At 73.1% G+C, this 112,578-nt stretch carries 105 protein-coding genes and 1 tRNA gene (1 of these 106 only partly in view); 50 read left to right on the top strand and 56 right to left on the bottom strand.

The window, feature by feature from the left end:
- Together AB0N76_RS09015 and AB0N76_RS09010 are read right to left on the bottom strand one after the other, a co-directional pair.
- Positions 1-197, bottom strand: the beginning of a protein-coding gene (locus AB0N76_RS09015) for a Dyp-type peroxidase (protein ID WP_363554741.1). The gene continues 1,090 nt to the left of window position 1, outside the view; 197 of the gene's 1,287 nt are visible here — the first part of the coding sequence; the start codon lies at positions 195-197; the stop codon falls past the left edge of the window.
- A 176-nt stretch (positions 198-373) separates the two neighbouring features.
- Positions 374-1,657: an SAV2148 family HEPN domain-containing protein gene (locus AB0N76_RS09010; RefSeq protein WP_363554739.1), complete on the bottom strand. Its 1,284-nt coding sequence runs from the start codon at positions 1,655-1,657 to the stop codon at positions 374-376.
- Positions 1,658-2,145: 488 nt separating this feature from the next.
- Here AB0N76_RS09010 and glgX point away from each other — a divergent pair, with 488 nt between their 5' ends.
- From glgX to treZ, 3 genes are all read left to right on the top strand, one after another.
- Positions 2,146-4,302, top strand: coding sequence for a glycogen debranching protein GlgX (gene glgX, locus AB0N76_RS09005; protein WP_363554737.1), 2,157 nt, complete (start codon positions 2,146-2,148; stop codon positions 4,300-4,302).
- A gap of 79 nt (positions 4,303-4,381) precedes the next feature.
- Positions 4,382-6,895 carry a malto-oligosyltrehalose synthase gene (gene treY / locus AB0N76_RS09000; protein ID WP_363554735.1) on the top strand — a complete coding sequence of 838 codons (2,514 nt, stop codon included), beginning with the start codon at positions 4,382-4,384 and terminating at the stop codon, positions 6,893-6,895.
- Positions 6,895-8,679: a malto-oligosyltrehalose trehalohydrolase gene (treZ, locus tag AB0N76_RS08995; protein ID WP_363554733.1), complete on the top strand. Its 1,785-nt coding sequence runs from the start codon at positions 6,895-6,897 to the stop codon at positions 8,677-8,679. The genes treY and treZ overlap by 1 nt, the downstream gene beginning before the upstream one ends.
- A 7-nt stretch (positions 8,680-8,686) precedes the next feature.
- Here the strand turns inward: treZ and AB0N76_RS08990 are convergent, their stop codons facing one another.
- Together AB0N76_RS08990 and AB0N76_RS08985 are read right to left on the bottom strand one after the other, a co-directional pair.
- Positions 8,687-9,580: a transketolase C-terminal domain-containing protein gene (locus AB0N76_RS08990; RefSeq protein WP_363554731.1), complete on the bottom strand. Its 894-nt coding sequence runs from the start codon at positions 9,578-9,580 to the stop codon at positions 8,687-8,689.
- Between the two features lie 63 nt (positions 9,581-9,643).
- Positions 9,644-10,342 (bottom strand): transketolase, encoded by a 699-nt coding sequence (locus tag AB0N76_RS08985; protein ID WP_363554770.1) that lies wholly within the window; start codon positions 10,340-10,342, stop codon positions 9,644-9,646.
- A 55-nt stretch (positions 10,343-10,397) separates the two neighbouring features.
- Between AB0N76_RS08985 and soxR the strand changes: the two genes are divergently transcribed.
- The 4 genes from soxR (at position 10,398) to AB0N76_RS08965 (ending at position 13,357) form a co-directional block, all read left to right on the top strand.
- A complete protein-coding gene (gene soxR / locus AB0N76_RS08980; RefSeq protein ID WP_363554729.1) occupies positions 10,398-10,895 on the top strand; it encodes a redox-sensitive transcriptional activator SoxR in 498 nt (165 codons plus the stop codon).
- Between the two features lie 110 nt (positions 10,896-11,005).
- Positions 11,006-11,467 (top strand): hypothetical protein, encoded by a 462-nt coding sequence (locus tag AB0N76_RS08975; RefSeq protein ID WP_363554727.1) that lies wholly within the window; start codon positions 11,006-11,008, stop codon positions 11,465-11,467.
- Positions 11,468-11,779: 312 nt separating this feature from the next.
- Positions 11,780-12,517, top strand: coding sequence for an AAA family ATPase (locus AB0N76_RS08970; RefSeq protein ID WP_363554725.1), 738 nt, complete (start codon positions 11,780-11,782; stop codon positions 12,515-12,517).
- A 27-nt stretch (positions 12,518-12,544) separates the two neighbouring features.
- Complete coding sequence (locus AB0N76_RS08965) at positions 12,545-13,357, top strand: M23 family metallopeptidase (RefSeq protein WP_363554723.1); 813 nt, start codon at positions 12,545-12,547, stop codon at positions 13,355-13,357.
- 9 nt (positions 13,358-13,366) lie between these two features.
- Here the strand turns inward: AB0N76_RS08965 and AB0N76_RS08960 are convergent, their stop codons facing one another.
- Positions 13,367-13,783 (bottom strand): ATP-binding protein, encoded by a 417-nt coding sequence (locus tag AB0N76_RS08960; RefSeq protein WP_363554721.1) that lies wholly within the window; start codon positions 13,781-13,783, stop codon positions 13,367-13,369.
- A 258-nt stretch (positions 13,784-14,041) separates the two neighbouring features.
- On the opposite strand from AB0N76_RS08960, the gene AB0N76_RS08955 reads away from it, so the two are divergent.
- The 3 genes from AB0N76_RS08955 to AB0N76_RS08945 all read left to right on the top strand — a co-directional run bounded on the left by AB0N76_RS08955 (position 14,042) and on the right by AB0N76_RS08945 (position 16,024).
- Complete coding sequence (locus AB0N76_RS08955; RefSeq protein WP_363554719.1) at positions 14,042-14,896, top strand: helix-turn-helix transcriptional regulator; 855 nt, start codon at positions 14,042-14,044, stop codon at positions 14,894-14,896.
- Positions 14,893-15,102 (top strand): DUF397 domain-containing protein, encoded by a 210-nt coding sequence (locus tag AB0N76_RS08950; protein ID WP_363554717.1) that lies wholly within the window; start codon positions 14,893-14,895, stop codon positions 15,100-15,102. The genes AB0N76_RS08955 and AB0N76_RS08950 overlap by 4 nt, the downstream gene beginning before the upstream one ends.
- A gap of 319 nt (positions 15,103-15,421) precedes the next feature.
- Positions 15,422-16,024 carry an NPCBM/NEW2 domain-containing protein gene (locus AB0N76_RS08945; RefSeq protein WP_363554715.1) on the top strand — a complete coding sequence of 201 codons (603 nt, stop codon included), beginning with the start codon at positions 15,422-15,424 and terminating at the stop codon, positions 16,022-16,024.
- Positions 16,025-16,038: 14 nt separating this feature from the next.
- On the opposite strand, the gene AB0N76_RS08940 is transcribed toward AB0N76_RS08945, so the two are convergent.
- From AB0N76_RS08940 to AB0N76_RS08915, 6 genes are all read right to left on the bottom strand, one after another.
- Positions 16,039-16,524: a hypothetical protein gene (locus AB0N76_RS08940; RefSeq protein ID WP_363554713.1), complete on the bottom strand. Its 486-nt coding sequence runs from the start codon at positions 16,522-16,524 to the stop codon at positions 16,039-16,041.
- The gene (locus AB0N76_RS08935; protein WP_363554711.1) at positions 16,521-17,990 is read right to left on the bottom strand and encodes a DUF58 domain-containing protein; all 1,470 of its coding nucleotides are present in this window, start codon (positions 17,988-17,990) and stop codon (positions 16,521-16,523) included. Before AB0N76_RS08935 ends, AB0N76_RS08940 begins: the two co-directional genes overlap by 4 nt.
- The gene (locus AB0N76_RS08930; RefSeq protein ID WP_363554709.1) at positions 17,987-19,009 is read right to left on the bottom strand and encodes a MoxR family ATPase; all 1,023 of its coding nucleotides are present in this window, start codon (positions 19,007-19,009) and stop codon (positions 17,987-17,989) included. The genes AB0N76_RS08935 and AB0N76_RS08930 overlap by 4 nt, the downstream gene beginning before the upstream one ends.
- A gap of 62 nt (positions 19,010-19,071) precedes the next feature.
- Positions 19,072-19,626: a hypothetical protein gene (locus tag AB0N76_RS08925; RefSeq protein ID WP_363554707.1), complete on the bottom strand. Its 555-nt coding sequence runs from the start codon at positions 19,624-19,626 to the stop codon at positions 19,072-19,074.
- Entirely contained in the window at positions 19,623-20,645 is a 1,023-nt protein-coding gene (locus AB0N76_RS08920; RefSeq protein ID WP_363554705.1) for a DUF4129 domain-containing protein, read from the bottom strand. The genes AB0N76_RS08925 and AB0N76_RS08920 overlap by 4 nt, the downstream gene beginning before the upstream one ends.
- A gap of 229 nt (positions 20,646-20,874) precedes the next feature.
- The gene (locus tag AB0N76_RS08915) at positions 20,875-21,510 is read right to left on the bottom strand and encodes an HAD-IA family hydrolase (protein WP_363554704.1); all 636 of its coding nucleotides are present in this window, start codon (positions 21,508-21,510) and stop codon (positions 20,875-20,877) included.
- Positions 21,511-21,881: 371 nt separating this feature from the next.
- Between AB0N76_RS08915 and AB0N76_RS08910 the strand changes: the two genes are divergently transcribed.
- From AB0N76_RS08910 to AB0N76_RS08900, 3 genes are all read left to right on the top strand, one after another.
- A complete protein-coding gene (locus AB0N76_RS08910; RefSeq protein ID WP_363554702.1) occupies positions 21,882-22,643 on the top strand; it encodes a class I SAM-dependent methyltransferase in 762 nt (253 codons plus the stop codon).
- Positions 22,644-22,763: 120 nt separating this feature from the next.
- Positions 22,764-23,834: a hypothetical protein gene (locus AB0N76_RS08905; RefSeq protein ID WP_363554700.1), complete on the top strand. Its 1,071-nt coding sequence runs from the start codon at positions 22,764-22,766 to the stop codon at positions 23,832-23,834.
- Complete coding sequence (locus AB0N76_RS08900) at positions 23,831-24,724, top strand: terpene synthase family protein (RefSeq protein WP_363554698.1); 894 nt, start codon at positions 23,831-23,833, stop codon at positions 24,722-24,724. The genes AB0N76_RS08905 and AB0N76_RS08900 overlap by 4 nt, the downstream gene beginning before the upstream one ends.
- 29 nt (positions 24,725-24,753) lie before the next feature.
- On the opposite strand, the gene AB0N76_RS08895 is transcribed toward AB0N76_RS08900, so the two are convergent.
- Positions 24,754-25,242 (bottom strand): SsgA family sporulation/cell division regulator, encoded by a 489-nt coding sequence (locus AB0N76_RS08895; protein ID WP_363554695.1) that lies wholly within the window; start codon positions 25,240-25,242, stop codon positions 24,754-24,756.
- A 262-nt stretch (positions 25,243-25,504) separates the two neighbouring features.
- On the opposite strand from AB0N76_RS08895, the gene AB0N76_RS08890 reads away from it, so the two are divergent.
- From AB0N76_RS08890 to AB0N76_RS08880, 3 genes are all read left to right on the top strand, one after another.
- Positions 25,505-25,879 carry a hypothetical protein gene (locus tag AB0N76_RS08890; protein WP_363554693.1) on the top strand — a complete coding sequence of 125 codons (375 nt, stop codon included), beginning with the start codon at positions 25,505-25,507 and terminating at the stop codon, positions 25,877-25,879.
- Positions 25,880-26,058: 179 nt separating this feature from the next.
- On the top strand, positions 26,059-27,771 hold the full coding sequence (locus tag AB0N76_RS08885) for an alpha/beta hydrolase (RefSeq protein ID WP_363554691.1): 1,713 nt from the start codon (positions 26,059-26,061) through the stop codon (positions 27,769-27,771).
- 82 nt (positions 27,772-27,853) lie between these two features.
- A complete protein-coding gene (locus AB0N76_RS08880) occupies positions 27,854-28,261 on the top strand; it encodes a hypothetical protein (RefSeq protein WP_363554689.1) in 408 nt (135 codons plus the stop codon).
- A gap of 29 nt (positions 28,262-28,290) precedes the next feature.
- Here the strand turns inward: AB0N76_RS08880 and AB0N76_RS08875 are convergent, their stop codons facing one another.
- Entirely contained in the window at positions 28,291-29,169 is an 879-nt protein-coding gene (locus AB0N76_RS08875) for a LysR family transcriptional regulator (protein WP_363554687.1), read from the bottom strand.
- Between the two features lie 77 nt (positions 29,170-29,246).
- On the opposite strand from AB0N76_RS08875, the gene AB0N76_RS08870 reads away from it, so the two are divergent.
- Positions 29,247-29,984, top strand: a complete 738-nt coding sequence (locus AB0N76_RS08870; protein WP_363554685.1) for a hypothetical protein — start codon at positions 29,247-29,249, stop codon at positions 29,982-29,984.
- Between the two features lies 1 nt (position 29,985).
- On the opposite strand, the gene coaE is transcribed toward AB0N76_RS08870, so the two are convergent.
- Together coaE and AB0N76_RS08860 are read right to left on the bottom strand one after the other, a co-directional pair.
- Positions 29,986-30,579: a dephospho-CoA kinase gene (gene coaE / locus AB0N76_RS08865; RefSeq protein ID WP_363554683.1), complete on the bottom strand. Its 594-nt coding sequence runs from the start codon at positions 30,577-30,579 to the stop codon at positions 29,986-29,988.
- Positions 30,580-30,634: 55 nt separating this feature from the next.
- Complete coding sequence (locus AB0N76_RS08860) at positions 30,635-31,306, bottom strand: MBL fold metallo-hydrolase (RefSeq protein WP_363554681.1); 672 nt, start codon at positions 31,304-31,306, stop codon at positions 30,635-30,637.
- Positions 31,307-31,368: 62 nt separating this feature from the next.
- Here AB0N76_RS08860 and AB0N76_RS08855 point away from each other — a divergent pair, with 62 nt between their 5' ends.
- On the top strand, positions 31,369-31,854 hold the full coding sequence (locus AB0N76_RS08855) for a MarR family transcriptional regulator (RefSeq protein ID WP_363554679.1): 486 nt from the start codon (positions 31,369-31,371) through the stop codon (positions 31,852-31,854).
- Between the two features lie 25 nt (positions 31,855-31,879).
- On the opposite strand, the gene AB0N76_RS08850 is transcribed toward AB0N76_RS08855, so the two are convergent.
- Positions 31,880-34,108, bottom strand: a complete 2,229-nt coding sequence (locus AB0N76_RS08850; RefSeq protein ID WP_363554677.1) for an MMPL family transporter — start codon at positions 34,106-34,108, stop codon at positions 31,880-31,882.
- A 239-nt stretch (positions 34,109-34,347) separates the two neighbouring features.
- Positions 34,348-35,838 carry a 30S ribosomal protein S1 gene (gene rpsA / locus AB0N76_RS08845; protein WP_030307517.1) on the bottom strand — a complete coding sequence of 497 codons (1,491 nt, stop codon included), beginning with the start codon at positions 35,836-35,838 and terminating at the stop codon, positions 34,348-34,350.
- Between the two features lie 417 nt (positions 35,839-36,255).
- Between rpsA and AB0N76_RS08840 the strand changes: the two genes are divergently transcribed.
- Both AB0N76_RS08840 and hrpB read left to right on the top strand, forming a co-directional pair.
- Positions 36,256-37,110: a class I SAM-dependent methyltransferase gene (locus tag AB0N76_RS08840; protein WP_363554675.1), complete on the top strand. Its 855-nt coding sequence runs from the start codon at positions 36,256-36,258 to the stop codon at positions 37,108-37,110.
- A 4-nt stretch (positions 37,111-37,114) separates the two neighbouring features.
- Positions 37,115-39,631: an ATP-dependent helicase HrpB gene (gene hrpB / locus AB0N76_RS08835; RefSeq protein ID WP_363554673.1), complete on the top strand. Its 2,517-nt coding sequence runs from the start codon at positions 37,115-37,117 to the stop codon at positions 39,629-39,631.
- 15 nt (positions 39,632-39,646) lie between these two features.
- Here the strand turns inward: hrpB and AB0N76_RS08830 are convergent, their stop codons facing one another.
- From AB0N76_RS08830 to AB0N76_RS08820, 3 genes are all read right to left on the bottom strand, one after another.
- On the bottom strand, positions 39,647-40,156 hold the full coding sequence (locus AB0N76_RS08830) for an NUDIX hydrolase (protein ID WP_363554768.1): 510 nt from the start codon (positions 40,154-40,156) through the stop codon (positions 39,647-39,649).
- Between the two features lie 281 nt (positions 40,157-40,437).
- Entirely contained in the window at positions 40,438-40,905 is a 468-nt protein-coding gene (locus tag AB0N76_RS08825) for an NUDIX domain-containing protein (RefSeq protein WP_363554671.1), read from the bottom strand.
- Positions 40,892-41,662, bottom strand: a complete 771-nt coding sequence (locus AB0N76_RS08820; protein ID WP_363554669.1) for an XRE family transcriptional regulator — start codon at positions 41,660-41,662, stop codon at positions 40,892-40,894. Before AB0N76_RS08820 ends, AB0N76_RS08825 begins: the two co-directional genes overlap by 14 nt.
- 180 nt (positions 41,663-41,842) lie before the next feature.
- On the opposite strand from AB0N76_RS08820, the gene AB0N76_RS08815 reads away from it, so the two are divergent.
- The 4 genes from AB0N76_RS08815 to tgmC all read left to right on the top strand — a co-directional run bounded on the left by AB0N76_RS08815 (position 41,843) and on the right by tgmC (position 44,761).
- Entirely contained in the window at positions 41,843-42,274 is a 432-nt protein-coding gene (locus AB0N76_RS08815; protein WP_363554667.1) for an ATP-binding protein, read from the top strand.
- 110 nt (positions 42,275-42,384) lie between these two features.
- Entirely contained in the window at positions 42,385-42,657 is a 273-nt protein-coding gene (gene tgmA / locus AB0N76_RS08810; protein ID WP_363554665.1) for a putative ATP-grasp-modified RiPP, read from the top strand.
- Entirely contained in the window at positions 42,657-43,622 is a 966-nt protein-coding gene (gene tgmB, locus AB0N76_RS08805) for an ATP-grasp ribosomal peptide maturase (protein WP_363554663.1), read from the top strand. The genes tgmA and tgmB overlap by 1 nt, the downstream gene beginning before the upstream one ends.
- Positions 43,619-44,761, top strand: a complete 1,143-nt coding sequence (gene tgmC, locus AB0N76_RS08800) for an ATP-grasp peptide maturase system methyltransferase (protein WP_363554661.1) — start codon at positions 43,619-43,621, stop codon at positions 44,759-44,761. Before tgmB ends, tgmC begins: the two co-directional genes overlap by 4 nt.
- A 72-nt stretch (positions 44,762-44,833) precedes the next feature.
- Here the strand turns inward: tgmC and AB0N76_RS08795 are convergent, their stop codons facing one another.
- From AB0N76_RS08795 to polA, 5 genes are all read right to left on the bottom strand, one after another.
- Complete coding sequence (locus tag AB0N76_RS08795) at positions 44,834-45,595, bottom strand: GNAT family N-acetyltransferase (RefSeq protein ID WP_363554659.1); 762 nt, start codon at positions 45,593-45,595, stop codon at positions 44,834-44,836.
- A 71-nt stretch (positions 45,596-45,666) separates the two neighbouring features.
- Positions 45,667-46,500, bottom strand: a complete 834-nt coding sequence (locus AB0N76_RS08790; RefSeq protein ID WP_363554657.1) for a papain-like cysteine protease family protein — start codon at positions 46,498-46,500, stop codon at positions 45,667-45,669.
- Between the two features lie 204 nt (positions 46,501-46,704).
- On the bottom strand, positions 46,705-46,854 hold the full coding sequence (locus AB0N76_RS08785; RefSeq protein ID WP_363554655.1) for a hypothetical protein: 150 nt from the start codon (positions 46,852-46,854) through the stop codon (positions 46,705-46,707).
- 236 nt (positions 46,855-47,090) lie between these two features.
- On the bottom strand, positions 47,091-47,780 hold the full coding sequence (locus tag AB0N76_RS08780) for a hypothetical protein (RefSeq protein WP_363554653.1): 690 nt from the start codon (positions 47,778-47,780) through the stop codon (positions 47,091-47,093).
- 104 nt (positions 47,781-47,884) lie between these two features.
- On the bottom strand, positions 47,885-50,572 hold the full coding sequence (polA, locus tag AB0N76_RS08775) for a DNA polymerase I (RefSeq protein ID WP_363554766.1): 2,688 nt from the start codon (positions 50,570-50,572) through the stop codon (positions 47,885-47,887).
- A 303-nt stretch (positions 50,573-50,875) separates the two neighbouring features.
- Between polA and AB0N76_RS08770 the strand changes: the two genes are divergently transcribed.
- The 6 genes from AB0N76_RS08770 to AB0N76_RS08745 all read left to right on the top strand — a co-directional run bounded on the left by AB0N76_RS08770 (position 50,876) and on the right by AB0N76_RS08745 (position 57,671).
- Positions 50,876-51,328 carry a hotdog fold thioesterase gene (locus AB0N76_RS08770; protein ID WP_363554651.1) on the top strand — a complete coding sequence of 151 codons (453 nt, stop codon included), beginning with the start codon at positions 50,876-50,878 and terminating at the stop codon, positions 51,326-51,328.
- A gap of 555 nt (positions 51,329-51,883) precedes the next feature.
- Positions 51,884-53,113: a branched-chain amino acid ABC transporter substrate-binding protein gene (locus AB0N76_RS08765; RefSeq protein ID WP_363554649.1), complete on the top strand. Its 1,230-nt coding sequence runs from the start codon at positions 51,884-51,886 to the stop codon at positions 53,111-53,113.
- A 136-nt stretch (positions 53,114-53,249) separates the two neighbouring features.
- On the top strand, positions 53,250-54,179 hold the full coding sequence (locus AB0N76_RS08760) for a branched-chain amino acid ABC transporter permease (protein WP_363554647.1): 930 nt from the start codon (positions 53,250-53,252) through the stop codon (positions 54,177-54,179).
- A gap of 5 nt (positions 54,180-54,184) precedes the next feature.
- On the top strand, positions 54,185-56,116 hold the full coding sequence (locus tag AB0N76_RS08755) for a branched-chain amino acid ABC transporter permease (RefSeq protein ID WP_363554764.1): 1,932 nt from the start codon (positions 54,185-54,187) through the stop codon (positions 56,114-56,116).
- Between the two features lie 8 nt (positions 56,117-56,124).
- Positions 56,125-56,958, top strand: coding sequence for an ABC transporter ATP-binding protein (locus tag AB0N76_RS08750; protein ID WP_363554762.1), 834 nt, complete (start codon positions 56,125-56,127; stop codon positions 56,956-56,958).
- Complete coding sequence (locus AB0N76_RS08745) at positions 56,955-57,671, top strand: ABC transporter ATP-binding protein (RefSeq protein WP_363554645.1); 717 nt, start codon at positions 56,955-56,957, stop codon at positions 57,669-57,671. The genes AB0N76_RS08750 and AB0N76_RS08745 overlap by 4 nt, the downstream gene beginning before the upstream one ends.
- A 68-nt stretch (positions 57,672-57,739) precedes the next feature.
- Here AB0N76_RS08745 and AB0N76_RS08740 read toward each other — a convergent pair whose 3' ends face one another.
- Complete coding sequence (locus tag AB0N76_RS08740; RefSeq protein WP_363554643.1) at positions 57,740-58,411, bottom strand: response regulator; 672 nt, start codon at positions 58,409-58,411, stop codon at positions 57,740-57,742.
- A gap of 92 nt (positions 58,412-58,503) precedes the next feature.
- Here AB0N76_RS08740 and AB0N76_RS08735 point away from each other — a divergent pair.
- Both AB0N76_RS08735 and AB0N76_RS08730 read left to right on the top strand, forming a co-directional pair.
- Positions 58,504-58,587: transfer RNA gene (locus AB0N76_RS08735), tRNA-Leu, on the top strand.
- Positions 58,588-58,674: 87 nt separating this feature from the next.
- Positions 58,675-59,475 (top strand): transposase, encoded by an 801-nt coding sequence (locus tag AB0N76_RS08730; protein ID WP_363554641.1) that lies wholly within the window; start codon positions 58,675-58,677, stop codon positions 59,473-59,475.
- A gap of 40 nt (positions 59,476-59,515) precedes the next feature.
- Here AB0N76_RS08730 and pyk read toward each other — a convergent pair whose 3' ends face one another.
- Complete coding sequence (pyk, locus tag AB0N76_RS08725; RefSeq protein WP_363554639.1) at positions 59,516-60,946, bottom strand: pyruvate kinase; 1,431 nt, start codon at positions 60,944-60,946, stop codon at positions 59,516-59,518.
- A 297-nt stretch (positions 60,947-61,243) separates the two neighbouring features.
- Here pyk and AB0N76_RS08720 point away from each other — a divergent pair, with 297 nt between their 5' ends.
- From AB0N76_RS08720 to AB0N76_RS08710, 3 genes are read left to right on the top strand one after another with little or no spacing between them, the layout of a single operon-like run.
- On the top strand, positions 61,244-62,323 hold the full coding sequence (locus AB0N76_RS08720) for a hypothetical protein (RefSeq protein ID WP_363554637.1): 1,080 nt from the start codon (positions 61,244-61,246) through the stop codon (positions 62,321-62,323).
- Positions 62,324-62,331: 8 nt separating this feature from the next.
- Positions 62,332-63,999: an extracellular solute-binding protein gene (locus tag AB0N76_RS08715; protein WP_363554635.1), complete on the top strand. Its 1,668-nt coding sequence runs from the start codon at positions 62,332-62,334 to the stop codon at positions 63,997-63,999.
- Entirely contained in the window at positions 63,986-64,651 is a 666-nt protein-coding gene (locus tag AB0N76_RS08710; RefSeq protein ID WP_363554633.1) for a hypothetical protein, read from the top strand. The genes AB0N76_RS08715 and AB0N76_RS08710 overlap by 14 nt, the downstream gene beginning before the upstream one ends.
- A gap of 222 nt (positions 64,652-64,873) precedes the next feature.
- Here AB0N76_RS08710 and AB0N76_RS08705 read toward each other — a convergent pair whose 3' ends face one another.
- The gene (locus AB0N76_RS08705) at positions 64,874-68,008 is read right to left on the bottom strand and encodes an AAA family ATPase (protein ID WP_363554631.1); all 3,135 of its coding nucleotides are present in this window, start codon (positions 68,006-68,008) and stop codon (positions 64,874-64,876) included.
- 768 nt (positions 68,009-68,776) lie between these two features.
- On the opposite strand from AB0N76_RS08705, the gene AB0N76_RS08700 reads away from it, so the two are divergent.
- The 5 genes from AB0N76_RS08700 to AB0N76_RS08680 all read left to right on the top strand — a co-directional run bounded on the left by AB0N76_RS08700 (position 68,777) and on the right by AB0N76_RS08680 (position 74,129).
- Positions 68,777-69,442: a response regulator transcription factor gene (locus AB0N76_RS08700; protein WP_363554760.1), complete on the top strand. Its 666-nt coding sequence runs from the start codon at positions 68,777-68,779 to the stop codon at positions 69,440-69,442.
- Between the two features lie 247 nt (positions 69,443-69,689).
- Complete coding sequence (locus tag AB0N76_RS08695) at positions 69,690-71,516, top strand: 5'-nucleotidase C-terminal domain-containing protein (protein ID WP_363554629.1); 1,827 nt, start codon at positions 69,690-69,692, stop codon at positions 71,514-71,516.
- A gap of 116 nt (positions 71,517-71,632) precedes the next feature.
- Positions 71,633-72,064 (top strand): hypothetical protein, encoded by a 432-nt coding sequence (locus tag AB0N76_RS08690; RefSeq protein WP_363554627.1) that lies wholly within the window; start codon positions 71,633-71,635, stop codon positions 72,062-72,064.
- Between the two features lie 175 nt (positions 72,065-72,239).
- Complete coding sequence (locus AB0N76_RS08685; protein WP_363554625.1) at positions 72,240-73,166, top strand: NADP-dependent oxidoreductase; 927 nt, start codon at positions 72,240-72,242, stop codon at positions 73,164-73,166.
- A gap of 30 nt (positions 73,167-73,196) precedes the next feature.
- Positions 73,197-74,129 carry an AraC family transcriptional regulator gene (locus AB0N76_RS08680; RefSeq protein WP_363554623.1) on the top strand — a complete coding sequence of 311 codons (933 nt, stop codon included), beginning with the start codon at positions 73,197-73,199 and terminating at the stop codon, positions 74,127-74,129.
- 104 nt (positions 74,130-74,233) lie between these two features.
- On the opposite strand, the gene AB0N76_RS08675 is transcribed toward AB0N76_RS08680, so the two are convergent.
- The 3 genes from AB0N76_RS08675 to AB0N76_RS08665 all read right to left on the bottom strand — a co-directional run bounded on the left by AB0N76_RS08675 (position 74,234) and on the right by AB0N76_RS08665 (position 77,659).
- Positions 74,234-75,103, bottom strand: a complete 870-nt coding sequence (locus tag AB0N76_RS08675) for an SAM-dependent methyltransferase (protein ID WP_363554621.1) — start codon at positions 75,101-75,103, stop codon at positions 74,234-74,236.
- A 150-nt stretch (positions 75,104-75,253) separates the two neighbouring features.
- Entirely contained in the window at positions 75,254-76,711 is a 1,458-nt protein-coding gene (locus AB0N76_RS08670) for an aldehyde dehydrogenase family protein (protein ID WP_363554619.1), read from the bottom strand.
- A gap of 81 nt (positions 76,712-76,792) precedes the next feature.
- Positions 76,793-77,659 (bottom strand): helix-turn-helix transcriptional regulator, encoded by an 867-nt coding sequence (locus tag AB0N76_RS08665; RefSeq protein WP_363554617.1) that lies wholly within the window; start codon positions 77,657-77,659, stop codon positions 76,793-76,795.
- Between the two features lie 287 nt (positions 77,660-77,946).
- On the opposite strand from AB0N76_RS08665, the gene AB0N76_RS08660 reads away from it, so the two are divergent.
- The gene (locus tag AB0N76_RS08660; RefSeq protein WP_363554615.1) at positions 77,947-78,858 is read left to right on the top strand and encodes a hypothetical protein; all 912 of its coding nucleotides are present in this window, start codon (positions 77,947-77,949) and stop codon (positions 78,856-78,858) included.
- Positions 78,859-79,027: 169 nt separating this feature from the next.
- On the opposite strand, the gene AB0N76_RS08655 is transcribed toward AB0N76_RS08660, so the two are convergent.
- From AB0N76_RS08655 to hisI, 16 genes are all read right to left on the bottom strand, one after another.
- Complete coding sequence (locus AB0N76_RS08655) at positions 79,028-80,488, bottom strand: glutamate synthase subunit beta (RefSeq protein ID WP_363554613.1); 1,461 nt, start codon at positions 80,486-80,488, stop codon at positions 79,028-79,030.
- Complete coding sequence (gene gltB / locus AB0N76_RS08650; protein ID WP_363554758.1) at positions 80,481-85,067, bottom strand: glutamate synthase large subunit; 4,587 nt, start codon at positions 85,065-85,067, stop codon at positions 80,481-80,483. The genes AB0N76_RS08655 and gltB overlap by 8 nt, the downstream gene beginning before the upstream one ends.
- 437 nt (positions 85,068-85,504) lie before the next feature.
- Positions 85,505-86,230 carry a VIT1/CCC1 transporter family protein gene (locus tag AB0N76_RS08645; protein ID WP_363554756.1) on the bottom strand — a complete coding sequence of 242 codons (726 nt, stop codon included), beginning with the start codon at positions 86,228-86,230 and terminating at the stop codon, positions 85,505-85,507.
- Positions 86,231-86,401: 171 nt separating this feature from the next.
- Positions 86,402-87,379 carry a prolipoprotein diacylglyceryl transferase gene (lgt, locus tag AB0N76_RS08640; RefSeq protein ID WP_363554611.1) on the bottom strand — a complete coding sequence of 326 codons (978 nt, stop codon included), beginning with the start codon at positions 87,377-87,379 and terminating at the stop codon, positions 86,402-86,404.
- A 155-nt stretch (positions 87,380-87,534) separates the two neighbouring features.
- On the bottom strand, positions 87,535-88,398 hold the full coding sequence (locus tag AB0N76_RS08635; protein WP_363554609.1) for a thioredoxin domain-containing protein: 864 nt from the start codon (positions 88,396-88,398) through the stop codon (positions 87,535-87,537).
- A 57-nt stretch (positions 88,399-88,455) separates the two neighbouring features.
- Positions 88,456-88,917, bottom strand: a complete 462-nt coding sequence (locus AB0N76_RS08630) for a MauE/DoxX family redox-associated membrane protein (RefSeq protein ID WP_363554607.1) — start codon at positions 88,915-88,917, stop codon at positions 88,456-88,458.
- Positions 88,918-89,083: 166 nt separating this feature from the next.
- Positions 89,084-89,386 carry a hypothetical protein gene (locus tag AB0N76_RS08625; RefSeq protein WP_363554605.1) on the bottom strand — a complete coding sequence of 101 codons (303 nt, stop codon included), beginning with the start codon at positions 89,384-89,386 and terminating at the stop codon, positions 89,084-89,086.
- Between the two features lie 325 nt (positions 89,387-89,711).
- Positions 89,712-90,539 carry a tryptophan synthase subunit alpha gene (gene trpA, locus AB0N76_RS08620; protein ID WP_363554603.1) on the bottom strand — a complete coding sequence of 276 codons (828 nt, stop codon included), beginning with the start codon at positions 90,537-90,539 and terminating at the stop codon, positions 89,712-89,714.
- 2 nt (positions 90,540-90,541) lie between these two features.
- Complete coding sequence (trpB, locus tag AB0N76_RS08615) at positions 90,542-91,792, bottom strand: tryptophan synthase subunit beta (RefSeq protein ID WP_363554601.1); 1,251 nt, start codon at positions 91,790-91,792, stop codon at positions 90,542-90,544.
- Positions 91,793-92,004: 212 nt separating this feature from the next.
- The gene (gene trpC / locus AB0N76_RS08610) at positions 92,005-92,811 is read right to left on the bottom strand and encodes an indole-3-glycerol phosphate synthase TrpC (protein ID WP_363554599.1); all 807 of its coding nucleotides are present in this window, start codon (positions 92,809-92,811) and stop codon (positions 92,005-92,007) included.
- A 218-nt stretch (positions 92,812-93,029) separates the two neighbouring features.
- Positions 93,030-93,482: a DUF2752 domain-containing protein gene (locus AB0N76_RS08605; protein WP_363554597.1), complete on the bottom strand. Its 453-nt coding sequence runs from the start codon at positions 93,480-93,482 to the stop codon at positions 93,030-93,032.
- Between the two features lie 96 nt (positions 93,483-93,578).
- Positions 93,579-93,827: an HGxxPAAW family protein gene (locus AB0N76_RS08600; protein ID WP_363554595.1), complete on the bottom strand. Its 249-nt coding sequence runs from the start codon at positions 93,825-93,827 to the stop codon at positions 93,579-93,581.
- A 147-nt stretch (positions 93,828-93,974) separates the two neighbouring features.
- Positions 93,975-94,616 carry a TIGR02234 family membrane protein gene (locus AB0N76_RS08595; protein ID WP_363554593.1) on the bottom strand — a complete coding sequence of 214 codons (642 nt, stop codon included), beginning with the start codon at positions 94,614-94,616 and terminating at the stop codon, positions 93,975-93,977.
- A gap of 20 nt (positions 94,617-94,636) precedes the next feature.
- Positions 94,637-95,209 carry a Uma2 family endonuclease gene (locus tag AB0N76_RS08590; protein ID WP_363554591.1) on the bottom strand — a complete coding sequence of 191 codons (573 nt, stop codon included), beginning with the start codon at positions 95,207-95,209 and terminating at the stop codon, positions 94,637-94,639.
- Between the two features lie 48 nt (positions 95,210-95,257).
- Positions 95,258-96,778: an anthranilate synthase component I gene (locus AB0N76_RS08585; protein WP_363554589.1), complete on the bottom strand. Its 1,521-nt coding sequence runs from the start codon at positions 96,776-96,778 to the stop codon at positions 95,258-95,260.
- Between the two features lie 39 nt (positions 96,779-96,817).
- On the bottom strand, positions 96,818-97,198 hold the full coding sequence (gene hisI / locus AB0N76_RS08580; protein WP_363554587.1) for a phosphoribosyl-AMP cyclohydrolase: 381 nt from the start codon (positions 97,196-97,198) through the stop codon (positions 96,818-96,820).
- A 111-nt stretch (positions 97,199-97,309) separates the two neighbouring features.
- Between hisI and AB0N76_RS08575 the strand changes: the two genes are divergently transcribed.
- From AB0N76_RS08575 to AB0N76_RS08550, 6 genes are all read left to right on the top strand, one after another.
- Positions 97,310-97,945 carry a hypothetical protein gene (locus AB0N76_RS08575; RefSeq protein ID WP_363554585.1) on the top strand — a complete coding sequence of 212 codons (636 nt, stop codon included), beginning with the start codon at positions 97,310-97,312 and terminating at the stop codon, positions 97,943-97,945.
- Between the two features lie 46 nt (positions 97,946-97,991).
- Entirely contained in the window at positions 97,992-98,630 is a 639-nt protein-coding gene (locus AB0N76_RS08570) for a TIGR03085 family metal-binding protein (RefSeq protein ID WP_363554583.1), read from the top strand.
- Positions 98,631-98,760: 130 nt separating this feature from the next.
- Complete coding sequence (locus AB0N76_RS08565; RefSeq protein WP_363554581.1) at positions 98,761-99,546, top strand: VOC family protein; 786 nt, start codon at positions 98,761-98,763, stop codon at positions 99,544-99,546.
- 181 nt (positions 99,547-99,727) lie between these two features.
- Positions 99,728-100,525, top strand: a complete 798-nt coding sequence (locus tag AB0N76_RS08560) for a Crp/Fnr family transcriptional regulator (protein ID WP_363554579.1) — start codon at positions 99,728-99,730, stop codon at positions 100,523-100,525.
- A gap of 132 nt (positions 100,526-100,657) precedes the next feature.
- Complete coding sequence (locus AB0N76_RS08555) at positions 100,658-101,818, top strand: hypothetical protein (RefSeq protein ID WP_363554577.1); 1,161 nt, start codon at positions 100,658-100,660, stop codon at positions 101,816-101,818.
- The gene (locus AB0N76_RS08550) at positions 101,815-102,618 is read left to right on the top strand and encodes a hypothetical protein (RefSeq protein ID WP_363554575.1); all 804 of its coding nucleotides are present in this window, start codon (positions 101,815-101,817) and stop codon (positions 102,616-102,618) included. The genes AB0N76_RS08555 and AB0N76_RS08550 overlap by 4 nt, the downstream gene beginning before the upstream one ends.
- 21 nt (positions 102,619-102,639) lie before the next feature.
- On the opposite strand, the gene hisF is transcribed toward AB0N76_RS08550, so the two are convergent.
- From hisF to hisD, 8 genes are read right to left on the bottom strand one after another with little or no spacing between them, the layout of a single operon-like run.
- A complete protein-coding gene (gene hisF / locus AB0N76_RS08545; RefSeq protein WP_363554573.1) occupies positions 102,640-103,410 on the bottom strand; it encodes an imidazole glycerol phosphate synthase subunit HisF in 771 nt (256 codons plus the stop codon).
- On the bottom strand, positions 103,407-103,877 hold the full coding sequence (locus tag AB0N76_RS08540) for a RidA family protein (protein ID WP_363554571.1): 471 nt from the start codon (positions 103,875-103,877) through the stop codon (positions 103,407-103,409). Before AB0N76_RS08540 ends, hisF begins: the two co-directional genes overlap by 4 nt.
- The gene (gene priA, locus AB0N76_RS08535; protein ID WP_363554569.1) at positions 103,874-104,599 is read right to left on the bottom strand and encodes a bifunctional 1-(5-phosphoribosyl)-5-((5-phosphoribosylamino)methylideneamino)imidazole-4-carboxamide isomerase/phosphoribosylanthranilate isomerase PriA; all 726 of its coding nucleotides are present in this window, start codon (positions 104,597-104,599) and stop codon (positions 103,874-103,876) included. Before priA ends, AB0N76_RS08540 begins: the two co-directional genes overlap by 4 nt.
- 38 nt (positions 104,600-104,637) lie before the next feature.
- Positions 104,638-105,273 carry an imidazole glycerol phosphate synthase subunit HisH gene (gene hisH, locus AB0N76_RS08530; protein ID WP_363554567.1) on the bottom strand — a complete coding sequence of 212 codons (636 nt, stop codon included), beginning with the start codon at positions 105,271-105,273 and terminating at the stop codon, positions 104,638-104,640.
- A gap of 32 nt (positions 105,274-105,305) precedes the next feature.
- The gene (locus tag AB0N76_RS08525; RefSeq protein WP_363554565.1) at positions 105,306-105,458 is read right to left on the bottom strand and encodes a hypothetical protein; all 153 of its coding nucleotides are present in this window, start codon (positions 105,456-105,458) and stop codon (positions 105,306-105,308) included.
- Positions 105,455-106,045 (bottom strand): imidazoleglycerol-phosphate dehydratase HisB, encoded by a 591-nt coding sequence (gene hisB, locus AB0N76_RS08520; RefSeq protein ID WP_363554563.1) that lies wholly within the window; start codon positions 106,043-106,045, stop codon positions 105,455-105,457. Before hisB ends, AB0N76_RS08525 begins: the two co-directional genes overlap by 4 nt.
- A gap of 7 nt (positions 106,046-106,052) precedes the next feature.
- Positions 106,053-107,153: a histidinol-phosphate transaminase gene (locus tag AB0N76_RS08515; protein ID WP_363554561.1), complete on the bottom strand. Its 1,101-nt coding sequence runs from the start codon at positions 107,151-107,153 to the stop codon at positions 106,053-106,055.
- Complete coding sequence (gene hisD / locus AB0N76_RS08510) at positions 107,150-108,457, bottom strand: histidinol dehydrogenase (RefSeq protein WP_363554559.1); 1,308 nt, start codon at positions 108,455-108,457, stop codon at positions 107,150-107,152. Before hisD ends, AB0N76_RS08515 begins: the two co-directional genes overlap by 4 nt.
- 104 nt (positions 108,458-108,561) lie before the next feature.
- On the opposite strand from hisD, the gene AB0N76_RS08505 reads away from it, so the two are divergent.
- The 3 genes from AB0N76_RS08505 to ybaK are packed head-to-tail and all read left to right on the top strand — an operon-like array spanning position 108,562 to position 111,444.
- On the top strand, positions 108,562-110,142 hold the full coding sequence (locus tag AB0N76_RS08505; RefSeq protein ID WP_363554557.1) for an oxidoreductase: 1,581 nt from the start codon (positions 108,562-108,564) through the stop codon (positions 110,140-110,142).
- A 3-nt stretch (positions 110,143-110,145) separates the two neighbouring features.
- On the top strand, positions 110,146-110,913 hold the full coding sequence (locus tag AB0N76_RS08500; protein WP_363554555.1) for an LON peptidase substrate-binding domain-containing protein: 768 nt from the start codon (positions 110,146-110,148) through the stop codon (positions 110,911-110,913).
- A gap of 36 nt (positions 110,914-110,949) precedes the next feature.
- Complete coding sequence (ybaK, locus tag AB0N76_RS08495) at positions 110,950-111,444, top strand: Cys-tRNA(Pro) deacylase (RefSeq protein WP_363554553.1); 495 nt, start codon at positions 110,950-110,952, stop codon at positions 111,442-111,444.
- Between the two features lie 194 nt (positions 111,445-111,638).
- On the opposite strand, the gene AB0N76_RS08490 is transcribed toward ybaK, so the two are convergent.
- Positions 111,639-112,358: a hypothetical protein gene (locus AB0N76_RS08490; protein WP_363554551.1), complete on the bottom strand. Its 720-nt coding sequence runs from the start codon at positions 112,356-112,358 to the stop codon at positions 111,639-111,641.
- Positions 112,359-112,578 lie beyond the last annotated feature (220 nt).

Below are 112,578 nucleotides of genomic sequence, written 5' to 3'. Positions count from 1 at the left end.
CCGTGGAAGGGGATCTTGCCTTTGACCGCGCGCGGCGCGGGGGCAGCGGCCGGATCCGGGGCGGCCTGGGCGGGCTGGCCGGTGCCCAGGGTGAGCGCCCCGGCGGCGCCGGCGCCGAGGGCGGTGCGGACGAAGTCGCGGCGCGAGGAGCCGGCGGAACCCGGGGCGCCCGGCTCGGTCGTGTACTGACTGGTCAATGGTCGGCCTTCCGGGTTCACGGACGGGCGTGCGCGAGCAGGCCCGGAACCGGCCTGCCGATCATGGAATCGACGCTAGCAAGCCCCGGCCCGGCCCGCCCCCGCTGACCGCCCATCGGCCGAATCCCCGTCGGCGGGGGCGGGCGTCAGGACACCGGGCGTCAGGACACCGGGCCTCAGGACACCGGCCGGGAGTCCGCCCAGACGCCCTCGAACTCCTCGCGGTAGACCTCCAGCAGCCCGGCGTCCGTCCCGCCCGGCTGCTGGCCCGCGCCGCCGCGCAGCACCAGGGCGGGCGACTCCATGCCGCGGGCCCGGCGCAGGTAGGGCTGGACGACGCCGAGGTCGCGGGTGGCCCGGCGGCCGCCGGCGCCGACCGGGGTGGCCAGCGGGACGCCCTCGACCAGGTAGGCGGTGAAGCGCGGGGTCTCGTCGAAGACCCGGATCTCGAAGCCGCCCTGGTCGCGCAGCGCGGCGCGGACCCGGCGGACGTGCAGGATGTTCATCTGGATCGAGCGGCCCAGTTCGCCGCGGCCGAGCCCGAGTTCGCGCTCGCGGCGGCGGACGGCGCTGCTGGCCGGGTTGAGGAAGAGCAGCCGGACCCGGCAGCCGTCGGTGGCGAGCCGGACGAGCCGCTTGCCGGTGTAGTTCTGGCAGAGCATGCCGAGGCCGATGCCGAGCGCGTCGAGCCGCCGGGCGCCGTCGAGCAGGTCCTCGACCGGCAGGTCGCGCTGCAGCCGGACCCGGTCGGGGTGGACGGCGACGACGTCCGCGTACCGGCCGGCGACCAGGGATTCCACCACGTCGGCGGGGACGGCGCCGGTCCCGCCGTCGAGCAGGGCGAGCAGCCGGGCGGCGGCCCGTTCGGTCTGGGCGAGGACGGTCCCGGTGAGGACCCGGTTGCGGGAGACGACGTGCCGGGCCACCTCCAGCTCGTCGAGGGCCAGCTCTATCTCCCGGCGGTCGGCCAGGTACGGCTCGAAGCAGGGCCAGTGCTGGACCATGAGCTCGCGCAGCTGGGGCAGGGTGAGGAAGACCAGCGGGTCGTCGTCGGCCGGGTCGAGCAGGTAGCCCTTGCGCCGGCTGACCTCGCGGACGGCGCCGGCCCGGTGGGCCCACTCCTCGCCGGCCGGGCCGGCCGCGGCGGTGACCCAGTCCTCGCCGTGGGCGGGCGCGTAGATCGGGTGCAGCACCTCGTCGACGAGCGAGCGGAGCCGCTGTTCGACCAGGTTGAGCCAGACGTAGGCGCGGCCGGAGAGGCGGACGCGCTGGTAGGCGTCCTCCCACTCGGCGCCGGACCAGGCGAGCGCCGGCACCTCGACCGGGCCGCCCTGCGCGGGCACCAGCGAGCGGCCGCCGGTCAGGGCGGGGCGCATGACGACGGTCGGCGCCTCGCTGCGGGCGCCGCCCCGGTCGGGGCCGCCGGGCCCACCGCCACGGCCGCCGGCGGGGAACACCATGCGCCACCTCACCTGGTTCCTGCTGGGAGCTTCGAGCTTCTTGCCTGTCGCCGGCGACGCACCGCCGGTTCCCCTGGTTCCCCGTCAGTTCGCCTGATGGAACGCCACGAGTACGGCCACGGTTGCGGCGACGGCCGGACGATCAAGGGTACTGCCCGCCGTTCGCCGCCCGCAGCCGGTTGGTCCAGGGTCCCGCCCGCCCCTCCCGGCGAACCCCCGCCGACCCACCCGTCCCACCCGCCCCGGGAGCACCGCGACGGGGCCGCACCACCCGCGCGGACACCCGTTCGGGCGAACACGGCGCAAATGGCCCCGCCACCGGGGGAAGCGTCGGGGAGTATGCGCTTTGTGCCGTGTGTCACGCTGCACGAGCGGTACACATGCCCGGCCACCCGGCCGGGAAGAGAGCGTCGAGGTCCGGCCCGGCCATCGGACCGGTCAGCGGACTGTTCGTCAGTTCTCCTGCTACGCAAGGAAGTTGAGGAGCCATGCAGGTCTGGCCAGGGAAGCCCTACCCCCTCGGTGCCACCTACGACGGGGCCGGCACCAACTTCGCGGTGTTCTCGGAGAGCGCCGACCGGATCGAGCTCTGCCTGCTCGGCGAGGACGGTTCGGAGACGGCCGTCGAACTGCGCGAGACCGACGCCTTCGTCCGGCACGCCTACCTCCCGGGCGTCCAGCCGGGCCAGCGCTACGGCTTCCGCGTCCACGGCCCGTACAACCCGGGCCTCGGCCAACGGCACAACAGCGCCAAACTGCTGCTGGACCCGTACGCCAAGGCGATGAGCGGGCACATCGACTGGGACGAGTCGGTCTACGGCTACCACTTCGGCGCCCCCGAGCGCCGCAACGACCTCGACTCCGCCCCGCACACCATGCACTCGGTGGTGATCAACCCCTACTTCGACTGGGGCACCGACCACCCGCCGCGCACCGACTACCACCGCACCGTGCTGTACGAGGCCCATGTGAAGGGCCTGACCAGACTCCACCCGGACCTCCCCGAGGAGATCCGCGGCACGTACGCGGGCGTCGCCCACCCCGCGGTGATCGAGCACCTGGCCAAGCTCGGCGTCACCGCGATCGAGCTGATGCCGGTGCACCAGTTCGTCCGCGACCACCGGCTGCGCGACCTCGGCCTCTCCAACTACTGGGGCTACAACACGATCGGCTTCTTCGCCCCGCACTCCTCCTACTCCTCCACCGGCGACCGCGGCCAGCAGGTGCAGGAGTTCAAGTCGATGGTGAAGGCGCTGCACGCGGCCGGCATCGAGGTCATCCTCGACGTGGTCTACAACCACACCGCCGAGGGCAACCACCTCGGCCCGACGCTCTCGCTGCGCGGCCTGGACAACGTCTCCTACTACCGGCTCGCCCGGGACCAGCGGTTCTACGAGGACACCACCGGCACCGGCAACAGTCTGCTGATGCGCAGCCCGCACGTGCTCCAGCTGATCATGGACTCGCTGCGCTACTGGGTCACCGAGATGCACGTGGACGGCTTCCGCTTCGACCTCGCCGCCACGCTGGCCCGGCAGTTCCACGAGGTGGACCGGCTCTCCTCGTTCTTCGACCTGGTCCAGCAGGACCCGGTGGTCTCGCAGGCCAAGCTGATCGCCGAGCCCTGGGACCTCGGCGAGGGCGGCTACCAGGTCGGCAACTTCCCGCCGCTGTGGACCGAGTGGAACGGCATGTACCGGGACACCGTCCGCGACCTGTGGCGCGGCGAGAACGCGGCCCTCGCCGAGTTCGGCTCCCGGCTCACCGGCTCCTCCGACCTCTACCAGGACGACGGCCGCCGCCCGATCGCCTCGATCAACTTCGTCACCTGCCACGACGGCTTCACGCTGCGCGACCTGGTCTCGTACAACGAGAAGCGCAACGAGGCCAACGGCGAGAACAACCGGGACGGCGAATCCTTCAACCGGTCCTGGAACTGCGGCGTCGAGGGCCCCTGCACCGACCCGGCGGTGGAGGAGCTGCGGGCCCGCCAGCAGCGCAACCTGATCGCCACCCTGATGCTCTCGCAAGGGGTGCCGATGCTCTCGCACGGCGACGAGTTCGGCCGCACCCAGCAGGGCAACAACAACGCCTACTGCCAGGACAACGAGCTGACCTGGGTGCACTGGCCGGACCCGGAGAGCGACGAGGGCGACGGCCCGGGCACCCGGCTGCTGGAGTTCACCCAGGGCATGGTCTGGCTCCGCCGCGACCACCCGGTGTTCCGGCGCCGCCGCTTCTTCCACGGCCGCCCGGTCTCCGGACGCCGCACCGGGGAGGGCGCCGGCGACTACGAGGACCTCACCGACATCGCCTGGTTCACCCCCGGCGGGGAGGAGATGACCAAGCGCAACTGGGGCGCCAGCTACGCCAAGTCGCTCACCGTCTTCCTCAACGGCTACGCCATCTCGGAGCCGGACCGGCGCGGCGGGCGGATCGTCGACGACTCCTTCCTGCTGCTGTTCAACGCGCACTTCGAACCGCTGGAGTTCACCGTGCCGGCCGGACACGGGCAGGAGTGGCAGGTGGTGGTGGACACCGCGCTGCCCCGGCTGCCCGCGCCCGGGGAGCGGGTCCGGGTCAAGGCCGGGGACACCCTGTGGCTCACCGACCGCTCGCTGATGGTGCTGCAACGGCCCGCGTAGGGCCTGTCGATCACCCCGCTCACCTGTTCGGATCAGCAACGGGTCTTGCGTCCGGGCCCGGCCGGGTAGTCATGGACTCATGACCCCCGCCGCCGAGCCCGCCCAGCCACGCCCGGCCGTCGTCCCGTCCGCCCCCGTACCGCCGGCCCCGTCCGGCGTCCCGTCCCCCGCCCCGTCCGGTGTCCCCACCGCCAGCTACCGGCTGCAGCTCCAGCCCGGCTTCACCCTGCACGACGCCACCGCCGCCGTCCCCTACCTGGCCGCCCTCGGCGTCTCCCACCTGCACCTCTCCCCGCTGCTGGAGGCCGCGCCCGGCTCCACCCACGGCTACGACACCGTCGACCACGGCCGGGTCCGGGAGCAGCTCGGCGGGGAGCCCGCACTGCGCGCCCTGGCCGCCGAGGCCCACCGGCACGGCCTGCGGCTGCTCGCCGACGTGGTGCCCAACCACATGGCCGTGCCCGTCCCCGAGCACCTCAACCGGCCGCTCTGGCAGGTCCTGCGGGACGGCCCCGACTCGCCGTACGCGCGCTGGTTCGACATCGACTGGACGGCGCAGCCCGGCCCCCCGGACGCCCCCGGACGCGGGCGGGTGCTGCTGCCGCTGCTCGGCGACCGGCTCGGCGCCGTCCTCGACCAGCTGGCCGTCGACGGCGACACGCTCCGCTACCACGACCACGTCCTGCCGCTGCGCCCCGGCACCGAGGAGCTGCCGCTGCCCGCGCTGCTCGGCCGGCAGTGGTACCGGCTCGCCTGGTGGCGGCTGGCCCGCACCGAGCTGAACTACCGGCGGTTCTTCACCGTCAACGAGCTGATCGCGGTCCGGGTCGAGGAGCCGGAGGTGTTCGAGGCGACGCACGGCGTGCTGCTGCGGCTGCACCGCGAGGGCGTGCTGGACGGCTTCCGGATAGACCACCCGGACGGGCTCGCCGACCCGCGCGGCTACCTGGAGCGGCTCGCCGAGGCCACCGGCGGGGCGTACACGGTGGTCGAGAAGATCCTCACCGGCGAGGAGCGGCTGCCCGCCGACTGGCGCTGCGCCGGCACCACCGGGTACGACGCGCTGCGCCGGATCGACGGGGTGCTGACCGACCACACCGGCGCCTGCCGGCTGGCGGGGGCGTACCAGGCCTTCCTGAGCGGTTCCGCTGCCCCCGGCGGCGGCGAGCCGTGCGCCGACCCGCACCCGGCGCTGGCCGCCGCCCGGCAGGGGCGGGCCGACATGACCGGCCCCGAGGGCGAGCTGGCCGCCGAGGTGGAGCGGCTGGTCCGGCTGGCCGTCCGGCTCGGCGCCGCCGACCCCGCGCACGCCGACCACCCGCCGGCCCGGCTGCGCGCGGCGGTCCGCCGGCTGCTCGTCGGCTACCCCGCCTACCGGCCGTACGTCCGGCCCGGCGAGCCGGTCCCGGCGGCCTCCGCCGCGCAGCTGCGGGCGGCCCACGGCGACACCGGGGATCCGACCGAGCGGCTGGTGGCCGACCTGGCGGCGGGCGCGCTCGGGCGCGGCCCGGAGCAGGACGAGTTCGCCGTCCGGTTCGCCCAGACCGCCGCCGCGGTCGCCGCCAAGGGCGTCGAGGACACCGCGTTCTACCGCTGGAACGCCCTGCTGAGCCTCAACGAGGTCGGCGGCGACCCGGCCCGGCCCGGGCTGCGGCCCGAGGACTTCCACGCCTGGTGCCACTACGTCGAACGGCACTGGCCGCACACCATGACCGCGCTCTCCACCCACGACACCAAGCGCAGCGCGGACGCCCGCGCCCGGCTCGCCGTCCTCGCCGAGCAGCCCGCCGGCTGGGCCGCCGAGGCCGCCGCCTGGTCGACGGCGGCCGGGCGCGACCTCGCGTCCGGCTTCGACCCCGACTCCGACTGGCTGCTCTGGCAGACCCTGGTCGCCGCCTGGCCGCTCGGCCCGGACCGGCTGGTCACCGCGGTGCTCAAGGCCGCCCGGGAGGCCAAGACCCGCACCTCCTGGACCACCCCCGACCTCCGCTTCGAACGCGCCCTCGCCGACCGGGCCCGCGCCGTCTACGGCAACCCCGGCCTGCTGCCCCGGATCGAGGGGTACGTCGCCGCCCTCGCCCCGTACGCGCGCGCCAACACGCTCGCGGCCGCCCTGCTGCACCTCACCGTGCCCGGGGTGCCCGACCTCTACCAGGGCAGCGAGGAGCCGCTGTACACCCTGGTCGACCCGGACAACCGGGGCGTCGTCGACTTCGGCCCGCTGGCCGTCCGGCTCACCGACTCGCCGACCGCCCGGGCCGGCGACCTGGCCCGGGAGAAGCTGCACCTCACCGCGACCGCCCTGCACCTGCGCCGGGACCGCCCGCTCGGCGCCCACCGCCCGCTCACCGCGGTCGGCCCGGCCGCCGGTCACCTGCTCGCCTTCGAGCGCGGGCCGGACGTCCTCGCCGCCGTCACCCGGCTGCCGTACGGGCTGGCCCGGTCCGGCGGCTGGCGCGACACCGTGCTGCACCTGCCGGCGGGGCCGCTCTGGACGGACGAGCTGACCCAGCGTCACTTCCCGGGCGGTCCGGTCCCGGTGGCCGACCTGCTGGCGGCGTACCCGGTGGCACTGCTGACGAGGGAGGGCTGATGGCCCGGATGGTCCGGATGGTCCGGTACGAGGTCTGGGCGCCGTACGCCGCCGAGCGGGTCGAGGTGGCGGTGGACGGTGCCCGCCACCCGCTCGCCCGGGACGCCGGGCGGGCGGGCTGGTGGCAGGGCGAGGCGCCGGCCGGGGACTACGCGTTCGTGCTCGACGGCGGCCGTCCGCTGCCCGACCCGCGCTCGCCCCGGCAGCCGCACGGGCCGGACGGCGCCAGCCGGGCCGTCGACCACGCCGCGTTCAGCTGGTCGGCGGCCGGGTCGGCGGCCGGGGGGCCTTCCGGGTGGGGGGCGTCCGGGTGGCACGGCCGGCCGCTGCCCGGCGCGGTGCTGTACGAGCTGCACATCGGCACCTTCACCGCCGCCGGCACCTTCGACGCGGCCGCCCGGCACCTGGACCACGTGGTCGAGCTGGGCGTCGACTTCGTCGAGCTGATGCCGGTCTGCCCGTTCCCCGGCCGGCACGGCTGGGGGTACGACGGCGTCTCGCTCTGGGCCGTGCACGAGCCGTACGGCGGCCCGGACGGCCTGAAGCGGTTCGTCGACGCCGCGCACCGCAAGGGCCTCGGCGTGATCCTCGACGTGGTGCACAACCACCTCGGCCCGTCCGGCAACCACCTCCCCCAGTTCGGCCCCTACTTCACCGAGCGGCACCACACCCCGTGGGGCGCGGCCGTCAACCTGGACGCGCCCGGCTCCGACGAGGTGCGCGGCTACCTGATCGGCAGCGCCCTCGCCTGGCTGCGCGACTACCGGATCGACGGCCTGCGGCTGGACGCCGTACACGCCCTCGCCGACGACCGGGCGTTCCACTTCCTGGCCGAACTCGCCCGGGAGGTCGACCGGTTGGCGGTCGCCACCAACCGCCCGCTGTTCCTGATCGCCGAGTCCGACCTCAACGACCCGCGCACCACCACCCCGCGCGAGGCCGGCGGCCACGGCCTCGCCGCCCAGTGGAGCGACGACTTCCACCACGCCCTGCACTGCGCCCTGACCGGCGAATCCCAGGGCTACTACGGCGACTTCGCCGCCGAACCGCTCGCCGCCCTGGCCCGCACCCTCACCCGGGGCTTCTTCCACGACGGCACCTGGTCCTCGTTCCGCGGCCGCCACCACGGCCGCCCGTTCCCGCCCGAGCACGGGCACCGGCTGCTCGGCTACCTGCAGACCCACGACCAGATCGGCAACCGGGCCCTCGGCGACCGGATCTCCACCAGCCTCTCCCCCGGCCGGCTCGCCTGCGGCGCCGCACTGGTGCTCACCTCGCCGTTCACCCCGATGCTGTTCATGGGCGAGGAGTGGGGCGCCGCCACCCCTTGGCAGTACTTCACCGACCACACCGACCCGAACCTCGCCGAGGCCGTCCGCCGGGGCCGGCGGCGGGAGTTCGCCGAGCACGGCTGGGCGGCGGACGCGGTGCCGGACCCGCAGGAGCCGGCCACCGTGCTGCGCTCGGTCCTCGACTGGACCGAGCCGGGGCGCGCCCCGCACACCGAACTCCTCATCTGGTACCGGACGTTGATCCGGCTGCGGCACGAGCTCCCGGAGCTGTCGGACCCCGATCTGGCGGCCGTCCGGGTGGAGTTCGACGCGGCGGCCGGGTGGCTGGTGGTCCACCGGGGCCGCTACCGGGTGGCGGTCAACCTGGGCGCGAAGCCTGCCACCGTGCTCCTGGGCAGCCACGGGGAGGTCGTGGCCGCCTACGGGACCCACCGGTTCACCGACGGGACGCTGACCCTCGACCCGGACTCGGTTGCGGTGACGATCACTTGACGCATCGTCACCAGAGAAAGGTGCCGATCCGGTCCCGCAGCGAGGGGGCGTCCAGGCCGTAGGCGGTCAGGTGCTCGGCGATCGAGCCGTACTGCCGGTGCTCCCCGCGCGGCACGCCGAGCGCCAGCACCCGGTGCGGGAGGTCGGCGAGCGCCTCGTGCGCCTCGTTGGCGGAGGTCCCGGCCAGGTAGGGCTCGACCAGCACCACGTCCGCCCGCTCCCCGACCGCCGCCCGCAGGGTGGCGCCGTCGAACGGCCGCACGGTGGCCGCGTACAGCACGGTGACGTCGAGGTTCCCGGTGGCGGCGAGGACGGCGTCCAGCATCGGGCCGACCGCGAGCACGGTGCCCCGGGCGCCCTCGCGGACGACGGTGAAGCGTCCCGGCTCGACCGGCACCGCCTGCTCGTTGCGGTGCTCCGACAGCCGGACGTACACGTTGCGGTCGCCGTCCGCGACCGCGTGCCGCAGCAGCCGCTCGGCCTCGTCCGGGTGGCCCGGCACGTGCACCGTCCAGTCGGGGAGGGTGTCCAGCAGCGCGACGTCGCCCGGCGCCATGTGGGTGCGGCCGCCGGCCGGCCAGTCGTAGGAGCCGGCGGCGCTCACCAGGACGGCGCCGACGCCCTGGTGGGTCAGGTCCAACTTGACCTGCTCGAAGGGCCGTTCGACGAGGAAGCTGGCGAAGGTGTGGGCGATCGGCCGCATCCCGGTGAACGCCAGGCCGGCGGCGGCGCCGATCAGCAGCTGCTCGCGGATGCCGACGTTGACCAGCCGGTCGGGGTGGCGCTCGGCGGCCCGGACGAAGCCGGCGGCGCTGATGTCGGCGAGGACGACGGCCAGCCGGGGGTCCTCGTCCAGCAGGCGGGAGGTGACGTCGATGAAGCGCTCGCGCATGGTGTCCACGGGGGGGTTCCTTACTCGTCGGTGATCGTCGGTGCTCGGCGGTGCTCGTCGACTGCGGGCTGATCAGGCGTTCTTGGGCTCGACCCGGGCCACCACGACCCGCGGCCGGCCCGGGTGCTCGGCGGTGTACGCGGCGTACAGCGCCTCGTGGTCCCGGCCGTCCACCGTCTCCACCGACCAGCCCTCGCCGGCGAACCGGGCCGCGATGCCGCCCTGCCAGCCGAGCGAGGCCGAGGAGTTGTCGATCACCAGGGCGTGCAGCCGGTCCAGCCCGTAGGCGCCGGCGAAGGCCACCGCCTCGTGGTTCGACCCCTCGTCGAACTCGGCGTCCCCGAGCAGCACCCAGACCGCCGGGTCGGTCAGCCCCTGGGCTCGCAGCCCGAGCGCGGTGCCGACGGCGATCGGAAGGCCGTGGCCGAGCGAGCCGGAGCTGATCTCCACGCCGGGGATCAGCAGCCGGTCCGGGTGGTGGCCGAGCGGCGAGTCGTACGCGCCGAAGCTCGGCAGCACCGCCGGGTCGATGAAACCCTTCGCTGCGAGCACGGCGTAGTACGCCATCGGGCCGTGGCCCTTGGAGAGCAGGAACCGGTCCCGGTCCTGGTCGTCGGCGGTGGCCGGGGTCACTCGGAGCACCCGGTCGTACAGCACCCAGAGCGCGTCCAGGGTGGAGGTGGCGGCCGGGCCGTGCTTCTCGGCGCCGGTCATCAGCGCCATCAGGCGCGGCAGGTCATCGAAGCCCGTCTTCGGGGTGGTCGTCTCCATGCCCACGATGCTGCAACTTGAAGCCTGCTTGAGGTCAAGCACTACAGTGATCGGCATGAGCACTCCCAGTCGCCACGACCTCCTCACCATCGGTCAACTCTCCGACCGCAGCGGCCTCGCCACCTCCGCCCTGCGCTACTACGAGCGACTCGGACTGATCCACGCCACCCGCACCACCGGCAACCAGCGCCGCTACACCCGCGGCATGCTGAGGCGAGTCGCCTTCGTCCGCGCCGCCCAGCGGGTCGGCCTGTCCCTGGACGAGGCCAAGGTCGCCCTCGACCGCCTCCCCGAGCACCGCGCCCCCAGCGGCGAGGAGTGGGACGGCGTCGCGGAGTCCTGGCAGAGCCGGATCGACGAGCAGATCGCCGAACTGGAGCGACTGAAGGCCAAGCTCACCGGCTGCATCGGCTGCGGTTGCCTCTCCCTCACCCGCTGCGGCCTCTACAACGCCGCCGACCGCGCCGCCGCCACCGGCCCCGGTGCCCGCTACCTCCTCACCCGCGACCCCACCACCGGCCCGGAAGCCCCCGAAAACGACTTCGCTGGGTGAGGGCACGGCTCCGGCGCCCCGTTCGGCCGCTCTTGGTAAGCGCACGACCTGACTTTATGTGACCGTAAAACCACGGGGAGGAGCCTCCCCGTGGACCTCAAGGAGCTTTGATGAACCGCTTTGCCAAGGCGTCGGTCACCGCACTCGTCTCGCTCGCCGTGAGCATGGGGACGATCGCCACCGCCACGTCCCCGGCCATGGCGGCCTCCCCCGACGTGTGCGGTGGGGCCATCAGCGACTACACCGGCCTCAACAGCGTCGACACGGCCTTCACCGGATTCGCCACCAACGGCGCCACGAGCCGCGCCTTCACCATCATTCCGCAGACGGCCGGCAGCCCGCTGGTCAAGACGGAACTGGTCACGGCGAACAACGACGTGTACGCGATCGCGAACTTCGAGCTCGGCGTGAACGACCTCGGCCAAGGCACCATCTACTTCGCGGTCTACGGCGGGACCGGCTACAGCACGGGCATGCGGTGCGAGAGCGGCAGCCGGGTCACCAAGATCACCGGCTACCTCCACGTCCCGGACTCCGACAGCCTGCTGGAGTTCAACGTCAGCCGCGCCTGAGCTTCCGCAGGGAAACACCGGAGCCCTCCCCGCGCCCGAGGCGCCGGGGAGGGCTTTTCACGCGTCCACCGAAAACGACTTCCCGGGCTGACGGCGGACGTGCGACCGCCTGGTCTACAGCGCGAGCGACACCGGCACCGCCCTCCACGTCACCGTCACGCCCGCACAGGAAGCCCGCCTGCGCGCCCACCTGGCCGCTGCCGGCCTGCCGGAGGACGCCCTGCGTCGCCGGCCGGGCTGACGGCGGGGGCCGTTGTCGTACCCCCTTCCTATCCTCGGAGGTACACGCACCACCGCAGGAGGCCCACCGTCATGATCGTCGAACGCATCCGTGTCCACCCACAGCTGGTCGGCGCCGACGAGCGCGACGAGTGGCCGTGGACGGTGCCGTGCGTGCGGGCGCTCATCGGGGCGGGCGTCGCGCTGCCCGCGCCGGTGACCTTCCTGGTCGGCGAGAACGGCAGCGGGAAGTCGACCATCGTCGAGGCGGTGGCGGAGGCGTTCGGCCTGGACTCGTACGGCGGGCGCGGCGGGTCGCGGTACGCCTCGCCGCGCGCGAAGAGCACGCTCGGTGAGCAGTTGCGCCTGGAGTACTCGCCGCGCGGGCTCGCCATGGCGTCCGGGCCGCGGGCCCGACGGCGCGGGTTCTTCCTGCGGGCGGAGACGGCGATGCGGATGATGGCCGAGAAGCAGGGCTGGCCCGGCTACTGGGAGGAACGTACCGACGAGATGAGCCACGGCGAGGGGTTCCTCACCGTCTTCGAGACGATGTTCCGCGAGCCGGGCCTGTACGTGCTGGACGAGCCGGAGGCGGCGCTGTCGTTCACGTCCAGCCTGCGCCTGGTCGGCCTGCTGGCGGAGCTGGGCCGCTCCGGCGCCCAGGTCGTCTGCGCGACCCACTCCCCCATCCTGGCGTCCACCCCGGGCGCGGCAATCCTGGAGGTCGGGGAGGACGGCATCCAGGAGACGCAGTGGAAAAACCTCGCCATCGTCGACCACTGGCGGCGCTACCTGGAACGTCCGGAGGCCTACCTTCGTCATCTCATATGACCTGATGATCTACGTACGGTGCCTGCGATGACGCTCATGACCATCTGGAAGCGACACGGCCTGATCTTCGGCGCGGGCACCCTCTGCATCGTGGCGAACGGCTCCGGTATCGGGCCGCTGTGGCTCACGGGCGTCGGTCTGCTCGCGATCGGCGGGCTACTGCACTGGCTGCTGATCCGCCGTCAACGGCCGGTCCCTCGGCCTCCCGTGTCCGTCGCCGTCCCGGTGCCCGGCCGCTGGTCGGCGCTCAACGGCCCGGCGACCAAGGTCCCCAGCCACACACACAGCCACGCGCAGACGTACGCCATCGACCTCACCTACGCGCCGCCCGAGGGCTCTTCGCCGCCGTTCGCCGCCGTCTGGCCCTTCGGCCGACGGCCCGAGGAGTTCCCCACCTTCGGCCAGCCCGTCCTCGCCGCCGCCGACGGAGTGGTGGTCGCGGTGGAGGGGCGGATGCGCGACCACTGGTCCCGGACCTCCCTGCCGGGGTACGCGTTCCTCTACCTGGAGGGCTTCATCCGGGGGCTGGGCTGGCCACGGCACCTCTGGGGCAACCACGTGCTGGTCGATCTCGGCGATGGGACCGTCGCCGGCTTCGCCCACCTGCGGCGCGGCTCGCTCCACGTGAAGGTCGGCGACCGGGTCACGGCCGGGCAATTGCTCGCCGAGTGCGGCAACTCCGGCAACTCTTCGGAGCCCCATCTGCACTTCCAGCTCATGGACGGCCCCGACCCGGCCACCGCCCGCGGCATCCCCTTCCAGTGGACGTTCCGCGACGACGCTTCCGGCACCGACCGCGAGGGCGTCCCGGAAGACGCCTCGCTCTTCACCCCTTGCTGACGCCTATCCTCAGCCGGGCGTGATCTCGACCCAGACGACCTTGCCCACCCCCTCGCGCGGGCAGCAACCCCACTTCTGTGCGAGCAACTTGACCAGCATGAGCCCCCGCCCGGACTCGTCCTCCCCGCTGGCGGCCCGCAGCACGGGGCCGCGTTCGGCGCGCGCGTCGTGCACCTCGATCCGGAGCCGCCGGCGGTCGACGGAGACGACGAGCTGAACCCGCCGCCCCATCGGCGTGCCGTGCACGACGGCATTGGTCACCAGCTCGCTGACGAGCAACTGCCCGGCATCGAGGAAACGTTCGCCCCCGGGCGCCCCGGCGAGCAGGTTTTCGAGCAGTCGGCGCGCTTCGCCGGGCGACCGCCGGCTGCGCGGCAGCCAGCAGGAGAGGGAGGAGGGAGAGGGGCCGGAGAGGCAGGAGGACATGGCGAAGTCACCTTCCAGGTGCAGGAGTCGAAGGCGTGGAGCTGCCACGGGGCGGGTGGATTGAGGCAAGGGAATGCCCGGCGACCAGCCACCTTGATCACTCAGGCGAACCGTCGAGTTACTGCATGTAGCATGTACTCCAAGGCTCATTGCCCGCAAGCGCATCTCATCTGCAATTGCAGCTTCTGCCATCATGGTTGAGGCTCGCGAAGGGGTGGCAGACTATGCAAAGACCCGAACAGCCAGGGAGTGTGACGAGTGAGCAGTCCGACTGTGCTGCGGCGTAGGCTCGGCGGCGAACTTGGCAAGTTGCGCGCGTCGCGCGAGATGAACGCCAAGGACGTGGCCGCCGCGCTCGGCTGGTCCGCTTCCAAGCTCAGCCGCATCGAGAGCGGTTTGGTCTCACTACAAGAGCGCGACGCGGCCAAGCTGTTGGCCCACTACGGCATCAGTTCACCCGAAGAGGTGAAGCAGTTCCTGAAGCTCACCAGGCAGAGCCGGCAACAGGGCTGGTGGCACGCCTACGGTGACGCCCTGCCGGAGTGGTTCAGGGCCTACGTCGGCTTCGAGACCGACGCGACGAAGATCGTGACGTACCAGTGCGAGCTGGTCCCGGGCCTCCTCCAGACCGAAACGTATGCCCGGCACGTCATCCGCGCCATGAACCCCACCGAATCCGCAGCGGAGGTGGAACGTCGCGTGGCGCTGCGGATGGATCGCCAACAGATTCTCGATCGTCGCGATCCGCCCCAGTTCTGGGCCATCATCGGCGAGGCCGTCATAAGGCGACCCGTCGGCGACGGCACAGCCATGGCCCAACAGCTGAACCACCTGGCGGCCATGGCCGATGAGCGCCCAAACATCACCATCCAGGTCCTCCCGTTCTCCGCGGGAGCGCACGCCGCCATGGGCTCCTCGTTCTCGGTGCTGTCATTCAGCGACATCCCCGGCAGCGTGGCCTATTCCGAGGCAACGACCAGCAGCACCTATACGGAACGGCCCTCCGAGATCGCGCGGCACGAGGACTCGTTCCTTCGGCTCATGGCGTCATCGGTTCAGCCCGAGAAGTCCATCGCTTGGTTGAGGAAAGTCGCAGAGGAGTATGACGAATGAAGCAGGGCATCGACAGCGCCCAGTGGCGCAAGAGCACCTATAGCAACGGTCAAGGCGACTGCATCGAAATCGCCGACGGATTGGCCGACATAGTCCCCGTCCGCGACAGCAAGGACCCCAACGGGCCCACCCTCACGTTCACCTCCATCGCCTGGTCCGCTTTCATCACTGCGATCCACACCGGCGAACTCTCCACCCAGGCTTGACCCCGGAGGCCCCTGCGCAACGAGACCGGAGCTTTCGAGATGCCCCGGCTGCCCGGTTCGCCGGGCAGCCGGGGCCTCCGCGCAGGAAGTCGGATCGGCCGACTTCCTGTGCAGGGGCGTGGTCTTGAGGGCAGTCTTGACGGTGGGGCGGATGCGCGTTGGACTGCTTGCTCGTGCCGGGGGGCCGTCGTTCGTGCCTCCCGAACCTTCGTTGCAGGGGGAGTCTTCCGTGAGTGCGCCAACACCGCCGGACAACGACCTTCCAGCGTCGGCAGAGCCCACACCCGCGCCGCGGCGGCTGGGGGAGGTCGCGGCGCTCGTGTCCGCCGGCACCGCTGTCGCGGGTCTGCTGCTCGGCTTCTTCGGGCTGCCGACCGTGGTGAACTCCCCCACCGCCCAGACGGTGACGGTCACCGAGACCGTCACCGCGACAGCCACCGTCACGGTCACCGCCTCGCCGTCTCCGGCTGCGGCGGTCGGCACGTCGGGGCCGCCCAGTCCCGCGCCGCTGCCGAGCGGTGAGGTCGCGCTGCGGGACCTGACGGCGATCGGCTCGTTCGGTAACGACGGGATCCAGCTGCGGTCCGCCACCCTGGGTGGCAAGACCTACGCCAACGCCATGGTCTTCACGTACCCCTGCCAGGCCAACTACGAATACAGCATCAACCAGCGGTACAAGACGCTCACCCTCGTCACCGGGATCGACGACAACGGCGTGGCCCAGCCCGGCAAGCTGTCGATCAGCGGCGATGGCCGGGAACGCAGGAACGTCATGCTGGAGATCAACCACCCGCAGTCCGTGACGGTGGACGTCTCCGGTGTCGTCAAACTCCGGATCACCGCCGACTTCAGCCTGGGCAGCGGCTTCTGCAATGGCGACGGAGTCGTGCTCGCAGTCGCGGACGCGGTCCTGAAGTCCTGAACACGCCGCCGGGTTCACTTCCGGCGGGGGCGGAGGGTGAGGGCGAGGCCGGTGGCGGCGGTGAGGATGCCGAGGACGGCGAGGGGGCGGGACCACTCGCCCGCGCCGGTGTCAGTGAGGGCGGCGGGGAGGACGAGGGCTGCGGCGGCCAGGGCGGCGAGGGTGTGGGTGGGGCGGGGGCGGCGGCGGTCGGGGCCGAAGGCGTCGAGGAGGAGTAGGTAGGCGATCAACAGGACGACCACGGCCGCGGCTCGCCAGGGGCCGGGCTCGCCGACGGCGGCGAGCCCGACGCAGCCGCACGCCAGCAGGGTGGTGCGGTGGGCGGCCAGGCGGGCGGGCCAGGTGGTGGGGCGGCGGGCCGGTTCGGGTGCCGGCGGGGCGGCCCAGGTCGCCAGGACGAGCAGGGCTGCGAGGACGAAGGGCGTGCCCACGCCGTAGGAGGCGAGCAGCAGGGCGTCGCCGACGAGGCAGAGCAGGACCCGTTCGAACCACGGCGTCATCGGGATCCTCCTCCGATCCGGCGGCGCAGCAGCGGCGCGAGGGCGAGGTCCAGCACCTCGCCCGGGGTGTACCGGGTGACCGGGACGCCGCTGCCGCGCAGGGCCGCGCGCATCGCCTCGCGTTCGGCGCGCCAGAGCCGCAGGGCCAGCGCGCCCACCTCGTCACCGGGGTCGACCGGGGGTTCGCCGACCGGGATCTCGACCACGACGAGCGGGTTGCCGTGGTCGCGGACGAGGCCGAGCACGTCCAGGATCCGCTGGTCGGCGAGCGGCGTGAACGCGTAGACCAGGGCGTGCCGCGGCAGCGCGGGCAGCGGCAGCCGGGGCAGCGCGGGCCCGCGGTGGGCGCGGTCCTGGCGGACCTCCAGCACGCTCTCGACCATCCGGTAGAACTGCCGGTCGCCGGTGCCGGCGCCGAGCCAGCGCAGCCGTCCGCCGACCGCGACCAGGCCGACCCGGTCGTGCCGGCGCAGATACGCGCGGGTGAGGCCGGCGGCCGCTCGCAGGCTCTCGTCCAGGCTGGACAGCCCGGTGGCCGGGTCGTGGACGTCGTCGAGGGTGTCGAGCAGGACGACGGCGTCGGAGGCGCGTTCGGCGGCGAACTGGTTGATCTGGATGCTGCCGCGCCGCGTCGTGGACGGCCAGTGGATGCGCCGCTGGCGTTCGCCGTGGACGTGCGGGCGGACGCCGATCACCTCGACGCCGGTGCCGTCGTGGCGGGTGGTGTGTTCACCGAGCCGCTCGGGCAGCCGGACCGGGATCGGGGTGAGGCGGGCCGCGGCGGGCACCGGGAAGACGTCGGCGGTGCCGAGGTCGACGCGCACGGTGCGGCGGGTCAGCGAGCCCGCGTCGTGGACGTCGATGTCGACGGTGCCCAGGCTCCAGCGGCCCCAGCTGTCGGCGCGCAGGGCGACGTCGACGCCGGTGGGGCGTACGGTCAGCGCCTCCAGGGCGACGCCGGGGCCGAGGGTGACGGTGGGGTCGAGCGGTCCGATCCGCCCGTCGTGCCCGACCTCGATGCGGGCGGTGACGCGTTCACCTTCGAAGCAGCGGCGCGAGTCGACGGCGGCGGTGGCGTCCAGCCGGGTGGGACGGCCGCCGCCCGGGGCGGAGACCGCGAACAGGACGGCCGGGGCGGCGGCCACGGCGAGCAGCCAGGCGTGCCCGGTGACCAGGGCGGCGACGACGGCGACGGTGCTGACGGTGAGCAGGCGCAGGGCCCGCTCGGTGGGCCGCCAGTACGGCGAGGGCGGGGTGCTGGGCAGGCCGTCGGCGCTGGCCCGGGCGCTGCGGACGAGGATCCGGGCGGTCCCCGGGTCAGGGGTCGGAGCGGAGGCGGGGGGAGCGGGAACGGGGGCCGGGGAGGTGGCGGTCGCGAGGACGCGGACCGGGCGCCGCCCCTGTTCCACGGTCTGGGCGGCGAGCCGGCGGGCCCGCTGCTCGGACGCGGGGCGCGTGACGCTCACCGAACGGCGTCCGAGCGCGGCACCGTCTGCGGCGCCGGGACGCCGGCGACCACCCGGGCCAGCACCTCGTCCGCGTCGATCTGGCGCACCCACAGCTCCGGGTTGAGGGTGATCCGGTGCGCCAGCGCGGGCACGGCGAGGGCCTTCACGTCCTCCGGCGTCAGGTAGTCGCGGCCCTCCAGCATCGCCCGGGCCCGGCCCAGCTGCACCAGGGCGAGGCCGCCGCGCGGCGAGGCGCCGACCTGGATCTGCGGGTCGTTGCGGGTGGCGTCGACCAGCGCGACGACGTAGTCGACGAGGTCGTCGTCCACCTCGACCCGCTCCACCGCGGCCCGCACGGCGAGCAGCTCGGCGGGGCTGCTGACGGTGTCCAGCACCGCCTCGGGCGCGGACCGGTCCAGGCGGGCGCGCAGCATCGCGGACTCCAGGCCGGTGGACAGGTACCCCATCCGCACCCGGAGCAGGAAGCGGTCGAGCTGCGCCTCCGGGAGGGAGTAGGTGCCCTCGTACTCGATCGGGTTGGCGGTGGCGATCACCGCGAAGGGCTGCGGCAGGCGGCGGGTGGCGCCGTCGACCGAGACCTGCCCCTCCGCCATCGCCTCCAGCAGCGCGGCCTGGGTCTTCGGCGGGGTGCGGTTGATCTCGTCGGCGAGCAGCAGCTGGGTGAAGAGCGGACCGGGCCGGAACACCATCTCGCCGCTGCGCTGGTCGTAGAACGGCGCGCCGGTGACGTCCGAGGGCAGCAGGTCGGGCGTGAACTGGATGCGGCGGAAGTCCAGCCCGAGGGCGGTCGCGAACGATCGGGCCAGCAGCGTCTTGCCGAGCCCGGGCAGGTCCTCGATCAGGACGTGGCCGCCGGCGACGATGCCGAGCATGACCAGGCGCAGCGCCTCGGGCTTGCCGACGACGGCGCGCTCGATCTCCTTCAGGACGGCGTTGGCGCGCTCCCCGGCCTGCTGCGGCGTCAGCGCGCCCGGGTCGACGCTCGGGTCGGCGGGGGCCTGCGGGACGGCGGTCATGGCTCTCCTGACGGGACGGCGGGACGGCGGGACGACGAAGGTGGTGGGGGCAGCCGGCGGGGCTACAGGGATTCCAGCCGGTCGACGAGGGCCAGCAGGACGTCCGGCGGGACGGTCGGGGCCGGCGGCTCGCCGACCGGGTCGATCCAGGGCCACAGGCGCGGGCCGATCAGCTCCGCCGCCCGTTCCCGGTCGGCGGTGGTGGTGAGCGACACGTGGTGGGACTCCGAGAGCCGGGCGGCGAACAGCCGCTGGAGGCGGCCGCGCAGCGGCTGGGCGTCGCCGTCCGGGGTGAGCCCCTGGCGGACGGTCCAGCGCCAGTCGCCGAGGCCGGGTTCGTGCGAGTCCAGCAGCCTCGGGCGTCGACGCAGGCCCAGGTCCAGGAACCCGGCGCCGGCCACGTACCGGCCGGTGACCAGGGCGGTCAGGGCGAGCAGGACCGCCCCGGCGACGACCGCCTCCAGGCCGCCGACCAGGCCGAAGACCACCTCGGCGAGCACGGCGGCGAGGGTCAGTTCGAGCAGGCTGTGCCGGACCGAGCCGGGGCCGGTCCGGTCGGCGTCGTCCGCCGGATCGGCGGCGGGATCGGCGGCCGGGCGGGCGGGTTCGGTGCTCATCTGCGGCCCCCGGTCTCGGCAGCGGCGACGCGGTCAGCGGACTCCGCGGCCTCGGCAGCGGCCTCGGCGGCGGCCTCGGCGGCGGCCTCGGCCAGGCGGGCCGCGATGGCATCCAGCGCGGTGCGGGCCCGGTGCACGTGGCCGTCGTCCATCGGGTGGGAGGAGTACCGGGCCTCCCGGAACAGCTCGGTGAGCGCGGAGGCCGGCGCCCGGTCCACCCGCTCGTCCGCGACGGCCCGTTCCAGCAGCTCCGCCGGGCTGTCGGCGAGCCGCCGTTCCAGTCCGGACGCCGCCAGCGAGCCCTCCATCGCGAGGTAGCAGGCGATCACGGCGGCCCGCGCGTCGGCACCGTCGAGCGCCCGCCGGCCGGTGGCGACGGCGGCCGCGAGGACGTCCTCGGGCGCGGGCCCGACCCCGTCGACACCGGGCAGCACCGTCTTCCCCCGGCGGGCCCGGTACAGGCCGAGCAGCAGCCGGACCAGCACCGCCACCAGGATGACGACGGCGACCGCGCCCAGCACGAGCAGCAGCACGACGAACACTCTGCTGAAGTCGACGTCCGGGCCGGGCTTCGGGGCGTCCCGCGGCGGGAGGTGGTCCGGTGGCGGCAGGGGCGGGAGCGGCGAGTCGTCGGGCGTCTTCGGCTTCGTCCGGTTGTGGAAGACGAAGGCCAGCACCGGCACCAGCACGGCGGCGCCGCCGAGCAGCAGCACCGCGGCGTCCCGCAGGCGCTCGGCCCACGGGGTCGGCCCGATCAGGTGGCGGACCTCCTCGCGGAAGCGCGCGGCGAAGCGTCCGACGAGCAGCGCCCAGCCGATGGCGATCAGGATGACCCAGCCGGTGTTGGCGATCGGCGGGTGTCCGGGCGTGCCCAGCAGGCCGCCGTCGGGGCGCAGCGCCGCCGCGGCGAGCAGCAGCCCGCCGCCGATCAGCAGCAGCGGCAGCGCGGCCCGTCCGCCCGGTCCTCCCCCGGCTGCGCGAACGCGCCGGGCGCGGCCCGGCGGCACGTCCTCGGTCATGCGGACCCCCCGGTTTCACGTGCACGTGTTCGACCGCGCGCGTGCCTCGAAGCGTCGCACACCCACGGTCGCGCTGTCACCCTCCGCCGAGGCCGGTGCGCCGGGTGGCTCGCCCGCACAGGAAGTCGGCCGGTCCGACTTCCTGTGCAGGGCTGATGGCACACCAGAGCCTCTTGACGGAGTCCCGCAGCCGGTGCAGCCTGCCGGTGCGGCAGCCGACCACCGGGTCTCAGCGCGGCAGCGGCAGGGACAGCAGCTCCGCGACGCGCGCGGCCGCGTCGGGGCCGTCGGCGTGGACGGTGGTGATGCCCAACTCCCGGGCGGGGGCGAGGTTGCGGGTGAAGTCGTCGACGAACACGCACTGCTCACCCGGCAGGCCGAGCCGTTCCAGGGTGAGCCGGTAGATCGCCGGGTCCGGCTTGGCCAGGCCCACCTCGCCGCTGATCACCCGGATGTCGAAGAGGTCCCACACCCCGGTGGCCGTGTACGGGTTGTAGGGGTCGACGCCGTACGAGTTGGACAGCAGGGCCACCGCCAGGCCGGCCGCGCGGGCCGCCTCCACCAGAGCGACCATGGCCGGTTCCGCCCGCACCTCGGCGTGCGCCCGGCCCATGAGGTCCTCCGGCTCGACGCCGATGAGTTCGGCCGTGCGCCGGTTCCACTCCGCCTGGCCGATCCGGCCCAGCTCCAACTCCAGGTACAGCGCCCGGCCCACCGGGTCCTCCACCAGGGCGCGCCGCCAGGCGTCCGCCGGCAGCCCCTGCCGCGCGCACCAGGCCCGCACGGACGGGCCGAGCGGGGTGGTCAGCACACCCGCGAAGTCGACGATCAGCCCCCGGTACGACAACGCCCGCCCCCTCGTCACTCCTCGGCACTCCTCGGCACTCCTCGGCACTCCTCGGCACTCCTCTGCAGTCCCGACCGCCCAGCCTGCCACGCCCCCGCGGCGACGGAAACCCCGTCACCCGGCAGCCCCCGCCCGCCGGAACCGAGACCGAATGTTTACCTGCGCCCGCCCGTCCCCCCACCCCGCCGAGGCGCTGGAAGGCCCTTTCCCGGGCATCGCCGACGGGTGCGCCACCCGCCGCTCCCCCTCCCCGGGGGAGGCGGTCGACCTGCTGCGGGCCGCTCCCGAAGGGCCCCTGACGGCCTTTTGCCGCCGCCGGATCGGAGGTGATCGGGCGGGTGCGAACTCCTAGGATTTCCAAGTACCGCACCCCACCGGAAGGGCAGCCCTTGAACCGCTCCATCCGCACCACCGAAGACGTCCTCGCCCTCCTCGACGGGCTCTTCCGCCCCGAGGCCGACCGCTGGACCGACCGGGCCGCCGACTGGTGGGACGGCTTCTACGCCGACCGCTCCTCCGGCCGCCCGTTCTTCGTCCCCAAGCCGGACGAGAACCTCGCCGCCCACCTGGACGGCGGCCTGCTCGCCCCCGGCGCCCGGGCGCTGGACCTCGGGTGCGGGGCCGGACGGAACGCGATCCACCTCGCCGGGCGCGGCTTCGAGGTGGACGGGGTGGACCTCTCGCCGACGGCCCTCGCCTGGGCCCGGGAGCGCGCGGACGAGGCGGCAGCGGCGGCCGAGGCGGGCGGCACCACGCCGCGCTTCCACTGCGGCAACATCTTCACCACCGAACTCCCTCTCCCCCAGTACGACTTGGTCTACGACTCGGGCTGCCTGCACCACCTGCCGCCGCACCGCCGGGTCAGCTACCTCGCCCTGCTGGACCGCGTCCTCACCCCCGGCGGCTACTTCGGCCTGACCTGCTTCGCATCGGGCGCGATGGGTTCGGAACTCCCGGACGCCGAGCTCTACCGCAACGGCCGGCTGGACGGCGGACTCGCCTTCACCCCGGACGAACTCCGGTGGATATTCGCCGACTTCGCCGAGGTGGAGATCCGCCCGATGGTCCCGCAGCAGCCGGACTCGCCGCTGTTCGGCATCCCGGTCCTGCTCACCGCCCTGTTCCGGCGCCCGCCGCTCGACCGGGACTGACCCCGCACCGACCGGCGGACGGAGCGCGCGGCGCGCACCCCGCGCCACGCGCTCTGTCGGTCGGGCCGGGGCCGCTCTAGGCTGGGCGGGCGGTCGACGTGCGAAAGGGGTACCGGGGTCATGTCAGCCGAGGCAGCCGAAACAGTCGACGAAGCACCGTGGGACGCCGCCGTCCGGCGCGGCCTCGCCTTCCTCCACCGGACGCTCGACCCCGACGGCCTGCCGTCGGCCCGCCCCGCCGCCGACCCCGCGGTGCGCACGCCGCTCAGCGGCGCCGAGGCGCGCCGCAAGCTGCTGGTCGCCCGCGGCGTGGACCTCGGGTTCGACCCGGACGGCGAGGGGTTCTCGGCGATGTGGGGCCTGGTACTGCTGGCCCCGGACAGCGGCCACCCCGAGGAACGCGAGCTGGTCGACGCGCTGGCCCGCCAGGTGGGACGGTTCCGCGACCGGGACCGCTACCGCTGCTTCCCGCCCGGCGCCCGCTTCCCCGCCGACACGGACACCACCGCCGTCGCACTGGCCGGGCTGGCCCGCCACGGGCTCGCCGAACCGGACCACCTCGCCGCCGGCGTACGGGAGTTGCTGGCCGCCGACACCCGGGACACCATCGACCCGCTGCCGATCCCGGTCTACTGGGACGAGGACGCCACCCCGCCACACGGGCTCCGGTACGACGCCGTCGCCTGCGCCAACATCCTCTCCGCACTCCAACTTCCGGATGCACGAGGCGAGTTGCCGCACCCGGCAGTCGGGCCGACGATCCGGTACGTGCACGAGCACGCCAACGGGCCGCACTCCGGCACCCGTTACTACCCCTCGCCGGAGGCCTTCCTGCACTCGGCCGCCCGCGCGACCGTCGGACGTCCGGGCCTGCACGGCCCGGTCCGGCAGGCCTTCGTCGAGACGGCCGCCCGACCGCCCACCACCGCCCTCGACCTCGCGCTGCTCACCCTGGCCGCCGAGTACCTCGCCGTCGAACCCTTCTGGGACAACGGAGTCGGCAGCGGCACCGACGCCGCCGAGCAGGCCGAGCGCCGCCGCCGACTGGTCGCGGCCCAACGCCCGGACGGCTCCTGGCCGGCCGCCGCATACTTCCGCACCGGACGGCTGCCGCTGTACTTCGGTTCGGCGCAGCTCAGCACGCTGTTCGCGCTGCGCGCCCTGCGCCCCGAGCAGCCGGCGCCCCGGTGAACACCGCCGCGCTCCTCGCCCCGTACGAGCCCGTGCTGGCCTGCCCGGAGCGACGGGCGCTCGCGGCGGCCCTGCTCGACGAAGCGCTGGCCGGCTGCACCTGCGGGCGCGGCGCCGCCTGGCACGCGAGGGAGTCGGTCTACTCGGCCGTGTTCGAGTTCCGCTGCTCCCCCGCCGACGCGACCTTCGCCGAGCGCCTGGCGGCGGCGCGCTACGTCGAGCTGTTCTTCCTGGTGGACGACGGACCGCCGGCCGAGGCCCGCGCCCTGGCCGGCCGGCTCCGTGCCGGGGCGGTCGGCCTCGGCGACAGCGAGCCCGCACGACAGGCGGACGCGCTGCTGGCCGGCCTCCGCGCCCGGGGCCTGCCGACCGACCGCCTGGCCGACCTGCTCGCGGACTTCTGCGCGGCGGTGGCCGAGGAGAGCGACGGCCCGCCCCCGCCCGAGCGGTCGCACCCGCTCCGGATGGACTCCATCGGCACCCGCCCGTACATCGAGTGCTGGCGACTGCTGCGCGGGCTGCCCGTGCCGCCGCCCGGCTCGGTGGACCACCGGCTGATGGACGCCACCGTCGAGGCGGTCTACCTGGCCAACGACCTGCTGTCCGCCGCCGCCGAGGAGCACGTCGCCGAGCAGGCGCAGGGGAACACCGTCCTCGCCCGGGCCCGCGCGACGGGCGACCGCGCCGGGGCGACGGAGGCCGCCGTCACCCGCTACAACCACCTGACGGCCGCCCTCACCGCCGCCCGCGAACGCCCCTTCCCCTCCCTGCTGGGCCGCGTCGTCGACGGCAACCGTGCGAGCTACCGCGACCTCGCCACCACCCGTTACCCGGGCATGCCCCTGGACCTGTTCCACCGCCTCCACCTCGTCACCCGCCCGACGGACTGACCGCCACCACCCCGCCGACAGCTCCCCCCTCACGGCCCCGGGGAGGCCGCGCCGCCGTCGCGGAGGCGGCGGAGGAGGCCGTCCAGGTCGAGGTGGGTGCGTTCGCTGCCGCGCGGGACGAGGTGTTCGGTGCGGGCGAGGAAGGTGCGGACGCGGTCGGCGGGCGCGCGCAGGACGACGCTGCTGCCCTCGCCGGTGAGGGTGATGAAGACGACCTCGGCACTCCCATCGGCACCGGCGCGCCCGTCGGCACCGGGGTGGACGGAGACGCTGCCGAGCCCGGCCCGGCGGTGCAGGCCGGCGGCCAGGAGTTCGCGGGCGAAGACCCAGGTGATGGGGGTGGCGAGGTCGGTGTGGTTGTCGAGGAAGACCGCGTAGGGGTCGGCGGTCCGGTAGCGCAGCCGGGCCGGGACGGAGACGGTCAGGCCGGGGCAGACCACCACCCGGAGGTCGAGGGCGATCGCGCAGCCGTCGCCGGCGGCGCGCGGGACGGGGACGCGCGGGGTCTCGTACGTCATGACCGCCCCCGGGCGGGGTGCACCGGCGCGACGGCGGCACCCGTGCGCAGAATCGTTTCTCCACCGTCGAAGCCGCCACCACGGGCGCAATAGTCAGGGCTCACGGCAGGAACAACGAGCCACCCCCCGATCGGCAACACCGCGACCGCGACCTTCGTCTCCGGAACCCCACCCCGCCCCAGCCGTACCCGCACCGGAAGTCGATGGGGACCGCGACTTTCGGCGGCAGCCCGGCGGCACCGTCCCTCGCGAGAGTGACGGCATGAACGAGACGCACAGACGACGCAACGGCTGCCTGATCGGCTGCGGCGTGATCGCCCTGGTCCTGATCGCCGCCGTCGCCGTCGGCGGCTACCTGCTCTACGGCAGCTTCAAGGACGGCTTCATCGAGCGGAAGGAGTACGACGCCGTCAAGGTCGGCGACGCCGAGACGGACGTCCGCCACCGCCTGCCCGACGGCAAGAGCTTCCTCCTCACGGACCTGGACAAGGAAGCGCCGGCCGTCCCCGCGGGTGCCTCCTGCCTGCACCTGGGCTCCTTGGAGAGCGGCGGTTCCTCGGACGCCATGGTCGCCTACCGGTTCTGCTTCCGGGACGGCACGCTGGTCGAGAAGAACCGCTACGAGGTCAAGGGCTGACCACGGGACCACGGGTCCGCGGGTCCACGGGAGCACCGGGCCGCGGACCGCAGGACCGACGCGCCGCCCGGCCCAGTCCGGCGCGCGGGCGGTCCGCGCCGACCCTAGGCTGACGCCACAGAAGCCCCCTGCTCCCCGCACGCCCCGTTCCCCCCCGGGCGGCCCAGAACGGAACCCCCATGCACACTGTCGTACGCGGCGCCGGCGCGCTGGGCCTGGCCGTGGCGCTCACCACCGCCCTGGCCGCTTGTGAGAGCGGCTCCGGGACGACCACCGTGAAGGCCCAGCCGACCACCGCCTCGGCCGGCCCCGACTCCGGCAGCGCCGCCGCTTCGACGGCCGCCACCGCCCCGCCGCTGCCCGCCTCGCTCACCGGACAGCAGCTGAGCTGGCAGGCCTGCCCGGCCCCGTCGGCCGCCCAGGGCGGCGGCAAGGCCCCGGGCACGCCGCCCTGGGAGTGCGCCACCCTCAAGGCCCCGCTGGACTACGCCAAACCGGACGGCCCGACCATCGACCTGGCCCTCGTCCGGGCCAAGGCCACCGGCGCCGCCCCCACCACCAGCCCCACCGGCACCCCCGCCGCGAGCCCCGCCGCCACCCCCGCCACGAGCCCCGCCGCCACCCCCGCCGGCGGGCAGCCGCGGATCGGCTCGCTGATCTACAACTTCGGCGGCCCGGGCGCCTCCGGCGTCACCACCCTCCCCGGCCTCGCCAAGGACTACGCCGACCTCAACTCCCGCTACGACCTGGTGAGTTTCGACCCGCGCGGGGTCGGCAACAGCGCGGGCGTGAAGTGCCTGGACGACGCCGCGACGGACGCCTCCGCCAGCATCGACGGCACCCCGGACACCGAGGCCGAGGTCACCGCCCTGGACACCGCCAACGCCCAGTACATCGCCGCCTGCCAGCAGAACTCCGGGGCGGTCCTCCCGTACGTCGACACCGTCTCCGCCGCCCGCGACCTGGACCTGATGCGCCAGGTGCTCGGCGACGCCAAGCTGCACTACTTCGGCATCTCCTACGGCACCGAACTCGGCGGCGTCTACGCCCACCTGTACCCGCAGAACGTCGGGCACCTGGTGATGGACGCCGTCGTCGACCCCACCAAGGACCCGGCGCAGGGGGCGCTCGGCCAGGCCAAGGGCTTCCAGCTCGCCCTGGAGAACTTCATGAAGGCCTGCACCACCCAGGCCGGCCCCAACTGCCCGATCGCCCAGGGCGGCGCCCAGGGCACCCAGCAGATCGTCGACTTCCTCAAGGGCCTGGACGGCAAGCCGCTGCCCACCGACAGCGCCCGCAAGCTCACCCAGGACCTCGCGGTCACCGGCATCGTCGCCTCGCTCTACAGCCAGAACACCTGGAACGCTCTCGCCATCGGCCTCCAGGAGGCGATGAAGGGCGGCACCGGCACCACCCTCCTCGCGCTCGCCGACAGCTACAACGGCCGCGACGAGCAGGGCCACTACAGCAACACCGGGGCCGCCAACCGGGCGATCAGCTGCGCCGACGACAAGCAGCGCTACACCGACGCGGACGCCCAGGCCCAGCTCCCGGCGTTCCGCGAGGCGTCACCGGTGTTCGGCGACTTCACCGCCTGGGGCCTGACCGGCTGCACCGGCTGGCCGGTCCCCGGCAAGACCGACCACCCCGAGGTGTCCGCCCCCGGCTCGGCGCCGATCGTCGTCATCGGCAACACCGGCGACCCGGCCACGCCGTACGAGGGCGCCCGGGCGATGGCGCAGCAACTCGGCGCGGGCGTCGGCGTCAACGTCACCCTGGAGGGCCAGGGCCACGGCGGCTACGACACCGGCAACCCCTGCCTCAAGCAGGCCGTCGACCAGTACCTGCTGGCCGACAAGGTCCCGGCCGACGGCACCACCTGCAAGCCTTAGTACAGGCGGACGGCCAACTCACCACCCCGGTCGCCGACTTCACGGCGGCACGGCCTACCGTGGGCCCCGGAAAGGGGACCACATGACCGCCAACCCGCCATCGCCGCAAGGGAACCGCGCCCTCCTCGACCCCGCGCGCCCGTTCACCGAACGGGTCGCGCGGCTGGTCCGGGCCTGGGAGGACGACGGCCGGGCGGGCTACCGCCTGGTCGACGGGCGGGCGTTGCTCGCCCTGTACTGCTGGCACCTGGACGCCACCCGGCGCGGCACCGCCGCCGAGGACCCGGCCACCAGGGACTACGTCGCCGCCGCGTTCGCGGCCAACGGCGGCCCGGCCGGCTGGAACGCGCTGCTGCGCGGACGGGCCGACTGCGCCTGCCACGGCCAGAGCTGGCGGCTGGAGAACATCTCGATCTGCCTCGGCTGTCTGCGCTACGTCTGCTACCAGGTCGCGGCCCCCTGCTGCCCGGGCGCCGAGATCGTCGGCTGAACCGCCAACGCCCGTCCCCACCCCCGCGACTACGTCAGCAGCCGGGCCAGCAGCGCCGCCGGACCCTCCGGCAGCGCGCCGTGGACCAGCTCCGTCCGGTGCACCAGGCGCGGCGCGCGGACCGGGACGCCCGTCACACCCGCGACCCCCGCCAGGGCGGCGGCGGGCAGCAGGGCGAGCCCGTGCCCGGCGGCGACCAGCGCGAGCAGGCCGCGGACGTCCGTCCCCAGGTAGCGGGCGGCGGGGCGGTACCCGTCGACGCCGGCCGCCGCGCACAGCCGGGCGGCGGTCGGGGCGAGGCCGGGGGCGTCCAGCCAGCGGGCGGCGGACAGGTCGGCGAGCGCCAGGCCGGGCCGGCCGGCCAGCGGGTGACCGTCCGGCAGGGCGACGGCGAGCGGCTGCTCGGCGACGGCCACGGTGGCGAGCGGGCCGACCTCGGGCAGCGGCAGCGGGTCGCTGGGCGCGGCGAGGCCGTCGACCAGGGCGAGGTCGACGGCGCCGGTGGCGACCTCGGCGGGAAGGGCGTCCTGGGCGACCACCCGGACGGTCAGGTCGACCACCGGATACTCCCGGCGCACCTCGGCGAGCGCGCGCCCCAGCTCCACCCCGACCGCCAGCGGAGTGGCCCCGACCACCAGCCGGGCGCTCGCGGCACCCGCCAGGCGCGCGATGTCGGCGCGCGCCGCGTCGAGCCGCAGCAGCAGCGGGGCGGCGTGCTCCAGCAGCCGCGCGCCCGCCTCGGTCGGGCCGACCGGGCGCCGGTTGAGGACGGTCGCGCCGAGGTCCGCCTCCAGCGCGGCGATCTGCTGGGACACCGCCGACTGGGTGTAGCCGAGTGCGCGGGCCGCCTCGGAGAACGAGCCCAGCCGGACCACGGTGACGAAGGTGCGCAGCTGCTGCGACTCCATCCGCTATCACGCCCTCTGATCGACAGGTAAGGAATCATCGTTGGCGCTGATCCTGCGCCGGGGGTCAGGATAGTCGTATGACCAACCCCACGCCCCGCCTCGCCCTGGTCGCCGACCGCTCGGCCGCCGTCCGCTCGCACGCCCGCGTCCCCGGGCTGCTCGACGCGCTCGCCACCCGCGAGCAGCTCGTCCTGGACGCCTACTGGATCTCCACCGAGGACGCCGGGGCGCCCGGCGCGCTCGACGGCTTCGACGCGGTCTGGCTGCTGCCCGGCAGCCCGTACCGCAGCGCGGACGGCGCGCTGGCCGCCGTCCGCACCGCCCGCGAGCGGCGGATCCCCTTCCTCGGCACCTGCGCCGGCTTCCAGCACACGGTGCTGGAGTACGCGCGCCACGTCTGCGGGATGGCCGGCGCCGCGCACGGCGAACTCGACCCGGCGGGGGCGGAGCTGGTGGTCGTGTCGCTCAGCTGCTCCCTGGTCGGGCACGAGGGCGTGGTGCGGACCACCCCCGGCTCGCTCGCCGAACGCGTCCTCGGCGCGACCCGCACCGTCGAGCGGTACCACTGCGGGTACGGGCTGAACGAGGCCTACCTGGACCGGCTGCGCGCGGGCGGCCTGCGGTTCAGCGGCGCGGACGACTCCGGCGAGCAGCGGATCCTGGAACTGCCCGAGGACGTGCACCCGTTCTTCCTGGCCTCGCTGTTCCAGCCCGAGCTGGCCGGGGACGGCACCCGGGCCCACCCGATGATCCGCGCGCTGGCCGCCGCGGCCGTCGCCCACACCGCCCGGGCAGCGGTCTCCGTGGCGAGCTGACTCACCGACGGGCGGTCAGCCGCTCCCACACCTCGTCGACCCGGGGCGCCAGCTCCGCCAGCGAGCCGCTGTTGTCGATCACCAGGTCGGCGATCGCCAGCCGGTCGGCGCGGCTCGCCTGGGCGGCCATCCGGGCCCGGGCCTCGTCCTCGGTCATGCCGCGCAGCCGGACCAGCCGGTCGATCCGCGCCTCGTCGGTCGCGTCGACCACGACCACCAGGTCGTACAGCGGGCCGAGCCCGTTCTCGGCGAGCAGCGGGACGTCGTGCACCACGATCGCGTCCGGCGCGGCGGCGGCCTCCAGTTCGGCGGACCGCGCCCGGACCAGCGGGTGGACGATCGCGTTCAGCGCCTGGAGCCGCGCCGGGTCGGCGAAGACGATCGCGCCGAGCGCCGGCCGGTCCAGGGCGCCCTCGGCCGTCAGCACCTCGGGGCCGAACTCGGCGACCACCGCCTTGAGCCCGTCCGTCCCGGGCGCGACCACCTCGCGGGCGATCACGTCGGAGTCCACGATCACCGCGCCGTGGGCGGCGAGCAGCCGCGAGACCTCGCTCTTGCCCGCGCCGATCCCGCCCGTCAGTCCGATCTTCAGCATGGCGTCAGGCTACCGGCAGCCCGTTCGCCCCGACCCGCTCGGGCCGGTCACCCCGTCATCCAAGGTCCAGGTCCCGGTCCAGGTCCAGGTCCAGGTCCAGGCTCTCGCCGTCCGCCAGGACGGCCAGCTCGGCGCCGGTGCCCGGGCCGCCCGGCCCGACCAGCCGGGTGTGCACGGCGAGGCCGGCCGGGCTGAGCACCGCGTCGTGCACCGGCACCGCCTGCCGCGGGCCCGCCTCCCGGACGTAGTCGATCAGCTCGGAGACCTTGGTCCACGGCCCGGCGATCGGCAGCAGCAGGGTCTCCACCGCGTGCGGCGGCACGGTCAGCGCGTCCCCGGGGTGGAAGAGCCGGCCGTCGAAGAGGAAGCCGACGTTCTTCACCCGCGGGATGTCCGGATGGATCACCGCGTGCCACTCGCCGTGCACGCTCACCCCGATCCCGCCCACCCCGAAGGCGTCGCCCTCGCCGACGGCCGTCACCCGCGACGCGACCCCGTCGAGCCGCGCCGCCACCGCCGGGTTGGTCCACACCCGCAGTGCCGGGTTCGCCGCCAGGGCCTGCCGCAACCCCGCCTCCTCGAAGTGGTCGACGTGCTCGTGGGTGATCAGGACGGCGTCCGCGCCGGCGAACGCGGCGGAGTCGGTGAACATCCCGGGGTCGACGACGACGGTGGTGCCGCCGTGCTCCAGGCGTACGCAGGCGTGTCCGAACTTGGTGATTCGCATGGACCATAACATACAGCAAGACTGCACAGTCTTGCTGTACATCTTCGGGATAGACTTCTCCCGTGAACAGTGCCGACCGCAGCCCCCGTCCCGAACCCCACGCCGAACCCCACCCCGGGCCCCACGCCGGACCCCACCCCGAGGCCCTCGAACTCGCCGCCGACCTGCGCGCCGCCATCGGCGAACTGGTCCGCGCCATCCGCCCCGGCGACACGCTGCCGCAGAACCAGGCCGGCGTCCTCGGCCTGCTGGTCCGCGACGACCACGCGTACACCATCGCCGAACTGGCCGCCCGCCAGCGCGTCCGGCACCAGTCGATGGCCCGTACGGTCGCCCTGCTCACCGAGGCCGGCCTGGTCACCCAGGAACCGCACGCCACCGACCGCCGCAAGCTGCTGGTGGTCGCCACCGAGGCCGGCCGCACCGCGCTTCACGAGCAGCGCGCCCGCCGCGAGGCCGTGATCGCCACCGCGATCGAGACCCGCCTCACCCCCGCCGAGCGCGAGACCCTGCGCGGCGCCGTCGCCCTGCTCGGCCGCCTGTCCTGACCGCGGCCCCCGCGGTGCGCGGCGGCTACGAGGGACTGCCGACCAGGTCCTTCGCGGCCTCCGGGCGCGGCGCGGGCAGCACGGCCGGCGCGATGTCCGGCAGGTCGACGTGCTCGCTCAGCCCGAACCGGTCGTGCAGGCGGCGCAGCGGGGCGGGCGCCCACCAGTTGAACTCGCCGAAGAAGCTCATCGTGGCGGGCACCAGCAGGCAGCGGACCAGGGTGGCGTCCACCGCGACGGCGACGGCCAGCGCGATGCCCATCTGCTTGACCATCAGCATGTCGCCGAGGGCGAAGCCGGCGAAGACGATCACCATCAGCAGCGCCGCCGAGGTGATGATCCGACCGCTGCGCTGGACGCCCAGCTCCACCGCCCGGGTGCAGCTGTGCCCCTTGTCCCGCAGTTCCTTGATCCGGGCCAGCAGGAAGACCTCGTAGTCCATCGACAGCCCGAAGGCGAAGGCGAAGACCAGCACCGGGATGAAGGTCTCCAGTCCGCCGGTCGGGCTGAAGCCCAGCAGACCGCTGAACCAGCCGTCCTGGAAGACCAGGGTGAGCGCGCCGAGCGAGGCGCCCAGCGAGAGCAGGTTCATCAGCAGGGCCTTGACCGGCATCACCACCGAGCCGGTCATCAGGAACAGCAGGATCAGCGTGCCGAGGGCGACCAGGCCGAGCGCGATCGGGCCCCGGGTGAGCAGTTCGTCCTGGAAGTCGACCACCGAGGCCGCGCCGCCGGTGACGTGGGTGGTGAGCCCGCCGCGGTCGGCGCGCAGCTCCTTGACCACCTGCTTGGCCTGGCCGCCCTGGGCGTCGCCGTGCACCAGCACGTCGATGGTGGAGACGGTGTCGCTGACCGGGGTGACGGCGCGGACGCCGCTGACGCCCGGCAGCTCGGCCACCACGTCGTCCGCGTAGGCCTGGGCGACGGCCGCGCCGCTCTCCACGACCACGGTGATCGGGGCGGCCGAGGCCTGCGGGAAGCGCTGGTCGATGGTCTCGGCGACCTGCCGACCGACCGAGGAGGCGGGCAGCACGGCGGCGCCGGAGTTGCGCATGTCGGCGTGCAGGAACGGCGCGCCGGCGGCCATCAGCAGCGCGGTGCAGGCCAGCGCGACCGGCACGGCCCGCTTGCGCACCCGGCGGACGGTCCGGCTGAAGAAGCCCTCGTCGGGGACGGGCGCGGTGGGGGTCTTGATCCGCCGGCCGGCGAAACCGAGCAGCGCGGGGACCAGGGTCAGCGCGGCGGCGACGGCGATCACCACGACGCTCACACCCGCCGCGGCGACGGCGCCGAGCACCGGGCTGGTGAAGACGAAGAGGCCGGAGAGCGCGACGGCGACGGTCAGGCCGGAGAAGGCGACGGTGCGGCCGGCGGTGGCGGCGGTCCGTTCGACGGCGGCGGCGATCGACGCACCGTGACCGCGTTCCTCGCGGAAACGATTCACCATGAGCAGCGCGTAGTCGATCGAGAGGCCGAGGCCCAGCACGGTGGCGATCGGCAGGACGCTGGTGTCGATGTCCATGATCTTGCTGAAGCCGAACATGGCCAGCAGCGCGCCGCCGACCGAGGCGACCGCGCCGATCACCGGCAGGCTGGCGGCGGCCAGGCCGCCGAAGACCAGGACCATGACGATCAGGGTGAGCGGCAGGGTGACCAGCTCGCCGCGGCGGGTGTCCTTCTCGGTCTGCTTCTTGACCTCGTCCTGGAGGACCAGGTCCCCGCCGACCTTCACCTGGGCGCCGTCGGCCTTGATGTCCGCGAGCCGCTGGGTGACCGCGGCGGTCTGCGCGGAGGTGCTGGAGTCGGCCATCCGGACCGAGACCAGGCTCGCCGTGCCGTCGGCCGAGCGGAGCGCGGCGGCGGCCGGGTCGGAGCCGTAGGCGTCGACGGCCGAGGAGACCCCGGGCAGCGCCGCGATCTCGGCGGTGGCCCGGCTCACGGCATCCCGGACGGCGGCGTCGTCGACCGGTTTGCCGTCCACCACGGCGGTGACGGTGCCCCTGGCCGGGTCGGCGGCGGTGAGGACGGCGCCGCCCCGGTCCGACTCCGCGGCGGAGGAGGAGGCGCCGGCCACCGAGCCCTCGAAGACCCGGCCGCCGATCAGCACGCCTATGACCAGCACGACCGCCCAGAACCCGAGCACCCAGCGGCGGTTGCGGAAGCAGAACCGGCCGAGGGCGGCAAGGCGTCCGGCGACCTGCGGGTCGGCGGACGTGCGGGGGGAGGTGGGGGTCACTGCGGTGCTACGGCGCATGTGCGGGGGGTGCCTAGCGTGCGGGGCCGGGTGAGCGGTCCATCGGGCAACTCCTCCCAAGGTAGGGCCTTGGTCCTGAATCACCCATAGCGGACCGATGAGCCCCTAATCACAAAATTCCTTCCGATAAGGAACAAATAAGTGAAGGGATAAAACAATGGACCCCGCCCGGTAAACCGAGCGGGGTCCATCGATGACGCTATGCGCTGCTAACGAGCACCAGCGACGGGGTCAGAGCTTCAGCTCTGGCCGCCGGCCAGCTTCTCGCGCAGGGCGGCCAGGGCCTCGTCCGAGGCCAGGGCGCCCGAGCCCTCGTCGCTGCTGGACGAGTAGGAGCCACCGGCGGCAGCGGCGACGGCGTCGCCACCCTCGGCAGCGGCCTCCGCGTCGGCCTCGCGGCTCTTGATGACCTGGGCCTGGTGCTGCTCGAAGCGGGTCTGGGCCTCGGCGTACTGCCGCTCCCACTCCTCGCGCTGCTTCTCGAAGCCGGGCAGCCAGTCGTTCGCCTCGGGGTCGAAGCCCTCCGGGTAGATGTAGTTGCCCTGGTCGTCGTACGAGGCGGCCATGCCGTACAGGGTCGGGTCGAACTCGACCTCGGCCGGGTTGGCACCCAGGGCCTCGTTGGCCTGCTTGAGCGACAGGCTGATGCGGCGACGCTCGAGGTCGATGTCGATGACCTTGACGAAGATCTCGTCGCCGACCTGGACGACCTGCTCCGGGATCTCGACGTGGCGCTCGGCCAGCTCGGAGATGTGGACCAGACCCTCGATGCCCTCGTCCACGCGGACGAACGCACCGAACGGAACCAGCTTGGTGACCTTACCCGGAACGACCTGGCCGATCTGGTGGGTACGGGCGAACTGCTGCCACGGGTCCTCCTGGGTCGCCTTCAGCGACAGGGAGACGCGCTCGCGGTCCATGTCCACGTCGAGGACCTCGACGGTGACCTCCTGGCCGACCTCGACAACCTCGGACGGGTGGTCGATGTGCTTCCAGGACAGCTCGGAGACGTGCACCAGGCCGTCGACGCCACCCAGGTCCACGAAGGCACCGAAGTTGACGATCGAGGAGACGACGCCGGAGCGCACCTGGCCCTTCTGCAGGGTGGTGAGGAAGGTCTGGCGGACCTCGCTCTGGGTCTGCTCCAGCCAGGCACGGCGGGACAGGACCACGTTGTTGCGGTTCTTGTCCAGCTCGATGATCTTGGCCTCGAGCTCCTTGCCCACGTAGGGCTGGAGGTCGCGGACGCGACGCATCTCGACGAGCGAGGCCGGGAGGAAGCCACGGAGGCCGATGTCGAGGATGAGACCACCCTTGACGACCTCGATGACGGTACCGGTGACGATGCCGTCCTCTTCCTTGATCTTCTCGATCGTGCCCCAGGCACGCTCGTACTGAGCGCGCTTCTTGGACAGGATGAGACGACCCTCCTTGTCCTCCTTCTGGAGAACCAGGGCCTCGATGTTGTCGCCGACGGCGACGACCTCGTGCGGGTCGACGTCGTGCTTGATCGACAGCTCGCGGGACGGGATGACGCCCTCGGTCTTGTAACCGATGTCGAGGAGGACCTCGTCACGGTCGACCTTCACGATGACGCCCTCGACGATGTCGCCATCGTTGAAGTACTTGATGGTCTCGTCAATCGCGGCCAGGAACGCCTCGGCGTCGCCGATGTCGTTGAGCGCGACCTGCGGGGTGGTGCTGAGGGAGGAGTCGGTGGGGCTCGTCATTAGGAAAAGGGCTCCGGTACGGACATGAAAGTCGTAGGTAATGCCACGCGGAGGGCCCGTATCGCTCCCACCGAAAGCCGGACAGCCAAGAACACGGCGCACCGGAAATCCCGCAGAACGGGAGAATCGGCGTCCGTCTTGCGACCGTGGGGTCTTCGACAGATGCGAGCGCGACCTGCTCCGTCCGAGGCGCGCAGGCCCGCAGCGCAACTTGTAGCATACGGGGACGGCCAGGCACGGTCAACGCCAAGAGCGGCAAGACGGTGGAGCCCGGCACGGAACAGGCCATATCCTCCGATTGCGCACCTCATGGGTGGCGGCCGCAGGGAGCCTCTTCCCCGGATGCCACCGCCGGGACCCAGACCCTCGCGGGTCGACTCACGGCAGCGGCGCTTCCGCGAACCCACACCCTACGCGATGGGCATTGTCACCGTGGCCACCACCCCCCAGCCGAACCTCGATGATCTTGACGATGACGGCGACGACGCGGTAAGGCGCACCGCCGGCTCCGGCGAGAGCAGCCGCGCCAGCCGCCACTGGTGGGACCGCAACGCCGACGAATACCAGGACGAGCACGGCGAGTTCCTCGGCGACGACCGCTTCACCTGGTGCCCGGAGGGCCTCGACGAGGCGGACGCCCGGCTGCTCGGCGAGGTCGCCGGCCGCACCGTGCTGGAACTCGGCGCCGGCGCCGCCCAGTGCTCCCGCTGGCTGGCCGCCCAGGGCGCGCACCCGGTCGCCCTGGACATCTCGCACCGTCAGCTCCAGCACTCGCTGCGGATCGACCTCTCCCGCGGCGCCGTGCCCGTCCCGGTCGTCCAGGCGGACGCCGCCGTGCTGCCCTTCGCGGACGCCTCCTTCGACCTGGTCTGCTCGGCCTACGGCGCCGTCCCGTTCAGCGCCGACACCGCCGCCCTGATGCGCGAGGTGCACCGGGTGCTGCGGCCCGGCGGGCGCTGGGTCTTCTCGGTCACCCACCCGATCCGCTGGGCCTTCCCCGACGAGCCCGGCGTCGAGGGCCTCACCGCCCTCTCCTCCTACTTCGACCGCACCCCGTACGTCGAGCAGGACGAACAGGGCCACGCCACCTACGTCGAACACCACCGCACCATCGGCGACCGGGTCCGCGAACTGGTCGCGGCCGGCTTCCGGCTGGTCGACCTGGTCGAGCCCGAGTGGCCGGACGGGCACGAGCAGGAGTGGGGCGGCTGGTCGCCGCTGCGCGGCCGACTCATCCCCGGCACCGCGATCTTCGTCACCGAGCGGGGCTGACGCCTTGCTGAACCCGGCCTGGCGCGAGCTGCCCGTCCGCACCGCCCTGCCCGCCCTGCACCGCGCGCTCGACGAGCACGGCACGGCGGTCCTCGCCGCCCCGCCCGGCACCGGCAAGACCACCCTGGTGCCGCTGGCCCTCGCCGGGCTGCTCTCCGACGGCCGGCCCGCTCGGCGGGTGCTCGTCGCGGAGCCGCGCCGGCTCGCCGTCCGGGCCGCCGCCCGCCGGATGGCCTGGCTGCTCGGCTCGGCCGTCGGCGCGCAGGTGGGCTACACCGTCCGCGGCGAGCGCCGGACCGGGCCCGAGACCGTGGTCGAGGTGGTCACCACCGGCGTCCTGCTCCAGCGGCTCCAGCGCGACCAGGAGCTCTCCGGCGTCGACGTCGTCGTCCTCGACGAGTGCCACGAACGGCACCTGGACGCCGACACCGCGCTCGCCTTCCTGCTCGACGTCCGGGCGGCGCTCCGCCCCGAACTGCGGATCGTCTGCGCCTCCGCCACCTCCGACACCGCGGCCTGGGCCGAACTCCTGGACGACGCGCCGGTGGTCGAGGCGCACGGCGTCTCGCACCCGGTCGAGGTGGTCTGGGCGCCGCCCGCCCGGGCCGTCCGCCCCGCCCACGGCACCCGGGTCGACCCGGCGCTGCTCGACCACGTCGCGGCTGTGGTGCGGCGCGCTTTGAGCGAGCGGGACGGGGACGTGCTCTGCTTCCTGCCCGGCGTCGGCGAGATCGCCCGCGTCGCCGGGCAACTGTCCGGCTTGTCGGTGGACGTGCTCCAGTTGCACGGCCGCGCCCCTCAGCCCGTCCAGGACGCCGCCCTGGCTCCCGGTGAGGGGCGCCGCATCGTCCTCGCCACCTCCGTCGCCGAGTCGTCCCTCACCGTCCCCGGCGTCCGGATCGTGGTGGACGCCGGGCTCGCCCGCGAACCCCGCACCGACCACGCGCGCGGCCTCGCCGCCCTGGTCACCGTGCGCGCCTCGCTCGCCGCCGCCCGCCAGCGGGCCGGCCGCGCCGGACGCGAGGCCCCCGGCACCGTCTACCGCTGTTGGCAGGAGGCCGAGGACGCCCGCGCCGCCCGCTTCCCCACACCGGAGATCGCGCTCGCCGACCTCACCTCCTTCGCGCTCCAGGCCGCCTGCTGGGGCGACCCGGACGCCACCGGCCTCGCCCTGCCCGACCGGCCCCCGGCGGGCGCGATGGCCGCGGCCCGGGAGACCCTGCTCGCCCTCGGCGCCGTCTCCGCCGACGGCCGGGCGACCGCGCGCGGCGTCCGCCTCGCCCGCACCGGCCTGCACCCGCGGCTGGGGCGCGCGCTGCTGGACGGCGCGCCGGCCGTGGGCGCCGACCGCGCCGCCTCGGTCGTCGCGTTGCTCTCCGAGGAACCCCCGCGCGCCCTGGGCGACGACCTCGCCACCGTCCTGCGGCTGGTCCGCTCCGCCCGCGACCCCTACGCCGGACGCTGGCGCGACGAAGTCCGCCGCCTGCGCCGCTCCACCTCCTCCGAGCCACCCACCGACCTGCCCGACGCGACGGCCGTCGGCCTGGTCGTCGCCCTCGCCTTCCCCGAACGGATCGCCCGCGCCCGGGTGGAACGGCCCGAACCCGGCACCCTCAGCCCGTACCTGATGGCCTCCGGCACCGCCGCCGAACTCGCCCCCGGCACCGCGCTCGGCACCGTCCCCTGGCTCGCCGTCGCGGTCGCCGACCGCCCGGCCGGCTCGCACTCGGCCCGCATCCTGCACGCCGCCGCCCTGGACGAGTCCACGGCCCTACTCGCCGGCACCTCGCTCCTCACCACCCGCGCCGAAGTCCACTGGGACACCCGGCGGGGCGACGTCGTCTCCCGCCAGGTCGACTCCCTCGGCGCCATCGAACTCTCCTCCGCTCCCCTCAACCGCCCCTCCCCCACCCTCCTCCGCACCGCCCTCCTCGAAGGCCTCACCCGCGAGGGCGTTTCGGCGCTGCTCACCTTCCCCTCCCCCGGTCTCCGCGAACGCCTCGCCTTCCTCCACACCGCCCTCGGCGCCCCCTGGCCCGACGTCTCCGACGCCGCCCTCCTCGAACGCGCCGACGAGTGGCTGGAACCCGAACTCTCCCGCGCCCGCCGCCGCTCCGACCTCACCCGCATCAACACGACCGACGCCCTCCAGCGCCTCCTCCCCTGGTCCACCGGCGAGGCGGGCCGCCTGGACGAGCTGGCCCCGGAACGCATCACCGTCCCCAGCGGCTCCAAAATCCGCATCGACTACACCACCGAACGCCCAGTGCTGGCCGTCAAGTTGCAGGAACTCTTCGGCTGGACCACCACCCCCACCCTCGCCGCCGGCCGCGTCCCGGTGACCATCCACCTCCTCTCCCCCGCCGGCCGCCCCGCCGCCGTCACCGGCGACCTGGCGTCCTTCTGGCGCGACGGCTACCGCGCCGTCCGCGCCGACTTGAGAGGCCGCTACCCCCGCCACCCCTGGCCCGAGGACCCCACCACCGCCGAACCCACCAAGCGCACCAACGCCCGCAAGTAGCAACAGGAGACCCCACTACCCATCTACGGGTAGTGGGGTCTCGGGCAGCTCGCAGGACGCACCGCTCAGCAGGTGTCGACCGTCGTGGGTCCGGACACTTGGTGCAGTGTCGCCCCGAAGCCCGTCCAGGACACGTACGGCGTAGACCGCGGCCATGCGTTCGGAGACCTCGGCCGGTGTCAGCCAGGCAATCTCGACCGACTCCTCCGAGAGCCGCATCGCCTCGTTCTCCGGTCGGCAGCGAAAGACGAGGGCGACGATCCCTCGGCTCACGTTCTTGTAGACGCCGGTCAGCCGCTCCACGCCGACCTTGATCCCGGTCTCCTCGTGGACCTCGCGGCGCACGCCGTCCTCGACGGCCTCGCCAAGCTCCAGCACGCCACCCGGAGGCTCCCAAGTCCCGTCGTCAGCCCGACGAATCGCCAGCACACAGCCGTCCTCGCGCACCACCACCCCGGCGACGGACACCGAGTGGAGCGGCGCTGACTGGGACTTCCCGGCGCTATTACTCATGTGCAGGAGGATAGGAGCCCCGGCGAGGGATGAGGTGGCCTCGTCGGCCACACCGGCCTTGTGCACCGCCCGCAGCAGCAACCGACCCGTACCATCGAGCCCCCGCCCGCCCGGCACCCGGGCCGACGGGGTTCCAGGCGATGACACCGGTCCGCCGCGTCCGCCTTTCCATGCACCTCGGCACCACGTCCGCACCGATCGCTGAGGCCGCAGCCCCCGCCGCCCCTGGCCCGAAGACCCGACCACCGCCGAACCCACCAAGCGCACCAACACCAGGAAATGCGAAGGCGCGGCTAGCGAACCACAGGAATCTCCCCTGAGCGCCAGTCAGCCAGCCGCTTGCGGATGTTCGACACCATCGGCAGCCCGTCCGTCTCGGCCGGGCTGAACCACGCCACCTCGTGGGACTCGTCGGACACCCGCAGCTCTCCGCCAAGCGGGCGCCCGAGGAGACAGATCGAGAACTCCTGGCGGACCTCGCCGTCGTCGTAGGCGAACACGTGCCCGGGGTCGGTGTAGGTGCCGACGATCCCGGTGATCTCGATCTCGATGCCGGTCTCCTCGCGCGTCTCGCGGACACCGCACCCGGCGAGCGACTCACCGATGTCCATCCTGCCGCCGGGCAGGGCCCACATCCCGTTGTCGGTACGCCGCTGGAGGAGGACGCGGCCCGCATCGTCGACCACGACGACGGACGCCGCCGGGACCAGCGAGTTGGCCTCGGGAGCGTTCGGGTCGTCCTCGTAGTCACGTCTTGGCATGATCCACCACCTCTACTGCCGGGACAGTCCACAGGTCCCGCCCCTTCGCCCACAAGTCCTCGACGTGGCCTGCGAAGCGATCGAACACACCGTCGTCCTGGGCCCGCCTGAAGTGCATCATCGGAGCGTCATGGCCGATCCTACCGGGCAGCAGCGGTGTGACGATCATGTCGTCGTCGAAGCGAAAGACGCTGAGTGAGACGTGTCCGGTCTCGTATCGCGCCTCGATCGACGTGTCCCGCAGCTTGGCCAACTCGGACAGGGTGACCTCGATCCGGGTCGAAAGGCTCAGCGGGACATCCTCCTCCAGCTCACGCTGACGGGTGACCGGGTGTCCTGGCTCGCCGAGGACGAAGCGGACCCGAACGCTCGCCGCCGCCTTCTGCCGAAGCAGACCGCCGAAGTTTGCGTGCTCCAGCCACAGGAAGTAGTTGGTGTACCCGGCAAACGTCAGCTCCCGGGTTGCCCCCTTTATCAGTTGACGCCAAAGGGAGGCCGGCGCCGCCGACCGGTACGGGTACATCTGCACCAGCTCCCGATCCGGGCCCGACTTCACGAGCTGCTGCACGGATGGCCAGAGCACGGTTTCCTCCTCACCGAGAGCCCGACTGGCAGCTGAGCGGTGTCGGGCATGGGGCTCGCGCGAGGGATTCGCGAGCCACCGATCGACGGTCTTGGGATCGACACCGCACACACGCGCGAGTTTGGACGAGGTCATGTTGGCACGGGCCATTGCGTCACGGAGCGAGCTGTTCACCGGCTGACCTTCCACGTTAGGGACGTTTCAAGGTCTACCAGCCGAACGTCCCTAACGTCCCGAAAACGAAGTATGACGTCCCGTCAGTTAGCCCCAAGATTTGGCGTGCCCGATACCGCGCCGCCCGGGTCGGGTCAGGTCGGCCACGTCCGCTATCTCCTCTCCCCCTTTGAGGACCCCATGCTCACCGCCCGCCGCCCCCGCAGGTTCGCCGCGCGCCTCGACTCGCGGGCCGAATCCACCTCGTTCGCCCGGCACTTGCTCCGCGCGTACCTCTCCGCCCTCCCCAGCGGCGACCGCTTCTCCGACATCGCCGAACTCCTCCTCGGCGAGCTCTTCGCCAATGCGATCCAGCACTCCGACGCCCCCGCCGACCGCCATATCGAGATCCGCTTCGCCCTCACCAACGACCTCCTCCGCGTCGAGGTCCACGACGCGGGCAGCGGGCGCCCCTCCGTCCGCTCGACCTCCCCCGACGACGAGCACGGGCGTGGCCTCTTCCTCGTCAACGAGCTCGCCGAACGCTGGGGCTGCTGCCCCCGTGCCGGCGGCATCGGCAAGTTCGTCTGGGCCCTGATCGCCCCCGCCCCCACCCAAGCCGCCACCCGGTAGACGCGCAGGAAGTCGGCCCCTCCGACTTCCTGCGCGCACCACCAAGACCCCAGCTCTGCTCATCAACAGGGCTGTTGAAGCAATCCAGACCGTCGATCCGAGGAGGATTCATGACGCACACCCTCGTACCCTGGGGCATCAGCAGGATGGCACCGTACGTGGCCACCGCCACGCTCCCGGCGTTCACGCCCGTCATCGACCCCGAGACGCAGATCGCCGTCATCGTGGACGAGAGCGGCCGGACGGTCGAGCTGGGAAGCCACGGAACCAGCACCAGTGGTGTCACGCCCACCCAGACGAGCCCCGGTGACGGGGCCTCGCCGGGCGGGGCCAGCGACAGCGACGTCACCGAGTCCTACGACCAGGACCAGAGCTCCGACTGATGGCCGCCCGAAGCAGGTCGGTACTGGTACTGACCAATGTCTCCGACGTGACAGCGGATGCGGTACTGCGAGTGCTCGCCGAGCGCCGGGTTCCGGTGGTCCGTTTGGATCCCGGCGCCGACCTGCACACGGATGCCTCGCTGACCGCCACGTACTGCGTTGGCGGTCAGCGGGGCACCCTCCGCACGTCGAGCCGCGAACTCGACCTCACGGACGTCCAATCCGTCTGGGTGCGCAGGCCCTCGGCCTACAAGGGACCGTCTGACCTTGCCGGCCAGGACCGCCGGTTCGCCGCCGCACAGGCATTCTGGGGAACGGGCGGCGTCCTGTCCTCGCTTCCCGGGGCGCACTACGTGAACCATCCCTGGAACAACCGGGCGGCGGAGTACAAGCCGGCTCAGCTCGCAGCCGCACAGCGCTGCGGATTCCACGTACCCCACACCCTGATCACCAACGACGAGCACGAGGCCCGGGAGTTCACCGCCCACCACGCCGCTGGTGCGGTCTACAAGCCCCTGTGGAACACCCCGTACTCGGTCGACGGCCAGGCCCAGGCAGTGTGGGTCCGCGAAGTCCGCAGCCCGGAGATCACCGAGGCCGTGACGGCGTGTCCGCACCTGTTCCAGGCCAAGGTTCCCAAGGCGTTCGACGTACGGGTGACCGCAGTCCGGGACCGGCTGTTCGCCACCCGGATCGACAGCCCGGATCTCGACTGGCGGCATCGGCAGGACCGGATGCACTGCACCCCGATCGACATCCCCGCGCCGGTCGCCGAGTCCGTCGCCCGCTACCTGACGATCTTCCGACTGACCTTCGGAGCCTTCGACTTCGCCGTCACCGCAGACGCCACGTGGTACTTCCTGGAGTGCAACCCGAACGGTCAATGGGCGTGGCAGCCGACCGGGATCACCAACGGGATCGCGCTCGCAATCGCCGACCAACTGGAAAGGGGCCACCACGAGTGACCACATCCGACACCCTGCGCGCCGCCCTGGTCGAGCAACTCACCGACAACGGCACACTCACCGACCCCGCATGGACCGAAGCCGCCACCGCCGTGCCGCGCGAACTGTTCGTCGGTAGCTACTTCCTTCCGTTCGAAGGCAGCTCCCCGACCAGCTACCGAACCGTGCGCCCCGACGACCCCGGGTGGCTGGAGGGCATCTACACCGATCAGACCCTCATCACCCAACTCGACGGCCGCACCCGGCCGGAGGACACCGGGGAGCACCCGGTGTCCGGGGCGCCCTCGTCGTCGTCCACGCTGCCCTCGCTCGTGCTGGGCATGTGGCAGCAGCTCGGCGCCGCCGCCGGTCACCAGGTCCTCGAAGTCGGCACCGGAACCGGATACTCGACCGCGCTCGGTGCGCACCGCCTCGGCGGCGGGAGCATCACCAGCATCGAGTACGACCCCCAGGTAGCCGAACGTGCCGCCACCGCCCTCAAGGCCGCCGGCCACGCCCCGCGCCTCATCACCGGCGACGGCCTCGCCGGGGACCCGGACGGCGGCACCTTCGACCGGCTGATCGCGACGTGTTCGGTCCGGTACCTGCCGATGGCCTGGCTCCGCCAGGTGAAGCCGGGCGGCCGGATCCTGGCCACCCTTTCCGGGTGGAGCTACGCCAATGCCCTGGCTCTGCTCGACGTGACCGGCCCCGGTGAGGCCACGGGCCGGTTCCTGCCCGGCTACACCAGTTTCATGATCGCCCGACCCCACGACCGGCCGCCCCGCCCGACCCTGGCCCTGCTCCCCGGGGAGGAGCGCGCGAGCCGGATCGACCCCGCGAAGCTCGATACGTGGACCGGAAGCTGGGTCGCACAGCTCGCCGCGCCCTCGGCCGAACGGTTGGGAGCCGGCGGGCAACAGATCCTCTCGGACGTGGCCACCGGATCACAGGCCAGGACCATGCCCGACCCCGAAGGCGGGTGGACCGTGGTGCAACGCGGACCGCTCCGCCTGTGGGACCAGGTGGAGACCGCCATCGAGCGCTGGCAGGGCGCGGGCGAGCCGCACCAGGACGCCTTCGGCATCACGGTCTCCGCAGCCGGCCAACGCGTCTGGCTCGGCAGCGAGGACGGTCCGGGCTGGGACCTTCCGATATGACACCAGTGCTCAGGCGGCCAGGCCGTGCACAGGAAGTCGGCGGGTCCGACTTCCCACGCGCGACGCCTTCGTTCAGGAGGAGGCCCACCAGCTCGACGGGGACGCAACCGTGTAGCCCAGGGACTCGTAGAGCGGCCGGCCGAGCTTCGAGGCGGTGAGGGTGGCCGGCAGGTCCGCGACGTGGGCGAGCGCACCGAGCATGACGGCTCGGCCCACGCCGCGTGAGCGGAAGGCCTCCGAGGTCGCGATCCAGTAGTGGCTGCCGACGCCGTCGGCCACCACGCTCACACCGGCTCCCGCGACCGCGCCGTCGATCGAAGCGATGAAGACGTCCACGCCCGGCTGCTCGATCAGCGAGGAAGGAAAGAGCTCGCCGGGGCGGTAGGGCTCGAAGCCGGTGAGCTCGAAGCCCTCGATCACGACCCGCTCGGCCGCCTGGAGCTCCTCGGCCCCCTGCACCCGGGACACCTCCAGCGTCGGTTCGGCGACGGGGCCGGGCTGGCGCAGCATGACCGGCATCTGCCAGGTGCGCATGCCCAGGTGGCTCAGGTCGGTCGAGTCGAACGGGTCCTCGACGTACGCCGTCCCCGCAGCCCCGCGCACCAGCTCGCTCAGCTCGGCCACCTCGGCCGGTTCGAGGTCGGCCTCCTGGATCAGGACCCGTAGCCCCGCCCGCTCGTCGCCGGCGACCGCGACGAACCCGCGGCGCGCGATCACCTCGTGCCCCCGGCTGCGCCCGGTCGCGGTCCAGAAGGCGGCGGAGTTGCGGGCCTGGCGCAGCGGCGCCTCGGCCAGGGAGACGGACTGGTCGGTCGAAGATGATCCACTTGTCATTGGGCCTACGGTAGTACGAAATTGACTCCTTTTCACCGGTCAATTTCCCACACAACGACCGGGCCGGGAGGTCACCAGCCGGTGAGCTCCTGGCCGAGAAGCCGCTGGCACACCTGCCACAACATGCTCGACCGGCTCGACTTCACGAGGACCTTGTCCCCGGGGCGGAGCACCTTCTCCAGAAGTCGGGCCGCGGTCTCGGCGTCGGCGACGATGGCGGTCTCCGCCTCACCGTGGGCCGCCGCGAGCGCGAGTTGGGTAGCCATACCGCCGCCGACGGCGATGACCAGGTCCACGCCCAGCTCGGCTGCGAGGGCGCCGATCTCGCGGTGCGCGGCCACGGCGTCGTCGCCGAGTTCGGCCATCTCCCCGAGGACGGCGATCAGGCGTCCGCTCGGCCGCAGGGCGGGGAAGGTGATGGCCCGGCCCGTGTAGGACGCGGCGAGGCGGCTCAGCGGGACCCGATCGTTCTCCTGCCCCCAGGACGAGGGGTCGCGGAAGTGGATGACCGGGTCGTCGCCGTCCTCGAAGCCGTTCGCCACGATCAGGTGGCCGCCGCGCCGACCGTCCTCGGGAAGCTTCTCCGTGACCGAGACGATCAGCGGCGCCTCCGCGAGACGGGCCGTCAGCTCGTCGGCCGGCACGGGTTCGGCCCGGCCGGGGACGTCGAAGGCGGCGGCGATCTCGGCCAGTCCGACGTGCAGCCAACCGCGCTCGGTGAGGGCTCCCTTGTCGACACCGATCCGGACCAACTCCGTGACCGTGGGCGGCTCCTGCCCGTACGCGAGGAGGATCATCCGGAGTGACGCCATGCCGCAGGCACGGTCCGACCACTCGATCCGGTCCCCGAGCTCAACGCCGCCGCGCTCCTCCCACTCACGCTCGGAGATGCGTTGACGGCACATCGGGACATCGTGGACTCGCGACACGGCGGCGGCCTCCCAGGACAGGTCAGGTGGTAGGTGAGACCGTACATCGCCGCCCCGGTCACGTAGTTCGAGTCCCGGCGCGCCGCTGACCGGACCGGGCGCTGATGCGGGCGGGCCGGTCGGCCCCGGCCGTAGGTGACCTCCGCGGCGGGCGGGCGGCTCGGGCCGTGGCTCAGGCGGTCAGGCGGTGAGGGCGACGATGATGGACCAGCCAGGTGAGAAGCCGCCGTTCTTGACCAGGTCGGCGTAGCCGCCCTCGGTGTCGAGCCGGCCGCTGACGGCCGCGCCGTTGCCGGCCCGGTAGAACAGCAACTCCCGTCCCACCGGCACGATGTGCGTCTACCCGGCGGCGAGAGAACCACCGGTGAGTTCGGTGTAGACACCGTCGAGGCTGAACCTTCCCGCCGCGGTATGGCCGTCACCGGCCTGGTAGAAGAACAGTTTCCTGGGCACGGCTTTCCTCCTTGGTTGTCCGGACTGGGGCCGTCGCGTTCCGCTGCGGATACACGCGGTCACCGTCGGGTGAACGGCGGGCCGGTGAACGGTCGACCGAGCGTGACCGGGCGTCAGCCGCCGCCGGAGAAGCCGCCGGAATTGGCGGAGCCGGAGCCGCCGTAGACCCAGCCGCCGGAGCGGGGCGGTGGGGGCTTGGGGCGGGTGCGGTGTTCGGTGTGGCGGTGGACGGGGATGCCGGAGGGGGCGAGCAGGGCTTGGAGGGAGCGCTGGAGCGCGTCGGCGTCGGTGCCCTTCGGGGCCCGGTGCGGGAGGCCGCCGTCGCCGGTCGGGATCACCACCTTGATGTGGACGGTGCTGACGGCCGGGTCGGGGTCGCCCTCGTAGGGGACCTCGACGGCCTCGGCCAGCTCGATCCGCCGCAGACCGGAGATCGGGACCCAGGCGTCGGTGCGGGCGCCCCGGACGAAGCGCAGTTCGGTCGGGGCGCCGGCCGGGGCGAACTGCACCCGGCAGGTCGTCGCCAGCTCGCGCGGGGCGGCGTACAGCCAGACGCCCAGGACGCCGGCCACCCACAGCGCCGCGCAGACGGTCACCGCGCCCGTGAAGGTGGCGCCGACGATCACCGCCACCAGCACGATCAGCGCGCCGGCGGGGAGGAAGACGACGCCCACGGCGAGCAGCGCGCCGAGGAGCCGCAGCAGCAGGAGCGCGCCGGCGGGCCAGGAGCCTCCGCCCGGTTCGAAGACCAGGTCGGTGGTGGCGCCGTCGGGGCCGGATCGGATCACCTCATCGGCAGGCATACCCGCCAGGGTAGGACCGCCCGGCGGAACCGAGAAGGCCCCGCACGCGAACCCAACGGGTCGGCGCGCGGGGCCACTTGGTGAATCGACCGGCAAGCGACCGGTCAGTGCGCGGCGGCCTCCCAGTCGGCGCCGACGCCGACCGAGACGTCGAGCGGGGCGCGCAGCGGGTAGGCGCCGGCCATCTGCTCGCGGACGATCGCCTCGACCGGCTCGCGCTCGCCGGGGGCGAGCTCCAGGACGATTTCGTCGTGCACCTGGAGCAGCATCCGGGAGGCGAGCCCGGCGGTGCGCAGGGCCTCGTCGACCCGGAGCATGGCGATCTTGACGATGTCGGCGGCCGAGCCCTGGATCGGGGCGTTGAGGGCCATCCGCTCGGCCATCTCGCGGCGCTGGCGGTTGTCGCTGTTGAGGTCGGGCAGGTAGCGGCGGCGGCCGAGCAGGGTCTCGGTGTAGCCGGTGGCGCGGGCCTCGTCGACCACCCGGCGCAGGTAGTCGCGGACGCCGCCGAAGCGCTCGAAGTAGGTGTCCATCAGGCCCTGCGCCTCGCCCGGCTTGATGCCGAGCTGCTGGGAGAGCCCGTACGCGGAGAGGCCGTAGGCGAGGCCGTAGGACATCGCCTTGATCTTCCGGCGCATCTCGGCGTCGACGTCGGCGCCCGGCACCTCGAAGACCTGGGAGGCGACGGTGGTGTGGAGGTCCTCGCCGGTGGCGAAGGCCTCGATCAGCGCCTCGTCCTCGGAGAGGTGGGCCATGATCCGCAGTTCGATCTGCGAGTAGTCGGCGGTGAGCAGCGACTCGTACCCCTCGCCGACCACGAAGGCGCGGCGGATCATCCGGCCCTCCTCGGTGCGGACCGGGATGTTCTGCAGGTTCGGGTCCTGCGAGGAGAGCCGGCCGGTGGCGGCGACCATCTGGTTGAAGGTGGTGTGGATGCGCCCGGCCGGGGAGACCGTCTTGAGCAGGCCCTCGACGGTGGTGCGCAGCTTGGCCTGGTCGCGGTGGCGGAGCAGGATGACCGGCAGCTCGTTGTCGGTCTGGGTGGCGAGCCAGGTGAGCGCGTCGGCGTCGGTGGTGTAGCCGGTCTTGATCTTCTTGGTCTTGGGGAGGGCGAGCTCGCCGAAGAGGATCTCCTGGAGCTGCTTGGGCGAGCCGAGGTTGAACTCGTGGCCGGCGGCGGCGTGCGCCTCCTCGACGACCCGCTGGATCTCGGCGGCGAACTGGGCCTCCAGGCCGGTGAGCCAGGGGCGGTCGGCGGCGATGCCGGTGCGCTCCATCCGGGCGAGCAGGGCGGCGATCGGCAGCTCCATGTCGCGCAGCAGCTCGGTGGCGCCGACCTCGGCGAGCCGGGTGTCGAAGAGCTCGGCGAGGTCGAGGACGGCGCGGGCCTGGAGCATCAGCGCCTGGGCGCCGGCGGTGGCGTCCTCCTCCGGGGCGTCGAAGGCGAGCTGACCGGACTCGGCGGCGGGGGCCGGGGCGAGCGAGCGGCCCAGGTACTCCTCGGCGAGCACCTCCAGGGTGAAGGTGCGGCGGCCGGGCTTCTCCAGGTAGGCGGCGAGGGCGGTGTCGGCGACGACGCCGTCGACGGTCCAGCCGCGCTCGGCGAAGGCCCGCATGACCTGCTTGGCGATGTGCAGGGCCTTGGGGGCGGCCGGGTCGGCGAGCCAGTCGGTGAGGGCCCGCTCGTCCTGCTCGGCGAGCAGCGCCGGGTCGAACCAGGCGGCGGCTTCCCCGGCGGCGAGCGCGATCTCGGTGACCTCGCCGGTGCCGAGCGCCCACTGGTAGACGGCGGCGAGCGCGACCGGGGTCTTGCCGTCGGCGGCGTGCTCGCGCAGCCAGCCGGCCAGCGTGCCGGGGTCGGTGAGGAGTTCGCCGTCGACCTCGACGCCGGGGGCGAGCTCGGCGGCGGCCTCGGGCTCGGCGGCGGCCGGGTCGATGCCGTGCACGCGGTCGCGGAAGTTGGCGTTGCGGAACTCCAGCGAGTCCATCAGCGCGCCGACGGCGGGCTTGTCGAACGGCGCGCGGGCCAGGTCGTCGACGCCGAGCGGGAGTTCGACGTCGCGGACCAGCTCGGTGAGGATCCGGTTGCGCTTGACCGAGTCGAGGTTGTCCCGCAGCTTCTCGCCGATCTTGCCCTTGACCTCGTCGGCGCGGGCGACCAGCTCGTCGAAGGAGCCGAACTGGTTGACCCACTTGGCGGCGGTCTTCTCGCCGACGCCGGGGATGCCGGGCAGGTTGTCGGACGGGTCGCCGCGCAGGGCGGCGAGGTCCGGGTACTGGCGCGGGGTGACGCCGTACTTCTCGGCGACCTTCTCCGGGGTGTAGCGGGTGAGCTCGGAGACGCCCTTGGTCGGGTAGAGGACGGTGATGTGCTCGGTGACCAGCTGGAGGGAGTCGCGGTCGCCGGTGACGATGTCGACGTCGAAGCCGGCCGCCTCGGCGGCGGTGGCCAGGGTGGCGATGATGTCGTCGGCCTCGAAGCCCTCGGCGGTCAGCCGCGGGACGTGCATGGCGTCGAGGAGTTCGCCGATCAGGCCGATCTGGCTGCGGAACTCGTCCGGCGTCTTGGCCCGGTTGGCCTTGTAGTCGGGGAACTCGACCGAGCGGAAGGTCTGGCGGGAGAGGTCGAAGGCGACCGCGAGGTGGGTGGGCGCCTCGTCCCGGACGGTGTTGGCGAGCATCGACGCGAAGCCGTAGACCGCGTTGGTGGGCTGGCCGGTGGAGGTGTTGAAGTTCTCCACGGGCAGCGCGTAGAACGCCCGGTAGGCCATGGAGTGCCCGTCGAGCAGCATCAGACGGGGCCGGGCTCCGCCGCCACCCGCCGCGCTCTTGTCCGTACTCTGCGTAGCCACGTCAACGTCCGTTCCTGCCGATTCCACTACCGGCCACCGATCCTATGGCCCGCCACCGACAAAAGGGGCACGCCCGCGACGGGCGCCCCTCGCGCACCCGCGCACCCCGGCCGTCACACCCGTTTCCCGCCGACACCACTGCTACCCCCGAGTAGGACGGTCGTACGATCACAGGCAGCAGCACCAGCACCACGATCACCGGCAGCACGACGACGTGCCCCCCGAGCGGCAGGAGCTTCCCCCATGACCGACGCGGCCCCCCTCCTCAACGTCCCGCAGGAGATGCTGGACCACTTCGCCAAGCTCGGCGTGGACCCGGCCACCTTCTCCGGCGGCGCGCTCGGCGAGAAGCTGGGCATCCGGATCGTCGAGGCCTCCGGCGACCGGGTGGTCGGCACCATGCCGGTGGACGGCAACCAGCAGCCGTACGGCCTGCTGCACGGCGGCGCCTCGGCGGCGCTGGCCGAGACGCTCGGCTCGGTCGGCGCGATGCTGCACGCCGGCCCGGGCCGGTACGCGGTGGGCGTGGACCTGAACGCCACCCACCACCGCTCGGCCACCTCCGGGCTGGTCACCGGGGTCGCGACGGCGGTCTTCAAGGGCCGCACCGCCGCCACCTACGAGATCGCGATCACCGACGACACCGGCAAGCGGGTCACCAGCTGCCGGCTGACCTGCATGCTGCGCGACCTCTGAGCCACGAGGGCCGACGAACCCTCAAATCCCTTACCCGCCCCCTTGTTTGACCTTCGATCGCCCTGGGCAGTCGTTGGTCCAGACAAGGGGGCGGTGGCATGTTCACAGTCTTTCAACGGTGTAACCGTGCGTAACAACTAGGAAATCCGAGCAATTGGCCGGATCCGGCCTTCGAATTCGCCCGGAAGCGCCCCCTCGACCCACTCATCGTCCGATATCCGGACGCATACGCCCGACTCCAACACTGCGAACATAAGCGTCCGATTATCGGTGAGGCCAGGAGTAACCTGCGCTTCTGCGCCTTACACCGCGCCAGTTGGGCGCAAACCCCCCGGCGCGGCCGGATCGGTCGAACCGGAACGACCACATAGTGAGACGACTTCTCCGTGTGCTCATAACAAGAGAATCACAGCCTCGCCGCACCACTGCCCGAGCCGCCCAGGGGCATCTAGAGTCACGGCCAGTCACCGCGCCAAGTGGATTGGGCCCGGCCCATCGCGCATCCTGGCTCCCGCCTCTCCGGCGCGGCGCCCTCCTGAACCGAAGGGGACCCTCGTGCGTCATCGTTCAGCAGTTGTCGTGAGCATTGCCGTGATCGCCGCGCTCAGCCTCACCGCGTGCGGCTCCCGCGACGAGAAGAAGTCCGGGGACAGCGGCAACGGGGGATCCACCACCGTCACCATCGGCGTCGACGCGCCGCTCACCGGCGACCTCTCCGCCCTCGGCCTCGGCATCCGCAACTCCGCGGAGCTCGCCGTCAAGCAGGCCAACGAGAAGAACGAGGTCCCCGGCGTCAAGTTCCAGATCAAGGCCCTGGACGACACCGGCAAGCCGGCCCCCGGCCAGCAGAACGCCACCCAGCTGGTCGGCGACAAGGACGTCATCGGCGTCGTCGGCCCGCTGAACTCCAGCGTCGCCCAGTCGATGCAGCAGATCTTCAACGACGCCAACCTCGTCCAGATCTCCCCCGCCAACACCGGCGTCGCCCTCAGCCAGGGCGAGAAGTGGGCCAGCGGCGTCAAGGCCCGCCCCTTCAAGTCCTACTTCCGCACCGCCACCACCGACGCCGTCCAGGGCCCGTTCGCGGCCGACTTCCTGGCCAAGGACGCCAAGAAGACCAAGGTCTTCCTCATCGACGACCAGAAGACCTACGGCGCCGGCCTGGCCGGCACCTTCAAGGCCCAGTTCGTCAAGAACGGCGGCCAGATCGTCGGCGAGGAGCACGTCAACCCCGACGACCGCGACTTCGCCGCCATCGTCACCAAGGTCCGGTCCTCCGGCGCCGAGGCGGTCTACTACGGCGGCGAGTACCCCGCCGCCGGCCCGCTCTCGCTCCAGCTCAAGGACGCCGGCGTCAACATCCCGCTGATGGGCGGCGACGGCATCCAGAGCGGCGACTTCATCAAGCTCAACCCCAAGGGCCAGGGCGACTTCGCCACCGCCGTCGGCCTCCCGGTCGAGAAGCTCCCCACCGCCGCCAAGTTCATCGAGGACTACAAGGCCGCCAACTACAAGGACGCCTACGAGACCTACGGCGGCTACTCCTACGACAGCGCCTGGGCCATCATCCAGGGCGTCAAGGCCGTCGTCGCCGCCAACAACGGCAAGCTCCCCGACAGCCCCCGCGCCAAGGTCGTCGAGGCCGTCCAGAAGGTCACCTTCGAGGGCGTCACCGGCAAGGTCTCCTTCGACGAGTTCGGCGACACCACCAACAAGCAGCTCACCGTCTACACCGTCAAGGACGGCAAGTGGGCCGTGGAGAAGTCCGGCACCTTCAACGGCTGAGCCAGCGACCTGACCTGACGTCAGGAGCACCACAGCACGTCGGAGTTACCCCGCGCGGGGGCGCCACGAGTGCCCCCGCGCGGACCCACATCCACCACCCACGCGGACACCCCACACGCACAACGGAGGCCCAGCGGTGCACGACCTACCGCAGCAGCTGGCCAACGGCCTGATCCTCGGCGCCCTCTACGGGCTCGTCGCGATCGGCTACACGATGGTCTACGGCATCGTCCAGCTCATCAACTTCGCCCACGGCGAGATCGTCATGGTCGGCGGCTTCGGCGCCCTGACCGCCTACCTCGCCCTCCCCGGCGGCACCACACTCTGGCTCGCCCTACCGCTGATGCTGATCGCCGGCATCCTGGTCTCCACCCTCACCGCCGTCGCCGCCGAACGCTTCGCCTACCGGCCGCTGCGCACCGCCCCCCGGCTCGCCCCGCTGATCACCGCGATCGGCCTCTCGATCCTGCTCCAGCAGCTGGTCTTCGCCTTCTACCCCGACGCCAAGAAGGCCCGGGTCTTCCCCAAGATCCCCGGCGACCCGTTCGAGATCGGCTCCGTCGCCATCCAGCGCAGCGACATCTTCCTGATCATCGCCGCCCCGCTCTGCATGCTCGCCCTCGGCTGGTTCGTCACCCGCACCCGCTCCGGCCGCGCCATGCAGGCCACCAGCCAGGACCCCGACACCGCCAAGCTGATGGGCATCGACACCGACCGGATCATCGTCATGGCCTTCGCCATCGGTGCCGCGTTCGCCGCCGTCGCCGCCGTCGCCTACGGCCTGCGCAGCGGCCAGGTGGACTTCCGGATGGGCTTCCTGCTCGGCCTCAAGGCCTTCACCGCCGCCGTCCTCGGCGGCATCGGCAACATCTACGGCGCCATGCTCGGCGGCGTCGCCCTCGGCCTCGCCGAAGCCCTCGCCACCGGCTACATCCAGCACCTGCCCGGCATGCACCTCTTCGGAGGCGGCGCCTGGAAGGACGTCTGGGCCTTCGTACTCCTCATCGTCGTCCTGCTCGTCCGGCCACAGGGCCTGCTCGGCGAGCGCGTCGCGGACAGGGCGTGAGCACCATGACCACCAGCAGCACCGAGACCACCCCGGTCATCGCCCTCCCCGGCCGCACCGCCGCCCTGATCACCGGACTCGGCGCCAGCGCCACCGCCGCCTCCGCCCTGATGGCCTGGACCTGGACCTCCGAGTTCCCCGGCGACCTCACCTACTACGGCTCCCCCGCCGGCCTCCAGTGGCTCGCCCTCACCGGCGGCCTGCTCACCCTCGTCCTGCTGCTCGCCACCCAGGGCGTCCCCGGCCTGCGCTGGGCCGCCCCGAGCCGCAGCCACAACGCCGTCCTGCTCGCCGCCACCGGCGCCGTCGCCGTCAGCTGGTTCTCGGTCGTCTCGATCGCCACCGACCTCGGCGGCCTCGCCAACCTCGAACCCGGCGGCTGGGTCGCCGCCCTCGGCTCGCTGCTCGCCCTGGCCGGCACCCTCGGACTGCCGCTCGACCGGCGCACCTCGGTGGCCCTGCGGATCCTCGACCGGCGGCTCTTCCTGCTCGTCCCGGCCGCCCCCGTGGTCTGGTTCGCCACCCACGCGATCCCCGCCGACAAGCCGGTCGCCCCCGTCCTCACCGCGCTGGCCGGCGGCCTGGCGATCGCCACCGGCGCCGTCCTGCTCGTCCAGCTCGGCCACCTCGCCAACTCCTGGCTGCGGCTCGGCACCGTCCAGCGGGCCCTGCCCGCCGCCCGCGAACTCCCCTCCTGGGCCGAGGTCGCGCTGATCGTCGTCGCCTTCGCCATCGGCCTGTTCGCCATCACCTTCGGCATCGACACCGAGTACGGCGAGCTGTTCACCGGCTACCTGCTGCTGGCCGCCGGCGTCGCCGCCGCGCTGAGCAAGTCCGGCCTGCTGCCCCGGCTGCGCGCGCTGACCGTCAAGTACCGGACCGTCACCACCGGCGCCGCGTTCGCCGCCGCCGCCAGCTTCCCGTTCACCCAGACCAGCGACCAGTACACCTCGGTCGCCACCAACATCCTGATCTTCGCCACCGTCGCGCTCGGCCTCAACATCGTCGTCGGCCTCGCCGGCCTGCTCGACCTCGGGTACGTCGCCTTCCTCGGCGTCGGCGCCTACGCCGCCGCCCTGGTCTCCGGCTCGCCCGCCTCGCCGATCCACGTCCAGTTCCCGTTCTGGGCCGCGATGCTCACCGGCGCCGCCGTCTCCATGGTCTTCGGCGTCATCATCGGCGCCCCCACCCTGCGGCTGCGCGGCGACTACCTCGCCATCGTCACCCTCGGGTTCGGCGAGATCTTCCGCATCACCATGCTCAACCTGAACGGCACCACCGGCCCCAAGGTCACCAACGGCTCCAACGGCATCCCGCGGATCCCCGACCTCAAGATCCTCGGCTGGGACCTCGGCAAGCCCAACACCGTCTTCGGCATCGAGCTCGGCCGGTTCTCCAACTACTACCTGCTGATGCTCGTCGTCACCGCCGTCGTCGTGCTGGTCTTCGCCCGGGTCGGCAACTCCCGGATCGGCCGCGCCTGGGTCGCCATCCGCGAGGACGAGACCGCCGCCGAGGCCATGGGCATCAACGGCTTCCGGCTCAAGCTCCTCGCCTTCGCCCTCGGCGCCTGCCTCGCCGGCCTCGCCGGCACCGTCCAGGCCCACGTCAGCTACACCGTCACCCCCGACCAGTACACCTTCGCCGAGGCCCTGCCGCCCAACTCCGCCTTCCTGCTCGCCGCGGTCATCCTCGGCGGCATGGGCACCATCAGCGGCCCGCTGGCCGGCGCGACCCTGCTCTTCCTCATCCCGAAGAAGCTGGAATTCCTCGCCGACTACCAGCTGCTCGCCTTCGGCATCGCCCTCATCGTCCTCATGCGCGTCCGCCCCGAAGGCCTCATCCCGAACCGGCGCCAGCAGCTGGAGTTCCACGAGGCCGCCATCCCGGCGCAGCCCACCGGCGACAGCGTCGCCCTCACCAAGGCAGGGGCGTGACCCTCCCGATGACCACCACCGACGCCCCCACCCGCGCCACCGCGGAACCGCTCCTCGAAGTCTCCGGCGTCACCATGCGCTTCGGCGGCCTCACCGCCGTCAACGACGTCTCCCTCACCGTCGGACGCAGTGAGATCATCGGCCTCATCGGCCCCAACGGCGCCGGCAAGACCACCTTCTTCAACTGCCTCACCGGCCTCTACGTCCCCACCGAGGGCAAGGTCAGCTACCAGGGCACCGTCCTGCCGCCCAAGCCCCACCTGGTCACCCAGGCCGGCATCGCCCGCACCTTCCAGAACATCCGGCTCTTCGCCAACATGACCGTCCTGGAGAACGTCCAGGTCGGCCGGCACAGCCGGATGCACCAGGGCCTGTTCTCCGCCATCCTGCGCGGCCCCGGCTACCGCAGGTCCGAGACCGAGAGCCGCGACAAGGCCATGGAGCTCCTGGAGTTCACCGGCCTCGCCGGCAAGGCCGACCACCTCGCCCGCAACCTCCCCTACGGCGAGCAGCGCAAGCTGGAGATCGCCCGCGCGCTCGCCTCCGACCCCGGCCTGCTGCTCCTCGACGAGCCCACCGCCGGCATGAACCCGCAGGAGACCCGCGCCGCCGAGGAACTCGTCTTCGCGATCCGCGACCGCGGCGTCTCCGTCCTCGTGATCGAGCACGACATGCGGTTCATCTTCAACCTCTGCGACCGCACCGCCGTGCTGGTCCAGGGCCAGAAGATCGTCGAGGGCGACCGCGAGACCGTCCAGAACGACGAACGCGTCATCACCGCCTACCTCGGCGCCCCGCTCGAAGGCACCACCGGCACCACCGCTGCGGAGGACACCCAGTGACCGCGCTCCTCGAGGTCCAGGACCTCCGCGTCTCCTACGGCAAGATCGAAGCCGTCAAGGGCATCAGCTTCACCGTCAACGAGGGCGAGGTCACCACCCTGATCGGCACCAACGGTGCCGGCAAGACCACCACCCTGCGCACCCTCAGCGGCCTGCTCAAGCCCACCGCCGGCAGCGTCACCTTCGACGGCCAGCCGATCGACACCGTCCCCGCCCACAAGATCGTCGCCCTCGGACTCGCCCACTCCCCCGAGGGCCGGCACATCTTCCCGCGCATGAGCATCGAGGAGAACCTCCTCCTCGGCGCCTTCCTGCGCGGTGACACCGACGGCATCACCGCCGACATCGAGCGCGCCTACGGCCTCTTCCCGATCCTCGGCGAACGCCGCAAGCAGGCCGCCGGCACCCTCTCCGGCGGCGAGCAGCAGATGCTCGCCATGGGCCGAGCCCTGATGTCCCGGCCCAAGCTGCTGATGCTCGACGAGCCCTCGATGGGCCTCTCCCCGCTCATGATGCAGAAGATCATGGCGACCATCGTCGAGCTCAAGGCCTCCGGGACGACCATCCTGCTGGTCGAGCAGAACGCCCAGGCCGCGCTCTCCCTCTCGGACCGCGGCTACGTGATGGAGACCGGCAGCATCGTCCTCCAGGGCACCGGCGCCGACCTGCTGCACGACGAGTCGGTGCGGAAGGCCTACCTCGGCGAGGACTGACCCTCCCTTCAGGTACGACGGAGGGCCCGGCGGATTCCCACCGCCGGGCCCTCCGTGGTCACCGCTGCCTACTCGGCCTTGTCCGACCCTTCGGCCTTCTCCTCGGCCTTCTTGCGGTCCTGGGCCGCGCCCTCCTCGATGACCGCCTCGGCCACCGCCGCCATCGTCATCCGGCGGTCCATCGAGGTCTTCTGGATCCACCGGAACGCGGCCGGCTCGTTCAGCCCGAACTTGGTCTGCAGCACGCTCTTCGCCCGGTCCACCAGCTTCCGGGTCTCCAGCCGCTGGGTGAGATCCGCGATCTCCTCCTCCAGCGTCCGCATCTCGGTGTACCGGGAGACGGCCATCTCGATCGCCGGGACGAGGTCGCTCTTGGAGAACGGCTTCACGATGTACGCCATCGCGCCCGCGTCCCGCGCCCGGTCCACCAGCTCGCGCTGCGAGAACGCGGTCAGCATCAGCACCGGCGCCAGGTGCTGCTCGTGGATCTGCTCGGCCGCGGACAGCCCGTCCAGCACCGGCATCTTCACGTCGAGGATCGCCAGATCCGGCTTCAGCTCCTGCACCAGCTGCACCGCCGTGGCCCCGTCCCCGGCCTCCCCGACGACGGTGTACCCCTCCTCTTCCAGCATCTCCTTCAGATCGAGGCGGATCAACGCCTCGTCCTCGGCGATCACAATCCGGGTGATCTGGGGCGAATCGGTCTCAAGCGGCTCAGCCTGCTCGTCGGCGGTGCTCACGGGGCTCCTCGTTCCGGCGGGGTACTGCACAAATGAGGGTACCTACACCCACCCCCGCATGCTCACGCGGTATGCTGTGGCGGTCGAGCCCAGCCGGGTTGGCGGAATAGGCTTACGCGGATGTCTCAAACACATCTGTCCGAGAGGACATGCGGGTTCGAATCCCGCACCCGGCACACTTTCTCGTTATTCCCGGGCAATGGGAAATTCACCACATCCAGTGGGCCTCCCCGGAAGCGCCTCGCGTCACCCTGATTCGCTTCATGCTGGCGCACATGACCACCCTCTCCGCGCGCGAACAGGCCGTCCACCTCCTCCGCCGTGGCACGCGCACTGCCGAAGTGGCGCGCCGCCTCGGCGTCCCGCCAGGCACCGTGTCGTGGTGGAAGCACGAGGATCTCGCCAAACGCGGAAGACTCCCGGGCCGCAAGCGCTCCACCTGCCCTCACTGCCACGGCGACGAGCTCGACCGCCCCGCGTACGCCTACCTGCTGGGCCTCTACCTGGGCGACGGCCACATCCTTCTGCCGAACGAGTACCGCAGAACCTCAAGCCTCCAGATCACCTGTGACGAGAAATGGCCGGGAGTCATGGATTCCGTCGAGCAGGCCATGCGCAAGGTGCTTCCCAACAACTCACCCTGCCGGGTCCGACGGACCGGCTGCCGCGACGTCAAGGTCTACTCGAAGCACCTGCCCTGTCACTTCCCCCAACACGGCCCCGGCAAGAAGCACGAGCGCACCATAGCCCTGGAGCCGTGGCAGCAGGAGATCGTCGACGCCCACCCCTGGGAGTTCCTGCGCGGGCTGATCCACTCCGACGGCTGCCGGATCACCAACTGGGCGACCCGCACCGTCGGTGGTGTCCAGAAGCGCTACGAGTACCCGCGGTACTTCTTCACCAACACCTCGGCCGACATCATCCGCCTCTTCACCGACACCCTCGACGCCGTCGGCGTTCAGTGGAAGGCCTCGGTCCCCCGCCCCACCGGCCAGGTCAACATCTCCGTCGCCCGCAAGGAGTCCGTCGCGCTGATGGACGCCCACATCGGGCCCAAGTACTGACACCGGCGCGGCCCCTGGCGGGGCCGCGCCGGTGCGGGGTTCAGTTGTCCAGGGCGCCCACGTGGTGGACGCGGACGAGGTTGGTGGAGCCGGCGAGGCCGGGTGGGGAGCCGGCGGTGATGACGACGATGTCGCCCTTCTGGCAGCGGCCGAGGGAGAGCAGGGCGGCGTCGACCTGTTCGACCATCTCGTCGGTGGTGGGGGCGAACGGGCCGAGGAAGGTCTCCACGCCCCAGGTGAGGGCGAGTTGGCTGCGCACGGCGGGTTCGTAGGTGAAGGCCAGCACCGGGATGGGCGAGCGGTAGCGGGTCAGCCGGCGGGCGGTGTCGCCGGACTGGGTGAAGGCGATCAGGTACTTGGCGTGCAGGAAGTCGCCGATCTCGGCCGCCGCCCGGGCCACCGCGCCGCCCTGGGTGCGGGGCTTGTTGCTCGGGGTGAGCGGGGGCAGGCCGGCCGCGAGGACGTCCTGTTCGGCGGCCTCGATGATGCGGCCCATGGTCCGGACCGTCTCGACCGGGTACTTCCCGACCGAGGTCTCGCCGGAGAGCATCACCGCGTCGGTGCCGTCCAGGACGGCGTTGGCGACGTCGGAGGCCTCGGCGCGGGTGGGCCGGGAGGAGTTGATCATCGAGTCGAGCATCTGGGTCGCGACGATGACCGGCTTGGCGTTCCGCTTGGCCAGCTTGACGGCCCGCTTCTGGACCATCGGGACCTGCTCCAGCGGCATCTCCACGCCCAGGTCGCCGCGGGCCACCATGACGCCGTCGAAGCGGTCGACGATGGAGTCGAGGTTCTCCACCGCCTGCGGCTTCTCGATCTTAGCGATGACCGGGACCCGGCGCCCCTCCTCGTCCATGATCCGGTGGACGTCCTCGACGTCGCTCCCGCTGCGGACGAAGGAGAGCGCGACGAGGTCGGCGCCCGCCCGCAGGGCCCACCGCAGGTCGGCGACGTCCTTGTCGCTGAGCGCGGGCACCGAGACGGCGACGCCGGGGAGGTTGAGGCCCTTGTGGTCGGAGACCAGGCCGCCCTCGACGACCAGGCAGCGGACCCGCGGCCCGTCCACCTCGGCGACCTCCAGGGTGACCCGCCCGTCGTCGACCAGGATCCGCTCGCCCGGGGTGACGTCCCCGGCGAGGCCGGAGTAGGTGGTGCCGCAGCCGTTCTGGTCCCCGTCGACGCCGTTGTCGGTGGAGATGGTGAACTCGTCGCCGCGTTCGAGAAGTACCGGGCCCTCGGCGAAGGTGCCGAGGCGGATCTTCGGGCCTTGAAGGTCGACGAGCACGCCGACGCTGCGGCCGGTCTCGTCCGCGGCCTTGCGGACCCGGCGGTAGCGCTCCTCGTGCTCGATGTGGGAGCCGTGGCTCAGGTTGAATCGGGCGATGTCCATCCCGGCGTCGACCAGCGTCTTGATCTGGTCGTACGTATCGGTGGCGGGCCCGAGGGTACAGACGATTTTTGCTCGGCGCATACCGCTGAGAGTAGGCATTACCGGCGCGTAACGACGACGCGGGTCCGGACTACGGGATGACCGTTGCCGGAAGGAGAGTTGAACATATCTGACCTGGCGTCGGACCGGTGTGCGAGAGGTCCCCCGCAACCCCTCCGGGTCGACCGCCGATGCGATTCCGTGAAGGGGTGTTCACCTCTGGTTCACCGTCACTTCCACCGCAGCTCCCGGCCCGGCGGGACGCTCGTCACCCGGCCCGGGTTCACCCGGCGGCCGGAGAACGGTCCAGATTGGTCCGACGAGGGGGAAACGTCCGGCATGAAGCGCGCGTTCGGGGTGCTGGCGGCACTGCTGCTACTCGGCGGGGTGGCGTTCGCACTCCTCAGACCGACCGGCGACGACCTCGTCACCGTCAAAGGCGTGATCGGCTCGGAGAAGCGCGAGTTCTTCGAAGACCCGGAGGTCAAAGCCGAGTTGGCCAAACAGGGAATCAAGGTGAGCGCCGACAGCGCCGGCTCCTGGCAGATGAGCGACATCAACCTCGACGACCGCGACTTCGCCTTCCCGGCCAGCCAGGCGGCCGCCGAGTCGATCCAGGCCAAGCGGGGCCTCACCGGCACGCTGGTCCGGCCGTTCTACTCACCGTTGGTGATCATGGCGCACGTGCCCACCGCCAACGTGCTGGTGAACGCCGGGATGGCGACCCGGGACGAGACCACGGGCGTCGTGACCTTCAAGATGGACGAACTCCTCAAGGCGCTGCGCCAGAGCAAGCGCTGGGAGCAGCTCGAAGCGCCGGACAAGCCCGGCGACCTCGGCGGCGACATCTTCCTGACCACCACCGACCCCGCGACCTCGTCCTCCGGCGCGCTGTACGTCTCGGTGCTCTCCTACCTGCTCAACGGCCGCCAGGTCGTGGCGGACGAGGCGGGGGTCCAGAAGGTCAAGGGCGACCTGTACACGGCGTTCTCCAAGCAGGGCGGGCTCAAGAAGTCCACCGACGAGCCGTTCGCGGACTTCCTCTCGAACGCCGGCGGCCCGCTGGTGCTCGCCTACGAGTCCCAGGCGGCCGAGCTGGTCGTCAAGGGGAAGGCGCCCGCGGACCTGACGGTGCTCTACCCGGACACCACGATCGTCTCCGACCACACCATCGTCGGACTCACCGCCAACGGGCGGAAGCTCGCCGACCAGCTGAACACCAACGCCAAGCTGCGCGAGCTGGCGGCCAAGTACGGCTTCCGCCCCCGGGAGGACCCGGCCGCGTTCGCCGCCCGCGTGAAGGGCAAGAAGCAGCCGCCCTACCTGGCGGCCGACCTCACGGCGGCGAACATCAAGCAGGCTCCCGTGCCGGTGCCGGACATCCTGGCGAAGCTGACCAACACGGCCAAGGGGAAGTGACGGGGGAGATGACGGACAGGACGACCTCGAAGGTCTCGAAAGGCGTGCGGGTGAAGAGCGGTGTGCGCGGCCTGGCCGCGGGGCTGGCGCTGCTGGTGGCGACGGTGACGGCGTGCGAGTCCTCGCCCGCCCCGAAGGCGAGCGAAGCGCCGGCGACGACCGCGCAGGCGGGCGTGCTGAGGGTCCTCGCGGGCAGTGAACTCCAGGACATGGCACCGGTGCTGGAGGAGGCCCAGAAGGCCACCGGGGTGACCGTGCAGTTCGCCTGGACGGGTTCGCTGGACGGCGCCGACGCCGTCTCGGCGGGCAAGACGGACGGCCGGTACGACGCTGTCTGGTTCCCGTCCAACCAGTACCTGCACCTGGACGACGGGACCAAGTCGAAGCTCCTCTCGGAGACGCCGATCATGGTCACGCCGGTCGCCTTCGGCATCCGCTCCGCGGTGCTCAACGACCTTTCCTGGGGCGATGGTTCCAAGGTGACCTGGGGGAACCTGGCGGAGGCCGCGGCGTCCGGCAAGCTCGCCTACGGCATGGCGGACCCGTCCCGCTCCAACTCCGGCTTCTCGGCGCTGGTCGCGGTCGCCTCGGCGTTCTCCGGGGCGGGCTCGGCGCTGACCGAGGCCGACGTGCAGAAGGCGACGCCGCAGCTCAAGCAGTTCTTCACCGGCCAGAAGCTCACCTCCGGCTCCTCCGGCTGGCTGGCCCAGGCGTACACCCGGGCCGAGCAGGGCTCGGTGGGGGCGCTGGTGAACTACGAGTCGGTGCTGCTGTCGATGAACAAGACGCTGCCGGCCGACCAGCAGCTCACCGTGGTCCGCCCGGTCGACGGCGTGATCTCGGCCAACTACCCGCTGACGCTGCTGGGTTCGGCGCAGCAGCGGGAGCGGGAGTCGTTCCAGAAGCTCACCTCCTACCTGCTGAAGGAGGACGTGCAGAAGCGGATCTCGGAGCTGACGCTGCGCCGCCCGGTCACCCCGGGGGCCACCCCGGCGGCCGGTCTGCCGACGGACCGCCGGCACGAGCTGCCGTTCCCGGGCACCCGGGCGGTCGCGGACGGACTGCTGGCCTCCTACCAGAACGAGCTGCGCCGCCCCTCCCGGACGGTGTACGTGCTGGACACCTCGGGCTCGATGTCCGGGCAGCGGCTGGCCTCGCTGAAGTCGGCGATGGGCCGGCTGACCGGGGCGGACGACACCCGGGGGGTGCGCCGGTTCCGCGACCGCGAGGAGGTCACGCTGATCTCCTTCGCCTCGAAGGTGAAGTCGACCAAGACGCACGCGGTGCCGTCGGGCGCGGGCGCGCAGCAGGAGCTGGCGGCGATCAACGGGGACGTGCAGGCGCTGTCGGCGGACGGCGGGACGGCGGTGTACTCCTCGCTGCAGGAGGCGTACCGGGTGATCGAGCGCCAGCAGGCGGCGGCGCGGGACGACCGGTTCACCTCGATCGTGCTGATGACGGACGGGGAGAGCAACGAGGGGGCGACGGACAAGGACTTCCGGTCGTTCTACGGCGGGCTGCCCGCGACGCAGAAGGCGGTGCCGGTGTTCCCGATCCTGTTCGGTGACGCGGCGAAGGGCCAGTTGCAGGGGATCGCCGAGCTGACCGGCGGCAAGCTGTTCGACGGGACGGGCTCGCTGGACGGGGCGTTCGAGGAGATCCGTGGCTACCAGTAACGGTGGCGGCGAGGAGAGCGGGCGGATCCTGCGGTACCTGGGGTCCGCCCGCAACATCGCGGCCTGCACGGCCGGCGCGGGCGGCCTGGGGCTGCACTTCGCCGGCTACGGCGGGGCCCTGTGGCCGGGCGTCGTGGCCGGGTTGTACGGGGCGGTGGCGCTGCTGTGGCCCACCCGGAAGGTCCGCACGGGGGGCGGCGCCGGGGGCGGCGGGGGTGGGACGCCCGGTCCGGCCGGGCCGACGGCAGCGCCCGGGCCGACGGCGGGCGAGTCCTCGTCGGTCTCCCTGGAGCTCTCCGGCCTGCTCGCGGCAGTCGAGCGGGAGGCCGAGCGAGAAGCCGAACGGGAGGCCGAACGGGAGGCCGCGGCCGCCCCCGCTCCGCCGCCCGTCTGGGCGCAGCTGGAGGAGCTGGCGGCGTTCGTCGGCTCGGCGTCGCTGCCGGCCGCGGCGAACGTGCCCGGGCTGCTGGCCCGGCTGCGCACCGCCGGCCCGGGGCCGACCACCGAGCCGATCGTCGTCCGCCGGCTGCCGCTGGCGGTGGACGGCTACCTGCGGGCCCGGACCTGGCAGCCGTGGACGCCCGCCGGGGCCGACCCGGTGGCCGAACTGGCCCGCGCGGTGGACGAGATGGCGTCCCTGGTCCCGGCCTGACCCGGCTCGCGGTGCCCACGGTCCCCCCTCACGGGCGCCGACCGTCCGCACCGCGAGCCGCACCGCCGGGGCGCTTCCGGCACTCGTGGCTCACGCCTCCAGCGGCCCGCCACGCCCGTTCCCGCGCTTCATCCCACTTCCCCGCGAACGCCAACCGGCGCCGCAGCCCGAACGCTCGGACGCCCCCGTTCGGGTGCGCCCCCACCACCTACACCCCGCGCCTCACCCCTCCAGCGCCCCGACCAGCTCCAACCGCCGCCGGATCCCGAGCTTGCGGAAGCTGTTCGTCAGGTGCGTCTCCACCGTCCGCACCGCGAGGTGCAGCATCGCGGCGATCTCCGCGTTGGAGTGCCCGGTCGCGGCGAGCCGGCAGATCCGCAGCTCGCTGTCGGTGAGCGCCTCCGCCCCGGCGTGGTCGCCGCGGCCGATCCGGGCGCCCGAGGCGCGCAGCGCCTCCAGGGCGATCGCGCGCTGCCGGACGGCGCCGAGGCGTTCGGCGCGTCCGGCGGCCTCGCGCAGTGCGCGCCGGGCGGCGCCGCGCCGGCCGCCCTCGGCGAGCAGCCGGCCGTGGGTGATGAGGGCGGGGATGAGTTCGGTGTCGATCTCGGCGGCGCGCAGCTGCTGGACCGCGTCGGTCGCGAGGTCGAGCCCGTGCCGGCCGCCGGTCGCGGCGGCGAGGGCGCGCAGGGCGCGGCCGACGGTGCGCGGGGTGCCCCAGACCCGGGCCAGCCGGAGCTCCTCCTCGGCGAGGGCGACGGCGGGGCCGGGTTCGCCGAGCTGGAGGTGGCATTCGGCGGCGGCGGAGCGCCAGGGGGTGACGATCGGGCTGCGGACCTGCCGTTCGCCCTGGCGGCGGCCGCATTCGAGGAAGTCGGCGAGGGCTTCGGCGGGTTCGCCGGAGGCGAGGCGGAGCTGGCCGCGGGCGTAGAGGTACTCGTTCCACTCCCAGGAGCCCTGGGCGCGGTCGGCGGCGACGGCGCGGGCGAGGCCGTGGGCCTGCCAGAGCCGGCCGGTCTCGACCAGCGCGAGGACGGCCTGGGCGACGAGGTGGGCGTTCTGCTGGCCGAGGAGTTCGGCGTAGTGGCCGGGGACGGCGTCCTCGGTGGTCTCCCGGGAGCCCGCGGCGTCACCGGCGGGGCCCCCGCCCACGCCCCCGACGGGCGTCCCGGGGAGGCCGGGGGCGCCCCAGGCGCGCAGCCGGGGCAGCCCGGGCGGGCCCCACGGGGTGGCCTGGAGCAGCACGGAACCGGACCCGGACCCGGCCGCCACCGCGGGCCCGGGCCCGGTGAGCGCGTAGTCGTCGAGCAGCGCCTGGTACTCCCCGCGCATGATCATGCTCTCGGCGCGGACGCTGAGCAGGCACTGGTAGCCGGGGTCGAGCGGACCGCCCCGGTAGGCGGCGAGGCCGCGGGCGACGAGCTCGTCGGCCCGGTCGAGGTGGTCCGCCCACTGGGTGAGGGTGGCGAGGGAGACCAGCAGGTAGGAGCGGCAGAGCGGGTCGACGGGCGCGGCGTCGAGCTCGCGGACGCGTTCGACGACCTCGGTGGCGGAGAGCAGGCCGCTGGTCGCGTCGAACTCGGTGAGCAGCGCGCACGCCGGCGGGGCGAGGCGGTGCGGGGTGCGGACGGCGAGGCGCTGGACGCCCTCGACGACCTGGAGCCAGCTGTGCCCGTCGTGGGCGGCGATCTGGGCGGTCGCGGCCTGGACGGCGTGGAGGAGGTCCTCCTGGTCGGCGAAGCGGTGGGCGAGCTCGTCCATGAGTTCCAGGGCGGCGGCGGTGTCGCCCCGGGTGGCGAGGACGGCGCCGAGGGTGCCGGCGGCGCGGAAGACGCCCTCGTCGCTCTGCTGGAGGTGGACGGCCTCGGCGAGGTGGCGCAGGCCGACGGTGCGTTCGGCGGCGCCGAGGGTGACTTCGAGGCTGCCCAGCTCGGTGAGCAGCCGGCCGCGCTGGCGGTCGCTGAGGGGTTCGGCGAGGACCCGGCGGAGCAGGGCGGCGGCGTCGGCGGGGCGGTCGGCGTCGGCGGCCTGGCGGGCGGCGCGGCGCAGGGTGTCGGCGGCCCAGTGCGGGGTGGGGGCGGGGGTGAGCAGGAGGTGGCCGGCGACGTGTTCGTCGGGGGCGCCGGTGCGGTGGAGGTGTTCGGCGGCGGCGTGGTGGACGGCGGCGCGGTGGCCGGGGGCGTGGCCGGCCAGGACGGCGTCGGCGAGCAGCGGGTGGGCGAAGTGCGGCCACCCGGCGGGGCCGGGGGCGTCGAGGTGGCCGTGGGCGGTGAGGTCGGCGAGCCAGTCGGTGAGCCGGCCGGGGTCGGCGGCGGCGAGGTCGGCGAGCAGGGGTACGGCGTCGAGCCGGGGGGCGTCGGGGGCGACGGGATCGCGGCCGGTGGCGGGGAGTTCGCGCATCCGGGCGAGGACCCGGGCGGCGGTGACGGCCTGCTCGCCGGCGCCGTGCAGCCAGCGGTCGACGGCTTCGGCGAAGGCGCTGCCGGGCAGGGCGGTACAGCGGTCGGGGAGCCGCTCCGGCGGGCCGCCCGGGAGCGCGGCGAGGTCGGCGAGGAGGGCGGTCAGCAGCAGCGGGTTGCCGCCGCCGGCGCGGGCGCAGTCGGCGGCGAGGGCGGGGGGCGTGCCGGGGCCGAGGTGGCGTTCGGCCAGCCGGACGGCGGCGGGGGCGTCGAGCGGGGCGAGTCGCAGGGTGGTGACGAGCTCGGCGGGCAGGTCGCGGCCGAAGCGCTCGGGCGCGGTGTCCAGGGCGGCCTGCCGGCGTTCGGTGGCGAGCAGCAGGACGGGCAGCCGGTCGATCCGCCGGGCGACCTGGCGCAGCCAGCGGCGGGAGGGTTCGTCGGCGAGGTGGACGTCGTCGACGGCGAGCAGCAGCGGGTGGTGGGCGGCGTGCAGGCGGAGCAGTGACCAGAGGGTGGCCTCGGCGGTGCCGGGGTCGGCGCCGCCGTCCGGGGCGGGTCCGTCCCCGGTGCGGTCGAACGGACCGGTGCGGTCGAACCGGCCGGCGGGGGCGAACGGGCCGGCGGGGGCCGGGCCGGTGTCGAAGAGCTGGCGGGCGGCGGCGTACGGGGTGGCGGCCTCGTCGGCGGAGCAGCGGGCGCGCAGGACGGTGGTGCCGTCGGCGGCGGCGCGCCGGGCGGCCTCGGCGAGGAGGGCGGTGCGGCCGGTGCCGGTGGCGCCGGTGAGCAGCAGGACTCCGCCGGTGCCGGTGCGGGCGGCGTCGGCCCGGTCGGCGATCCGGCGCAGCTCCGGTCCGCGCTGCACGAGCTCGCGCCCCGCGGCGTCGTGCCCGGTCTCCGCTTCGGCGAGGTCGTACTCCACCGGTCCGCGCTCCGCGAGGCAGGTGGCCGTGACGGTGCTCATCCGTGTTCCCTTCTCTCCCCGCTGCCCGTTCCGGGGACTCCCGTCGGGTGTCCGAACGGGCAGTGTCCGCCGTTCTACCGGGAAATCGGCTTGACGTCCTATTCACGCACTACCGGCGGGTCCGGTTCTGGACGGTGGTGCCGGTGGTGCCGATCGGCCCGGTGGGACGGCCCTTCCGTACCTCTGACCACTTGGGCACCCGGTTGCGTTGCCCCGACCGTCCTCGTGGTGTTGCCCGGCGGGCCCGATCTCGTGGTGGACCACGATGGCCGGGAGGCTGCCCGGGCGGGAAGCATGGGGGTTGTTCCGGGGCACGGGCAGCGCTCCCGGATCGCCGTCGAACGGTCCGCCGTCCCGGCCGGTACGCGACGCCCTGACGTCCGGCGTCCGCCGGGGGCCGGACCGGCTTCTCCAGGAGGGGGCCAGAATTTGACTGTCCTGCACACCACGCCGACCACCCGCACCGCGCCGAGCGCCCGCACGGCACCGGCCGTCCACCCGGCACCGGCCGCGCACACCGCGCCCTCGCACACCGCGCCGACCGTCCGCACCGCCGCGCCCTCGCGCACGGTGCCGCCGTCCCGCACGGTGCCGGCCTCCCGGGCCGTGCCGCCTTCGCACACGGTGCCGACCCAGCGCCCGGTGCCGGCCCGTACGGTCACCGCGCACCAGCACGCGGCCACCGCCGGCACCGCCGCCGCCCCCGCCGGCACCGGCCCGGCCGTCCACCCCCAGCCGGCCGGCGGCCCGACCGTCCGCGGCGCGGCCGTGACCACCCGGGCGGCCGCCACCGCGGCCGCGGCCCGCAACGCGACGGTGCCGGTCGCCGTCCAAGCCGCCGATCCGCTCTCCCGGGCCGGTGCGGAGGCCCAGCTGCGCCGCTTCCCGGGGGTCGCGGTGGTAGACCCGGCGGGTGCGGCCGCGCCGGGCACGGTCACCGTGCTGGTCGCCGAGTCCGCGGACGCCGCCGCCACGGCGGCGCTGCGCCGGCTGGTGCGCGGCGCCGGCCAGCGGGTGGTGTTGGTGGTCGAGCGGCTGCGCGAGACCGAGCTGCTGGAGGCCGTCGAGTGCGGCGTCGCGGCGATCCTGTGGCGCCGGGAGGCGACGCCGGAGCGGCTGGGCCGGGCGGTGCTGGCCGCGGCCCGGGGCGACGGGGACCTCCCGGCGGACCTCCAGGGGCGGCTGATCGCCCAGGTGGGCCGGCTGCAGCGGTCCGTCCAGGGGATGCCGGGCCAGGCGCCGACGGGTCTGTCGGAGCGTGAGTCGGACGTGCTGCGGCTGGTCGCCGAGGGCTGGGACACCGGGGAGATCGCGGCCCGGCTGTCGTACTCCGAACGGACGGTCAAGAACGTCCTGCACGGGCTGACCACCCGTCTGCAGCTGCGCAACCGGGCGCACGCGGTGGCCCACGCGGTCCGCGAGGGCTACATCTAGGACGGCGGTGGTCCGGAGACGGGCGGGCGGGTGCGCGACTACCGCACCCGCCCGTCCGTGTCACGAACGAGTCGCCAAGATCTCACCTGCCGGAAAGCTCCGGGGGCTATCCATCGAGGCAGCCGCACGGCACACTTCTACGCGCGTACCTCTACGCGCGTCACCGAGCCTGTGCGCCGCCACCGTCGGCGATCGTCGGCCACCGTTGACGGTCCGTCCTCGCAGTCCCCACCCGGGAGAGTCGTCCATGTCCCTGAACCGCCGTGACTTCGTCACCCGGTCCGCCGTCACCGCCGCCGGTGCCGCCCTGGCCGGCGGCGCCACCTTCGCCGCCGCCTCCCCCGCCGCGGCGGCCGGACCGGACGAGGCCCGCGCCAAGGGCCGGACCAAGCGCCAGGCCTTCACCGTGATGGGCACCACCGACCTGCACGGCCGGGTGCTCAACTGGGACTACTTCACCGACGCCGTCTACGCCGACAAGGCGCACAACGAGGTCGGCCTCGCCAAGATCTCCACGCTGGCCAAGCAGGTCCGCGAGGAGAAGGGCTGGGACCGCTGCCTGCTCATCGACGCCGGTGACACCATCCAGGGCACCCAGCTCACCTACTACTTCGCCCGGGTCGAGCCGATCGCCACCGAGGCCGACACCGCGCCCGAGCACCCGATGGCGCTCGCCATGAACACCATGGAGTACACCGCCGCCGCGCTCGGCAACCACGAGTTCAACTACGGCATCGACACCCTGCGCGCCTACGAGGAGCAGCTCGACTTCCCGCTGCTCGGCGCCAACGCGCTGAACGCCCGCACCGACAAGCCGGCCTTCCCGCCGTACGTCATCCGCAAGCTCAAGCTGGGCAACGGCCCGGCCCTCAAGGTCGGCATCCTCGGCCTGACCAACCCGGGCATCGCGATCTGGGACAAGGCCAACGTGGCCGGCAAGATGACCTTCCCGGGCATCGTCGAGACCGCCAAGATCTGGGTGCCCAAGGTCAAGGCCGCCGGCGCGGACGTCGTCGTGGTCGCCTGCCACTCCGGCATGGACGAGGCCACCTCCTACGGCGACCAGCTGCCCTGGCCGGAGAACGCCTCGGTCGCGGTCGCCGAGCAGGTGCCCGGTGTGGACGCGGTGCTGGTCGGCCACGCGCACAAGGAGATCCCGCAGCGCCTGGTCGTCAACAAGGAGACCGGCAAGACCGTCGTGCTCTCCGAGCCGCTCTGCTGGGGCCAGCGGCTGACCTGCTTCGACTTCGAGGTCGAGTTCGAGCAGGGCGCCTGGAAGGTCGTCTCGCTGGCCGCCCGGGTGCTGAACTCCAACACAGTCCCGGAGGACCCGGAGATCGTCAACCTGATGACCGACCAGCACAAGAAGGTCGTCGCCTACGTCAACCAGGTCATCGGCACCGCCAAGATCGAGCTGTCGATCGCCGAGGCGCCGTTCAAGGACACCCCGATCATCGACCTGATCGGCCGGGTCCAGGCCGACGTGGTCCGCGCCGCGCTGGCCGGCGGCCAGCACGCCAAGCTGCCGGTGCTCGCCCAGGCCGCGCCGTTCAACCGCTCCGCGAAGATCCCGTCCGGCCAGGTCAAGCTGCGCGACGCGGCCGGGCTGTACATCTACGAGAACACCCTGGAGGCCCGCATCCTGACGGGCGCCCAGATCAAGGACTACCTGGAGTACTCGGCGAAGTACTACAACCAGGTCGCCCCGGGCGCGCCGATCGACAAGGCCACCCTGACCAACGCGCAGAACACCCCGGACTACAACTACGACGCCATCTACGGCGTCTCGTACGACATCGACATCGCCCAGCCGGCCGGCTCGCGGATCGTCAACCTCAGCTTCGACGGCAAGCCGATCGACCCGAAGGCCCAGTTCGTCCTGGCGGTCAACAACTACCGGGCCAACGGCGGCGGCAACTTCCCGCACGTCGCGGCCGCGCAGAAGGTGTGGGCCAACTCGGACGAGATCCGCAACGCGATGATCGGCTGGGTGAAGGAGAAGGGCGTCATCGACCCCGCCGACTTCTACACCGAGTCGTGGCGCCTGGTCCGGGCCGGCCAGCCGGTCTTCTGACCCGCGCCGCTCCTCCCACCGAGCAGACAGCCCCGGGGCCCGCACCCCGGGGCTGTCCCCTTTTCCGGGGCCTCCCGGGGCTGTTCGGCCACCCGGCGCCCCGTTAGCCTGACCGTATGCGGACCATCGCCACCTGGCCCCTGGACGCCCTGCCCCCGGACGACGTGCCGGCCGAGTTCCGCGTCCCCTGCGCCCTCGTCGGACGGGACCTGCGGCACCTCCCGTCCGGCACCCGGCTGCCGGACGGCGTCCGCTGGGAGCTCTCCGAGGAGTACTACAGCGGGTTCCTGCTGGGGCTCGGCAGCGCCCGCGGCCGGCTGTTCACCCGCGAGACCGACCCGTACCTCCCGCCCGGACCGCTCACCGCGTACGTGGCCGACCAGGTCCAGGACCACCTGGCCGGTTACGAGTTCGTCCAGTGGCCGCCCTGCCCCGGGCACACCCACCTGCTGGTCCCGGCCGCCGACCGGGCCGACGGCGAGGCCGGGTGGCACTGCCGGGCCGACGGGCGCGAGGTGGCCCGGATCGGCGGGCTCGCCACCGGCTGACACCCGTCCGTCCTCTCCCCCGGCCCGTCCGCTCCGGCCGGGCCCGGCCCGGGCGATCGGACGGCGAGACGCTGGGACATCTTCGCGAGACAACAGGATATTCAGCCGCGCGCCGGGCCTCCCTAGTGTTGATCACGTCACCAGCGAGTCCCCGCAAGCGAAGAGGAACAGTCCCATGCGCGCAGTCGTCCAGCAGTCCTTCGGCGGTCCCGAGGTCCTGGAGGTCGTCGAGACCGACCGCCCCACCCCGCTCGGCGGCGAGGTCCTGGTCAAGGTCCACGCCAGCGGCGTCAACCCGGTCGACGTGGCGGTCCGCTCCGGCGCGTACCCGCTGCTCGGCGAGCCGCCGTTCGGGGTCGGCTGGGACATCTCCGGCGTCGTCGAGGCGGCCGGCCCGGGCGCCCGGTTCAAGCCCGGCGACGAGGTGTTCGGGATGCCGTTCTTCCCGCGCGCCGCCACCGGCTACGCCGAGTACGTCGCGGTGCCGTCCCGCCAGGTCGCCCGCAAGCCCGCCACCCTCGACCACGTCCAGGCGGCCGCCCTCCCGCTGGCCGCGCTGACCGCCTGGCAGGGCCTGGTGGACGCGGCCGGGCTCACCGAGGGGCAGCGGGTGCTGATCCACCGCGCGGCGGGCGGCGTCGGCCACTTCGCCGTCCAGATCGCCAAGGCCCGCGGCGCCCACGTGATCGCCCTGGCGAGCGAGTCGAAGCACGCGTTCCTGCGCGAGCTGGGCGCCGACGAGGTGGTCGACTACCGGGCCGAGGACCACCTGGAGGCCGTCGGCGAGGTCGACGTCGTCTTCGACTCCTCCTCGCAGGGCACCGCCTCGCTGGCCGTGCTGCGCGAGGGCGGCGTGCTGGTCTCGATCATGGAGCACTGGAACACCGCGCTGGCCGCCGAGGTCGAGGCCGCCGGGCGGCGCTTCGCGGGCGTCTCGGTGGAGCCGGACTACGCCTCGCTGGAGGCGATCGCCCGGCTGGTCGACGAGGGCCGGATCCGTCCGCACATCGCCGACACCTTCCCGCTGGAGGAGGCCGCCAAGGCCCACGAGCTGATCGCCGCCGGCCGCACCCAGGGCAAGATCGTCCTGACCGTAGCCTAGGAACGGCGAGCACCGACCAGGGGGGAACGCATGGACATCCTGACCGAGGCACTGAGCTCGATGCGGACGGGGCAGCCCGCCTCCGTCCGCACCGAGGGCCGGGCCCCGTGGGGCCTGCGGCTCCCCCCGGTCGCCGGGGCCGGATTCCACGTGGTGCTGTACGGGACGTGCTGGCTGGTCCCGCTGGAGGGCGCGGGCGGCGCCCCGATCGCGCTCAGCCCGGGGGACGTGGTCTTCCTCCGCGACGGCCGCGGCCACATCCTCGCCGACCAGCCCGGCACCCCGGCCCTCCCGGAACGGCCGGACCAGTTCCGGCCGAGCCTGCCGATCGGCACCGTCAGCATCGGCGGGGACGGGCCGCGCACCAGCCTGCTGTGCGGCAACTACCACCTCGACCAGGCCCGCCCGCACCCGCTGGTCCGCCAGCTGCCGGAGATCGTCCACCTGCAGACCCGGCACGGCCGCCACCCCGAACTGAGCGCGGCCGTCCAACTCCTCGGCGCCGAACTGGAGAACCCCCGGCTCGGCTCCACCGGGATCGTCCCGGCGCTGATCGACTCGCTGCTCCTCTACATCCTGCGGGCGTGGTTCGAGGAGCAGCCGCCCGCCACCGCCGCCGGCTGGGCCGCGGCCCTCGGCGACTCGGCGGTCGCCCCGGCGCTCACCGCGATCCACGAGGCGCCGGCCTCGACCTGGACCGTCGAATCCCTGGCCGCCCGGGCCGGCCTCTCCCGGGCCGCCTTCGCCCGCCGCTTCACCACCCTGGTCGGGGAACCCCCGATGGCCTACCTGACCCGCTGGCGGATGACCACCGCCGCCCGCCTCCTCCGCGAGTCCGAGGCCCCCCTCACCACCGTCGCCGCCCGCACCGGCTACGGCTCCGAATACGCCTTCGCCAAGGCCTTCAAACGCGAATTCGGCCAACCCCCCGGCACCTACCGCCGCGAAACCCGCGCCGCCTGACCCGAAGACCCGACGGCCCCCGAACACCTTCGTCCGCGGCTCACCGTGGTGCCGGAGCGCTCTCCGGGGGGACCATCGTGACGGTGCGATCGAGGTTCCCCCGGTCAGCGCTTCTCGGCTACGCCGGACCAGATGCCGACCTGGGCGTCGGTGGGCTGGGCGGGCTGGTCGGGGCGCCAGAGGGGGGCGGTGACCAGGCCGGGGTCGGCGAGGTGCAGGCCGTCGAAGAAGCGCAGCACCTGCTCGCGGGTGCGCATGGTGAGCTGCGCGGTGGCGTTGCGGTAGACGGCGGGGCCGCGGCCGGCGTCGGCGGCGGGGGTGAAGTCGAGGGTGCCGTGCGACAGGACGAGGCGGCTGCCGGTCGGCAGGGCGTCGACCAGGGTGCGCACGATGCCGTACGGGTCGTCCTGCTCGTCGATGAAGTGCAGGACGGCGACCAGCAGCAGGGCGACCGGCTCGCCGGAGTCGAGCGCCTGCCGGACCTCGGGGAGGGCCAGGATCGCCTCGGGGTCGCGCAGGTCGGCCTGGACGACGGAGGTGCTGCCGGGGGTGGCGCCGCCGAGCAGGGCGCGGCCGTGGACGAGCACGATCGGGTCGTTGTCCAGGTACACCACGCGCGCGTCGGAGCGGACCTGCTGGGCGATCTCGTGGGTGTTGCCGGCGCTGGGGATGCCGGTGCCGATGTCGACGAAGTGCCGGATGCCGTCGGCGGCGAGCCCGCGGACCGCGCGGCCGAGGAAGGCCCGGTTGGCGACGGCGCTGATCCGGACCAGCGGGCTGATCCCCAGGACCTTCTCCGCGGCCGCGCGGTCGGCGGGGAAGTTGTCCTTGCCGCCGAGGTAGTAGTCGTACATCCGGGCCGGGTGCGGGACTTCGGGGCGCAGGTCGGCGGGCGGCCGGACCTCGTCCTCGTCGCCGACGACGAGCCATTCGCGGCCTATCTCCTGAAAGCCGGTCTCCTGAAACTCGGTCATCCCGGGTGCCCCCTCGGTCGATTCCGGTCGTAGGTCGATCATTCGTCGATCAACTAGCCCGCAGCATAGGGCAGCCCCGGTCGGCAAGTGGAACCCGGCCGTCCCGTCCACAGCGGCGGAACGACCGGGCGGACAGGAGCGGGCCCCGGCTCAGATCGGGAAGCGGGTGCGCCCGTGCTGGACCGAGATCCACTTGAGCGTGGTGAACGCGTCCAGCGTGGACTCGCCGTTCAGCCGGCCGACGCCCGAGTTCTTCTCCCCGCCGAACGGCACGATCGCCTCGTCCGCGACCGTCCCGTCGTTGACGTGGATCATGCCGGTCTCGATCCGCTGCGCGACCCGCACCCCGCGCTCGACGTCCGCCGTGTGCACGGCGCCGCTGAGCCCGAACGGCGTGTCGTTGGCGACCCGCACCGCCTCCTCCTCGCCGTCGACGGCCACCACCAGCGCGACCGGCCCGAACAGCTCGCGCCGCAGGATCGGCGAGTCGGCGGGCACGTCGCCGAGCACGACCGGCGCCATCAGGCTGCCCTCGGTGGTGCCGCGCAGCAGCGCGGTGGCGCCGGCGGCGATCGCCTGGTCGACCGCGGTGTCCAGGTCGCCGGCCTGGACGGGGTTGATCAGCGGGCCGATGTGGGTGGCCGGGTCCTTCGGGTCGCCGACCTTCAGGGCGGCCACCTTGGCGACGAACTTCCGGGTGAACTCCTCGACCACGGTGCGGTCGACCAGGATCCGGTTGGCCGCCATGCAGGCCTGGCCCTGGTGGATGAAGCGGCTGAACACGGCGGCGTCGACGGCGTAGTCGACGTCGGCGTCGTCGAGCACGATCAGCGCGCTGTTGCCGCCGAGCTCCAGGACGGCCCGCTTGAAGTGCGCGGCGGCGACCATCCCGACGTGCCGGCCGACCTTGTCGGAGCCGGTGAAGGAGATCACCCGCGGGATCGGGTGCTCGATGAACGCGTCGCCGATCTCGGCGATGTCGGTGATCACGACGTTCAGCAGGCCGGCCGGCAGGCCCGCCTCCTCGAAGACCTTCGCGAGCAGGGTGCCGCCGACCACCGGGGTCGCCTCGTGCGGCTTGAGCACCACGCCGTTGCCGAGCGCCAGCGCGGGGGCGACCGCCTTCATGGACAGCAGCAGCGGGAAGTTGAACGGGCTGACCACCCCGACGACGCCGACCGGCAGCCGGTAGACCCGGTTCTCCTTGCCGTCCACCGGCGAGGGCAGCAGCTTCCCCTCGGACCGCAGCGACAGCGACATCGCCTCGCGCACCATGTCCTTGGTCAGCGAGAGCTCGAACAGCGCCTTGCCCATGGTGCCGCCGACCTCGGCGATGATGTCCCGGCAGATCTCCGCCTCGCGGTCCTCCAGGATCCGCACCGCGCGCTCGAAGACCAGCCGCCGGGTGTAGGGGTTGGTGGCGGCCCACTCCTTCTGCACCCGCGCGGCGGCCCGGTAGGCCTGGTCGACCTCGTCGACGGTCGCGACGGTGATGCTGGCGAGCTTGTCCCCGGTGTAGGGGTCGACGTCGACGATGTCCCAGGAGCCGCTGCCGTCGCGCCACTCACCGTCGATGTACTGCGACGCCAACTCGGAAAGGTACGACATCTGATCCCTCTCATTGCCGAATCGGGAACGCCTGCAAGTCGTTCACGACCAGATCTGATCGGGCATCATCGTACTTACCCGCTACAGCTCTTGGCGTACGGAGCGAAGAAGTTCTCGTGTCCGCTCGGGGGACAGGCTGTCCGCCGCCAGACCGTCCATCGCGCCCGCGTACTCCGCGACCTCGGCCGGCTTGTCCAGGTACAGCGCGGTGGTGAACTGCTCCAGGTAGACGATGTCCGGCAGCTCCTGCTCGTCGAAGGCCAGCACCGAGAACGCGCCGCCCTCCGCGCGCAGCCCGCCGAAGCCGAGCGGCATCACCTGGAGCACCACGTGCGGCAGCTCGGTGAGCTCCAGCAGCCGGTCGATCTGCGCCCGCATCAGCTCCGGCCCGCCCCAGGGCCGGCGCAGCACGGCCTCGTCGAGGACCGCGAACAGCCGCGGCGCCCGCTCGGCGGTCAGCACCTCCTGGCGCTTGAGCCGCACCTCCACCCGCCGCTCGACCTCGGCCGCCCCGGTGACGTGCCCGCCGTGGCTGATGACGGCGCGCGCGTAGTCGGCGGTCTGCAGCAGCCCGTGCACGAACTGCACCTCGTAGCTGCGGATCTCGGCGGCGGCCTCCTCCAGGCCCAGGTAGTTCTGGAACCAGCCGGGCAGCACGTCCCCGTACCCCTGCCACCAGGACGTCGCGTTGGCCGCGCGGACCAGCCCGAGCACCGAGGCCCGCTCCTGATCGGCCTCCACCCCGTACAGCGTCAGCAGGTCGGCGACGTCGCGCTCCTTGAAGCCGACCCGGCCGAGCTCCATCCGGCTGATCTTCGACTCGGAGGCCCGGATCGAGTACCCGGCCTCCTCCCGGCTGACCCCGCGGGCCTCCCGGAGCCGGCGCAGCTGCGACCCCAGCAGCAGACGCCGCACCGTGGCACCGCCACCCGCCTGAGCCCCGATCATCGCCTCAACCTCCGCACCTCACGCAGCCCCCGGCCGTCGGCCGCAGTCTTCCACCAGGGACCGACGAACAACAGCCCTCGGAACGCCCTCGACGGACCCTTGCACGGACCCCTCACGGGCCCGCCCGGCATCAGGCCGGAACCACCCGGACGACCCACGTCCGGATACGCGCGGTAGCCGCTCCGCAACTCCCCGGAACGCACTCTAGTCCCCCGCCGTCGCCATGGACATCCCCAACCCCCCGCCGCCGCCCACCCGTGCCGCAACTCGGCCGGATCCGGCAACAGTTGACGGACCCCGAGCGGAACCCCGGCGGCCGACCGGACGTCCCCCACCATGTGCCGACGAGACGACCGCTCTCCGCCGCCCTGCTGCTCGCCCTCCTCGCCGTACCCGGCGACGCCTTCGCCGGCTCCACCGGCGTCCACTTCCCCACCGGCCCGGCGCTGGACCGGGCCCGCCAGGTGGCCGCCGCCTGGCCCGGCTCCCCGGCCGAGCGGATCTGGCGCACCGGCTACTTCCCCCACTACGGCGGGGAGCGCTGGCTGCCGGCCGGGTTCTCCCGGAACGACGGCGCGTTCGCCGCCTTCCTCGGCGGCCGGGTGGACCTGCCGGCCGAGTTCCCGGCCGCCACCACCGGCACGGTCGCCTTCCCGGACGGGACCACCCTCACCCTGCCGCTGACCAACCCCCACACCATCGCCGAGGACCTCACCCGGCAGCCCGAGGCCTGCACCAGGGAGCCCTGCAACACCCGGCTCGCCGTGACCGCCGTCCGGCTCGGGACCCGCCCGCAGGTGACCAGCCGCGGCCGGGCGACCGTGCCGGTCTGGGAGTTCGTGCTCGACGGCCTGGACGAGCCGTACGCGGTCGCCGCGGTGACCTCGCAGGAGCCGGCCGACCTGCCCGGCCACTACGACGACCTGCCCGCGGGCAACACCGACGTCCACGACGTCTGGCGGGACTGGGACGGCGGCCTGCACGGCACGCTGCACCCCCGCGACTGCGCCGAGGCCCTGCCGGGCGCCGTGTACGAGACCGCCGCGGTGGTGGTGCTGGTCGGCCGCACCACGGGCCGGCCCGGCGACTGCGGATCGTACGGACCCGGCCGGGACTCCCGCTTCCGGTTCGCCCACCCGCCGGGCGACCGCGTCCTCCTCAACCTGGCCGGCCGCCCGCTCCTCTTCCCCGGCGACTGACCGGCGACTGACCGCCCCCGGAAAACGCTCCCGGAAAAGCCGAAAGGCGCCTGCCCCCAAACTGGTCGGGGATGTGGGCAGGCGCCATGGACCGCGAAGGCCCGGCGACGCTGACGGGTGCGGCTCGGTGCCGTCCCGGCGATGCGGCGCCGGGCGGCTCAAGGCCGGATCAGACCACCAGGGGGCGGTCGGTCGGCCGGATCGGGGCGGGCAGCGGGGTCTTGCCGCCCAGGAAGGTGTCGACCGCCGCGGCGGCCGAGCGGCCCTCCGCGATGGCCCAGACGATCAGGGACTGGCCGCGTCCCGCGTCTCCGCAGACGTAGACGCCATCGACATTGGTGGCGAAGCGGCCGTCACGACCAACATTACCGCGTGCGTCGAGGTCCACGCCCAGCTGCTCCACCAGGCCGTTCTTCACGTCGGTCCCGGTGAAGCCCATGGCCAGGGTGACGAGCTGCGCCGGGATGGCCCGCTCGCTGCCCGGCACCTGCTCGAACTTCCCGTCCCGGAACTCCACCTCGACCAGGTGCAGCTGCTGGACGTTGCCGTCCTCGTCGCCGCTGAAGTGGGTGGTGGAGACGGAGTAGATCCGCTCGCCGCCCTCCTCGTGCGCGGAGGTGACCTTGTAGGTCATCGGCATGGTCGGCCAGGGCTGGTTGCCGGGGCGCTCCTCGCTCGGCCGCGGCATGATCTCCAGCTGGGTGACCGAGGCCGCGCCCTGCCGGTGGGCGGTGCCGACGCAGTCCGCGCCGGTGTCGCCGCCGCCGATGACCACGACGTGCTTGCCCTTGGCGCTGATCGGCGACTCGACGAAGTCGCCCTCCTGCACCTTGTTGGCCAGCGGCAGGTACTCCATGGCCTGGTGGACGCCCTTGAGCTCGCGTCCGGGCACCGGCAGGTCGCGGGCGGTGGTGGCGCCGGCCGCGATGACCACCGCGTCGAACCGCTCGCGCAGCTGCTGCCCGGTGATGTCCTCGCCGACGTGCACGCCGGTGCGGAACCGGGTGCCCTCCGCGCGCATCTGCTCGATGCGGCGGTTGATGTGGCGCTTCTCCATCTTGAACTCGGGGATGCCGTAGCGCAGCAGGCCGCCGATCCGGTCGGCCCGCTCGTACACCACGACGGTGTGCCCGGCCCGGGTGAGCTGCTGGGCGGCGGCCAGGCCGGCCGGCCCGGAGCCGACCACGGCGACCGTCTTGCCGGACAGCCGCTCGGGCACCTGCGGGGTGACCCCGCCCCGGTCCCAGGCCTTGTCGATGATGGTGACCTCGACGTTCTTGATGGTCACCGCGTCCTGGTTGATGCCGAGCACGCAGGCGGACTCGCACGGCGCCGGGCACAGCCGCCCGGTGAACTCCGGGAAGTTGTTGGTCGCGTGCAGCCGCTCGATCGCGCCGGTCCAGTCGTCCCGGTAGGCGAGGTCGTTCCACTCGGGGATGAGGTTCCCGAGCGGGCAGCCGTTGTGGCAGAACGGGATGCCGCAGTCCATGCAGCGGCCGGCCTGCTTGGTGATGATCGGCAGCAGGCTCCGCTCGACGTAGACCTCGTTCCAGTCCCGCAGCCGGACGTCCACCGGGCGGCGCTCGGCCAGCTGCTTCGGGGTGGTCAGGAAGCCCTTGGGGTCAGCCATGTGCCGCCTCCATCATCTTGCGAGTGGTCTCGGCCTCGGAGAGGCCATCGCGCTCAGCGGCGTCCTTGGCGGCGAGCACTGCCTTGTAGTCGGTCGGCATGATCTTGGAGAAGCGGGAGACCCCGCCGCCCCAGTCCGCCAGGAGCTCGGCGGCGACGGTGGAGCCGGTCTCCTCGTAGTGCTGCTGCACGGTCTCGCGCAGCCAGTCGCGGTCCTCCGCGGTCGGGGCCTCGATGCCCACCATGCCGCTGTTGACGTTCGCCGGGCGCAGGTCCAGCACGTAGGCGATGCCGCCGGACATGCCGGCCGCCAGGTTGCGTCCGGTCTCGCCGAGGATGACGACCCGGCCGCCGGTCATGTACTCCAGGCCGTGGTCGCCCACGCCCTCGACGACCAGGGTGGCGCCCGAGTTGCGGACGGCGAACCGTTCGCCGGCCTTGCCGCGCAGGTGGATCCGGCCGCTGGTGGCGCCGTACCCGATGGTGTTGCCGGCGATGACGTGGTTCTGCGCGTCGTTGCCGATGGCGGCCGCATCGCGGGCCGGGCGGACCACCAGCACGCCGCCGGAGAGGCCCTTGCCGACGTAGTCGTTGGCGTCGCCCTCCAGCCGCAGGGTGATGCCGCGCGGCACGAAGGCGCCGAAGGACTGGCCGGCCGAGCCGGTGAAGGTGACGTCGATGGTCCCCTCCGGCAGGCCCTCGCCGCGGTACCGCTTGGTCACGTGGTGGCCGAGCATGGTGCCGACGGTCCGGTTGACGTTGCGGATCGGCAGCTGGATGCGGACGGCGTCGCCGTTCTCCAGGGCGTCCTGGGCCAGCGCGATCAGCTGGTTGTCGAGGGCCTTGTCGAGCGCGTGGTCCTGCGTGGTGGTGCGGTGCAGGGACGCGCCCTCGGGCAGCTCGGGCACGTGGAACAGCGGGGCCAGGTCGAGCCCGGCGGCCTTCCAGTGCTCGATCGCGCCCTGGGCGTCGATGTGCTCGGCGTGGCCGACGGCCTCCTCGATGGTGCGGAAGCCCAGCTCGGCCAGGATCTCCCGGACCTCCTCGGCGATGAACTCGAAGAAGTTCACCACGAACTCGGGCTTGCCGGAGAAGCGGTCGCGCAGCACCGGGTTCTGGGTGGCGACGCCGACCGGGCAGGTGTCCAGGTGGCAGACCCGCATCATGATGCAGCCGGAGACCACCAGCGGGGCGGTCGCGAAGCCGAACTCCTCGGCGCCGAGCAGCGCCGCGATGACGACGTCGCGGCCGGTCTTCAGCTGGCCGTCGGTCTGGACCACGATCCGGTCGCGCAGGCCGTTCAGCAGCAGGGTCTGCTGGGTCTCGGCGAGGCCGAGCTCCCAGGGGCCGCCCGCGTGCTTGAGCGAGGTGAGCGGCGAGGCGCCGGTGCCGCCGTCGTGGCCGGAGATCAGCACCACGTCCGCGTGCGCCTTGGAGACGCCGGCCGCGACCGTCCCGACGCCGACCTCGGAGACCAGCTTCACGTGGACGCGGGCCTCGGGGTTGGCGTTCTTGAGGTCGTGGATCAGCTGCGCCAGGTCCTCGATCGAGTAGATGTCGTGGTGCGGCGGCGGCGAGATCAGGCCGACACCCGGGGTGGAGTGCCGGGTCTTGGCGACCCACGGGTACACCTTGTGGCCGGGCAGCTGGCCGCCCTCGCCGGGCTTGGCGCCCTGGGCCATCTTGATCTGGATGTCGTCCGCGTTGACCAGGTACTCGGAGGTGACGCCGAACCGGCCGGAGGCGACCTGCTTGATCGCGGAGCGGCGCTCCGGGTCGTACAGGCGGTCCGGGTCCTCGCCGCCCTCGCCGGTGTTGGACTTGCCGCCGAGGCGGTTCATCGCGATGGCCAGGGTCTCGTGCGCCTCGCGGGAGATCGAGCCGTACGACATGGCGCCGGTGGAGAACCGCTTGACGATCTCGCTGACCGGCTCGACCTCCTCGACCGGGATCGGGGTCCGGCCGAGCGCGTCCAGCTGGAACAGGCCGCGCAGCGTCATCAGCCGCTGCGACTGCTCGTTCACCCGGTCGGTGTACTGCTTGAAGATGTCGTACCGGCGGTTGCGGGTGGAGTGCTGGAGCCGGAAGACGGTGTCCGGGTCGAACAGGTGCGGCTCGCCCTCGCGGCGCCACTGGTACTCGCCGCCGATCTCCAGCGCGCGGTGCGCGGCCGGGATGCCGGAGGCCGGGTACGCCTTGGCGTGCCGGGCGGCGGTCTCCTTGGCGATCTCGTCCAGGCCGATGCCGCCGAGCTTGCTGGTGGTGCCGGCGAAGTAGCCGTCGACCAGCTCGTGGGAGAGGCCGATCGCCTCGAACACCTGGGCGCCGCGGTAGGAGGCGACGGTGGAGATGCCCATCTTGGACATCACCTTGAGCACGCCCTTGCCGAGCGCCTTGATCAGGTTCTTGATCGCCTTGTCGGCCTCGATGCCGGTCAGGAAGGTGCCCTGGGCGACCAGGTCCTCGACCGACTCCATGGCCAGGTACGGGTTGACCGCGCCGGCGCCGTAGCCGATCAGCAGCGCGACGTGGTGCACCTCGCGGACGTCACCGGCCTCGACCAGCAGCGACACCCGGGTGCGCTGCTTGGTGCGGATGAGGTGGTGGTGGATCGCGGAGGTGAGCAGCAGCGAGGGGATCGGGGCGTGCTCGGCGTCCGAGTGCCGGTCGGAGAGCACGATGATCCGGGCGCCGTCGGCGATCGCCGCGTCGGCCTCGGCGGCGATCGCGGCCAGCCGGGAGGCCAGCGCCTCGCCGCCGCCGGCCACCTTGTACAGGCCGGACAGCGTGACGGCCTTGAGGCCGGGCTGGTCGCCGTCGTGGTTGATGTGGACCAGCTTGGCCAGCTCGTCGTTGTCGATCACCGGGAAGGTGATGCCGACGGACCGGCAGGCGGCGGCCTCGGCGGCCAGCAGGTTGCCCTCGGGGCCCAGGTTGGACAGCAGCGAGGTGACGAGCTCCTCGCGGATGGCGTCCAGCGGCGGGTTGGTGACCTGCGCGAAGAGCTGCACGAAGTAGTCGAACAGCAGTCGCGGCTTCTCGCTCAGCGCGGCGATCGGCGAGTCGGTGCCCATCGAGCCGAGCGCCTCGGCGCCGGACTTGGCCATCGGCGCGAGGATGACCCGCAGCTCCTCCTCGGTGTAGCCGAAGGTCTGCTGACGGCGGGTGACCGAGGCGTGGGTGTGCGCGATGTGCTCGCGCTCGGGGAGCTCGGCGAGCTGGATCTGGCCGGCCTCGACCCACTCCTGGTAGGGGTGCTCGGCGGCCAGCGCGGCCTTGAGCTCCTCGTCCTCGACGATGCGGTGCTCGGCGACGTCGATCAGGAACATCCGGCCGGGCTGGAGCCGGCCCTTCTTGACCACCCGGGTCTGCTCGATGTCAAGCACGCCGACCTCGGAGGAGAGGACGACCAGGCCGTCCTCGGTGATCCAGTACCGGGCCGGGCGCAGGCCGTTGCGGTCGAGCACGGCGCCGATCTGGTTGCCGTCGGAGAAGGCGATGCAGGCCGGGCCGTCCCAGGGCTCCATCAGGTTGGAGTGGTACTGGTAGAACGCGCGGCGGGCCGGGTCCATGGTGGCGTGGTTCTCCCACGCCTCCGGGATCATCATCAGCACCGCGTGCGGCAGCGAGCGGCCGCCGAGGTGGAGCAGCTCCAGGACCTCGTCGAAGGAGGCCGAGTCGGAGTGGTCCGGGGTGCAGACCGGGAAGATCCGGCTGAGGTCGCCGGGGATCAGGTCGGTGACCAGCTGGGACTCGCGGGCGGTCATCCAGTTCCGGTTGCCCTGGACCGTGTTGATCTCGCCGTTGTGCGCGACGAACCGGTACGGGTGGGCGAGCGGCCAGCTCGGGAAGGTGTTGGTGGAGAACCGCGAGTGCACCAGGCCGAGCGCGGAGGCGTAGAGCCGGTCCGACAGGTCGGGGAAGAAGGGCTCCAGCTGGCCGGTGGTCAGCATGCCCTTGTAGACGATGGTGCGGGCGGACAGCGACGGGAAGTAGACGCCGGCCTCGCGCTCGGAGCGCTTGCGGACCACGAAGGCGAGCCGGTCCAGCGCGATGCCCTCGACGCCGTCCTTGCTCAGGAGGAGCTGGCGGAACCGCGGCAGCACGCTGCGGGCGGTGTTGCCGAGCAGGTCGGGGGTGACCGGGACGTCGCGCCAGCCGAGGACGGTCAGGCCCTCCTCGGCGGCGATCGCCTCGACCTGCGCGACGGCGGCCGCGTCGGCGGCGTCCTCGTCGGGCAGGAAGGCGATGCCGACCGCGTAGGCGCCGGCGGCCGGGAGGTCGAAGGAGACCTTGGAGCGCAGGAAGGCGTCCGGGATCTGGGTGAGGATGCCCGCGCCGTCACCGGAGTCCGGCTCGGCGCCGGTGGCGCCGCGGTGCTCCAGGTTGCGCAGGACGGTCAGCGCCTGCTCGACGACGGTGTGGTCGGCGATGCCGGTCAGCGTGGCGACGAATCCGACGCCACAGGCGTCGTGCTCGTTTCGCGGGTCGTACAGGCCCTGAGCAGCAGGTCGCGCATCCGGAACGAGCGCGTACGGCGGGCGGGCGGCGCCGGCCTGGGGCTCGTTGGCGGAGTGCATGGATGCAGACAGCATCGGCTCTCCCGTCGTCGTCTTTCGAAGCTGGTGCAGTAGGGACGACGTTGGCCCTGATGCGATTTCGTGCAAGTTACATGATGCCGAAGATCCCGGGAAGCGGAATATCGCGTCCACATCGCGGACGGATCCCGCAGGTCACGGGGGCTGTGAGAGGACGTGCCACACCGCACGTCCCGACGATTGTGCCCGCCCGTCGGCGGCCTGAAACAGGGGCGAAACCCGCCGATCACAGGAGCCGATCATGGCCGCCTGCGATTCCATCCCCGGAGACGATCCACGGATGCGAATCAGTGGCCGGGCGGCCCGAATGGTGAGACTAGGCAGGCGCGGCCAACCCTCCATGTGTGGAACGTCACTCACCCGAATGCATAATAATGCAACAGTACACAGCTTCTCCCACTGCCCGCCGCGACCGGCGGTCAGCCGATCTGCCCGCCGATCAACCAGCCCAGCAGGTACGTCACCCCGGCCGCCACCCCGCCCAGGACCAGCTGCCGCAGCCCGCTGAACCACCAGCTGCGCGCCGTCACCCGGGCCACCACCGCGCCGCAGGCGAACAGCCCGGCCACCGCGAGCAGCAGCGCCGGCAGCAGCGAGGTCGCGCCCAGCAGGTACGGCAGCAGCGGCAGCAGCGCGCCGACCGCGAAGCAGACGAACGAGGACCCGGCCGCCACCCACGGCGAGGGCAGGTCGTTGGGGTCGATGCCGAGCTCTTCCCGGGCGTGGATCTCCAGCGTCCGGTCCGGGTCGGCGGAGAGCTGCCGGGCCACCTCGTGGGCCAGCGCCGGGTCCACCCCGCGCTCGACGTACAGCTGGGCCAGCTCGGCCAGCTCGCCGTGCGGGTTGCGGCGCAGCTCCAGCCGCTCCGCCTCGATCTCGGCCTGGACCAGCTCGCGCTGCGAGGCGACCGAGGTGTACTCCCCCGCCGCCATCGAGCAGGCGCCGGCGGCCAGGCCGGCCAGGCCGGTGAGCACCACGGTGCCGCTGGAGACGGCGCCGCCGACCACGCCGGTCATCAGGGCGAAGTTGGAGACCAGCCCGTCCATCGCGCCGAACACGGCGGGGCGCAGCCAGCCGCCGTTCACGTCGCGGTGGTGCCCGGCGGCGGGTATCCGGGGATGGTGCTGCCCGGCCTCTGGGTCCAGGGTGGTCGCGCTCACGGGTGTTCCCCTCCGGTCGATCGTCCGATCACCTTACGAATTGACCGTAGTCCTCTTGAGCTGGGCATTTCCAGCAAAGTAAGGCTGTCCGAACAACGCCGCGGCCGCCCTCCGCGGGTGTCGCGGAGGGCGGCCGGGGTCGGCGGTGTGCGCAGGTCAGGCGGGGTTCCTGGCGTCCTTCTCAAGCTTGTCGAGCTTCTCGGCGAGCCCGTCCGAGGGCTTGGCGTCCGACTTCGCGTCCGACTTCTCCGAGCCCTTCGCGTCCGCGCCCTTCGCGTCCGCGCCCTCCGCGGCTTCCGCCTCGTTCGCCAGCGGGTCGATGCTCGCCGGGTCCTCCCGGCCGGGGCGCTTCTTGCCGACGATCACCAGGTAGGCGACGGCGGCCAGGAAGACGGCGATCGCCACCCAGTCGTTGATCCGCAGGCCGCCGATCACGTGCGCCTCGTCGATCCGCAGCCACTCGGTCCAGAACCGGCCGACCGTGTACGCGGCCACGTACAGCGCGAAGGCCCGGCCGTGGCCCAGGGTGAACCGGCGGTCCGCCCAGATCACCAGCGCCGCGACGCCGACGCACCAGAGCGACTCGTAGAGGAAGGTCGGGTGGTAGATCCCGGTGACCACCTCACCGCTGGGCAGCGTCTTCTTGATCTCCAGGCCCCACGGCAGCGTGGTCTCCCGGCCGTACAGCTCCTGGTTGAACCAGTTGCCCCAGCGGCCGAGCGCCTGGGCGAGCGCGATGCCCGGGGCGATCGCGTCGGCGTAGGCGGGCAGCGGGACCTTGCGGCGGCGGGCGCCGATCCAGGCACCGACCGCGCCCAGCGCGATCGCGCCCCAGATCCCGAGGCCGCCCTCCCAGATCTTGAAGGCGTTCCAGGGGTTCTTCCCCTCGCCGAAGTACAGCTGGTGGTCGGTGATCACGTGGTAGAGCCGGCCGCCGACCAGGCCGAACGGCACAGCCCAGACGGCGATGTCGCCGACCGTGTGCTTGCCACCGCCCCGGGCGACCCAGCGCTTGCTGCCGAGCCAGACGGCCACGACGACACCGAGGATGATGCAGAACGCGTAGGCGCGCAGCGGGACGGGTCCGATGTAGAGGACCCCCCGCGACGGGCTGGGAATGTAGGCGATATCCATGGCAGCTCCGACGCTACAGGGTCGACGGCCCGTCCCGGACACCCCCGCGGGTCACAGTCGGCGCACGGATGGGCGTACGGATGGACGGACGGCATGCCGCCGCCCCCTCCGGACGGGGAGGGGGCGGCAGCCATCCCGCAGGGTACGCGTCCGGATCAGCCCGCGTTGGGCGAGGGGTTGTTGCTCTCCGAGGCGGTGCTGGTGGGCGCCGGCGACTGGCCGTGCGTCCCCGGAGTGCCCAGCTGCTTGCCCTGGTTGGCGGCGTCCACCCACTTCACCAGGTTGGCCGGGGTGATCTCCTCGTTGTTGGACTTGGGGTAGATCGGCTGCCCGTTGAGCAGCACCGTCGGGGTGGACTTGTAGCTCGACTTGTCGAAGTCCTGCTGCACCGCCGACACCCATCCGCTGTACGTCGAGTCGTTGACGCAGGACTCGAAGGCGGGCGTGTCCAGGCCGTTGACCTGCTTGGCGAGGTTGATCAGGGTCGGCTTGCTGCCGAAGGCGTCGTTGGTCTCGTCCGGCTGGTTGCGGTAGAGCACGTCGTGGTAGTCGCGGAAGTGCCCGGCGTCCTGGGCGCAGGCGAGCGCGTTGGCCCCGTACTTGGAGCCCTTGCCGGGCACGGCCCGGTCGATGAACGAGACGATGTGGTAGTTGGTGTAGATCTTGCCCGCGTCCTCCAGCTGGCCGATGGTGGGCCCGAACTCGCGCTCGAAGATCCCGCAGGCGGGGCAGCGCGCGTCCTCGTAGACGGTGAGGACGGACGGGGAGTTGTCCGAGCCGACCGGGATGACCAGGTTCTTGTCGCCGATCGCGCCGGCCGGGGCCGCGGTCGGGGTCTCCGGCTTGGACCGCTCGTTCTGCACGACCACACCGGTGACCACGGCGGCGGCGATCACCGCGAGGGCCACCCCGCCGACGATCAGCTTCTTCTTCCGCCGGCCGCGGGCCTCCTCTTCGGCCCGTTCCGCCAGCATCCGCTCACGGGCGGTGCGCTTGCCTTCTCGGTTCTTCTCGCTCATCAGCCTTGGATATTCCAGATTCGGGGGCGGGGGTTCGGTGGGGTCGCGGACCGGCGTTCAGCTCGCCAGCCAGCCGTCCACCGAGAACTTGGTGCGGGGCCGCCAGACCAGCCACCCGGCCAGCAGCAGGAACCCGGTGTCGCGGAGGATCTCCTGCAGGTACTCGGTCTGCGAGGCGTCGACCGCCCCGCCGCCGCCGAAGCACCCGCAGTCGATCGAGATGCCGCGCGCCCAGGCGGAGCCGATCCCGCCGATGAAGGCGAGCAGCAGCAGCGCCGAGACCAGCGCGACCAGCCGCACGCCGAGGCCGATCACCAGCAGCAGCGCCAGCGCCAGCTCCAGGAAGGGCAGCGCGTGGCCGACCGGTTTGACCAGGCCCTCGGGCAGGATCTCGTAGGCGCGCACCGCCTGGGCGGCCTCCGCCGGGTCGGCGATCTTGGCCAGCCCGGCCCAGCCCCAGACCACGGCCAGGCCCAGCCGGGCCGCCGTACCGATCCACTCCGTCGCCGGCCGGGCCATCCGGACAACCCCCTCGGGAAACACCGTCACGGCCTGTTGAACCGTCCGGGGGCACGCCAGGTTCCTCCCGGTTCGGGAGTTAAGCCGAAAGAGTGAACACTGATGACGTTCCATCCGTTTTCACCCGATCGAGGGAGCCCCTGCCGCAGGAGCCCCACCGCGGGAGCTAGTGGGGAGCCGGATCACACCCCGGCGGCCGCTCCCGGTCGTACCGGCTGCCGTCGAACCGGCCGTCGAACCACCCCTCGTAGCGGTCGCCGGACAGGTCCCGCCGCGGGTCCGCCCGGGTGGCCCGCACCGCCGCCTCCATCCGGGCCGCCTCCGCGCACACGTAGGCGTCCCGCTCGGCCCGCTCCACCCCCCGCTTGGCGAGCGCCGGGACGACCGCGCCCTGCGCCCCGAGCGCGGCGCCCAGCACCAGGGCGGCGGCGGCCGCCCGCAGCAGCACGGCCTGCTGGAGACCAGGCATGGGCCGACCCCTTCCGCTCGCTCCGCGCCCCCGGGGCACGTGGTTCGTGCACTCGTCCCTCCACTCAACGCCCGTCAACCCCCGCTGATGCGTGCGCCCGCCACTGTTCACCCGTTCGGGGCGGAGCGGGGCCGCTACTCGCCCGCTCGCCTCCGGGGCGCTCCGACCCGGCGCCGACGGTCGGCGCTCCCTCGCTCCTACGTCGCTCCCTCGCTTCTCCCTTGCGGCACCGGCGCGCCCCTTCGGCTCGGGGCGGAGCCGGGAACGCCGACGGCCCGTCACTCCCCTCGCACGGGGGAGTGACGGGCCGTCGATCCGTCCGGGCCTACCGCCGGCGGACGCCCTCCGCCAGCTCGCCGGCCAGGGCGCGGACCGCCGCCAGGGCGGCCTCCTCGTCCCCGTCCGCGTCCAGGATCCGCTGCACGAAGGCCGAGCCGACGATCACCCCGTCCGCGAAGGCGGCCACCTGCGCGGCCTGCTCGGGGGTCGACACGCCGAGACCGACGCAGACCGGCAGCTCGGTGGTGGCCCGGGTCCGGGCGACCAGGTCCTCGGCCAGCTCGCCGACCTGCGCCCGGCTGCCGGTCACACCCATCACCGCGGCCGCGTACACGAAGCCGCTGCCGGCCGCCGTGACCTCGGCCAGCCGCTTGTCCTTGCTGCTCGGCGCGACCACGAACACGGTGTCCAGCCCGTGCTCCCCGGCCGCCTTGCGCCACTCCTCGGACTCCTCCACCGGCAGGTCCGGCAGGATGCAGCCCGCCCCGCCGGCCGCGGCCAGGTCGGCGGCGAACCGCGCGACCCCGTACCGGTCCACCGGGTTCCAGTAGGTCATCACCAGCACCGCCGCCGCGGGGTGCGCCGAGGCCACCTCCTGGACGGTGCGCAGCACGTCCTTGATCCGCACCCCGCCCCGCAGCGCGATGTCGTCCGCGGTCTGGATGGTCGGGCCGTCCAGCACCGGGTCGGAGTGCGGCAGGCCGATCTCGACGACGTCGCAGCCGCCCTCGATCAGCGCGTTGACGGCGCGGACGCCGCCGTCCACGCTCGGGAAGCCGGCCGGCAGGTAGCCGATCAGCGCGGCGCGGCCCTCAGCCTTGGCGGCCGCCAGGACGCCGCTGAGCTTGCTGCTGTCAGTGAGCTTCGAAGCCATGGTCACTTACCCCCGTGGGCGGAGCCGGCGCCCGGCTCGTCGTACAGGCCGAAGTACTCGGCGGCGGTGTGCATGTCCTTGTCGCCGCGCCCGGAGAGCGAGACCAGGATGGTGGCCTCGGGCCCGAGCTCGCGGCCCAGCTCCAGGGCGCCGGCCAGCGCGTGCGCGCTCTCGATGGCCGGGATGATGCCCTCGGTGCGGGACAGCAGCCGCAGCGCCTGCATGGCGGCGTCGTCGGTGACCGGGCGGTACTCGGCCCGGCCGGTGTCCTTCAGCCAGGCGTGCTCCGGGCCGACGCCCGGGTAGTCCAGGCCGGCCGAGATCGAGTGCGACTCGATGGTCTGGCCGTCCTCGTCCTGCAGGACGTAGGTGCGCGAGCCGTGCAGCACGCCCGGGTCGCCCTTGGTGAGGGTCGCGGCGTGCCTGGGGGTCTCGGCGCCCTCGCCGGCCGCCTCGCAGCCGATCAGGCGCACGCCGGCGTCCGGGATGAACTCGTGGAAGATGCCCATCGCGTTGGAGCCGCCGCCGACGCAGGCGACGACCGCGTCGGGCAGCCGCCCGGTGCGGTCCAGCACCTGCTGCCGGGCCTCGACGCCGATCACCCGGTGGAAGTCGCGGACCATCATCGGGAAGGGGTGCGGACCGGCGACGGTGCCGAACAGGTAGTGCGTGGAGTCGACGTTGGCGACCCAGTCGCGGAACGCCTCGTTGATGGCGTCCTTGAGGGTGCGGCTGCCGGAGGTGACGGCCACCACCTCGGCGCCGAGCATCCGCATCCGGGCCACGTTCAGCGCCTGGCGCTGGGTGTCGACCTCGCCCATGTAGATGGTGCAGTCGAAGCCGAACAGCGCGCAGGCGGTGGCGGTGGCCACGCCGTGCTGGCCGGCGCCGGTCTCGGCGATGATCCGGGTCTTGCCCATCCGGCGGGTGAGCAGGGCCTGGCCCAGCACGTTGTTGATCTTGTGCGAGCCGGTGTGGTTGAGGTCCTCGCGCTTGAGCAGGACGCGGGCGCCGCCCGCCTCGGCGGAGAACCGGTGCACGTCGGTCAGCGGGCTCGGGCGGCCGGTGTAGTCCTTGAGCAGCGCGTCGAGCTCGGCGGCGAAGGCCGGGTCGGCCTTGGCCTTCTCGTACTCCTCGGCGACCTGTTCCACGGCGGCGACCAGCGCCTCCGGGATGAAGCGGCCGCCGTACGCGCCGAAGTAGCCGCGGGCGTCCGGCACCTCGGCACCGGGCAGGTAGTCCTTCTCGGACATGGTGAAGTCCTTCTGGATCGACGATGACGACAGAGACGTCGGAACGGCTGGATCAGCCGTGCGTCCTCTGCCATCGCCGACCCGGCACCTGCCCGGGTTCGCAGCCGATGACGTACCGCACCCGCCGCCCCAGCACCCGGCGCGCGGGCGCGCGGCAGCCGCGCGGGCGGCAGCCGGGGGCGAGTCGGGAGGCGATCTTCATGGGTGCGGGATCAGTCCTTGTGCCGGATCGCCGGGTGGGCACCGGCCGCGACCAGGTCGGCCACGGCGGCCCGCGGGTCCTTGCCGGTCACCAGGGACTCGCCGACCAGCACCGCGTCCGCGCCCAGGTTGGCGTAGGAGATCACGTCCAGCGGGCCGCGCACACCGGACTCGGCGATCTTGACGATGCCGTCCGGGATGGCGTGGACGACGTTGCCGAAGGTGTTGCGGTCCACCTCAAGGGTCTTGAGGTTGCGGGCGTTGACGCCGATGATCCGGGCGCCGGCGTCCACCGCGCGCTTGATCTCCTCCTCGTCGTGCACCTCCACCAGCGGGGTGAGGCCGATCGACTCGGCGCGCTCGATCAGCGACACCAGGGCCGGCTGGTCGAGGGCCGCGACGATCAGCAGCGCGAGGTCGGCGCCGTGCGCGCGGGCCTCCCACAGCTGGTACGCGGTGACGATGAAGTCCTTGCGGAGCAGCGGGGTGTCCACCGCGGCGCGGACGGCGTCCAGGTCGGCCAGCGACCCGCCGAAGCGGCGCTGCTCGGTCAGCACGCTGATCGCGGCGGCACCGCCGGCCGCGTAGTCGGTCGCGAGGGAGGCCGGGTCCGCGATCGCGGCCAGCGCCCCCTTGGACGGGCTGGAGCGCTTGACCTCGCAGATCACCCGGACGCCGTCGCCCTTCAGCGCGGCCACGCCGTCCTTGGCGTCCGGGGCCTTGGCGGCGAGCTCCTTGAGCTCGTCCAGCGAGACCCGGGCCTGCCGCTCGGCGAGGTCCTCGCGGACCCCTTCGATGATCGAGTCGAGCACACTCACTCGGGCGCCCCCATCATGTCTGCCAGTTCTGCTGGCGAGGAGCCGGACGGCCAGTGGGCCTCCGGCCCTTCGATGGTATCGGCAAGGGGGGGCGCGCAGCGCATCCGCCCGGCGCGCGTCTCGCGGAGCGGACGCCCGTCGACCGCTCCGAGCTGCGGTTTCACGGCTCCCCCACGTCCGCGAGGGCCGGGCGAACCGGTCCACCTCGGCCGGAACGATCAGACCAGTTCGGGGGCCAGACCGGCACCGATCGGCAGATTCCGTACCACCGTGAACACCAGGAGCAGCAGCCCGACCAGCACCCAGCGCCGCGTCCCCAGGGCCACCCGCGGCCCCGGCGCCCCGCGCAGCGCGGCCCAGAGCCAGCGCACCCAGAACACCGCCAGCACCGCGAACAGCAGCACCGCCACCGCGTTGTCGTGCAGCGCGCCGGTGAGGTCCCCGTGCGTCAGCGCGTGGACGCAGCGCAGGCCCCCGCAGCCCGGACACCACCAGCCGGTGGCCGCCAGGAACGGGCAGGTCGGGTAGTGCCCGGGGACGTTGGGGTCCACCGCGGCGACGTAGCCGGCGGGGACGGCCACCGCGACCAGGGCGGCCAGCGGCGGCACCAGCCGGCGCGGCCCGGACGGCCGGGCGGAGGCGGTGGGAGCGGGTGCGGCGTTCACGCCCATGATTGTGCCCGCCGCGGCGGGCCCCCGGGAGGCGCCCTGCCGGGAGAAACGAAACGGCGGGCCGTGGCCCGCCGTTTGCGAAAGGTGCCCGAGGGATCAGGCGGAGGCGGCGGCCAGCGCGGCCTGCTCCTCGTGGGTGTAGACCATGGTGCTGGGCTGCTTGCCCATGCCCGCCATCGACATGGCCTTGCCGACCACGCCGCCGAGCAGGACGACCGCCAGGCCGGCCCAGACCAGGAGCACCGACGGGAGGATCATCGCGACGCCCGCGATGCCGAAGCCGATGAACGTGATGGTCACGCCGGTCCAGGCGGCGGGGTTGTGGCCGTGTGCTGCTGCTGCCATCTGAAGGGTGCTCCTACGCTCTCGGGGCCCGGCCGGGCCTGCGGGCCCCTGGCGGGTGGACGTGTCCCATTGTGCCGGGCCACACACCGGGCCCCCAAAGCGGGTGGCGGGTCTATCGCGTCACAACACGCCCGGTCACGGCCCGGTTCAGCCGGCCGTCGGGTCCTCGCCCCGGTCCAGCGCCTTCCACAGGTCCGCCGGGCTGTCCGCCGCGGCCGCCTTCCGGCGCACCGGCGCCTTGCCGGTCGGCGCCTCGTACCGGCTGCCCATGGCCGGCCAGCCGCGCCCGTACCGGGCGGTCAGCAGCCCGGCCAGGGCCAGCAGCAGCCCGCCCAGCAGCGCCACCCACGGCCAGGCGGTGTGCCCGACCCCGGTCGCGGTCGAACCGGTCAGCGCGAGCTTGCGGGCCGCCTCGCCGTCCAGCGCGGCGGTGTCCCCGGCGCCCGCCGCGGCCGCCGCGGCCGCGCCCAGCCCGGCCAGCAGGGTCAGCACCCCGACCAGCAGCCGGCCGGCGCCGCGCACCGCGAACACCGCGACCGCCGCCGCCAGCCCCACCAGCGCCAGGCCGGCGGGCAGCTCGGAGATCTTCCCGCCGGTGACGGACACCTCCAGGGTGCCGGCCAGCCCCTCGGCCCAGACCCGCCCGGCGGCGGTCAGCACCAGCACCGCGCCCAGCACGGTGAGCAGCAGCATCACCCCGAGCGTGCGGCGCCCGCCCTTCGCGGCGGGGGCGGGCTCGGAGTCGGGGGCGGGGGCGGGCACGGCGTCGGTACGGGCTTCAGCGCTCACCCGTCCACTATCCCCCGACCTCACCCCGTCCCCGAACCCGGGGTCCCCGGCTCGGTCGGGAAATCACCGGTCTCCAGCACCAGCGTCCGATCGCCCAGCGGCAGGAAGAGGTCGTTCCCGAACGGCACCCGCTCCGCCTCCCGGTACGCGCCGGTCCGAGTCGGCGCGGTGTGCACGGTGCAGACCGCCTGGGCCGGATCGATCACCACGTAGATCGGAATCCCGCACTCGGCGTACGCGCGGACCTTCTTGACGTAGTCGTTGTCCTCGCTGGACGGGGAGACCGCCTCCAGCACGGCCTCGACGTCATGCCACTCGAAGCGCCGACGGCTGTTCCGCTCCGCACCCGGGGCGATGACGGCCATGTCGGGGGCATAGCCGAACAGCGTCGACGGAAAGTCGATCATGACGTCCGACAGGATGCGGCCCTTCCCCGACAGCTGCTTCTTGATCTGGGTCGACGCGTCGAGGATCACCTCCCACCGGGCCTCCCCCTGCGGCGTCATGATGATCCTTCCGTCCGTGATCTCGACCCGGTACCCCTTCGGAAGGTTGACGCCTTCGAGGATGTCCCGGGCGCTTTCCGTCGTCATCGAGGTCATCCCGACCGCGTCCCTCGGCAGCTCGACGTGTCGCAGGTCTCACGATAGCGGTGCGCGCAGCGTATTGGCGGTGGCGACGGCGCGCAGGACGGCGGCGGCCTTGTTGCGGCATTCGGTGTCCTCGCCGTGCGGGTCGGAGTCGGCCACCACGCCGGCGCCGGCCTGGACGTACGCGGTGCCGTCGCGCAGCACGGCGGTGCGGATGGCGATCGCGGTGTCGGAGTCCCCGGCGAAGTCCAGGTAGCCGACGCAGCCGCCGTACAGGCCGCGGCGGGTGGGCTCCAGCTCCTCGATGATCCGCATCGCCCGCGGCTTGGGCGCGCCGGACAGGGTGCCGGCCGGGAAGCACGCGGTCAGCACGTCGAACGCGGTCCGCCCCTCGGCGACCCGGCCGGTCACCGTGGAGACGATGTGCATGACGTGGCTGTAGCGCTCGATCTGCATGAAGTCGACCACCTCGACGCTGCCGGGCTCGCAGACCCGGCCTAGGTCGTTGCGGCCGAGGTCGACCAGCATCAGGTGCTCGGCCCGCTCCTTGGGGTCGGCGAGCAGTTCGGCGGCCAGGTCGGCGTCCTCGTGCGGGGTGGCGCCGCGGTGCCGGGTGCCGGCGATCGGGTGCAGCATCGCCTCGCCGTCGGTGACCTTGACCAGCGCCTCCGGGCTGGAGCCGACCACGTCGAAGCCGCCCTCGACGCCGCCGTCCGGGCCGGGGAAGCGGAACAGGTACATGTAGGGGCTGGGGTTGGTGGTGCGCAGAACGCGATAGACGTCCAGCGCGGAGGCCGGGCAGGGCGCCTCGAACCGCTGCGAGGGCACCACCTGGAAGGCCTCGCCGGCCCGGATCCGCTCCTTGATCTCCTCCACCGCGGCCCGGTAGGGCTCGCCGCCGAACGGGGAGCGGACCTCGCCGGGGCCGGCCGGGGTGAAGGTGGCCAGGCCCGGGTCGACCGGCTTGAGCAGGTCGGCCTCCATCGCGTCGAGCCGGGTAACGGCGTCCGCGTAGGCCTGGTCGACGCCGCTGGCCAGGTCGTTGTGGTTGACCGCGTTGGCGATCAGCAGCACGGTGCCGTCGGCGTGGTCGAGCACCGCGAGGTCGGTGGCGAGCAGCAGGGTGAGCTCGGGGAGCTTGAGGTCGTCCGGGTTGAGGTCGGGCAGCTTCTCCAGCCGGCGGACGACGTCGTAGCCGAGGTAGCCGACCAGGCCGCCGGTGAGCGGCGGCAGGCCGTCGTCGGCGCGGCGCGGGGTGTGCAGCGCCTCCAGCGCGGCGCGCAGCACCTCCAGCGGGTCGCCGGTGGTGGGGATGCCGACCGGCGGGGCGCCGAGCCAGCGGGCGGTGCCGTCCGGGCCGGCGGTCAGCGTGGCGGCGCTGCGGACGCCGACGAAGGAGTAGCGGGACCAGCTGCGGCCCTGTTCGGCGGACTCCAGCAGGAAGGTGCCGGGGCGTTCGCCGGCCAGGCTGCGGTAGAGGCCGATCGGGGTGAGGCCGTCCGCGAGGAGCCTGCGGGTGACCGGAATGACCCGGGTGTCGACGGCGAGCTTGCGGAAGGCTTCGAGATCCATGGCGGGCGGCACCTTAGGACGGAGGGGCGGTGGGGGTGGTCAGCCGAGCGGGCCGAGCGGGAGCACGTCGGCGTCGAAGCAGGTGCGGTCGCCGGTGTGGCAGGCCGCGCCGGTCTGGTCGACCTTGACCAGCAGGGTGTCGCCGTCGCAGTCCAGCGCGACCGACTTGACCACCTGGACGTGGCCGGAGGTGTCGCCCTTGACCCAGTACTCGCTGCGGCTGCGGCTCCAGTAGGTGCAGCGGCCGGTGGTGAGGGTGCGGTGCAGGGCCTCGTCGTCCATCCAGCCCAGCATCAGCACCTCGCCGGTGTCGTACTGCTGCGCGACGGCCGGGATCAGGCCGTCCTCGGTGCGCTTGAGGCGGGCGGCGATGTCGGGGGCCAGGGCGGTGGAGCCGGGGGCGGCTGGTGCGGTGGACATGGGGTCATTGTGTCAGTCCGGTCCGGCCACCCGGTCCGACCGCCCGGGCCGGCCGGACGAGTTGTGCCAACCGCCTGCCGACCGGGCCCGCTCTGCGCCATTCTCGTGACCATGACCTCCGAGCAGCCCGCCGCCGAGCCGCCGAGCCCCGACCGTCCGCGCACCGACCGCCCGGACTCCGAGGCTGCCGCCCGGCCGGCGCGCGGCCTGCTGTTCGGCACCGCGGCGGTGCTGGCGGTGCTGCTCGCGGTGGTGGCGGCGGTGCTGCTGTGGCCGGACGAGAAGCCGGCTCCGCAGCCGCCCCCGCCCGCCCCCGGCACGGCCACCCCGACGCCGACCCCCACCCCCACTCCGACGCCCACGCCGACCCCGACCCCGACGCCGTCCAAGGTGTTCCCGTACGCCTTCTTCCCGGTCGGCAGCTGCCTCGACCACCCGCAGCTGAGCAAGACCGTCACCAAGCCGGAGGCGCGCCCCTGCGACGGCCCGCACGACGGCGAGGCGATCGCCGACCAGCTGCTGCCGGAAGGGCTGACCGGCGACTACCAGCTCGCCAACGCGATGCGGGACGGCTGCCAGGCGGCGCAGACCGCCGCCGAGGCCCGGCAGGGCGGCGGCGGGCCGTACTACGGCTACCCGGTGGGCCCGAACCACGCCTTCTACCAGCAGGGCTGGCGGGACTACACCTGCGTCCTGACGGCCGGCAACCGCCCCGGCGCCACCAAACTCACCGGCCCGCTGCGCTGAGCCCCCGTCACCCGGGCCGCGGCTCCACCGCTCTACGCTTGGCGGCATGTCGAACCACGCCCTCGCCGAGCGCCACCGTCTGGCCGAACTGCTGGCCGCCGCCGGGCCGGACGCGCCCACCCTCTGCGCCGGGTGGTCCACCCGGGACCTCGCCGCCCACCTGGTGATCCGGGAGCGCCGGCCGGACGCCGCCGCGGGCATCCGGATCGGCCCGCTGGCCGGCTGGACCCAGCGGGTCCAGGACTCCTACGCCGACCAGCCGTACGAGGAGCTGGTCCGGCTGTTCCGGTCCGGCCCGCCGGTGCTCTCGCTGTTCTCGCTGCCCGGCGCGGACGAGGCGGCCAACACCGTCGAGTACTTCGTGCACGCCGAGGACGTCGCCCGGGCCGGGGAGGACCACGAGCCGCGGCCGGTGCCGGCCGGCCGGGCCGCCGCGCTCTGGCGCCGGCTGCCGCTGCTCGCCCGGCTGGAGGCGGGCCGGCGCTCCCCGGTCCGGCTGGAGCTGCGCCGCCCGGACGGCGCGCACGTGACGGTCGGCCCGGCCGGCTCGCCGACCGTGCGGCTCACCGGCGAACCGGGCGAGCTCGTCCTCTTCGTCTTCGGCCGGGGCGCCCGCACCGAGCTGACCGTGGACGGCCCGCCGGACGCCGTCGAGGCCCTGCGCCACGTCCTGCCGCTGCCGTAACGATCACCCCGGCTGCGGATGTCAGTGGCGGGGTGCAGACTCGCAGATGGCCGGGAGCCGTGCCGCCGCGCCCCCGTGGCGGCCTGCCCGGCCCCCTGTCCGTCGTATCCGTCGAAGGAGCGCGACACCCATGCTCACCACCGACTTCCCCGCCGGTTCACCCTGCTGGATCGACCTCGGCAGCCCGGATCCGGCCGCCGCCGCCACCTTCTACGGGGCGGTGTTCGGCTGGACCTTCCAGTCGGCCGGCCCGGAGGCCGGCGGCTACGGCTTCCTCCAGCTGGACGGGAAGACGGCCGCGGCCGTCGGCCCGCTCACCGAGGAGGGCGCGCACTCCGCCTGGACGACGTACTTCCGCACGCCGGACGCCGAGACCACCGCCGCCGCCGTCCAGAAGGCCGGCGGCAGCGTCCGGGTCCCGGCCTTCGATGTGATGGACGCCGGGCGGATGGCCCAGCTGACCGACCCGCAGGGCGCCCAGTTCGCGGTCTGGCAGCCCGGCACGGTCACCGGCCTGGACGTGGTCTCCGAGGACGGCGCGCTGATCTGGGCCGAGCTGCACACCGGCGACGTGGAGGGCGGCTTCGACTTCTACCGGACGGTGTTCGGCTGGCGCTCCGAGGACTTCCCGGCCCCCGGCATGACGTACAAGGTGCTCTCGCCGGCCGAGGGCGACCTGCGGGCCACCAGCTTCGGCGGCGTCGCCCCGGTGCTGGACGGCGGGCAGCCGCCCGCCTGGACGCCGTACTTCGGCTCCTCCGAGGTGGACGCCGTGGTCACCCGGGCCGTCGCGGCCGGCGGCACGGTGCTGATGCCGGCGGCGGACATCCCGGAGGTCGGCCGGATCGCCTGGCTGGCCGACCCGTTCGGCGCCCCGTTCGCCGTGATCAAGGGCGAGCCGCGCCAGGACGCGTAGCCCGGAGCCCCGGCGCGGGTGTTCGACCGATCGTCATGTCCGGTACGGGACAAGGCAGTTGACGAACGGATCGGGCGCCCGTGCCGGGCCCGTCACCGGCCTTCCGGTCCCCCCACCGCTGCGCTAGCCTCGCTCGGGCACGTCCCAGCAGACCCCCCACCGTCCAGCGGAGGACCGCGGGTTGAGAACGGCGCAGCAGCCGACCGGACCGGACCGAATCCAGCACGACCGACTCCACCACGACCGCCCCGGGCCGCCCTTCCGCGGCTGGCCCCCGGGCACCCTGCTCGCCGAACTGCGCCGGGACGGCTCCCCCGCCGCGCTCGCCGCCGAGCAGGACATCCTCCGGCTGGGCACCCGCCGCAGCCACGGCCCCGACGAGACCCTGATCCTCGACCAGGACCACGGCGGCTTCGTCCTCCTCCTACTGACCGGCTTCGCCAAGGCCACCGTCGAGGACGCCGCGGGCGCCCCGGTGCTGCTGGACGTCCGCGCGTACGGCGACATCGTCGGCGAGGCCGCCGCCCTCGACGACCGGCCCCGCTCGGCCACCGTGACCGCCGCCGGCCCGGTCACCGCCCGCCGGATCGCCCAGCCCGAGTGGCTGCGCTGGCTCGGCACCCACCCGGTGGCCGGAATCGCCCTCAGCCGCTGCCTGGTGCACCGCGGCCGCACCACCACCCGCCGCCTGGTCGGCCTCGCCTCCGAGCAGGTGGTCAACCGGCTCGCCCACGACCTCGCCGACCTCGCCCAGCGCTACGGCACGGCCGGCCCGCGCGGGGTCGGCATCGTCATCCACCCCCGGCTGACCCAGGTCGAGCTGGGCGCCATGATCGGCGCCGGGGAGCGGCGGGTCCACCACGCCCTGCACGACCTGGCCGGCCGCGGCCTGCTCCGGCTCGGCCGGCGCAGCACCACCGTGCTCTCCCTGCCCGGCCTGCTGGAGGTCGCCGGGGAGACCGGGCCCGGGCAGCCCTGAGATCACGGAAACCTTGCGAAGTCCGCGAACCCGTCCTGCGACGGGTTTCGGCCACCTTCCGGGCGTTCTACTACGCACCGGACCCCAGCCGACCGGGGTCCGGTGCGGACCGCTCGTACGGAAAGGGCGCTCATGTCTTCGATCCCGGTGACCGTGGTGGGACCACGCTCCTCCGGCAAGACCGTCTACCTGGCCAGCCTCTTCGCCAGACTCTCCCAGCAGGACCCGGAACTCGGCTTCTCGGTCAGCGTGCCGCTCAGCCAGTCGCAGCGGCTCAACCACATCTACGAGCAGGCGGTCGGCCCCGGCGACTGGCCGCTGCCGAACTTCCTCGCGGACTCCCCGACCTGGGACTTCACCTGCAAGGTCCGGACCGCCCAGCGCCGGGTGCTGCACCCGTTCGCGGTCTCCTACGCCGACTACGCGGGCGAGCTGCTCACCAATGGCGACGAGCAGTCGGAGGCCTTCCAGCGGGTCGAATCGCTGGTCAGGACCTCCCCCTTCCTGCTGATCCTGCTGGACGGCGAGAAGGTGCTGCGCTTCCTGGCCGGGGACCCGCGACTGCTCAACGAGCTGTGGCCGATCCTCAACTGCGTCAACGACAACGTGGCCGGCGTGGTCCACATCGTCGTCACCAAGTGGGACCTGCTGGTCGCGGCCGGGCACACCCTCGCCGACGTGGCCGACGGGCTGCGCGGCTCGGGCGGCTTCCGGAACTTCGTCGACGCCCGGCGCGACTTCCAGGACGGATCCGGGATCGTCCGGCTGATCCCGGTCAGCTCGGTCGGCCTCGACTTCGCCCGGCTCGACGAGAACGGGATCGTGGTCAAGACGCCCGGCGCGCGGGCCGTCCCGCTCAACGTCGAACTGCCGTTCATGGCCATCGTGGTGGACCTCTTCACCACCTCCCTGCGGCAGTTCGCCAAGGCCCGGGAGGACGGCTCCCTGCCGGTCAGCCGCTCCCTGGAGCGGCAGCGCCGGGTCCTCCAGGGGGTCAGCGGCACGCTGCCGCTGGTCAAGGCGTTCCTTCGGCTGCGGGTGGCGAAGGCGCCGGTGCTGCAGTCGCTCGGCGAGGACGTCCTGGGGGCGTTCGCCGCCTACGTCGCGGACCGGGAGCGCAGCGTCGGGAAGCGGATCGAGGAGGACGCCGCCGCACTGCGCCAGGCGGTCGCGCAGGCGACCACCGACCAGGAGGTGATGGCCCGGATCGCCAAGGCGTTCCAGGCCCGGCTGGAGGAGTTCGAGGACGAGTACCCCGGCTCCCGGCTCGACCTGTGGGGGGCCTCCGAATGAGCACCCCGGGTGCGGCCCCGCACCGGACGGCCTGGCCGTTCGCCATCGTCTGCACCCCGAGCGGGTTCGGGGTCGCGGCGGCCCCGGCGACACTGGTCACCCTCCGGAAGACCGGGCTGATCGGCGGCGCGGTGGTCGGCGAGCCGGGCGACTGCGCCTACCTGCGCGAGCTGACCGGCTCCGACGGCGTCAGCCTCTGGCTGCTCTACCGGGTGGTCGCGCTGCAGGCGGCGGAGGTGGGGCAGCCGGGCGAGACGGCCCGCAGCGGCAGCCGGGCGGCGCCGCTGGCCGAGGGCGTGGTGCTGCGGGAGCGGCCCGCCGGGGCGCCCAGCGCCGCGTACTTCGACGCGGTGCACGAGCGGGTGCGCGACGCCGTCCGGGAGTACTTCCTGGCCGACGACCTGAGGCGGCCGGCCCGCCCGATCCCGGGCGCGGCCGACCGGGCGGCCGAGGGCGAGCCGCTCCGCCTCGTGGTCCAGGACCGCATGACCAGAGGGGAGCCGCTGCCCGTCGTCGACGACGAGCGGTTTCCAGCCGGGCCGAACGTTCCCCCGGACCCCGGGTTCGCTCGGCCGGTCGAGCCCTCCGGTGACGACGGAACACCTGCTGGCCTCGGCCGGTCGGACCCTGGTCAGCACCGGCCGGTCCCTGGCCCAGGCCGGACAGACCCTGACCACGCTGGGCCTGCGGCTGACCCGGCTCGGCGACTCCCTGCAGGATTCGGCGTCCCGGCGCTCGCCGCCATCGCGGTGCTGAGCCTGCTGGTGGTCCTGCTGTCGGTGCTGCTCGCCCTCAAGTAGCCGGGCCCCGGGTACCCGGCCTCAGCGGACCGGGTGCCCGGCCCCCCGCAGCGCGTCCTTGACCTCGCCGATCCGCAGGTCGCCGAAGTGGAAGACGCTGGCGGCCAGCACCGCGTCCGCGCCCGCCTCGACCGCGGGGGCGAAGTCGGCGAGCTTGCCGGCGCCGCCGGAGGCGATCACCGGCACCGAGACGGTCTTGCGGACCGCCCGGATCAGCTCCAGGTCGTAGCCGTCCTTGGTGCCGTCCGCGTCCATCGAGTTGAGCAGGATCTCGCCCGCGCCGAGCTCGGCCGCGCGGCCGGCCCACTCGACGGCGTCCAGGCCGGTGCCCTGGCGGCCGCCGTGCGTGGTGACCTCGAAGCCGGACGCGGTCTCGGTGCCCTCCGGGCAGCGGCGGGCGTCCACCGAGAGCACCAGCACCTGGCGGCCGAACCGCCGGGCGATCTCCCGGACCAGCTCCGGCCGGGCGATCGCGGCGGTGTTGACGCCGACCTTGTCGGCGCCGGCCCGCAGCAGCTTGTCGACGTCCTCGACGGCGCGGATGCCGCCGCCGACGGTGAGCGGGATGAACACCTGCTCGGCGGTGCGGCGGACCACGTCGTAGGTGGTCTCGCGGTCGCCGGAGGAGGCGGTGATGTCGAGGAAGGTCAGCTCGTCGGCGCCCTCGGCGTCGTAGAGCTTGGCCATCTCGACCGGGTCCCCGGCGTCCCGCAGGTTCTGGAAGTTGACGCCCTTGACCACGCGGCCGGCGTCGACGTCCAGGCAGGGGATGACTCGTACTGCGAGGGTCACGGCTGATTGCCTTCCAAAGCTTCCGAAGTGCCGGCGAGCCCGGCGCGAGTGCCGGCGAGCCCGGCGCGGTGGGCGTCGAGTTCGACCTCGACCAGCGCCCGGGGGTCGGCCAGCCCCGCGACGACCACCATCGTGGCGGCCGGGCGGACCTGGTCGAACAGGGACTTGTGGGCGCGGACGACCTCGTCGCAGTCCCGCACGTGGGTCACGTACGTCCGGGTGCGGACGACGTCCGCGAGCGTGAGGCCGAACCGTTCGAGGGCCGCGCGCGCCGTCCCGAAGGCGGCCAGCGTCTGCCCGTACGGGTCGCCCTCGTGCTGGACCACGCCGTCGGCCCCGACGGCGGTGGAGCCGGACACGAGGACGAAGTCCCCGGCCGCGACGGCCCGGGCGAAACCGTACTCGTCCTCCCAGGAGGAGGAGCCGGTCACTCGGTCGGGCCGTCGCTCAGCCGGGGTCTCGCTCATCGGGACACAGCCTCCAGGGCCTCTTCGAGGGTGAACTTCTGCTCGTAGAGTGCCTTGCCGACGATCGCGCCCTCGACTCCCTCGCCGACCAGCGTGGCGATCGCCCGCAGGTCGTCCAGCGAGGAGACGCCGCCGGAGGCGACCACCGGACGGTCGGTGGCGGCGCAGACGTCGCGCAGCAGCTGCAGGTTGGGGCCGGTCAGGGTGCCGTCCCGGTTGACGTCGGTGACCACGTAGCGGGCGCAGCCCTCGGCGTCGAGGCGGGCCAGCACGTCGAACAGCTGGCCGCCGTCGCGGGTCCAGCCGCGGCCGCGCAGGGTGGTGCCGACCACGTCCAGGCCGACGGCGATCTTGTCGCCGTGCTCGGCGATGACCTTGGCGACCCACTCGGGGGTCTCCAGCGCGGCGGTGCCCAGGTTGACCCGGGTGCAGCCGGTGGCCAGCGCGGCGGCCAGCGACTCGTCGTCGCGGATGCCGCCGGACAGCTCGACCTTGATGTCGAGCGCGGCGGTGACCTCGCGCAGCAGCTCGCGGTTGCTGCCGGTGCCGAAGGCGGCGTCGAGGTCGACCAGGTGGAGCCACTCGGCGCCGGCGTTCTGCCAGGCGAGGGCGGCGGCGAGCGGCTCGCCGAAGGAGGTCTCGGTGCCGGAGGCGCCCTTGACCAGGCGGACGGCCTGGCCGTCCCGGACGTCGACGGCGGGCAGCAGTTCGAGGCGGCTCATCGTTACCAACTCTCAGATCGTCAGCGGGTGTTGCCCGTTCAGAGGGTGTTGACCCAGTTGGTCAGCAGGGCGGCGCCGGCGTCGCCGGACTTCTCGGGGTGGAACTGGGTGGCCCACAGCGGGCCGTTCTCCACGGCCGCGACGAACGGCTGCCCGTGCGTGGCCCAGGTGACCAGCGGCGGGTTGATCCGCGCGCTGTGCACCTCCAGGTCCCAGTTGCGCACCCCGTAGGAGTGCACGAAGTAGAAGCGGGTGTCGGCGTCCAGGCCGGCGAACATCCGGCTGCCCTCGGGGGCGTCCACGGTGTTCCAGCCCATGTGCGGGACGACCGGCGCCTCCAGCGGCTCCACGGTGCCCGGCCACTCGTCGCAGCCGGGGGTCTCCACCCCGTGCTCGACGCCCTTCTCGAAGAGGATCTGCATGCCCACGCAGATGCCCATGACCGGCCGGCCGCCGGACAGCCGGCGGCCGATGATCCAGTCCCCGCGGACCGACTTCAGTCCGCGCATGCACGCCTCGAAGGCGCCGACGCCGGGGACGAGCAGGCCGTCCGCGTCCATCGCGGTCTGGTAGTCGGCGGTGACGGTGACGTTCGCGCCGGTCCGCTCCAGGGCGCGCTGCGCCGAGCGGAGGTTGCCGGAGCCGTAGTCGAGCACGACGACGTTCTTGCCCATGTTCAGGTGTCCCAGTCTCTCGGTCTCGACGGTTACAGGCGCAGCAGGCCGGAGGCCAGGCACATCACGGAGCCCAGTGCGAGCACGAGGATGACGCCCTTGGACTGCTTCTGCTTCCAGAACGAGATGACGCCGCCGGCCAGGAACAGCCCGACGAAGATCAGGAGCATCGTGGTGTTGTTCACAGCGCGCCCTTGGTCGACGGGAGGATGCCGGCCGCGCGCGGGTCGCGCTCGGCCGCGTAGCGCAGGGCCCGGGCCAGCGCCTTGAACTGGCACTCCACGATGTGGTGCGCGTTGCGCCCGTACGGCACGTGGACGTGCAGGGCGATCTGGGCCTGGGCCACGAAGGACTCCAGGATGTGCCGGGTCATGGTGGTGTCGTAGCTGCCGATCATCGGCGCCATGTCCGGCTCGGTGTGCACCAGGTAGGGGCGGCCGGAGAGGTCGACGGTCACCTGGGCGAGCGACTCGTCCAGCGGCACGGTGCAGTTGCCGAACCGGTAGATGCCGACCTTGTCGCCGAGCGCCTGCTTGAAGGCGGCGCCGAGCGCGAGGGCGGTGTCCTCGATGGTGTGGTGGGTGTCGATGTGCAGGTCGCCGTCGGTCTTCACGGTGAGGTCGAAGAGGCCGTGGCGCCCGAGCTGGTCGAGCATGTGGTCGTAGAAGCCGACGCCCGTGGAGATGTCGGTCTTGCCGGTGCCGTCCAGGTCTATCTCGACCAGGACCGACGTCTCCTTGGTGGTGCGCTCGACGCGTCCGATGCGGGTCATTGCGGGGTTACAGCTCCTTGATCACTGTTGCGACGGCGGCCAGGAAGGCGTCGTTCTCGGCGGGAGTGCCGGCGGTGACGCGCAGCCACCCGGGGACGCCGTTGTCACGGACCAGGACGCCGTGGTCGAGGATGGCCTGCCAGACGGCGTGGGTGTCGGCGAAGCGGCCGAACTGGACGAAGTTGGCGTCCGAGTCGGTCACCTCCAGGCCGAGCCCGCGCAGCGCCTCGACCAGCCGGTCGCGCTCGGCCTTGAGCCGTCCGACGTAGCCGAGCAGGGTGTCGGTGTGCTCCAGGCAGGCCAGCGCGGTCGCCTGGGTGACCGCCGACAGGTGGTACGGCAGGCGCACCAGCTGCACCGCGTCGACCACCGCCGGGTCGGCGGCCAGGTAGCCCAGGCGCAGCCCGGCCGCGCCGAAGGCCTTGGACATGGTGCGGGAGACCACCAGGTTGGGGCGGCCCTCGATCAGCGGCAGCAGCGAGTCCCGGTACGAGAACTCGACGTACGCCTCGTCGACCACCACCAGGCTGGGCCGGGCGGCCTGGGCGGCCTCGTACAGCCGCAGCACGGTGTCGGCGGCGACGGCGGTGCCGGTCGGGTTGTTCGGCGAGCAGACGAAGACCACGTGCGGGCGGTGCTCGGCGATCGCCGCGACGGCGGCGTCCACGTCGATGGTGAAGTCCTCGTTGCGCGGGCCGGAGATCCAGCCGGTGCCGGTGCCGCGCGAGATCAGCGCGTGCATCGAGTACGAGGGCTCGAAGCCGAGCGCGGTGCGGCCGGGGCCGCCGAAGGTCTGCAGCAGCTGCTGGATGACCTCGTTGGAGCCGTTGGCGGCCCAGACGTTGCCCCGCTCGACCGGGAAGCCGGTGGTGCGGGTGAGGTACGCCGCGAGGCCCGCGCGCAGCTCGACCGCGTCGCGGTCGGGGTAGCGGTTGAGGTGGCGGGCGGCCTCGGCGACCCGCTCGGCGATCCGGGCGACCAGCTCCTCGGGGAGCGGGTACGGGTTCTCGTTGGTGTTGAGCTGGACCGGGACGTCGAGCTGCGGCGCGCCGTACGGGGACTGGCCGCGCAGCTCGTCCCGGATGGGGAGGTCGTCGATCTCGGTCACGTTCCGGGAACCGTCCAGTCGAATCGGGCCTTGATCGCGTCGCCGTGACCGGGCAGGTCCTCGGCGTCCGCGAGGTTGACGACGTGCGCGGCAATGTCGGCCAGCGCCTCGCGGTCGTACTCGACGACCTGGACCCCGCGCAGGAAGGTCTGCACGGACAGGCCCGAGGAGTGGCAGGCGCAGCCGGCGGTGGGCAGCACGTGGTTGGAGCCGGCCGCGTAGTCGCCGAGCGAGACCGGGGTGTACCGACCGATGAAGATCGCGCCCGCGTTGCGGACCTTCGCGGCGACCGCGTGCGGGTCCCGGGTCTGGATCTCCAGGTGCTCGGCCGCGTAGGCGTTGACCACGGCCAGGCCCTGCTCCAGGTCGTCGACCAGGATGATGCCGGACTGCCGGCCGCCGAGCGCCTCGGCCACCCGCTCGCTGTGCTTGGTCCGGGCGACCTGGGTCTTCAGCTCGGCCTCGACCGCGTCGGCCAGCGCCGGCGAGTCGGTGACCAGCACCGAGCCCGAGGTCGGTCCGTGCTCGGCCTGGCTGATCAGGTCGGCGGCGACGTCCACCGGGTCGGCGCTGTCGTCGGCGAGGACGGCGATCTCGGTCGGACCGGCCTCCGAGTCGATGCCGATCCGGCCCGCGAAGTAGCGCTTGGCGGCGGCCACGTAGATGTTGCCGGGGCCGGTGACCAGGTTCACCGGCTCGCACTCCTCGGTGCCGAGCGCGAACATGGCGACCGCCTGGGCGCCGCCGACCGCGTACACCTCGGTGACGCCCAGCAGCGCGCAGGCCGCCAGGATGGCCGGGTGCACCCGGCCGCCGAAGGCCTTCTGCGGCGGGGAGGTCACCGCGATGCCCGGGACGCCCGCCTCCTGGGCCGGCACCACGTTCATCACAACGGAGGACGGGTAGACGGCCAGACCGCCCGGCACGTACAGCCCGACCCGGTCGACCGGCACCCAGCGCTGGGTCACCGTGCCGCCCGGCACCACCTGGGTGACGTGCCCCTCGCGGCGCTGGTCGGCGTGGACCAGCCGGGCGCGGCGGATCGACTCCTCCAGCGCGGCGCGCACCTTCGGGTCCAGCGTCTCCAGGGCCTCGGCGATCTGCTCGGCCGGGACCCGGGTGGTCTCCAGCCGGACGCCGTCGAAACGCTCGGTGATGTCGATCACGGCCGCGACCCCGCGATGATGCACGTCCTCGGCGATCGGGCGCACCTTCTCCAGGGCGGCCGCGACGTCGAAGTCGGCACGGGGCAGCAGGTCACGCGGGTCGTCGAGCGAGCCGCGCAGATCGATTCGAGAGATCACGCCACCCAGTGTAAGGAGTGGCCGGAACCGGCGGCCCCGGATTCCAGTCCGTGATACGAAGGGCGAGACGGCCCGGGGGAGGCCGGGGGAACCGGGGGGCAGGCATGGCGGAACGGGCGCCGGACGGCTGGACGGCCGCCGAGCGGGGGCTCTGGGAGGCGTTCCGGCACGGCCGGATCCACGACCTGCGCGTCGGCGACCCGGCGCGGGACGACCCGTTCGGCGAGGCCGCATGGGGCCCCGAGCGGACGGTGCGCGCCGAGGTGCTCTCCCGGCTGCTGCTCGACGGGCCCGCCCCCGTCCCGGGCCGGGTCGCCTCGCTCAAGCTGACCGGGGTGCTGGTCAGCGGCCCGCTGCGGCTGGCCGGCGGCACCATCGAGCACTACGTCGAACTGCACGACTGCCGGTTCGACCAGAAGATCCTGATGTCCGAGGCCCAGGCCGGCACGCTGCGCTTCGTCGGCTGCCTGATCCCCCGCCTGGAGGCCTCCCGCCTGGTCACCTCCGGGGACCTCCACCTGGCCCGCTGCCGGGTCCCGCAGGGCGTCCGGCTCACCGACGCCCGGATCGGCACCGACCTGCTGCTCAACCAGGCCGTCCTGGGCGGCGACCGGTTCGGCCGGGCGCTGTCCGCCGACGGCCTCGCCGTCAGCCAGGACTTCGAGGCCGAGCGGCTGGAGTCGCGCGGCGAGGTCAGCCTGCGCACCGCCCGCATAGGCGGCCGGCTCTCGCTGCGCGGCGCCCAGCTGCACGCCGCCCCGGACAACTCCAGCGCGCTCAACGCCCCCCGGGTCACCGTCGGCCACACCCTGTACCTGAGCAGCTCCGACGACAGCGGCTGGAGCGACTCGCAGTCCTACTACGGCTCCGGCTACGGCCGGGCCACCCCGCCCGGCACCTCCAGCACCCCGTTCCGCGCCTTCGGGCGGGTCCGGCTCTCCGACAGCCGGTTCGAGAACGCCTGCCTGATCTCCGGCGCCGAGTTCCACCTCGGCGACGGCGACGAACTGGCCCTGCGCCGGATCCAGACCCCCGAACTGCGGTTCACCTGCCACACCCCGCCCACCGGGGCGGTCTCGCTCTCCCGCGCCCGGATCGGCAACCTGGTCGACTACCCCCAGGCCTGGCCGCAGGGCAAGCACCTCGGCCTCACCGGCTTCACCTACGAGTGCCTGCGCCCGGCCGCGCCGTTCGGCATCCGGCAGCGGATCGCCTGGCTGGAGAGCGCCTCGGTGGAGTTCCAGCCCGAGGCCTACGAGCAGCTCGCCGCCGCCCTGCGCCGCGACGGCGCCGACGACGACGCCCGCGAGGTGCTCTACGCCAAGCAGCGCCGCCGCCGGCAGACCCTGCCGCTGCCCGCCCGGGTCTGGGGCCGGATCCAGGACGTCACCGTCGGCTACGGCTTCCGGCCCGGCCGGGCCGCCCTCTGGCTGCTGCTCGCCTGGGCGCTCGGCAGCCTCTACTTCGCCACCCACGAGCTCCAGCCGCTCAAGGCCGACGAGCGGCCGCACTGGAACCCGGTGCTGTACGCGCTCGGCCAGCTGCTGCCCGTCGTCGACCTCGGCCAGGCCGGCTGGAACCCCGGCGGCGCCGCCCAGTGGGTCTCCTCCGGCCTGGTGATCATCGGCTGGGTGCTCGCCACCACGGTCGCCGCCGGCGCCAGCCGGATGCTGCAACGCGGATAACCCATGGGGACGGTTCCGGCGCGGGGAACTACGCTGTCCGCCGTGACAGAACGGCTGCCGCTCTTCCCCCTGAACACCGTGCTCTACCCGGGCCTGGTGATGCCCCTGAACGTCTTCGAGGAGCGCTACCGCCGTCTCGTCGCCGACCTGCTCGACCGGCCCGAGGACGAACCGCGCCGATTCGGCGTGATCGCCATCAAGGACGGCCGCGAGGTCGCCCCGGTGCGTGCCGAGGGCGGCCCGGCCGGTGCACTGGACGGCCTCGGCACCGCCACCGGCGACCCGCTGGAGGCGCTCTACCACGTCGGCTGCGTCGCGGACGTCACCTCCGTCACGCCCCAGCCGGACGGCCGGTACGAGCTGCTGGTCACCGGGACCACCCGGTTCCGGATCCGCTCCATCCAGGTCGGCGGACCGTACCTCACCGGCGACACCGAGACCGTCGAGGAACGCCCCGGCGAGGGCTCCGGCGCGCTCGCCGCCGAGGTCGAACGCGCCTTCCGCACGTACCAGAAGCGGCTCGCCGGCGCCCGCGAGGCCAGCCCCGTCGGCCGCCCGGAGCTGCCCGACGACCCCCAGGTGCTCTCCTACCTGGTCGCCGCGGCCGCCGTCCTGGAGACCCCGCTCAAGCAGCGGCTGCTCGCCTGCCCGGACAACGCCCAGCGGCTGCGCACCGAGCTCGACCTGCTGCGCCGCGAGACCGCGGTGCTCGGCTGGCTGCCCTCGCTGCCCGCCGTCAACCTCACCCGCCAGTCCTTCAGCCCGAACTGACCGCCCGCACCGCCCCCACCCATCGCGGAGGACCCCGTGGCCAAGAAACCGAAGAAGGGCGGCCAGGGCACGCCGGCGACGGTCGCCCTGGAGACCGCCGCCGTGCCGTTCACCGTGCACGCCTACGAGCACGACCCGGCCGCCGCCTCCTACGGCGACGAGGCCGCGCAGGCGCTCGGCGTCCCGGCCGACCGGGTCTTCAAGACCCTGGTCGCCGACATCGACGGCGTCCTCACCGTCGGCGTCGTCCCGGTCGCCGGCAAGCTCGACCTCAAGGCACTGGCCGCCGCGGTCGGCGGCAAGCGCGCCGCCATGGCCGACCCGGCCGCCGCCGAGCGCAGCAGCGGCTACGTCCTCGGCGGCATCTCACCGCTGGGCCAGCGCCGCCCGCTGCGCACGGTGGTCGACGCCAGCGCGCTCGACCACCCGACGGTCTACGTCTCGGCCGGCCGCCGCGGCCTGGAGGTCGAACTGACCCCCACCCACCTCGTCACCCTCACCAACGCCCACACCGCCCCCATCACCCGCTGACCCGGCCGCCGGTCAATCCCCACGCACCCTGATGCCCCGCGCCCGACTTCCCCCGCCCTCATCCCCTGGCGCCCGTCCTACCCCCACCCTCGTTCCCCGCGCCCGTCTTTCCCCACCTTCAATCCCCGCGCCCGTCAGGGGCGCGGGGAACTGCGCGCTGCGGAAGGCACCCACCCCGCACCCGGCAACGGCCCTCAGACCCCGCCCACGGAGTCCTGCGGAGCCCCCGCCGGAGGCCCCGGCATCCAGTACGGCGGCGGGTCCTCCTCCCGCTTCCCGAACGCCGCCGACAGCGCCAGCAGCACCACCATCGCCGCCATCGGCCAAGCCAGCACCGCCCCGTACGCCCCGAGGTCGATGTCCGCCTGGAAGTGCCCGCCGTTCCCGACCCGCCGCGCCTCCGCGACCAGGTCGTGGCTCGGCCCGAGCCACCGCCCGAGCCCCCACGCCCCCACCGAGGCCAGCAGTCCGCCGAGCGTGAGCCCGACCGCCACCGCGATCCCGCCGCCCCGCTTGCGGGTGAACAGGAAGGCGCCGAGCGCGGTCAGGATCCCCATCCCCAGCCCGACCAGCACGAAGACGCTGTCCGCCCCGGCCCGCTGCTCGCCCTCCGGGTCCCCGTAGAGGATCTTGTTGCCGTCCACCACCAGCGGCACCTTCGGCGCGAGCCAGGCCCATAGCCCGGCCATCACGACGCCCAGCACCAGACAGGCCAGCACGGTGACCGCCCCGACCCGCAGTTCCGGCATCAGCCGCTGCGCCAGCGGCTCCCCCGGCTCCTGCGGCTGCTGCGCGCCGACCGGGTCCAGGGCCGGCGGCGGCGCGTACGGGTCGGGCACGGCGTCCGCCGCAGCATCCGTCACGGCGTCGGTGTCGGCCCGCAGGGGATCCGGAGGTGTGTTCGGTACGGTCACACCGCCCATCGTTTCACGACCGCCGCCACCGCGGCCCGCCGCCCGCTGCCGTCACGCGCCCCGCTCCGGCGGGACCCGCGCTAGCTGTTCTGACCACGGAGGTTGGTGACGGAGCTCATGGTGGTGTGATCTTGAAATGAGTGAGGGCCTTCTGGCTCGGTGTGGATTGCGACATCTGCACCGACTTCAGAAAGGCCCTCATGCCACACCGTAACGCACC

Origin of the sequence: Kitasatospora sp. NPDC093806 (assembly GCF_040683335.1) — a bacterium.
Classification (GTDB): Bacteria; Actinomycetota; Actinomycetes; order Streptomycetales; family Streptomycetaceae; genus Kitasatospora.
Note: the sequence above shows the minus strand (reverse complement) of the source record. Positions and strands in the feature narration are given on the sequence as shown.

Coding starts and splice junctions, on each gene's coding strand:
- AB0N76_RS09010 (WP_363554739.1), bottom strand. CDS start 1,657: ATGGTGTTCCCCGCCGGCGGCCGTGGCGGTGGGCCCGGCGGCCCCGAC.
- glgX (WP_363554737.1), top strand. CDS start 2,146: ATGCAGGTCTGGCCAGGGAAGCCCTACCCCCTCGGTGCCACCTACGAC.
- treY (WP_363554735.1), top strand. CDS start 4,382: ATGACCCCCGCCGCCGAGCCCGCCCAGCCACGCCCGGCCGTCGTCCCG.
- treZ (WP_363554733.1), top strand. CDS start 6,895: ATGGCCCGGATGGTCCGGATGGTCCGGTACGAGGTCTGGGCGCCGTAC.
- AB0N76_RS08985 (WP_363554770.1), bottom strand. CDS start 10,342: ATGGAGACGACCACCCCGAAGACGGGCTTCGATGACCTGCCGCGCCTG.
- soxR (WP_363554729.1), top strand. CDS start 10,398: ATGAGCACTCCCAGTCGCCACGACCTCCTCACCATCGGTCAACTCTCC.
- AB0N76_RS08975 (WP_363554727.1), top strand. CDS start 11,006: ATGAACCGCTTTGCCAAGGCGTCGGTCACCGCACTCGTCTCGCTCGCC.
- AB0N76_RS08970 (WP_363554725.1), top strand. CDS start 11,780: ATGATCGTCGAACGCATCCGTGTCCACCCACAGCTGGTCGGCGCCGAC.
- AB0N76_RS08965 (WP_363554723.1), top strand. CDS start 12,545: ATGACGCTCATGACCATCTGGAAGCGACACGGCCTGATCTTCGGCGCG.
- AB0N76_RS08960 (WP_363554721.1), bottom strand. CDS start 13,783: ATGTCCTCCTGCCTCTCCGGCCCCTCTCCCTCCTCCCTCTCCTGCTGG.
- AB0N76_RS08950 (WP_363554717.1), top strand. CDS start 14,893: ATGAAGCAGGGCATCGACAGCGCCCAGTGGCGCAAGAGCACCTATAGC.
- AB0N76_RS08940 (WP_363554713.1), bottom strand. CDS start 16,524: ATGACGCCGTGGTTCGAACGGGTCCTGCTCTGCCTCGTCGGCGACGCC.
- AB0N76_RS08930 (WP_363554709.1), bottom strand. CDS start 19,009: ATGACCGCCGTCCCGCAGGCCCCCGCCGACCCGAGCGTCGACCCGGGC.
- AB0N76_RS08925 (WP_363554707.1), bottom strand. CDS start 19,626: ATGAGCACCGAACCCGCCCGCCCGGCCGCCGATCCCGCCGCCGATCCG.
- AB0N76_RS08920 (WP_363554705.1), bottom strand. CDS start 20,645: ATGACCGAGGACGTGCCGCCGGGCCGCGCCCGGCGCGTTCGCGCAGCC.
- AB0N76_RS08905 (WP_363554700.1), top strand. CDS start 22,764: ATGTCAGCCGAGGCAGCCGAAACAGTCGACGAAGCACCGTGGGACGCC.
- AB0N76_RS08895 (WP_363554695.1), bottom strand. CDS start 25,242: ATGACGTACGAGACCCCGCGCGTCCCCGTCCCGCGCGCCGCCGGCGAC.
- AB0N76_RS08890 (WP_363554693.1), top strand. CDS start 25,505: ATGAACGAGACGCACAGACGACGCAACGGCTGCCTGATCGGCTGCGGC.
- AB0N76_RS08885 (WP_363554691.1), top strand. CDS start 26,059: ATGCACACTGTCGTACGCGGCGCCGGCGCGCTGGGCCTGGCCGTGGCG.
- AB0N76_RS08880 (WP_363554689.1), top strand. CDS start 27,854: ATGACCGCCAACCCGCCATCGCCGCAAGGGAACCGCGCCCTCCTCGAC.
- AB0N76_RS08875 (WP_363554687.1), bottom strand. CDS start 29,169: ATGGAGTCGCAGCAGCTGCGCACCTTCGTCACCGTGGTCCGGCTGGGC.
- AB0N76_RS08870 (WP_363554685.1), top strand. CDS start 29,247: ATGACCAACCCCACGCCCCGCCTCGCCCTGGTCGCCGACCGCTCGGCC.
- coaE (WP_363554683.1), bottom strand. CDS start 30,579: ATGCTGAAGATCGGACTGACGGGCGGGATCGGCGCGGGCAAGAGCGAG.
- AB0N76_RS08860 (WP_363554681.1), bottom strand. CDS start 31,306: ATGCGAATCACCAAGTTCGGACACGCCTGCGTACGCCTGGAGCACGGC.
- AB0N76_RS08850 (WP_363554677.1), bottom strand. CDS start 34,108: ATGCGCCGTAGCACCGCAGTGACCCCCACCTCCCCCCGCACGTCCGCC.
- rpsA (WP_030307517.1), bottom strand. CDS start 35,838: ATGACGAGCCCCACCGACTCCTCCCTCAGCACCACCCCGCAGGTCGCG.
- AB0N76_RS08840 (WP_363554675.1), top strand. CDS start 36,256: ATGGGCATTGTCACCGTGGCCACCACCCCCCAGCCGAACCTCGATGAT.
- AB0N76_RS08825 (WP_363554671.1), bottom strand. CDS start 40,905: ATGCCAAGACGTGACTACGAGGACGACCCGAACGCTCCCGAGGCCAAC.
- AB0N76_RS08815 (WP_363554667.1), top strand. CDS start 41,843: ATGCTCACCGCCCGCCGCCCCCGCAGGTTCGCCGCGCGCCTCGACTCG.
- tgmA (WP_363554665.1), top strand. CDS start 42,385: ATGACGCACACCCTCGTACCCTGGGGCATCAGCAGGATGGCACCGTAC.
- tgmB (WP_363554663.1), top strand. CDS start 42,657: ATGGCCGCCCGAAGCAGGTCGGTACTGGTACTGACCAATGTCTCCGAC.
- AB0N76_RS08795 (WP_363554659.1), bottom strand. CDS start 45,595: ATGACAAGTGGATCATCTTCGACCGACCAGTCCGTCTCCCTGGCCGAG.
- AB0N76_RS08790 (WP_363554657.1), bottom strand. CDS start 46,500: ATGTGCCGTCAACGCATCTCCGAGCGTGAGTGGGAGGAGCGCGGCGGC.
- AB0N76_RS08780 (WP_363554653.1), bottom strand. CDS start 47,780: ATGCCTGCCGATGAGGTGATCCGATCCGGCCCCGACGGCGCCACCACC.
- polA (WP_363554766.1), bottom strand. CDS start 50,572: ATGCTGCTCGACGGGCACTCCATGGCCTACCGGGCGTTCTACGCGCTG.
- AB0N76_RS08770 (WP_363554651.1), top strand. CDS start 50,876: ATGACCGACGCGGCCCCCCTCCTCAACGTCCCGCAGGAGATGCTGGAC.
- AB0N76_RS08755 (WP_363554764.1), top strand. CDS start 54,185: ATGACCACCAGCAGCACCGAGACCACCCCGGTCATCGCCCTCCCCGGC.
- AB0N76_RS08750 (WP_363554762.1), top strand. CDS start 56,125: ATGACCACCACCGACGCCCCCACCCGCGCCACCGCGGAACCGCTCCTC.
- AB0N76_RS08730 (WP_363554641.1), top strand. CDS start 58,675: ATGCTGGCGCACATGACCACCCTCTCCGCGCGCGAACAGGCCGTCCAC.
- pyk (WP_363554639.1), bottom strand. CDS start 60,946: ATGCGCCGAGCAAAAATCGTCTGTACCCTCGGGCCCGCCACCGATACG.
- AB0N76_RS08720 (WP_363554637.1), top strand. CDS start 61,244: ATGAAGCGCGCGTTCGGGGTGCTGGCGGCACTGCTGCTACTCGGCGGG.
- AB0N76_RS08715 (WP_363554635.1), top strand. CDS start 62,332: ATGACGGACAGGACGACCTCGAAGGTCTCGAAAGGCGTGCGGGTGAAG.
- AB0N76_RS08705 (WP_363554631.1), bottom strand. CDS start 68,008: ATGAGCACCGTCACGGCCACCTGCCTCGCGGAGCGCGGACCGGTGGAG.
- AB0N76_RS08695 (WP_363554629.1), top strand. CDS start 69,690: ATGTCCCTGAACCGCCGTGACTTCGTCACCCGGTCCGCCGTCACCGCC.
- AB0N76_RS08690 (WP_363554627.1), top strand. CDS start 71,633: ATGCGGACCATCGCCACCTGGCCCCTGGACGCCCTGCCCCCGGACGAC.
- AB0N76_RS08685 (WP_363554625.1), top strand. CDS start 72,240: ATGCGCGCAGTCGTCCAGCAGTCCTTCGGCGGTCCCGAGGTCCTGGAG.
- AB0N76_RS08680 (WP_363554623.1), top strand. CDS start 73,197: ATGGACATCCTGACCGAGGCACTGAGCTCGATGCGGACGGGGCAGCCC.
- AB0N76_RS08675 (WP_363554621.1), bottom strand. CDS start 75,103: ATGACCGAGTTTCAGGAGACCGGCTTTCAGGAGATAGGCCGCGAATGG.
- AB0N76_RS08670 (WP_363554619.1), bottom strand. CDS start 76,711: ATGTCGTACCTTTCCGAGTTGGCGTCGCAGTACATCGACGGTGAGTGG.
- AB0N76_RS08665 (WP_363554617.1), bottom strand. CDS start 77,659: ATGATCGGGGCTCAGGCGGGTGGCGGTGCCACGGTGCGGCGTCTGCTG.
- AB0N76_RS08655 (WP_363554613.1), bottom strand. CDS start 80,488: ATGGCTGACCCCAAGGGCTTCCTGACCACCCCGAAGCAGCTGGCCGAG.
- gltB (WP_363554758.1), bottom strand. CDS start 85,067: ATGCACTCCGCCAACGAGCCCCAGGCCGGCGCCGCCCGCCCGCCGTAC.
- lgt (WP_363554611.1), bottom strand. CDS start 87,379: ATGGATATCGCCTACATTCCCAGCCCGTCGCGGGGGGTCCTCTACATC.
- AB0N76_RS08635 (WP_363554609.1), bottom strand. CDS start 88,398: ATGAGCGAGAAGAACCGAGAAGGCAAGCGCACCGCCCGTGAGCGGATG.
- AB0N76_RS08630 (WP_363554607.1), bottom strand. CDS start 88,917: ATGGCCCGGCCGGCGACGGAGTGGATCGGTACGGCGGCCCGGCTGGGC.
- AB0N76_RS08625 (WP_363554605.1), bottom strand. CDS start 89,386: ATGCCTGGTCTCCAGCAGGCCGTGCTGCTGCGGGCGGCCGCCGCCGCC.
- trpA (WP_363554603.1), bottom strand. CDS start 90,539: ATGGCTTCGAAGCTCACTGACAGCAGCAAGCTCAGCGGCGTCCTGGCG.
- trpB (WP_363554601.1), bottom strand. CDS start 91,792: ATGTCCGAGAAGGACTACCTGCCCGGTGCCGAGGTGCCGGACGCCCGC.
- AB0N76_RS08605 (WP_363554597.1), bottom strand. CDS start 93,482: ATGGGCGTGAACGCCGCACCCGCTCCCACCGCCTCCGCCCGGCCGTCC.
- AB0N76_RS08600 (WP_363554595.1), bottom strand. CDS start 93,827: ATGGCAGCAGCAGCACACGGCCACAACCCCGCCGCCTGGACCGGCGTG.
- AB0N76_RS08590 (WP_363554591.1), bottom strand. CDS start 95,209: ATGACGACGGAAAGCGCCCGGGACATCCTCGAAGGCGTCAACCTTCCG.
- AB0N76_RS08585 (WP_363554589.1), bottom strand. CDS start 96,778: ATGGATCTCGAAGCCTTCCGCAAGCTCGCCGTCGACACCCGGGTCATT.
- hisI (WP_363554587.1), bottom strand. CDS start 97,198: ATGTCCACCGCACCAGCCGCCCCCGGCTCCACCGCCCTGGCCCCCGAC.
- AB0N76_RS08575 (WP_363554585.1), top strand. CDS start 97,310: ATGACCTCCGAGCAGCCCGCCGCCGAGCCGCCGAGCCCCGACCGTCCG.
- AB0N76_RS08570 (WP_363554583.1), top strand. CDS start 97,992: ATGTCGAACCACGCCCTCGCCGAGCGCCACCGTCTGGCCGAACTGCTG.
- AB0N76_RS08565 (WP_363554581.1), top strand. CDS start 98,761: ATGCTCACCACCGACTTCCCCGCCGGTTCACCCTGCTGGATCGACCTC.
- AB0N76_RS08555 (WP_363554577.1), top strand. CDS start 100,658: ATGTCTTCGATCCCGGTGACCGTGGTGGGACCACGCTCCTCCGGCAAG.
- AB0N76_RS08550 (WP_363554575.1), top strand. CDS start 101,815: ATGAGCACCCCGGGTGCGGCCCCGCACCGGACGGCCTGGCCGTTCGCC.
- AB0N76_RS08540 (WP_363554571.1), bottom strand. CDS start 103,877: ATGAGCGAGACCCCGGCTGAGCGACGGCCCGACCGAGTGACCGGCTCC.
- priA (WP_363554569.1), bottom strand. CDS start 104,599: ATGAGCCGCCTCGAACTGCTGCCCGCCGTCGACGTCCGGGACGGCCAG.
- hisH (WP_363554567.1), bottom strand. CDS start 105,273: ATGGGCAAGAACGTCGTCGTGCTCGACTACGGCTCCGGCAACCTCCGC.
- hisB (WP_363554563.1), bottom strand. CDS start 106,045: ATGACCCGCATCGGACGCGTCGAGCGCACCACCAAGGAGACGTCGGTC.
- AB0N76_RS08505 (WP_363554557.1), top strand. CDS start 108,562: ATGGCGGAACGGGCGCCGGACGGCTGGACGGCCGCCGAGCGGGGGCTC.
- AB0N76_RS08500 (WP_363554555.1), top strand. CDS start 110,146: ATGGGGACGGTTCCGGCGCGGGGAACTACGCTGTCCGCCGTGACAGAA.